The sequence below is a fragment of the Pseudonocardia xinjiangensis genome (genome assembly GCF_050948425.1).
Lineage (GTDB): Bacteria > Actinomycetota > Actinomycetes > Mycobacteriales > Pseudonocardiaceae > Pseudonocardia > Pseudonocardia xinjiangensis.
In genome coordinates, this window is sequence record NZ_CP192009.1 from 564,799 (window position 1) to 676,520 (window position 111,722).

Annotated in this window: 109 protein-coding genes (2 of these 109 only partly in view); 63 read left to right on the top strand and 46 right to left on the bottom strand. The window is 71.8% G+C overall.

All coding sequences use genetic code 11. The features are described 5' to 3' along the window. Positions 1-660, bottom strand: the 5' portion of a protein-coding gene (locus tag ACQPZA_RS02770; protein ID WP_433278099.1) for an NAD-dependent epimerase/dehydratase family protein. 300 nt of this gene lie to the left of the window's left edge; the window shows 660 of its 960 coding nt (coding positions 1-660); it begins with the start codon at positions 658-660; the stop codon falls past the left edge of the window. Between the two features lie 227 nt (positions 661-887). Here ACQPZA_RS02770 and ACQPZA_RS02775 point away from each other — a divergent pair, with 227 nt between their 5' ends. Next, entirely contained in the window at positions 888-1,406 is a 519-nt protein-coding gene (locus ACQPZA_RS02775; protein WP_169398478.1) for a bifunctional DNA primase/polymerase, read from the top strand. Positions 1,407-1,818: 412 nt separating this feature from the next. Next, positions 1,819-3,033 carry a DUF445 domain-containing protein gene (locus ACQPZA_RS02780; RefSeq protein WP_169398496.1) on the top strand — a complete coding sequence of 405 codons (1,215 nt, stop codon included), beginning with the start codon at positions 1,819-1,821 and terminating at the stop codon, positions 3,031-3,033. An 18-nt stretch (positions 3,034-3,051) separates the two neighbouring features. On the opposite strand, the gene crcB (ACQPZA_RS02785) is transcribed toward ACQPZA_RS02780, so the two are convergent. Next, entirely contained in the window at positions 3,052-3,411 is a 360-nt protein-coding gene (gene crcB / locus ACQPZA_RS02785) for a fluoride efflux transporter CrcB (RefSeq protein ID WP_169398479.1), read from the bottom strand. Beyond that, the gene (gene crcB / locus ACQPZA_RS02790; protein WP_433278101.1) at positions 3,408-3,818 is read right to left on the bottom strand and encodes a fluoride efflux transporter CrcB; all 411 of its coding nucleotides are present in this window, start codon (positions 3,816-3,818) and stop codon (positions 3,408-3,410) included. The genes crcB (ACQPZA_RS02785) and crcB (ACQPZA_RS02790) overlap by 4 nt, the downstream gene beginning before the upstream one ends. Before the next feature lie 131 nt (positions 3,819-3,949). Here crcB (ACQPZA_RS02790) and ACQPZA_RS02795 point away from each other — a divergent pair, with 131 nt between their 5' ends. The 5 genes from ACQPZA_RS02795 (at position 3,950) to lon (ending at position 8,608) form a co-directional block, all read left to right on the top strand. After that, entirely contained in the window at positions 3,950-4,426 is a 477-nt protein-coding gene (locus ACQPZA_RS02795) for a helix-turn-helix domain-containing protein (protein WP_433278103.1), read from the top strand. An 18-nt stretch (positions 4,427-4,444) separates the two neighbouring features. After that, entirely contained in the window at positions 4,445-5,218 is a 774-nt protein-coding gene (locus tag ACQPZA_RS02800) for a hypothetical protein (RefSeq protein WP_211174813.1), read from the top strand. Positions 5,219-5,325: 107 nt separating this feature from the next. Continuing rightward, the gene (locus ACQPZA_RS02805; RefSeq protein ID WP_211174818.1) at positions 5,326-5,628 is read left to right on the top strand and encodes a DUF2516 family protein; all 303 of its coding nucleotides are present in this window, start codon (positions 5,326-5,328) and stop codon (positions 5,626-5,628) included. Beyond that, positions 5,625-6,176 carry a YbaK/EbsC family protein gene (locus ACQPZA_RS02810; protein WP_433278105.1) on the top strand — a complete coding sequence of 184 codons (552 nt, stop codon included), beginning with the start codon at positions 5,625-5,627 and terminating at the stop codon, positions 6,174-6,176. Before ACQPZA_RS02805 ends, ACQPZA_RS02810 begins: the two co-directional genes overlap by 4 nt. Positions 6,177-6,265: 89 nt before the next feature. Next, entirely contained in the window at positions 6,266-8,608 is a 2,343-nt protein-coding gene (lon, locus tag ACQPZA_RS02815; protein ID WP_169398482.1) for an endopeptidase La, read from the top strand. 80 nt (positions 8,609-8,688) lie between these two features. On the opposite strand, the gene purU is transcribed toward lon, so the two are convergent. Then, positions 8,689-9,612, bottom strand: coding sequence for a formyltetrahydrofolate deformylase (purU, locus tag ACQPZA_RS02820; RefSeq protein ID WP_433282650.1), 924 nt, complete (start codon positions 9,610-9,612; stop codon positions 8,689-8,691). Positions 9,613-9,648: 36 nt separating this feature from the next. On the opposite strand from purU, the gene ACQPZA_RS02825 reads away from it, so the two are divergent. Continuing rightward, positions 9,649-10,890 (top strand): MFS transporter, encoded by a 1,242-nt coding sequence (locus ACQPZA_RS02825; protein WP_433278107.1) that lies wholly within the window; start codon positions 9,649-9,651, stop codon positions 10,888-10,890. Here ACQPZA_RS02825 and ACQPZA_RS02830 read toward each other — a convergent pair. Next, entirely contained in the window at positions 10,859-11,362 is a 504-nt protein-coding gene (locus ACQPZA_RS02830; RefSeq protein WP_211174814.1) for a DUF2505 domain-containing protein, read from the bottom strand. The two genes, ACQPZA_RS02825 and ACQPZA_RS02830, sit on opposite strands and share 32 nt — an antisense overlap. A gap of 24 nt (positions 11,363-11,386) precedes the next feature. Here ACQPZA_RS02830 and ACQPZA_RS02835 point away from each other — a divergent pair, with 24 nt between their 5' ends. The 3 genes from ACQPZA_RS02835 (at position 11,387) to ACQPZA_RS02845 (ending at position 14,028) form a co-directional block, all read left to right on the top strand. Continuing rightward, positions 11,387-12,424, top strand: a complete 1,038-nt coding sequence (locus ACQPZA_RS02835) for a UDP-N-acetylmuramate dehydrogenase (protein WP_433278109.1) — start codon at positions 11,387-11,389, stop codon at positions 12,422-12,424. A gap of 97 nt (positions 12,425-12,521) precedes the next feature. After that, positions 12,522-13,721, top strand: coding sequence for a L,D-transpeptidase (locus ACQPZA_RS02840; RefSeq protein ID WP_433278111.1), 1,200 nt, complete (start codon positions 12,522-12,524; stop codon positions 13,719-13,721). A 94-nt stretch (positions 13,722-13,815) separates the two neighbouring features. Beyond that, on the top strand, positions 13,816-14,028 hold the full coding sequence (locus ACQPZA_RS02845; RefSeq protein ID WP_169398485.1) for a hypothetical protein: 213 nt from the start codon (positions 13,816-13,818) through the stop codon (positions 14,026-14,028). A gap of 5 nt (positions 14,029-14,033) precedes the next feature. On the opposite strand, the gene ACQPZA_RS02850 is transcribed toward ACQPZA_RS02845, so the two are convergent. From ACQPZA_RS02850 to ACQPZA_RS02860, 3 genes are all read right to left on the bottom strand, one after another. Continuing rightward, complete coding sequence (locus ACQPZA_RS02850; RefSeq protein ID WP_433278113.1) at positions 14,034-14,948, bottom strand: SMP-30/gluconolactonase/LRE family protein; 915 nt, start codon at positions 14,946-14,948, stop codon at positions 14,034-14,036. Between the two features lie 2 nt (positions 14,949-14,950). Next, positions 14,951-15,688, bottom strand: coding sequence for an SDR family NAD(P)-dependent oxidoreductase (locus ACQPZA_RS02855; RefSeq protein ID WP_169398487.1), 738 nt, complete (start codon positions 15,686-15,688; stop codon positions 14,951-14,953). A gap of 68 nt (positions 15,689-15,756) precedes the next feature. Then, a complete protein-coding gene (locus ACQPZA_RS02860) occupies positions 15,757-16,008 on the bottom strand; it encodes a DUF2530 domain-containing protein (protein ID WP_433278115.1) in 252 nt (83 codons plus the stop codon). Between the two features lie 41 nt (positions 16,009-16,049). Here ACQPZA_RS02860 and ACQPZA_RS02865 point away from each other — a divergent pair, with 41 nt between their 5' ends. After that, complete coding sequence (locus ACQPZA_RS02865) at positions 16,050-17,486, top strand: NCS2 family permease (RefSeq protein ID WP_433278117.1); 1,437 nt, start codon at positions 16,050-16,052, stop codon at positions 17,484-17,486. A gap of 145 nt (positions 17,487-17,631) precedes the next feature. Here the strand turns inward: ACQPZA_RS02865 and ACQPZA_RS02870 are convergent, their stop codons facing one another. The 7 genes from ACQPZA_RS02870 to ACQPZA_RS02900 form a co-directional block, all read right to left on the bottom strand. Beyond that, positions 17,632-18,543, bottom strand: coding sequence for a glycoside hydrolase family 16 protein (locus ACQPZA_RS02870; protein ID WP_169398489.1), 912 nt, complete (start codon positions 18,541-18,543; stop codon positions 17,632-17,634). A gap of 99 nt (positions 18,544-18,642) precedes the next feature. Further along, on the bottom strand, positions 18,643-20,250 hold the full coding sequence (locus ACQPZA_RS02875; protein WP_433278119.1) for a glycoside hydrolase family 16 protein: 1,608 nt from the start codon (positions 20,248-20,250) through the stop codon (positions 18,643-18,645). Between the two features lie 19 nt (positions 20,251-20,269). Continuing rightward, positions 20,270-20,881 carry a hypothetical protein gene (locus ACQPZA_RS02880; protein ID WP_433278121.1) on the bottom strand — a complete coding sequence of 204 codons (612 nt, stop codon included), beginning with the start codon at positions 20,879-20,881 and terminating at the stop codon, positions 20,270-20,272. A gap of 4 nt (positions 20,882-20,885) precedes the next feature. Further along, complete coding sequence (locus ACQPZA_RS02885) at positions 20,886-22,040, bottom strand: hypothetical protein (RefSeq protein WP_433278123.1); 1,155 nt, start codon at positions 22,038-22,040, stop codon at positions 20,886-20,888. A gap of 3 nt (positions 22,041-22,043) precedes the next feature. After that, positions 22,044-22,715: a hypothetical protein gene (locus ACQPZA_RS02890; RefSeq protein ID WP_433278125.1), complete on the bottom strand. Its 672-nt coding sequence runs from the start codon at positions 22,713-22,715 to the stop codon at positions 22,044-22,046. A 5-nt stretch (positions 22,716-22,720) separates the two neighbouring features. Further along, a complete protein-coding gene (locus ACQPZA_RS02895; RefSeq protein ID WP_433278126.1) occupies positions 22,721-23,677 on the bottom strand; it encodes a hypothetical protein in 957 nt (318 codons plus the stop codon). Positions 23,678-24,062: 385 nt separating this feature from the next. Further along, a complete protein-coding gene (locus ACQPZA_RS02900) occupies positions 24,063-25,571 on the bottom strand; it encodes a glutamate--cysteine ligase (protein WP_169400641.1) in 1,509 nt (502 codons plus the stop codon). A gap of 177 nt (positions 25,572-25,748) precedes the next feature. On the opposite strand from ACQPZA_RS02900, the gene ACQPZA_RS02905 reads away from it, so the two are divergent. Both ACQPZA_RS02905 and ACQPZA_RS02910 read left to right on the top strand, forming a co-directional pair. Beyond that, positions 25,749-26,561 carry a TrmH family RNA methyltransferase gene (locus ACQPZA_RS02905; protein ID WP_433278129.1) on the top strand — a complete coding sequence of 271 codons (813 nt, stop codon included), beginning with the start codon at positions 25,749-25,751 and terminating at the stop codon, positions 26,559-26,561. A 4-nt stretch (positions 26,562-26,565) separates the two neighbouring features. Then, entirely contained in the window at positions 26,566-27,123 is a 558-nt protein-coding gene (locus tag ACQPZA_RS02910; RefSeq protein WP_433278131.1) for a DUF2537 domain-containing protein, read from the top strand. A gap of 34 nt (positions 27,124-27,157) precedes the next feature. Here ACQPZA_RS02910 and sepH read toward each other — a convergent pair whose 3' ends face one another. From sepH to ACQPZA_RS02925, 3 genes are all read right to left on the bottom strand, one after another. Beyond that, complete coding sequence (gene sepH / locus ACQPZA_RS02915) at positions 27,158-28,240, bottom strand: septation protein SepH (protein ID WP_169399894.1); 1,083 nt, start codon at positions 28,238-28,240, stop codon at positions 27,158-27,160. A gap of 243 nt (positions 28,241-28,483) precedes the next feature. Next, on the bottom strand, positions 28,484-29,620 hold the full coding sequence (gene serC, locus ACQPZA_RS02920; protein WP_312859541.1) for a phosphoserine transaminase: 1,137 nt from the start codon (positions 29,618-29,620) through the stop codon (positions 28,484-28,486). Between the two features lie 90 nt (positions 29,621-29,710). Beyond that, positions 29,711-30,694 (bottom strand): GlxA family transcriptional regulator, encoded by a 984-nt coding sequence (locus tag ACQPZA_RS02925; RefSeq protein WP_433278134.1) that lies wholly within the window; start codon positions 30,692-30,694, stop codon positions 29,711-29,713. A gap of 93 nt (positions 30,695-30,787) precedes the next feature. Between ACQPZA_RS02925 and ACQPZA_RS02930 the strand changes: the two genes are divergently transcribed. After that, on the top strand, positions 30,788-32,047 hold the full coding sequence (locus tag ACQPZA_RS02930; RefSeq protein WP_433282653.1) for an MFS transporter: 1,260 nt from the start codon (positions 30,788-30,790) through the stop codon (positions 32,045-32,047). 21 nt (positions 32,048-32,068) lie between these two features. Here the strand turns inward: ACQPZA_RS02930 and ACQPZA_RS02935 are convergent, their stop codons facing one another. Further along, a complete protein-coding gene (locus tag ACQPZA_RS02935) occupies positions 32,069-33,187 on the bottom strand; it encodes a citrate synthase 2 (RefSeq protein ID WP_433282655.1) in 1,119 nt (372 codons plus the stop codon). A 346-nt stretch (positions 33,188-33,533) separates the two neighbouring features. Here ACQPZA_RS02935 and pdxH point away from each other — a divergent pair, with 346 nt between their 5' ends. The 6 genes from pdxH (at position 33,534) to ACQPZA_RS02965 (ending at position 41,461) form a co-directional block, all read left to right on the top strand. Next, a complete protein-coding gene (pdxH, locus tag ACQPZA_RS02940) occupies positions 33,534-34,184 on the top strand; it encodes a pyridoxamine 5'-phosphate oxidase (RefSeq protein ID WP_169399897.1) in 651 nt (216 codons plus the stop codon). Between the two features lie 195 nt (positions 34,185-34,379). Then, positions 34,380-35,771 carry an MFS transporter gene (locus tag ACQPZA_RS02945; RefSeq protein WP_433278136.1) on the top strand — a complete coding sequence of 464 codons (1,392 nt, stop codon included), beginning with the start codon at positions 34,380-34,382 and terminating at the stop codon, positions 35,769-35,771. A gap of 82 nt (positions 35,772-35,853) precedes the next feature. Beyond that, complete coding sequence (locus tag ACQPZA_RS02950) at positions 35,854-37,215, top strand: APC family permease (RefSeq protein WP_169399899.1); 1,362 nt, start codon at positions 35,854-35,856, stop codon at positions 37,213-37,215. Positions 37,216-37,311: 96 nt separating this feature from the next. After that, positions 37,312-38,610 (top strand): citrate synthase, encoded by a 1,299-nt coding sequence (locus tag ACQPZA_RS02955; RefSeq protein ID WP_169399900.1) that lies wholly within the window; start codon positions 37,312-37,314, stop codon positions 38,608-38,610. A 119-nt stretch (positions 38,611-38,729) separates the two neighbouring features. After that, entirely contained in the window at positions 38,730-40,118 is a 1,389-nt protein-coding gene (locus tag ACQPZA_RS02960; protein WP_433278137.1) for a cryptochrome/photolyase family protein, read from the top strand. Positions 40,119-40,993: 875 nt separating this feature from the next. Then, a complete protein-coding gene (locus ACQPZA_RS02965; RefSeq protein ID WP_433278138.1) occupies positions 40,994-41,461 on the top strand; it encodes a sunset domain-containing protein in 468 nt (155 codons plus the stop codon). Positions 41,462-41,615: 154 nt separating this feature from the next. Here the strand turns inward: ACQPZA_RS02965 and ACQPZA_RS02970 are convergent, their stop codons facing one another. Together ACQPZA_RS02970 and ACQPZA_RS02975 are read right to left on the bottom strand one after the other, a co-directional pair. Beyond that, positions 41,616-42,803 (bottom strand): ABC transporter permease, encoded by a 1,188-nt coding sequence (locus ACQPZA_RS02970; RefSeq protein WP_433278140.1) that lies wholly within the window; start codon positions 42,801-42,803, stop codon positions 41,616-41,618. Continuing rightward, positions 42,800-43,726, bottom strand: a complete 927-nt coding sequence (locus ACQPZA_RS02975; protein ID WP_433278142.1) for an ABC transporter ATP-binding protein — start codon at positions 43,724-43,726, stop codon at positions 42,800-42,802. The genes ACQPZA_RS02970 and ACQPZA_RS02975 overlap by 4 nt, the downstream gene beginning before the upstream one ends. Positions 43,727-43,833: 107 nt before the next feature. Between ACQPZA_RS02975 and ACQPZA_RS02980 the strand changes: the two genes are divergently transcribed. Then, the gene (locus ACQPZA_RS02980) at positions 43,834-44,709 is read left to right on the top strand and encodes an SDR family NAD(P)-dependent oxidoreductase (protein ID WP_433278144.1); all 876 of its coding nucleotides are present in this window, start codon (positions 43,834-43,836) and stop codon (positions 44,707-44,709) included. A gap of 18 nt (positions 44,710-44,727) precedes the next feature. Further along, positions 44,728-45,231, top strand: a complete 504-nt coding sequence (locus ACQPZA_RS02985; RefSeq protein WP_433278146.1) for a MerR family transcriptional regulator — start codon at positions 44,728-44,730, stop codon at positions 45,229-45,231. A gap of 10 nt (positions 45,232-45,241) precedes the next feature. On the opposite strand, the gene ACQPZA_RS02990 is transcribed toward ACQPZA_RS02985, so the two are convergent. Further along, positions 45,242-47,005, bottom strand: a complete 1,764-nt coding sequence (locus ACQPZA_RS02990; protein WP_433278148.1) for a sigma-54-dependent Fis family transcriptional regulator — start codon at positions 47,003-47,005, stop codon at positions 45,242-45,244. A gap of 445 nt (positions 47,006-47,450) precedes the next feature. Between ACQPZA_RS02990 and ACQPZA_RS02995 the strand changes: the two genes are divergently transcribed. From ACQPZA_RS02995 to ACQPZA_RS03020, 6 genes are all read left to right on the top strand, one after another. Continuing rightward, the gene (locus tag ACQPZA_RS02995; protein WP_169399417.1) at positions 47,451-49,088 is read left to right on the top strand and encodes a methane monooxygenase; all 1,638 of its coding nucleotides are present in this window, start codon (positions 47,451-47,453) and stop codon (positions 49,086-49,088) included. Positions 49,089-49,188: 100 nt separating this feature from the next. Continuing rightward, positions 49,189-50,244: an FAD-binding oxidoreductase gene (locus tag ACQPZA_RS03000; protein ID WP_433278150.1), complete on the top strand. Its 1,056-nt coding sequence runs from the start codon at positions 49,189-49,191 to the stop codon at positions 50,242-50,244. Further along, positions 50,241-51,440: a toluene hydroxylase gene (locus tag ACQPZA_RS03005; protein WP_433278152.1), complete on the top strand. Its 1,200-nt coding sequence runs from the start codon at positions 50,241-50,243 to the stop codon at positions 51,438-51,440. The genes ACQPZA_RS03000 and ACQPZA_RS03005 overlap by 4 nt, the downstream gene beginning before the upstream one ends. Further along, complete coding sequence (gene mimD, locus ACQPZA_RS03010; RefSeq protein ID WP_433278154.1) at positions 51,437-51,805, top strand: propane 2-monooxygenase effector subunit MimD; 369 nt, start codon at positions 51,437-51,439, stop codon at positions 51,803-51,805. The genes ACQPZA_RS03005 and mimD overlap by 4 nt, the downstream gene beginning before the upstream one ends. A 91-nt stretch (positions 51,806-51,896) precedes the next feature. Continuing rightward, the gene (groL, locus tag ACQPZA_RS03015) at positions 51,897-53,585 is read left to right on the top strand and encodes a chaperonin GroEL (RefSeq protein ID WP_433278156.1); all 1,689 of its coding nucleotides are present in this window, start codon (positions 51,897-51,899) and stop codon (positions 53,583-53,585) included. Between the two features lie 10 nt (positions 53,586-53,595). Beyond that, a complete protein-coding gene (locus tag ACQPZA_RS03020; RefSeq protein ID WP_169399404.1) occupies positions 53,596-54,714 on the top strand; it encodes an amidohydrolase family protein in 1,119 nt (372 codons plus the stop codon). Positions 54,715-54,739: 25 nt separating this feature from the next. On the opposite strand, the gene ACQPZA_RS03025 is transcribed toward ACQPZA_RS03020, so the two are convergent. The 4 genes from ACQPZA_RS03025 to ACQPZA_RS03040 form a co-directional block, all read right to left on the bottom strand. After that, positions 54,740-55,903 carry a cytochrome P450 family protein gene (locus tag ACQPZA_RS03025; protein ID WP_433278157.1) on the bottom strand — a complete coding sequence of 388 codons (1,164 nt, stop codon included), beginning with the start codon at positions 55,901-55,903 and terminating at the stop codon, positions 54,740-54,742. A 189-nt stretch (positions 55,904-56,092) separates the two neighbouring features. Next, positions 56,093-57,262, bottom strand: a complete 1,170-nt coding sequence (locus ACQPZA_RS03030) for a cytochrome P450 family protein (protein WP_433278160.1) — start codon at positions 57,260-57,262, stop codon at positions 56,093-56,095. A gap of 171 nt (positions 57,263-57,433) precedes the next feature. Beyond that, complete coding sequence (locus tag ACQPZA_RS03035; protein ID WP_433278162.1) at positions 57,434-58,777, bottom strand: MFS transporter; 1,344 nt, start codon at positions 58,775-58,777, stop codon at positions 57,434-57,436. An 83-nt stretch (positions 58,778-58,860) separates the two neighbouring features. Further along, positions 58,861-59,910, bottom strand: coding sequence for a gamma-glutamylcyclotransferase family protein (locus ACQPZA_RS03040; RefSeq protein WP_433278164.1), 1,050 nt, complete (start codon positions 59,908-59,910; stop codon positions 58,861-58,863). Between the two features lie 101 nt (positions 59,911-60,011). Between ACQPZA_RS03040 and mtnA the strand changes: the two genes are divergently transcribed. After that, positions 60,012-60,986: an S-methyl-5-thioribose-1-phosphate isomerase gene (gene mtnA, locus ACQPZA_RS03045; protein WP_169399413.1), complete on the top strand. Its 975-nt coding sequence runs from the start codon at positions 60,012-60,014 to the stop codon at positions 60,984-60,986. A gap of 64 nt (positions 60,987-61,050) precedes the next feature. Here the strand turns inward: mtnA and ACQPZA_RS03050 are convergent, their stop codons facing one another. The 3 genes from ACQPZA_RS03050 to ACQPZA_RS03060 all read right to left on the bottom strand — a co-directional run bounded on the left by ACQPZA_RS03050 (position 61,051) and on the right by ACQPZA_RS03060 (position 64,368). Continuing rightward, positions 61,051-62,520 carry a DUF222 domain-containing protein gene (locus tag ACQPZA_RS03050; protein WP_433278166.1) on the bottom strand — a complete coding sequence of 490 codons (1,470 nt, stop codon included), beginning with the start codon at positions 62,518-62,520 and terminating at the stop codon, positions 61,051-61,053. A gap of 130 nt (positions 62,521-62,650) precedes the next feature. Beyond that, positions 62,651-63,286 carry an MBL fold metallo-hydrolase gene (locus ACQPZA_RS03055; RefSeq protein ID WP_169398284.1) on the bottom strand — a complete coding sequence of 212 codons (636 nt, stop codon included), beginning with the start codon at positions 63,284-63,286 and terminating at the stop codon, positions 62,651-62,653. Continuing rightward, complete coding sequence (locus tag ACQPZA_RS03060; RefSeq protein ID WP_433278168.1) at positions 63,283-64,368, bottom strand: S-(hydroxymethyl)mycothiol dehydrogenase; 1,086 nt, start codon at positions 64,366-64,368, stop codon at positions 63,283-63,285. The genes ACQPZA_RS03055 and ACQPZA_RS03060 overlap by 4 nt, the downstream gene beginning before the upstream one ends. 83 nt (positions 64,369-64,451) lie before the next feature. Between ACQPZA_RS03060 and ACQPZA_RS03065 the strand changes: the two genes are divergently transcribed. Next, positions 64,452-65,216 carry an enoyl-CoA hydratase/isomerase family protein gene (locus ACQPZA_RS03065; RefSeq protein ID WP_433278170.1) on the top strand — a complete coding sequence of 255 codons (765 nt, stop codon included), beginning with the start codon at positions 64,452-64,454 and terminating at the stop codon, positions 65,214-65,216. 21 nt (positions 65,217-65,237) lie between these two features. On the opposite strand, the gene ACQPZA_RS03070 is transcribed toward ACQPZA_RS03065, so the two are convergent. Continuing rightward, on the bottom strand, positions 65,238-65,816 hold the full coding sequence (locus ACQPZA_RS03070; protein WP_433278172.1) for a TetR/AcrR family transcriptional regulator: 579 nt from the start codon (positions 65,814-65,816) through the stop codon (positions 65,238-65,240). 168 nt (positions 65,817-65,984) lie between these two features. On the opposite strand from ACQPZA_RS03070, the gene ACQPZA_RS03075 reads away from it, so the two are divergent. Continuing rightward, positions 65,985-66,473: an SRPBCC family protein gene (locus tag ACQPZA_RS03075; protein ID WP_433278174.1), complete on the top strand. Its 489-nt coding sequence runs from the start codon at positions 65,985-65,987 to the stop codon at positions 66,471-66,473. A 63-nt stretch (positions 66,474-66,536) separates the two neighbouring features. Next, complete coding sequence (locus ACQPZA_RS03080) at positions 66,537-66,929, top strand: DUF3224 domain-containing protein (protein WP_433278176.1); 393 nt, start codon at positions 66,537-66,539, stop codon at positions 66,927-66,929. A 6-nt stretch (positions 66,930-66,935) separates the two neighbouring features. Here ACQPZA_RS03080 and ACQPZA_RS03085 read toward each other — a convergent pair whose 3' ends face one another. The 3 genes from ACQPZA_RS03085 to ACQPZA_RS03095 form a co-directional block, all read right to left on the bottom strand. Then, complete coding sequence (locus tag ACQPZA_RS03085) at positions 66,936-67,355, bottom strand: acyl-CoA thioesterase (RefSeq protein ID WP_433278178.1); 420 nt, start codon at positions 67,353-67,355, stop codon at positions 66,936-66,938. A 10-nt stretch (positions 67,356-67,365) separates the two neighbouring features. Then, a complete protein-coding gene (locus ACQPZA_RS03090) occupies positions 67,366-67,899 on the bottom strand; it encodes a YbhB/YbcL family Raf kinase inhibitor-like protein (protein WP_433278180.1) in 534 nt (177 codons plus the stop codon). A 66-nt stretch (positions 67,900-67,965) separates the two neighbouring features. Continuing rightward, a complete protein-coding gene (locus ACQPZA_RS03095) occupies positions 67,966-68,694 on the bottom strand; it encodes a MerR family transcriptional regulator (protein ID WP_433278182.1) in 729 nt (242 codons plus the stop codon). Positions 68,695-68,783: 89 nt separating this feature from the next. Between ACQPZA_RS03095 and ACQPZA_RS03100 the strand changes: the two genes are divergently transcribed. After that, positions 68,784-70,007: an acetyl-CoA C-acetyltransferase gene (locus tag ACQPZA_RS03100; RefSeq protein ID WP_433278184.1), complete on the top strand. Its 1,224-nt coding sequence runs from the start codon at positions 68,784-68,786 to the stop codon at positions 70,005-70,007. An 18-nt stretch (positions 70,008-70,025) separates the two neighbouring features. After that, positions 70,026-72,182: a 3-hydroxyacyl-CoA dehydrogenase NAD-binding domain-containing protein gene (locus ACQPZA_RS03105; protein WP_433278185.1), complete on the top strand. Its 2,157-nt coding sequence runs from the start codon at positions 70,026-70,028 to the stop codon at positions 72,180-72,182. Positions 72,183-72,259: 77 nt separating this feature from the next. Here ACQPZA_RS03105 and ACQPZA_RS03110 read toward each other — a convergent pair whose 3' ends face one another. Continuing rightward, the gene (locus ACQPZA_RS03110; protein ID WP_433278187.1) at positions 72,260-73,342 is read right to left on the bottom strand and encodes a glutamate--cysteine ligase; all 1,083 of its coding nucleotides are present in this window, start codon (positions 73,340-73,342) and stop codon (positions 72,260-72,262) included. A 110-nt stretch (positions 73,343-73,452) separates the two neighbouring features. Here ACQPZA_RS03110 and ACQPZA_RS03115 point away from each other — a divergent pair, with 110 nt between their 5' ends. The 7 genes from ACQPZA_RS03115 (at position 73,453) to ACQPZA_RS03145 (ending at position 78,597) form a co-directional block, all read left to right on the top strand. Beyond that, on the top strand, positions 73,453-74,061 hold the full coding sequence (locus tag ACQPZA_RS03115; RefSeq protein ID WP_433278189.1) for a DedA family protein: 609 nt from the start codon (positions 73,453-73,455) through the stop codon (positions 74,059-74,061). 116 nt (positions 74,062-74,177) lie between these two features. After that, the gene (locus tag ACQPZA_RS03120) at positions 74,178-74,990 is read left to right on the top strand and encodes an ANTAR domain-containing protein (RefSeq protein ID WP_433278191.1); all 813 of its coding nucleotides are present in this window, start codon (positions 74,178-74,180) and stop codon (positions 74,988-74,990) included. Between the two features lie 37 nt (positions 74,991-75,027). Next, positions 75,028-75,882 carry an ATP-binding cassette domain-containing protein gene (locus ACQPZA_RS03125; protein WP_433278192.1) on the top strand — a complete coding sequence of 285 codons (855 nt, stop codon included), beginning with the start codon at positions 75,028-75,030 and terminating at the stop codon, positions 75,880-75,882. Next, entirely contained in the window at positions 75,879-76,547 is a 669-nt protein-coding gene (locus tag ACQPZA_RS03130; RefSeq protein WP_433278195.1) for a hypothetical protein, read from the top strand. The genes ACQPZA_RS03125 and ACQPZA_RS03130 overlap by 4 nt, the downstream gene beginning before the upstream one ends. Before the next feature lie 96 nt (positions 76,548-76,643). Continuing rightward, positions 76,644-77,006, top strand: coding sequence for a GntR family transcriptional regulator (locus tag ACQPZA_RS03135; RefSeq protein ID WP_433278197.1), 363 nt, complete (start codon positions 76,644-76,646; stop codon positions 77,004-77,006). After that, complete coding sequence (locus ACQPZA_RS03140) at positions 77,003-77,902, top strand: ABC transporter ATP-binding protein (protein ID WP_433278199.1); 900 nt, start codon at positions 77,003-77,005, stop codon at positions 77,900-77,902. Before ACQPZA_RS03135 ends, ACQPZA_RS03140 begins: the two co-directional genes overlap by 4 nt. Then, positions 77,899-78,597: a hypothetical protein gene (locus tag ACQPZA_RS03145; protein ID WP_433278201.1), complete on the top strand. Its 699-nt coding sequence runs from the start codon at positions 77,899-77,901 to the stop codon at positions 78,595-78,597. The genes ACQPZA_RS03140 and ACQPZA_RS03145 overlap by 4 nt, the downstream gene beginning before the upstream one ends. 18 nt (positions 78,598-78,615) lie before the next feature. On the opposite strand, the gene ACQPZA_RS03150 is transcribed toward ACQPZA_RS03145, so the two are convergent. Next, on the bottom strand, positions 78,616-79,521 hold the full coding sequence (locus ACQPZA_RS03150; RefSeq protein ID WP_433278203.1) for a LysR family transcriptional regulator: 906 nt from the start codon (positions 79,519-79,521) through the stop codon (positions 78,616-78,618). Between the two features lie 69 nt (positions 79,522-79,590). On the opposite strand from ACQPZA_RS03150, the gene ACQPZA_RS03155 reads away from it, so the two are divergent. The 4 genes from ACQPZA_RS03155 (at position 79,591) to ACQPZA_RS03170 (ending at position 82,761) form a co-directional block, all read left to right on the top strand. After that, positions 79,591-80,457: a mycofactocin-coupled SDR family oxidoreductase gene (locus ACQPZA_RS03155; protein ID WP_433278205.1), complete on the top strand. Its 867-nt coding sequence runs from the start codon at positions 79,591-79,593 to the stop codon at positions 80,455-80,457. Positions 80,458-80,569: 112 nt separating this feature from the next. Beyond that, the gene (locus ACQPZA_RS03160) at positions 80,570-81,160 is read left to right on the top strand and encodes a dihydrofolate reductase family protein (RefSeq protein ID WP_433282657.1); all 591 of its coding nucleotides are present in this window, start codon (positions 80,570-80,572) and stop codon (positions 81,158-81,160) included. Between the two features lie 13 nt (positions 81,161-81,173). Continuing rightward, positions 81,174-81,521 (top strand): YciI family protein, encoded by a 348-nt coding sequence (locus tag ACQPZA_RS03165; RefSeq protein WP_433278206.1) that lies wholly within the window; start codon positions 81,174-81,176, stop codon positions 81,519-81,521. A gap of 7 nt (positions 81,522-81,528) precedes the next feature. Then, positions 81,529-82,761, top strand: a complete 1,233-nt coding sequence (locus ACQPZA_RS03170; protein ID WP_433278208.1) for an RNA polymerase sigma factor — start codon at positions 81,529-81,531, stop codon at positions 82,759-82,761. Between the two features lie 12 nt (positions 82,762-82,773). Here the strand turns inward: ACQPZA_RS03170 and ACQPZA_RS03175 are convergent, their stop codons facing one another. Beyond that, a complete protein-coding gene (locus ACQPZA_RS03175; protein WP_433278210.1) occupies positions 82,774-83,913 on the bottom strand; it encodes a right-handed parallel beta-helix repeat-containing protein in 1,140 nt (379 codons plus the stop codon). 96 nt (positions 83,914-84,009) lie between these two features. Further along, positions 84,010-84,837 carry an alpha/beta fold hydrolase gene (locus tag ACQPZA_RS03180; RefSeq protein WP_433278212.1) on the bottom strand — a complete coding sequence of 276 codons (828 nt, stop codon included), beginning with the start codon at positions 84,835-84,837 and terminating at the stop codon, positions 84,010-84,012. 79 nt (positions 84,838-84,916) lie between these two features. On the opposite strand from ACQPZA_RS03180, the gene ACQPZA_RS03185 reads away from it, so the two are divergent. From ACQPZA_RS03185 to ACQPZA_RS03195, 3 genes are read left to right on the top strand one after another with little or no spacing between them, the layout of a single operon-like run. Further along, complete coding sequence (locus ACQPZA_RS03185) at positions 84,917-86,245, top strand: PLP-dependent aminotransferase family protein (protein ID WP_433282659.1); 1,329 nt, start codon at positions 84,917-84,919, stop codon at positions 86,243-86,245. A gap of 23 nt (positions 86,246-86,268) precedes the next feature. Next, positions 86,269-86,919 (top strand): GNAT family N-acetyltransferase, encoded by a 651-nt coding sequence (locus ACQPZA_RS03190; RefSeq protein ID WP_433278215.1) that lies wholly within the window; start codon positions 86,269-86,271, stop codon positions 86,917-86,919. Between the two features lie 14 nt (positions 86,920-86,933). After that, positions 86,934-87,305, top strand: a complete 372-nt coding sequence (locus tag ACQPZA_RS03195) for a PadR family transcriptional regulator (protein ID WP_433278217.1) — start codon at positions 86,934-86,936, stop codon at positions 87,303-87,305. Here ACQPZA_RS03195 and ACQPZA_RS03200 read toward each other — a convergent pair. From ACQPZA_RS03200 to ACQPZA_RS03210, 3 genes are all read right to left on the bottom strand, one after another. Then, positions 87,253-88,566: an MFS transporter gene (locus tag ACQPZA_RS03200; RefSeq protein ID WP_433278219.1), complete on the bottom strand. Its 1,314-nt coding sequence runs from the start codon at positions 88,564-88,566 to the stop codon at positions 87,253-87,255. The two genes, ACQPZA_RS03195 and ACQPZA_RS03200, sit on opposite strands and share 53 nt — an antisense overlap. A gap of 71 nt (positions 88,567-88,637) precedes the next feature. Beyond that, on the bottom strand, positions 88,638-88,892 hold the full coding sequence (locus ACQPZA_RS03205; protein WP_169398307.1) for a hypothetical protein: 255 nt from the start codon (positions 88,890-88,892) through the stop codon (positions 88,638-88,640). 2 nt (positions 88,893-88,894) lie between these two features. Continuing rightward, positions 88,895-89,602 (bottom strand): HNH endonuclease family protein, encoded by a 708-nt coding sequence (locus tag ACQPZA_RS03210; RefSeq protein ID WP_433278221.1) that lies wholly within the window; start codon positions 89,600-89,602, stop codon positions 88,895-88,897. 209 nt (positions 89,603-89,811) lie between these two features. Between ACQPZA_RS03210 and ACQPZA_RS03215 the strand changes: the two genes are divergently transcribed. Next, entirely contained in the window at positions 89,812-90,108 is a 297-nt protein-coding gene (locus ACQPZA_RS03215; RefSeq protein ID WP_433278224.1) for a hypothetical protein, read from the top strand. 95 nt (positions 90,109-90,203) lie between these two features. Here the strand turns inward: ACQPZA_RS03215 and ACQPZA_RS03220 are convergent, their stop codons facing one another. Then, positions 90,204-93,185, bottom strand: coding sequence for an FAD-binding and (Fe-S)-binding domain-containing protein (locus tag ACQPZA_RS03220; protein ID WP_433278226.1), 2,982 nt, complete (start codon positions 93,183-93,185; stop codon positions 90,204-90,206). Further along, positions 93,182-94,351 (bottom strand): pyridoxal-phosphate-dependent aminotransferase family protein, encoded by a 1,170-nt coding sequence (locus ACQPZA_RS03225; protein WP_433278228.1) that lies wholly within the window; start codon positions 94,349-94,351, stop codon positions 93,182-93,184. Before ACQPZA_RS03225 ends, ACQPZA_RS03220 begins: the two co-directional genes overlap by 4 nt. A gap of 213 nt (positions 94,352-94,564) precedes the next feature. On the opposite strand from ACQPZA_RS03225, the gene ACQPZA_RS03230 reads away from it, so the two are divergent. From ACQPZA_RS03230 to ACQPZA_RS03250, 5 genes are read left to right on the top strand one after another with little or no spacing between them, the layout of a single operon-like run. Beyond that, positions 94,565-95,959 (top strand): SLC13 family permease, encoded by a 1,395-nt coding sequence (locus tag ACQPZA_RS03230; protein WP_169398882.1) that lies wholly within the window; start codon positions 94,565-94,567, stop codon positions 95,957-95,959. A 2-nt stretch (positions 95,960-95,961) separates the two neighbouring features. After that, positions 95,962-97,188 (top strand): CaiB/BaiF CoA transferase family protein, encoded by a 1,227-nt coding sequence (locus ACQPZA_RS03235; protein WP_433278230.1) that lies wholly within the window; start codon positions 95,962-95,964, stop codon positions 97,186-97,188. Then, on the top strand, positions 97,185-97,958 hold the full coding sequence (locus tag ACQPZA_RS03240; RefSeq protein ID WP_433278232.1) for an enoyl-CoA hydratase: 774 nt from the start codon (positions 97,185-97,187) through the stop codon (positions 97,956-97,958). The genes ACQPZA_RS03235 and ACQPZA_RS03240 overlap by 4 nt, the downstream gene beginning before the upstream one ends. Before the next feature lie 56 nt (positions 97,959-98,014). Beyond that, positions 98,015-98,794, top strand: coding sequence for an IclR family transcriptional regulator (locus ACQPZA_RS03245; RefSeq protein WP_169398885.1), 780 nt, complete (start codon positions 98,015-98,017; stop codon positions 98,792-98,794). After that, positions 98,795-99,358 carry a class I SAM-dependent methyltransferase gene (locus ACQPZA_RS03250; RefSeq protein ID WP_433278235.1) on the top strand — a complete coding sequence of 188 codons (564 nt, stop codon included), beginning with the start codon at positions 98,795-98,797 and terminating at the stop codon, positions 99,356-99,358. 146 nt (positions 99,359-99,504) lie between these two features. On the opposite strand, the gene ACQPZA_RS03255 is transcribed toward ACQPZA_RS03250, so the two are convergent. Then, a complete protein-coding gene (locus ACQPZA_RS03255) occupies positions 99,505-101,184 on the bottom strand; it encodes an AMP-binding protein (RefSeq protein WP_433278238.1) in 1,680 nt (559 codons plus the stop codon). Between the two features lie 215 nt (positions 101,185-101,399). Here ACQPZA_RS03255 and ACQPZA_RS03260 point away from each other — a divergent pair, with 215 nt between their 5' ends. From ACQPZA_RS03260 to ACQPZA_RS03280, 5 genes are all read left to right on the top strand, one after another. Further along, the gene (locus tag ACQPZA_RS03260; protein WP_433278240.1) at positions 101,400-102,410 is read left to right on the top strand and encodes a LacI family DNA-binding transcriptional regulator; all 1,011 of its coding nucleotides are present in this window, start codon (positions 101,400-101,402) and stop codon (positions 102,408-102,410) included. Between the two features lie 99 nt (positions 102,411-102,509). After that, the gene (locus ACQPZA_RS03265) at positions 102,510-104,165 is read left to right on the top strand and encodes a glycoside hydrolase family 13 protein (protein WP_433278242.1); all 1,656 of its coding nucleotides are present in this window, start codon (positions 102,510-102,512) and stop codon (positions 104,163-104,165) included. A 35-nt stretch (positions 104,166-104,200) separates the two neighbouring features. Beyond that, complete coding sequence (locus tag ACQPZA_RS03270) at positions 104,201-105,574, top strand: ABC transporter substrate-binding protein (RefSeq protein ID WP_433278244.1); 1,374 nt, start codon at positions 104,201-104,203, stop codon at positions 105,572-105,574. Positions 105,575-105,576: 2 nt separating this feature from the next. Beyond that, entirely contained in the window at positions 105,577-106,464 is an 888-nt protein-coding gene (locus ACQPZA_RS03275) for a carbohydrate ABC transporter permease (protein WP_433278246.1), read from the top strand. Then, positions 106,461-107,462: a carbohydrate ABC transporter permease gene (locus ACQPZA_RS03280; RefSeq protein ID WP_433278248.1), complete on the top strand. Its 1,002-nt coding sequence runs from the start codon at positions 106,461-106,463 to the stop codon at positions 107,460-107,462. Before ACQPZA_RS03275 ends, ACQPZA_RS03280 begins: the two co-directional genes overlap by 4 nt. A 19-nt stretch (positions 107,463-107,481) precedes the next feature. Here the strand turns inward: ACQPZA_RS03280 and ACQPZA_RS03285 are convergent, their stop codons facing one another. Further along, positions 107,482-107,766, bottom strand: coding sequence for a hypothetical protein (locus ACQPZA_RS03285; RefSeq protein ID WP_433278249.1), 285 nt, complete (start codon positions 107,764-107,766; stop codon positions 107,482-107,484). A 183-nt stretch (positions 107,767-107,949) separates the two neighbouring features. On the opposite strand from ACQPZA_RS03285, the gene ACQPZA_RS03290 reads away from it, so the two are divergent. Next, complete coding sequence (locus tag ACQPZA_RS03290) at positions 107,950-108,189, top strand: DUF397 domain-containing protein (protein ID WP_169398894.1); 240 nt, start codon at positions 107,950-107,952, stop codon at positions 108,187-108,189. A 124-nt stretch (positions 108,190-108,313) separates the two neighbouring features. Beyond that, the gene (locus ACQPZA_RS03295) at positions 108,314-109,216 is read left to right on the top strand and encodes a helix-turn-helix domain-containing protein (protein WP_169398895.1); all 903 of its coding nucleotides are present in this window, start codon (positions 108,314-108,316) and stop codon (positions 109,214-109,216) included. 15 nt (positions 109,217-109,231) lie between these two features. Here ACQPZA_RS03295 and ACQPZA_RS03300 read toward each other — a convergent pair whose 3' ends face one another. Both ACQPZA_RS03300 and ACQPZA_RS03305 read right to left on the bottom strand, forming a co-directional pair. Next, positions 109,232-110,071 carry an SAM-dependent methyltransferase gene (locus tag ACQPZA_RS03300; RefSeq protein WP_433278252.1) on the bottom strand — a complete coding sequence of 280 codons (840 nt, stop codon included), beginning with the start codon at positions 110,069-110,071 and terminating at the stop codon, positions 109,232-109,234. A gap of 80 nt (positions 110,072-110,151) precedes the next feature. Next, positions 110,152-111,459 carry an MFS transporter gene (locus ACQPZA_RS03305; RefSeq protein WP_433278254.1) on the bottom strand — a complete coding sequence of 436 codons (1,308 nt, stop codon included), beginning with the start codon at positions 111,457-111,459 and terminating at the stop codon, positions 110,152-110,154. Positions 111,460-111,543: 84 nt separating this feature from the next. Here ACQPZA_RS03305 and ACQPZA_RS03310 point away from each other — a divergent pair, with 84 nt between their 5' ends. After that, on the top strand, positions 111,544-111,722 hold the beginning of the coding sequence (locus ACQPZA_RS03310) for a LysR substrate-binding domain-containing protein (RefSeq protein ID WP_433278256.1). It continues 733 nt past the right edge of the window; only the first 179 of its 912 coding nucleotides appear in the window; the start codon lies at positions 111,544-111,546; its stop codon lies beyond the right edge, outside the window.

The window sequence follows — 111,722 nt, forward strand, 5'->3', positions numbered from 1 at the left end:
CCCGGCCGCCGCGTCCTCGGCGAGGACCCATCCCACGGCGGCGTCCACCACGGCGGGCACCTCGCCGCGAGCGGCCGCGAGGAACAGGCTGTTGTAGGACAACGGTCCGAGCGGGCTCGGCCCGTAGATGCTCACGGGGTTGACGACGACCGCGCCCAGGCCGTCGGCCGCCGCGGCGAGCACCAGCTCCTCGGCCGCGGCCTTGGTGGCGGAGTAGGGGTCGGTGAGGGCAGGCGGCGCGGACGGCGTCTCCGCCACCAGCCCGGTCGCGTCGATCACCGCGGCGCTGCTGCTGGTGTAGACGAAGCGCCGTACCCCCGCATCCACCGCGGCGGCGAGCACCGACCGGGTGCCCTCGACGTTGGCGATGCGGGCGCGCTCCAGCGAGCTCTCCACGGAACCGGCGACGTGCAGCACGCCGTCGCAGCCGCGGACGGCCCGCCGCACCGCCTCCGCATCGGCCAGGTCGCCCACCACGACGTCGACCTCGGCGGGCAGGAGGTCCGCCGCCTTCGTCGCGTCCCGCACGAGGACACGGACCTCGTGGCCTTCCCGCACGGCCAGCTCGAGCAGGGCACTCCCCAGATATCCGGTGGCACCGGTGACCATCAGCACCCGGCCATCGTCGCAGCCGCTGGTCGACGGCCACCGGTAGATCATGACGGAGCACACGACGCAGCCGCCGTCAATCCTCCGACGCCAACCGGTCACCCGTCGTTCACCGAGCGTGGATCTGGAGGTCCACGAAAGTGTGCCCGCTCGTCTCGGCGGTCGGCTCGGTCATCGCTATGGGCTCTCCAATGCGTGTCCGAGCCGTCATGCTCAGTGTTGAGACTCACAGAGACACGCCATACGGGCTGGCTCCACAGACACATCGGAGGTTGTAGATGCCGGGCTGGGACAGCTATCGCGCGGTGTACGGCGCGGAGCTGCGCGCGGCGGCGCGGGAGTTCGTCGACCACGGATGGGTGGTGGTGGAGCAGTCGCCCACGTCGCTCCTGTTGGTCACGGGCACCGCGCTCGACGTCCTCGAGGTACCGGCGGCGTGGGGCCGGCAGGTGTGCGCCCAGCTGCGCGATGCGGGGTCGGTGGTGCCGGTGGCGGCCACCCCCACCGGGTCGTGGTGGTTCCCGGTCACGCCGGGCGCCGTGCTCCCCGCGGAGCTTCGCGACATCGAGGGCGTCGTCCTCCACACCGCGGGTGCCGCGGTGCTGGCGCCGCCGTCCCAGGTGCCCGACGGGTGGGTCCACTGGCGCGTCGCGCCGGCACTCACCGGTTACCGGGTGCCCGCAGCAGGCCTGATCGTGCACGCCGCCGTCGACGTCGTTCGATGGCGGGCCGACCGTGAACCGCACCCGGGCGCCCAGCGGCCCGCCGGTGCGGTGGCGGTCGGGATGCGGTTCTGACCGGACCGCGAAACCGGCCCCCGGTTCACCCCCGCTGACGCGGCTCATCGCGCCGCGCCGGGGGGACCGGGACCGCCGGTGGTGCGGCGCCCGAGGGTGCATCTCCCGCTGTGGGAGGTCCCTCGCCGAGCGGCCGCACCACGAACGTGGCCGGGGTCGGTGGAACACCATCGACCCCGGCCAGACCCACGCCTGTGCCGCGGTTCCGCCGGAGCAGCGGGTCCGGCTGCCGTTTCGGACAACACGTGTACGGGTGTGCGGGCACTATGGGTGCGTGCAGATCTCGGAGACCCCCGCGTCGGATGCGTCGGCGCCGGGCGCACAGCGCCCCGCGGGCCTGCGACCGGTCGTCGAGGTCGGTCTCGGCTTCGGCCGGATCGACGCGGCGACGAGGGCGCGCGACCTGCAACGGATGAAGCTCTTCGCCACCGGGCTGCTGCTGATCGCCACGGTCGTCTTCCTGCTCTCGCGCTGGTGGGAGGTCAACGACGGGCCGGCCTGGATCGGGTACGTCCGGGCCACGGCAGAGGCCGGGATGGTGGGCGCGCTGGCCGACTGGTTCGCCGTCACTGCGCTCTTCCGGCGTCCGCTCGGCCTGCCGATCCCGCACACCGCGATCATCCCCACGAAGAAGGACATGATCGGCGACAGCCTCGGCGACTTCGTCGGGGAGAACTTCCTGTCCGAGGACGTGGTGCGCGACAAGATCGCCCGCGTCGAGGTGTCCTCGCGGGTGGGGGCGTGGATCGGCCAGGAGGCCAACGCGGACCGCATCACGGCCGAGCTCGCCACCGCCGCCCGTGGGGTCGTCACCGTCCTGCGCGACGAGGACGTGCAGGAGGTGATCGAGCAGATCCTCGTCCCGAAGCTGATGGAGCGTCCGATCGGACCCCCGCTCGGCACGGTGCTGCAGGGGGTGCTGGCCGACGGGTCGCACCGCCGCCTCGTCGACCTGGTGTGCGACCGCGCCTACGACTGGGTCACCGCCAACCACGACATGGTGCTGCGGATCGTGCACGAGAGGGCCCCCGCGTGGTCGCCGCGGTTCGTGGACGACCTCATCGCCGACCGCGTCTTCCTCGAGGTCCAGAACTTCGCCTGGGCCGTGAAGACCGATCCCGAGCATCCGTTGCGCCAGGCCGTCGACACGTTCCTCGTGGAGTTCGCGTCCGACCTGCAGAGCGACCCGGACACCATCGAGCGCGCCGAGCGCATCAAGCACCAGATCATCGGGCACCCGGACGTGCAGAAGTTCATCGGCCAGGCGTGGGGCACGGTGAAGACCATGATCCTCGACGCCGCGGCCGACCCGTCGAGCGCGCTGCGCGCCCGGGTGCGCTCCGGGCTCGTCGCACTCGGCACCCGGCTGAGCACGGACCCCGATCTGCGGGGCAAGGTCGACGGCTGGCTCGCCCAGGCGGCGGGCTACGTCGTCCGGCACTACCGCGCGGAGATCACCACGCTGATCACCGATACCGTCGAACGCTGGGACGCGCAGGAGACGTCGCGCAAGATCGAGCTGCAGGTGGGCCGGGACCTGCAGTTCATCCGGATCAACGGCACCGTCGTGGGCGCCCTCGCCGGGCTCGTGATCTACACGGTCGGCCAGCTGGCCTTCGGGTCGTGAACGGGGTCGTCCGCGCCGTCACCCGACCGCCGTCCCGACCGCCAGGCCCAGCCAGGCCGCGGCCAGGCCGGCCAGTACTGAGCCGATGGCGTTGAGCGCCGCGTAGCGTCCGCGGCCTCGTTCGGCCAACTCCACCGTCTCGGCGCCGAAGGTGGAGTAGGTGGTGAGCGCACCGCAGAAGCCGGTGCCCACCAGTGCCGTGACGGCGGGGGAGGCGGCGGCGCCGACCACCAGCCCGAGCAGCGCCGAGCCCACCACGTTCACGATGAACGTGCCCCACGGCAGGGTGGCGCCGTAGCGCAGCCGCAGCACCCGGTCGGTCAGGTAGCGCAGGGGCGCCCCCACCGCGGCGCCGAGCACCACCAACAGCGCGGTCACCGGTGGCTCGCAGGCAGGCGCGGCCCGCCCAGACCGATCCAGGTGGCGGCGAGCGCACCGAGCAGCGTGCCGCCGACGTAGACGGCCACGGAACCGGCGCTCCCGTGCTGCACCAGCCGCACCGCGTCCACCGCGTAGCCGGAGAACGTGGTGAACCCGCCGAGCACGCCCGTGCCCAGGAACGGACGCAGCAGGTGGTGCCGGTGCCGCCGGGCCACCGCTGCGATCAGCAGGCCGATCAGCAGGCAGCCCACGACGTTGATCGTCAGCGTGGCCCACGGGACGGCTCCGAGCCGCGTGGGCCAGGCCAGCCCCACACCCCAGCGGGCCAAGGCCCCGAGCACGCCGCCTGCTGACACCGCCGCGAGTACGGGGCCCTGGCCGGCGAGCACGGGCGTCTGTTCCACAGCAGGATCCTCCCCCGTGGCGAGTCGTCCTGCTCGTGACTGTGGCCGACCTCGCTGCCAGCGCAAGCACGGTGCTTGCAACAGCTAGCGCTCCGGCGTAAGGTCGCATCGACGGAACAGAGGTGAGCAAGATGTCAGCGCCGAGGGAGCCGTCCCCGAAGCCCGAAGGGCCCGGGGAGCGCGTCGGCCACGCGGTCGAGCAGGTCGGCCAGGTCGTCGAGCAGGCAGGTCTCGCCGTCGGCCAGGCCGTCGACGACATCGGCAGCTACATCCGTAGCCAGCGGGAGGGCGCGCAGGTGTCGCTGCGTCAGCTCGCCCGCACCGCCGGCGTCAGCAATCCCTACCTCAGCCAGATCGAGCGGGGGCTGCGCAAGCCGTCGGCCGAGATCCTGCAGCAGATCGCGAAGGGCCTGCGGATCTCCGCAGAGGCCCTGTACGTGAAGGCCGGGATTCTCGACGAGAAGCCGGCGAGCGACGTCGCCGACGCCGTGCTCGCCGATCCGACACTGACCGAGCGCCAGAAGCAGGTGCTCCTGGACGTCTACCAGTCCTTCCGGCGGCAGAACGACGAGCCCGTCGTCCCCCGCCCCACAACCGAACCATCCTGACCACGAGGAGTGATCATCATGCCCGTGTCGCTACCGACCGCCGCGGACGTGCGCAAGGCACGTGAGCAGGCCGCCAAGTCCGCCGCCGAGCGGGCCGAGGCCGCACGTACCCCGCTGCTGGCCGTCCTGGGCGCAGGCGAGCTCGCCGTCACCGCGGTGTCCAAGGCCGCCGAGACGGCCCGCGCCCGCGCCGTCGTGGCGCGCACCCGCGCCACCGCGCAGGCCGAGGACGTCCAGAACCGCGTCGCCGAGCTGCCGCAGCGCCTCAACTCCGAGGAGCTGCGCAAGACGGTCGCCGAGCTGCGCGTGCAGGCCGAGCAGGCCTACGCGGGCTTCGCCGAGCGCGGGGAGAAGACCTGGGGCCGCATCCGCAAGCAGCCGCAGGTGGAGCAGGCCCTCGCTACGTTCGGGTCCTACACCGAGAAGCTCGACGCGCGCGTCGACGACCTGGTGGACGACGCCCGGGACGCCGCGACGAAGGCTCTGGCCACGGTCACCACGCAGACCCGGTCCACCGGTGAGCGGGTGGCGCGCGCCAGCCAGCGCATCAGCGGCCGGGCCGCCGAGACCGTCACCGACGTCACCGGCGACGCGTCGAAGGCCGTGGCCCAGGCCGGCACCGGGGCAGCCGGGGTGATCACCGAAGCCGGCACCGAGGTGGCCCACGACACCCGCAGTGCCACCCGGAAGGCGGCCAACCGCACGGCTCCGGTGGAGGCGCCGAAGCCCGCGGCGCGCAAGCCCGCCCCGCGCCGTACCGGCTCGACGAACGGCACCGGTCCCAAGAGCTGACCGAATGGGAGCGGTCCTGCCGCATCCGACGAGCGCCCCCGGGGTCCGGTTACTCCTCGGGGGCGCTTCGTCGTCGGGGTCCGGGGTAGGCTGCCGGTGTGAGCCTGCTGTATGACCTCGATGACTGGGTTCTGTGGGCGCTGTGGCTGCTGGCCATCCCGGTGGGTGCCTACGCCTTCATCCACGCCCTGATGCAGCGCGCCGACGCCTTCACGGCCGCCGACAAGCTCACCAAGCCGGCGTGGCTGGGCATCACGGGTGCCAGCGTGCTGGTTCTCGTCGTCTTCCAGGGCGGCCCGCGGAGCAGCGGCACGCTGTTCTGGCTGGCCGCGCTCGTAGCCGTGCTCGTGTACATCGTCGACGTCAAACCCGCCGTGGTCGGCGTGCAGGGTGGCGGTCAGCGCTGGTGAGTGCCTGGTCCGTACTGGGCTCGCTGCACGCAGTCCCCGCGCTCGACCGTCCCGACCTGCTGGGTGAACCCGTCGCCCACGCGCTCAAGCTGCTGGACCCGGCCGATGCCGCGCTGGTCGGCGTCGCGGAGATCGATCCCGGCCTGGCCGACACGGCCGAGTTCTGCGAGGCCTACGGCTCCCCGCTCGACGGCTCCGCCAACTGCGTCGTGGTGGCCGGCCGCCGCGGCGAGACCGTCAGCTACGCGGCGTGCCTGGTGCTGGCCACCACCCGGGCCGACGTCAACGGCCTCGTCCGCAAGCGCCTGAACGCGCGCAAGGCCTCGTTCGCTCCGATGGACGACGCCGTCGCCATCACCGGCATGGAGTACGGCGGCATCACGCCGATCGGCCTGCCGGACGACTGGCCGGTGCTCGTCGACGCCGCGGTGGCGGCGGCGTCGGCCGTGGTGATCGGCAGCGGGGTGCGGCACTCGAAGCTCGCGCTGCCCGGCGCGCTCGCGGCCCGGCTCCCTGGCGCAGAGGTGGTCGACGGCCTCGGGCGTTGAGTCGCTCTTGCTCAACCTTCCTGCGTTCGCTCATGGCGGACTTACTTGAACACTGGAATTCCAACAACGGTGTAAGCGTTGACCGGGGCATGACAGAGACGCTGAAGCTGCCGGTGCTTCCGCTCGCCGACTCGGTGGTGCTGCCCGGCATGGTGGTTCCCGTCCGGCTCGAGGAGCCGGAGATCCAGGCAGCGGTCGATGCAGCGAACAGCGGTATCGATGCCGGCTCCGCCGGCGCTGCGCCTGGTGATCGCAAGGTTCTGGTCGTCCCACGCCTCGACGGCAAGTACGCCGCCGTGGGCACGATCGCCGTACTCGAGCAGGTCGGCAGGCTCCCCAGCGGGGAGCGGGCGGCCGTGGTGCGCGGCGAGGGTCGTGCCCAGATCGGGTCCGGCGTCACCGGTCCCGGCGCCGCCCTGTGGGTGGAGGCGACCCCGATCCCCGAGCAGCCCGTCACGGGCAAGGCGACCGAGCTCGCCAAGGAGTACAAGGCACTGGTCGTCGGGATCCTGCAGCAGCGCGGCGCGTGGCAGGTCATCGACTCGGTGCAGCAGATCACCGACCCCGGACAGCTCGCCGACACCGCCGGCTGGGCGTCCTACCTCGACCTGGACCACAAGGCCCAGCTGCTCGCCGAGACCGACACGGTCAAGCGGCTCGAGCTGCTGATCGAATGGACCCGCGAGCACGTCGCCGAGCAGGAGATCTCCGAGAAGATCTCCAACGACGTCCGCGAGGGCATGGAGAAGACCCAGCGCGAGTTCCTGCTGCGCCAGCAGCTGGCCGCGATCCGCAAGGAGCTGGGGGAGGACGAGCCCGAGGGGGCCGACGACTACCGCACCCGTGTGGAGAACGCCGACCTGCCCGAGCACGTGCGCAAGGCGGCGCTGACCGAGGTCGGCAAGCTGGAGCGGGCGTCGGACCAGAGCCCGGAGTCGGGCTGGATCCGCACCTGGCTGGACACCGTTCTCGACATCCCGTGGACCACGACCACCGAGGACACCGACGACCTCGTGGCCGCCCGGGCGATCCTCGACGCCGACCACGCAGGACTCGACGACGTCAAGGAGCGGCTGATCGAGTTCCTGGCCATCCGGGCTCGTCGCAACCGCCGCGGTCTCGACAAGGTCGGCGGCCGTGGGTCCGGTGCGGTGCTGTCGCTGGTCGGTCCGCCCGGCGTCGGCAAGACGTCGCTGGGTGAGTCGGTCGCACGGGCGCTGGGCCGCAAGTTCGTGCGTGTCGCCCTCGGTGGCGTCCGCGACGAGGCCGAGATCCGGGGCCACCGGCGCACCTACGTCGGCGCGCTGCCCGGCCGGATCGTCCGGGCCATCCGGGAGGCCGGCGCGATGAACCCCGTCGTGCTGCTCGACGAGATCGACAAGGTCGGCAGCGACTTCCGCGGTGACCCGACCGCGGCACTGCTCGAGGTGCTCGACCCGGCGCAGAACCACACGTTCCGCGACCACTACCTCGAGGTCGACCTCGACCTGTCCGACGTGCTGTTCCTCGCCACCGCCAACGCCTACGACACCATCCCCGGCCCGCTGCTGGACCGGATGGAGGTCGTGACGCTCGACGGCTACACCGAGGCGGAGAAGGTCGCCATCGCGCGCGACCACCTGCTGCCGCGGCAGATCGAGAAGGCCGGCCTGGAGCCGTCCGACGTGGAGTTCTCCGAGGTCGCGCTCGGCATGATCGCCGCCGAGTACACACGTGAGGCGGGTGTGCGGCAGCTGGAGCGGGGCCTCGCCAAGGTCCTGCGGAAGGTCGCCGTGCAGGTCGACTCGTCGGACGTCGAGCGTCCCGTGCACATCGACGCGGACGCGCTGGTGGGCTACCTCGGCAGGCCGAAGTTCACCCCGGAGTCGGCGGAGCGGACCTCCGTGCCGGGCGTCGCGACCGGTCTCGCCGTCACCGGCGCCGGTGGGGACGTGCTGTTCATCGAGGCCACCTCGATGGAGGGCGAGCCGGGGCTGACCGTGACCGGCCAGCTCGGTGACGTCATGAAGGAGTCGGTGTCGATCGCGCTGAGCTACCTGCGGTCCCGCGGGCTGGCCGGTGACCTGGCCTCGCGCAAGCTGCACATCCACGTGCCGGCGGGCGCGGTGCCGAAGGACGGCCCGAGCGCCGGGATCACGATGACCACGGCCCTGGCGTCGCTCGCGAGCGGGCGGCCGGTGAAGTCGTCGGTCGGGATGACCGGCGAGGTCACGCTGCAGGGCAAGGTCCTGCCGATCGGTGGGGTCAAGCAGAAGCTGCTGGCCGCCCACCGGGCCGGGCTGACCGACGTGATCATCCCGAAGCGCAACGAGCCCGACCTCGACGACCTGCCGGAGTCGGTGCGCGGTGAGCTGCGGGTGCACCCGGTGTCCGACGTGGCCGACGTCCTGGAGCTGGCCCTGGAGCCCGCCCCGGTGGCCGTCGCCGCCTGATTCGTAGTGCCCGGAACGGGTGGTCGCGCACAGCGACCACCCGTTCCGTGTGTCTCGCCCGAAGTGCAATGGGGGCCGCGTCAGCGGAAGACCACCGTCTTGTTCGCGTGCACCAGCACCCGGTCCTCCAGGTGCCAGCGCAGGCCGCGGGCCAGGACGAGGCGTTCGATGTCGCGGCCACGGCGGACCATGTCGGCAGCGGTGTCGCTGTGGTCCACGCGGATCACGTCCTGCTCGATGATGGGGCCGGCGTCCAGGTCGGGCGTGACGTAGTGGCAGGTGGCGCCGATCAGCTTCACCCCGCGGGCGTAGGCCTGGTGGTACGGACGGGCGCCGACGAACGACGGCAGGAAGCTGTGGTGGATGTTCAGCGCCCGCCCGAGCCACGCCCGGCACAGCTCGGGCGGAAGGATCTGCATGAAGCGGGCGAGCACGATCGCGTCGGGGTCGTGCTGCTCGACCAGCTCGCGGAGCTCGTCGAAGGCCTTCTCCTTGTCGCGGGCGTAGCGGCCGTTGCCCGGTGGCGGGAACTCGACGTGGTGGAACGGCACCCCGTGCGCCCGCACGATGTCGCCGAGCTCCCCGTGGTTGCCGATCACGGCGTCGAGCTGCACGGGAAGCTCCCGGGCGGCGACGCGGCCGAGCAGGTCGTGCAGGCAGTGCGCCTCCCGGGTCACCAGGAGAACGGCCCGCTTGGGGACCCCGGTGTCGGTGACCGTCCAGGTGGTCTCCCCGCCCAGCTCGGCGGCCACCTCGGCGAAGCGGGCGCGCAGCTCGTCGGCGCCGAAGGGCAGTGAGCCGGCCCGCACGACCTGCCGGGTGAAGAACCAGCCGCTGTCCGGGTCGGAGTGGTAGCCGGCCTCCACGATCCAGCCGCCCGCGTCGGCGAGGAAACCGGCGATCCTGGCCACGATCCCGGTGGTGTCGGGACAGCTCAGGCTGATCACGTAACGCTGCTCGGCGATCGCATCCACAGCCGCATGGTGCACTGTGGTGGACCACATGTCTCCGGCCCGGGGCTGCGGGCGCATGCTGGAACCGTGACAACACGGGCGACCGAGACCGACCCCACGGTCCGCACTCGTTGGCGCGCAGTGGCCGCGATGACCTTCGCCACCGGCGTGATCATCGCGAACAACTACTACGCCCAACCGCTCGAGGACGCCCTCGCCGAGGCGTTCCACGCGTCCACGTCGCAGATCGGCCTGATCCTCACGCTCATCCAGCTCGGCTACGCGCTCGGGCTCGCCACCCTCGTCCCGCTGGGCGACCTGCTGGAGCGCCGCAGGCTCGTCGTCACGATGCTGTCGGTGACCGTGGCCGGCATGGTGGTGGTCGCAGTGGCCCCGACGCTGGCCGTGCTCGGGGCGGCGGCCACGCTGGTCGGGATCACCACGGTGGCCGCGCAGATCCTCGTGCCCTTCGCCGCGCACCTCGCGCCCGAGGGCCAGCAGGGCAAGATGGTCAGCACCGTGATGAGCGGGCTCCTGATCGGTGTGCTGATCTCCCGTGTCGTGGCCGGACTGGTGTCACAGGTGCTCGGGTGGCGTGCCGTCTTCGTCCTCGGGGCCGTCCTCACCGCGGTGGCGGTGGTGCTGCTGTGGCGGGCACTCCCGGTGCTGCCTCCCACCACGAGGATGCGCTACGGCGCGCTGCTGCGCTCCGTGGTCGCGCTGGTGCGCGAGGAGCCGGTGCTGCGCTGGCGGGTGGTCTACAGCGCGTCCAGCTATGCCGCTTTCGGTGCTCTGTGGACCAGCATCGGCTTCATGCTCGCGGCCCCGCCGCACCACTTCGACCAGGGAGTCATCGGGCTGTTCGCCCTGTTCGGGGTGGCCGGAGCGGCGGCTGCCCGGTTCGCGGGCCGGCTCGCCGACCGGGGCTGGGCGCACTACGCAGTCGGCGGGTTCCTCGCCGTCTCGGTGCTGTCCTGGGCGGCCATCGCCCAGGGCGCCGGCCCGGGGGTGGGCTCGCTGGTGGCGCTCGCGATCGGGCTGCTCCTGTTCGACCTCGGCGTGCAGGGCGTGCACGTGAGCAACCAGACGATCGTCTACGCCCTGCGTCCCGACTCCCGCAGCCGGATCAACTCCGCGTACATGACGATCTACTTCCTCGGTGGCGCGCTGGGGAGCGGCCTGTCGGCCACGTTCTATGCGAGCCACGGGTGGGCGGGCGTGTCGGTGCTCGGCGCGGTGCTCCCCGCGATCGGTCTGGTGTTCTGGTTCGTGGACACCGCGCTTCGGCGCCGGGCGGTCAGTGTCGCTGCGCGAGCCACTCCCGCGTGAACTCCGCCTCCATGTCGAACAGCTCCCCGACCCGGTTGACCACGATGCCCTCGACCGTGCTGCCGATCAGCGGCACCTTGACGGTGACGTCGATGCGCATGAGCAGCTCGCTGCTGCTGCCGGTGTCGTGCAGGCGCATCCCGCCCGCGGCCGACGCCGGCGTGCCGTGGATCGTCACCGCCACCGTGGCGGCGTAGCTGCCGGGGCCCTGCTGCTTCCAGCTCTCGTCGCGCTCGATGGTGATGTCGCCGGGCAGCACGGTGCGGATCACGGCCGGCATGTCCTTCGGGTCGAGCCCGTGCCGCAGCCGGTAGTGCACGCCGTCCGGGTCGACGTGGTGCTCCAGGAGCGCAGCGCCCGGGCCGCCGATCCGCGCCAGCCGCGCACGCAGATAGTCGGGGTCCACCATCGCGGCGTAGACCTCGTCGGCGGGATACGGCCACGTGGACCGGTAGTCGAACTGCCGGGACATGGAGGCAGGCTACCGTTTACTCCCGTGTCGGTACCTGATGTGGCCACCCGGCTCGCCCCGTTCACCACTCTGCGGCTCGGCGGACCGGCCCGCTCGGTCGTGGCCGCGGCCTCCGCCGCAGCCGTTGTCGACGCCCTGCGCAGCGCCGACGTCGCCGGCGAGCCGGTGCTCCTGCTCGGCGGCGGCTCGAACGTCGTGATCGCGGACGAGGGGTGGCCGGGCACCGTGGTGCGGGTCACCAGCACCGGACGCGCCGTGGAGCGCCGGGACGACGGGTCCGTGCTGCTCACCGTCGAGGCGGGCGAGGACTGGGACGAGGTCGTGGCCGCCTCGGTGGCCGACGGGCTCGGCGGGCTCGAGTGCCTGTCCGGCATCCCCGGCCGCACCGGTGCGACACCGGTGCAGAACGTCGGCGCGTACGGCGTGGAGATCGCCGAACTGCTGGTCGACGTCGACCTCTACGACCGCCGCGTCGGCGTCGTGCGCGAGCACGTGCCCGCTGCGGAGCTGGGGCTGGGGTACCGCACGAGCTCGCTCAAGGGCCGCGACGACGCCATCGTGCTGCGGGTCCGGTTCGTGCTGTCCGCCGACGGTGCGAGCGCACCGATCCGCTACCCGGAGCTCGCCGGAGCGCTCGGGGTGGAGCCCGGCTCCCGGGTGCCCGCCGCGGCCGCCCGGGAGGCGGTGCTCGGGCTGCGTGCGGGCAAGGGCATGGTGCTCGATCCCGCCGACCACGACACCTGGAGCGCCGGCTCGTTCTTCACCAACCCCGTGCTCCCGGAGGCCGACGCGCCGGGCGACGGGCCGCGCTGGACCGCCGGACCAGGGCTGGTCAAGCTCCCGGCCGCGTGGCTGATCGAGCAGGCCGGGTTCCGCCGCGGGCATCCCGGCCCCGGCGGCCGCGTGGCCCTGTCGGGCAAGCACGTACTGGCCCTCACCAACCGGGGCGACGGCACCACGGCCGACCTCCTCGTGCTGGCCCGTGAGGTGCGCGACGGGGTGCGCGAGCGGTTCGGCATCGACCTGGTGGCGGAGCCGGTGCTGATCCACTGCCGGTTCTGAGGCGCGCGTACGCTCCGTCCGGAGCAGCGTCGGGGGGCAACCGGGCCGGTGTTCGGACGTCTCTCACTGCGGGAAGTGCTGTGAGGGGAATCAAAGCATGAAGAGGCTCTTGCTGGTTCTGGCTGTCGTGCTGGTCGGCTCGCTGGGCGTGGTCACCGCCGCCACCGCCGCCGGCCGCCAGAACCAGGCGGCGCCGGCCGCAACTCCGCCGCCGTCGGTCGAAGCGCCGCAGCAGATCGTCGCTCCGGTGGCTGCGATCGACTACGAGCCGGCTCCCGGCTCGGACACCACCAACCCCACGGGCACGGCCACCGTGACCGTCCAGAAGGGCGTCTTCGACCGCGTCACGCTGACCGGTCCGAAGGGCAAGGCGGTCAAGGGCGCGTTCAACGCCGACCGCACGAGCTGGACCACCAGCGACCGGCTCGCCTACGGCACGTCCTACACGTGGGCCGGCTCGGCCAAGGGGGTCGACGGCAAGTCGGTGCCGCTGGAGGGCTCGTTCTCCACCCTGACGCCCGCGAAGACCGTGCGCGGCACGCTGAACATCGGTGACGGCAAGACGGTCGGGGTCGCGGCGCCGGTGCGCGTCCAGTTCAACGGCCACGTCGCCGACCGCGCCGCTGCCGAACACGCCCTGTCGGTCACCACGTCGGTGCCCGTGCAGGGCTCGTGGGGCTGGCTGCCCGACGAGGGCGGCGGCTCCCGCGTCGACTGGCGCCCGAAGGAGTACTGGCCGAGCGGTACCACCGTCACCGTCAAGGCGAAGCTGTTCGGCGTGGCCTACGGCCAGGGCGCCTACGGTGCCGCCGACGTCACCTCCACCTTCCAGATCGGGCGCTCGCAGATCGTGAAGGCCGACGTCAACAGCCACCGCATGATCGTGATTCGGGACGGGCAGCAGGTCGCCGACTACCCGGCGAGCTACGGCCTCGGGACCGACCCCAACCGCAACACCCGGTCCGGCATCCACGTGGTCAGCGAGAAGTTCACCGACAAGCGGATGGTCAGCCAGCAGTACGGCTACGACACCGTCGAGAAGTGGGCCGTCCGGATCAGCAACAACGGCGAGTTCGTCCACGCCAACCCGGCGTCGGCGGCGGCGCAGGGCTCGGAGAACGTCACCCACGGCTGCGTCAACCTGTCGATCGACAACGCCAAGGCCTACTACGACACGGCGCTCTACGGCGACCCGGTCGAGGTCACGGGCACACCGGTCCAGCTCTCCGCCAAGGACGGCGACATCTGGGACTGGACGCTGAGCTGGGACAAGTGGCAGGCACTCTCCGCCCTCTAGGCTAGGAGCGCGCTGAACAGCTCGGCCCTATACGAGCGGAGTCGTTCAGCACCCTCCTAGGGTTGCCGCTCGGCCCGCCCGGGTACGCGCCCGCATGCGTCCCGACGAGCTGAGCGACCAGACGGCCACCCGAGCCGAGCCCCTTCCCGAGGAGCGGGCGGCCGAGCAGGGCGGCGAGGACCGCGGTGCGGAGGCCGCCGAGATCCTGCGCGACTCCGAGGAGCGCGTCGCGGGAGCGGTGGAGGGCAACGCGCCGGGCGACGCCGCCGACGAGCACCGCCCGTCCGAGGAGACCGCCACCCCGTGACCGGGCTACCGGCCGCCCGCAGATGAGCGGCGCACCGCCACGGTGTCCCGCACCGTGGTGCGGATGCGGTACAGGCTGGTGGTCGCCGTGATGTAGAGGGTGCGCCCGTCGGCGCCCCCGAAGCACAGGTTGGCCACCGTCTCCGGCACGCGCACCTGCTCCACGCGCTCGCCGCTGGGGGCGAACACCTGCACCGAGTCGCCGCTGGACGACCACACGTTCCCGATCTCGTCGACGCGGATGCCGTCGGGCAGACCGGGGTTCACCTCGACGAACTCGCGGCCGTTCTTGCACAACCGCCCGTCGAACACGTCGTAGCAGTGGATCGAGTGTCCTCCGGGCCGGTTCGGATCCCGGACGCCGTTCGGGGGCGCCACGCCGGAGTCGGCCACGTAGAGCAGCGACTCGTCGGGGGAGAACGCGAGCCCGTTGGGCATCTCGACGTCGATGACGACCGGGGTGACGGACCCGTCGCGCGGGTCGAACCGGAACACGAAGTGGTCGCCGTACTCCAGCTCACCGGGGTGGCCCTCGTCCGGCTTCCGGATCCCGTAGGAGGGGTCGGTGAACCAGATGGTGCCGTCGCTCTTGACGATCACGTCGTTCGGTGAGTTGAACGGCACTCCTGCCCAGCGGTCGACGACGACCTCGACGAGCCCGTCCCGTTCCCGTTCCACCGCACGCCTGCCGTGGGAGCACTGGAGCACCGAGCCGTCGAGGTCGAGCGTGCGGCCGTTGGTGAACTCCACGTCCTCGCGGTGGACGCGCAGCTCACCGGAGTCCTCCGAGAACTCGAGGATCCGGTTGTTCGGGATGTCGCTGAAGCGCAGCGTCCGGCTCTCCGCGAGCCACACCGGCCCCTCGGCCCAGACGGTTCCCGAGGCCACCTTCTCCAGCACGCCGTCCGGTTCGACGAGCACCGTCAGCCCTCCCGGTTCATCCGCGTGGCGCTCGCCTGGTTGCGAGGCTTGAGGACGATCTGGTCGATGTTCACGTTGCTCGGCCGGGTGGCGGCGAACGCGACCACGTCGGCCACGTCGTCGGGCGTGAGTGCCTCGATGCCGCGGTACACCCCGGCCGCCCGCTCCGCGTCGCCGTCGAAGCGCACGAGGGAGAACTCGGTCTCCACCAGGCCGGGCAGGACCTCGGTGAGCCGCACCGGCTGTCCGAGCAGCTCGCCGCGCAGCGTCCGGTGCAGCATCGCCTGGGCGTGCTTGGCCCCCGTGTAGCCGGCCCCGTTGTCGTAGGGCTCCAGCGCCGCGATCGAGGTGACGGTGATGATGTGCCCGTCGCCGGAGGCGATCAGCGCGGGCAGCAGCGCCTGCGTGACCCGCAGGGTGCCGATCACGTTGGTCTCGAACATCCAGCGCCAGTTCTCCTCGTCGGCCTCCGCCACGGGCTCCATGCCCTTGGCGCCGCCGGCGTTGTTGACCAGCAGCCGGCAGTCCGGCACGGCCGCGGCGAACGCGGAGACGGATTCGGAGTCGGTGACGTCCAGGCGCACCGCGGTGCCGTCGATCTCGGCGGCGATCTCGGCGCACCGGTCGGTGCGCCGGGCGCCCAGCACCACGTGGAAGCCTGCCTTCGCGAGGGCCCGGGCCGTGGCGGCTCCGATGCCGGAGCTGGCCCCGGTGACGACGGCGGTGGGTCGATCGGTCATGGGTCGAGCCTAGTGCGGTGGACGCCCCGTTTTCTCGGCACACGGGCGCCCGGCGGCGCCCGTCGCGGTCAGTCCAGCCCGTCCTGCGCTGTGCGAGATCCCCGCCGTGCCGCGGCGCGTTGCCAGGTGAAGATCCCGTAGCCCAGCGCACCCACGCCCACGCCCGCGAGGCAGGTGGTGAACCAGATGTCCAGCGGGTGCCAGCCCACCAGCGCCGCGACCAGCAGCACCACCGCCGCGACGGCCCACAGCAGCGTGCCGACGATCGCCACCGCGGCGGGCTGGCTGAGCCGGGCCGGTAGGGGCGGGGGTGTGAGCACGACGTGCAGCGTACGTCGATGTCCCGCTCTAGGTTGTGCCGGTGATCGAGCGCCTGTTCCGCGTGTCCGAGCGCGGCTCCACCGTCGGTCGTGAGCTGCGTGGCGGGCTCATCACCTTCGTGACGATGTCCTACATCATCGTGCTGAACCCGTTGATCCTCGGCAGCGTCGCCCCGGACGCACCGGGTGCCAAGCCAGACGCGTTGGGCCACGTCCTGGCCATTCCCCAGGTCGCGGCCGTCACCGCGCTGGTGGCGGGGGTCATGACCCTGTTGTTCGGGCTCGTCGCGAACTATCCGTTCGCGATCGCGGCCGGTCTCGGGATCAACACGCTGCTGGCCGTCACGATCGCCCCGTTGATGAGCTGGCCGGAGGTGATGGGTCTGGTCGTGGTCGACGGGCTGATCATCGTGCTGCTCGCCGCCTCGGGCTTCCGGACGGCGGTGTTCAACGCCGTCCCGCCGGAGCTGAAGGCCGCGATCGCCGTCGGGATCGGGTTGTTCATCGCGTTCATCGGGCTGGTGGACGCCGGCTTCGTGCGGCGCATCGCCGATGCGGCGGGCACCACGGTGCCGGTGGGGCTGGGCATCGACAACTCGATCGCGTCGTGGCCGACGTTCGTGTTCGTCATCGGGCTGCTGGTCACCGGCCTGCTGGTGGCGCGCGGGGTGCGGGCCGGGATCCTGATCGGCGTGGTCATCACCACTGTGATCGCGATCATCGTGGAGGCGATCGTGCACGTCGGGGCGTCGGCGGGCACCAACCCCAAGGGCTGGGCGCTGTCGGTGCCCGAGCTTCCTCACAGCGTGTTCAGCCTGCCCGACCTCTCACTCGTCGGCGCCGTGTCCTTCGGGGCGTTCGTCCACCTGGACCTGCTGACGGTCGTGCTGCTGGTGTTCACCCTCGTGCTCGCCAACTTCTTCGACGCGATGGGCACGATGACCGGGCTCGGCCAGCAGGCCGGGGTCGTGGGCAAGGACGGCCAGCTGCCGGGCGTCGGCCGCGCCCTGATCGTCGAGGGCATGGGAGCCGTCGCGGGCGGGGCGGCGTCGGCGTCATCCAACACCGTGTTCGTCGAGTCGGCGTCCGGGATCGCGGAGGGCGCGCGGACGGGCCTGGCCAACGTGCTCACGGGCGTGCTCTTCCTGCTCGCGATGTTCTTCACACCGCTCTACTCGGTGGTGCCCATCGAGGCCGCGGCCCCGGCGCTGGTGGTGGTGGGTGCACTACTGATGCGCCAGATCACCCAGATTGACTTCGCCGAGTTCCGGGTGGCGCTGCCGGCGTTCCTGACGATCGTCGTCATGCCCTTCACCTACTCGATCGCCAACGGGATCGGGGCGGGCTTCATCTCCTACGTCGTGCTGGCCGCGGCCACCGGGCGGGGCCGCTCCGTGCACCCGCTGATGTGGGTGGTGGCGGTGGCGTTCGTCGGCTACTTCGCGGTGGGCCCCCTGGAGGCGCTGTTCCGCGGGTGAGGCGCTTGCGACCCGAGGAGAGGTTAGGCTAACCTCTGCTTGTCGCTTCGTGGTGGGAGTGACGCGTCAGTTCGGGACTGCAACGGGGGTCCTGGCCATCCGGTCAGGACCCCCGTTGCAGCTTCCGGCGCGGTGCCCGCCCTCGTCAGTAACCGTAGATGCGGACCCAGTCGACCTCGAGCTGCACACGCTCGGGCGTCGTGTCGTCGAGCGGCGGGATCCAGTCCTTGCCGTACGGGCCGATGTCCTGCTGGATCGCGAGGTGCATCGGGCGCGGCGGGATCGTCTTCGGGTCGCTGCTGCGGAAGATCTCCTGGCCGTCGATGAAGCCCGCCACGTGGTCGGGGCCCCACTCCACCGCGTAGTTGTGCCACTGGGTGAAGTCACCGACCGTGGTGGTGCCGATCTGGCTGTTGTCCTCGCTGTAGTGCAGAACGAAGTGGCTCTCGTTGCGCGCCCCGTTGGGGATCTCCATGAAGTTGATCTCGCCCCCCTCCGGCCAGTCCTCGGCGTCCGGCCAGAGCAGGATGACGGCGCCGTACCCGACGCCCTGCTGGGCCCGGGCCCGCACCTCCCAGCGTCCGTGCAGCTGTCCCTGCGTCCAGGCCATGCCGGCGGAGGAGTAGCCGTGGCTGGTGATCTTCATCGTGCCGTCGTTGACCGTCACGTTGTCGGGGTCGTGCCGCCCGACCCCGCCGGTGGTCTCCCCGGTGTAGAGGCTCCAGAGCGCGGGATCGATCTTCGTGCCGTCGAACTCGTCGTTCGTCAGGAGCGGCCAGTTGTTGCGGACCGCCGCCTCCGTGTCGGACCGCGTGCCCGGGTCGAGCCTCGACTGCCCCTGCGGGCGCAACGGGTCGCGGGTGTCGCGGCCCGCGTCGCTCGAGGCGGCCGGTGCGTCGCCGTCACTCCCGCCCTGGCCTCCGACGACAACTATCAGCACGCCCACCAACGCAGCCACGGCGGCGATCGCCGCCACGACGATGACTGTCCGGTGCCAATCACGTGGCGGGGGTGCGGATGGTGGGTCGGGCATGGACAGCTGTTGCGTGTCGGGCACGGGGAGAACCGTAGGGTGCAGGCACTGTGCGGACGCTGAGAGGGTCCGATTAGCGAATTTCCGTCCCATTTGTCCTGTTCATGGCGGCCCGTCCCCGGGTCACCGCCAGGAGAACATCCGGCGTAGCAGCTCGCGGATCGAGCCCGTGCCGTCCTCCTGCCCGCCGTCGCTGCTGGGGGAGTCCTCGCCGCTGTCGCTCTCCTCGGCGTTCTCGCTGTCGCCGCTGTCGCTGTCGCTCCCGGAGTCGCTCTGGCGGTCGCTCGTGCCGTCACCCCTGTCGGCGTCGCCGCCGGAGTCACTGCCGGAGCCACTGCTCTCCGAAGCGCTGCCGCCCTCGCCGTCGAGGGAGTACTGCCGGACCCAGTCGACCTGCATGGTCGACTCCTTCGGCGTGTCACCTTCCGGGAACCAGTCGAGCTGGATGCACAGGTGCATCGGTCCGGGCGGCAGGATGCTGGTGTCGGTGGTGCGGTACCACTCCTCGCCGTCGACGTAGGCGGTGATGCCCTTCGGCGTCCACTCCACGGCCCAGTTGTGCCACTGGGTGCCGTCGATCTCGACCTTCCCGTTCACCTGCGAGTTGTCCTCGCCGTAGTGGATGAAGATGTCGGTCTGCTGGCGGGAAGGGTCCATCATCTCCATGAAGTCGATCTCGCCGCCCACCGGGAAGTTCTCGGCGTCGGGCCACAGCAGCAGCAACGCGTTGTAGGACGGGTCGGCGGCTGGGGCCCGCACACGGCCCTCCCACCGCCCGTACTTCTGGCCCGGGTTCCACGCCATGCCCGCGGTGGTGCCGGACGAGTCACCGGTGATCGTGAGGATGCCGTCCTGCACCGAGACGGCCGACGGCGAGCGGGTGCCGTTCCCGCCGTGGCCGGGACCGTCGTAGATGTCCCACTGCTCGGTGCCCGAGGAGAAGTCGTCCTCCCGGTTGGGAGTGCCCCAGCCGTGGCGTTGCGCCGCCGTGGTGCCCGCACCCGCGTCGGTGCCGGAGCCCGTGGCGGCCCCGCCATCGGAGCCGCCGGAGCGGTTGCCCGAGCCGGAGGCGTCCTCACCGGGCGAACCACTGCCGGAGCTGTCCCCGCCGGGCCGGTCCGCACTGGTCGTGCCGCTGTCCGAGTCGCTGTCGGAGCCCGGGTCGCCGTCGGACCGGGAGCCCGAGTCGGAGCCCGAGTCGGAGTCGGAGTCGGAGTCGGAGTCGCGCTCGGAGTCGCGCTGTTGGCCGGTGTCGTTCTCGTTGCTGTCGCTGTCGCTGTGGCTGTCGCTGTTGCTGTCCGGATCTTTGCTCGGGGTGTCGTCGCTCGAGCTGTCGTCACCGGCGCCGGAGTCCCCGGAGCCGTCGTTCTCGGAGTCGGAGTCCCCGGAGCCGCCGTCACCGGATTCCTGGCCGCTGCGCTCGGGGTCGCGGCCGGCCGCACCGGTGCGCTCCGGATCGTCGCCGGAGTCCTCCGTGCTGTCCTGCTCGGGTTCGGCCGGCCCGCGGCCGCCCGCATCGGGAGCCGGGGCGGGATCGTCGGCACCGCTGTCGGCACCACTGCCGGGCCCGGTCGCAGCCGCTCCGTCGGGCTCGATGACCCGGATCGACGGTTCCGAGGGCAGTGCCCCGCCCGGGGCCGCCTCGGTGCCGGGTGCGACGAGGATGACCACCACGGCGATACCGGTCGACAGGTACTTCCGGATCAGCTCCTCGAGCTCCTCGAAGCTCATGACGGGCACTCCTGTCGCATCAGTCCTCCCCGGCGGGGAGATCGGGGGTGGCGGGGGAGTCGGCGGCCACGAGCCACCGGCCGTCCGGCTGGTGGGCCAGCACCACGTAGCGCATGACGAGGTCGACCACGACCGAGCCGCCGGGCGGACCCGTGGCGGTGCCGACCTCGGCCCGGTATCCGCGCCGCACGCCGTCGTGGTCGGCGGCGACGAGCTCCAGCGCCGTCACCGCGGCGGTACGCAGCGAGCCGGGCGGTGGTGGGTCGACGACGACCACGCCGACGGTGCCCGGCGCGGTGCCCGGCACCGCGTAGCCCGCTGCCCGCAGGTGCGTGCGTCCGGTGTCGCCGCTGGTGGTCGAGTGGGCGGTGGCGAGGTAGGCGCGGGCCACGGCTTCGGGATCGGTGAGGTCGACGGTCGGGTCCACCGCGGCGGGCGCGTCGCCCCGGTTCACCGGCGGTGCGTCCACCGCGGCCCGGTCCTCCTCGCTGAGTGCCGCGCCGAGCGGCGGGTCGCCCGACGGCGGCGCGACACCGGCGGCCGCGCCGCCCACCAGCACTGCTGCCACTGCGGCCACCGCGGCGGCGACGACAGCGGCCAGCAGCGGCACCCGACGATCCCGGCGCGTCACAGCGTCACTCCCGGAAGCTCACGTGCACGTGGTCGAAGTGGCCGCCGGTGGCGTCGCGGACGTCGTAGACCCCGCCGCCCGTGTAGCGCCTGCCCCATCCGCCGTCGTCCTTGACGCTCGGGTCCCAGTAGCGGCCCTGCCAGATCAGGTACTTCACCCGCAGCGGTTCGGCGTTGGCCCGGAACCAGTCGGCCACGCGCCAGCCCGCGTCCAGCTCCGCGCCCTTCGGGAACGTGCCGGGTGTGGTGGGGAACAGGTCGCAGGCCCGGCCACGGGAGTGGTCGCTGCGTGGGTTCCAGGCGTGCTTGTCCCAGCAGCCGGCCGAATGGATCACCGGACCCCCCGACCAGCTGCCGAAGGCCGTCGCGGCGGCCTCGAGCCCGTGCCGGGCGGCACCGGTGAGGCACCCGTCGCCGGTGGGGTCGGGTGGCCGGCATGCCGTGGCTCCGCCGGTCCACGCCGCCGGCGCCGCCGCCGGGGCCGGTGCGGGTGCGGCCGCGGGTTCCGGTGGCGGCGCCGCGAACCGATCCAGGTTGCTGTGCACCGCCGCGAGGTAGCGCCGGACCACCTGCGCGCAACGTTCGCCACAGCCGGCCTCGCCCGCGGCAGGCACACCGGTGGCGCTGCCCGTGACCCGTCCGCATCCCGCGATGTGGCAGACCAGCATCGCGTCGAGCGGTGCGGTCGGCTTGCCGGTCGCCTGCAGGTGCGACGTGACGGCTCTGAGGTTGGCGCACACCCACGGAATCGCGACCCGCAGGTGGTCCTCCGCCGAGAGGACGGATGCGTCGGACGCCGGTGGGTCGGAGCCCCACGTCCGGCCGCCTGCGGCCTCCCAGTTGCGCCGGTTGAGCTGGTACAGCCCGGCCGGTCCGCCCGGGCGCTTCGACTCCAGCTCCGGGTCCCACCCGGACTCCGCCTGCACCTGGGCCACCACCCACAGCGGCGGGAGCTCGGGACACTGCGACGCGGTGAGCTCGGTGATCAGCGGGAGCGACTCGCGGGCCGGCACCGGCACCCGCTCGACGGCCACACCCGACACCGCCGCCTCCGGTGCGGGTGTGGGTGCCGGTGCGGGTGCCGCGCCCAGCAGGAGCAGGCCGGCCAGCGTGGACAGTGCCGCGCGCAGCAGCCCGCGCGCGCGTGCCGTTCGGGCCACCGCTCACTCCGCTCGTCCCGCCGCGACGCCTGCGCGGACGGGTTCGGCCTCGATCTCCTCGTCGTCGGGCTCCGGACCAGGAGCGACCCGGGACAGGGGGACCGGCGCGACCGAGCGGGGTGGGGTGAGCAGGACCGGTCGGGGCGGCTCCGGCCGGCGGAGCGGCTCCGGCCGGCTCCGCCGGGGTGCGGCAACCGGTAGGGCGAGCAGGGGTGGCACCGTCCGGCCGAGCAGGCCGGATCCGACCACGCCCGCCGCGAGCGTGCGCAGCGCGGCGGCGTAGGCCCGCAGCGGGCGCGTGAGCTGCTCCGAGGCCTGGGCGAGCACGGCGGCCGCGTCGTCGTGCTGCGGGGCCCGGTCGTGCCACCGGGGGACGTGCGGGAGCACCACGACGGCCGAGAAGCGCTGCTGCAGCGCCGGGAGCGCGGTCTCCGCGGCGTGCTGCTCCTGGTCGCCGGGGCCGAGGGTGACCGCGAGGAGCGGACGCGCGCCGGGTCGGGCGCAGGCCAGGGTGGCGGCGCGCCGGAGCGACGGCTGCTCCGCGCGGCACACGACGATGTCGGCCGCGCAGGCGGCCCACTCCTCGAACCGGCCCGCGTCGCGGGCGTGCAGGGCGGCGGCCAGGGTGCTCGTGCCCGACCCCTCGGCGAGCCCGACGATCACGGGCGGACGCACGGCGGTCACCACGCACCCGCCGCACGGGGCTCGGCGAGGGGGTCGTCCTCGGCGAGGGTGTGGTCGTCGGTGGCGGGAGTGGTCGAGGGTGGTGGTGCCGGCTCCTCGCCGAGGATCTCCTCCCCGGCGTCGATCACCAGCCGGGCGCCCTCCAGCGCCACGGGGACGCTGAGCCGGATCCAGGACGACGCGAGGCTGCGCCAGCCGCGCCCGGTGGGAGCCGGGGCGACCGCAGGCGTGCCGGCCACGTCGCCCGACTCCGGGACGTTGTCCGGGCCGCGGTCGCCCACCGAGCGGTAGGGCGTGACCCGGACCCGGACGTCGACGAGCACCCGTCCGTCGCCGTCGGGGCTCACGCGCCCGGGCAGGGCGAACTCCGCGCGCTGGCGCCCGCGGCCTGCCCAGCCCAGGTGTGCCGGGTCGGTGGCGGGGGCCGCCAGGTAGTCCTGCAGCACCCGGCCCCGCCGCTGCGGATCGTCCTCGTCCCAGGACAGGTAGTCGACGGCGAACGCGCCGGCCAGCGCGGCCGCCTCGGCCGGATGGGGCGCGTCGGGCACCGCAGGGGAGGGAGCCTGTCCCCAGGGGTGCTGAGCGGGCTGGTGGGGCAGCGCCGGCCCGGTGGCCTGCGGCGGGAGGGGCACCGGCAGGGCAGGCACGGGAACAGCGGCGATCGGCGGGAAGCCGTGGGGGTCGGTGGGCGGGTCGTCGTAGCCGGAAGCCGGCGGGAGCACGGGGCGGGCCGCGCGGGTGGCCGGCCCGGCGACGCCGGGAGCGGGCCAGGGAGCGCCCGCACCGACCGGCGGTGGTCCGGCGGGAGCGGGTGCTCCCCAGGCCGGCGGCGGGGGGCCGTACGGCGCCTGCGGACCGTAGGGCGAGCCGCCGTGGGCGGCCGGTGCCCCGGGCGGAGGGCCCTCGCGTGCCGGTGCGCGGCCGAAGAGCCGGAAGCGGGCCACGGTCGTCACCGGGCTCGGCCGGCGAGCGCGGCCCGGCGCGTGCGGAGGGTCGGGGTGGGTCGCTCGGGCATGGTTCCCCCGGTTCTGCGGGCGCGCGAGATCGCACCCGCAGCGGATCGCCCGGGCGCACGGACTACTGGTGGTGCCGACCGGCTCGGCCGGTCGACCTGCGGCTACCTCGCGGGAGCCGCCTTCGGAACGGGATCGACACTAGGAGCGCCCCGGCCGCCGCGAGGCGGAACGGGAGAGCGCTTTGCGATGGTGAACGAGGGCCTGGGCCACGCGGCCTCGCCTGACCATGCACACCTGATGGCCACCGTGCACACGTCAGGACGTGTGCACGGTGGCCACGGGATGTGTGCGGTCCGGGACGGGCCGCCGCGGCGCGGCCGGGTCAGCCGGGCAGCGGCCAGCTGTGCACGGGCTCGTTGGCCGCCGAGGCCTCCAGGTAGCGCTCCAGCATGCCGCGCAGCGCCGTCGGGCGGTCGGCGCCGCGGGCCTCCAGCACCGCCACGGTGTCGAGCTGCCACGACGCCCCGGTCCGCCGGTTCACGCATCGCCGTTCGACCACCGACAGGTAGCGGTCGATCACCTCGGAGGCGACACCCCAGCGCTGGAGCCCCTCGGCCGCCTGCGGCAGCAGCTTGCGCAGCACGAGCTCGTCGGGCCGGATCCAGCCGCTGCCCGGCCAGTAGAGCGGGCCCTCCATGCCGTGCCGGGCCGCGGTGGTGAAGTTCTCCTCGGCGGCCTCGAACGACATCGAGCTCCACAGCGGCCGATCGGCCTCCACGAGCGAGCGCAGCAGCCCGTAGAAGAACAGCGCGTTGGCCACCATGTCCAGCGGTGTCGGCCCGGCCGGAAGCACGCGGTTCTCGACGCGCACGTGCGGCACCCCGTCCGCGATGTCGTACACGGGGCGGTTCCAGCGCCAGATGGTGCCGTTGTGCAGGCGCAGCTCGTCGAGCCCCGGCACGTGGCCGTCCTGCAGCTCGGTCATCGGGTCGGTGTCCTCGGTGACGGGCATCAGCGCGGGGAAGTACCGGCCGTTCTCCGAGAAGAGGTCGAGGATCGAGGTGATCCAGCGCTCGCCGAACCACACCCGGGGCCGGACGCCCTGGTTGCGCAGCTCGGGCGTGCGTACGTCGCACGACTGCTCGAAGAGCGGGATCCTCGTCTCCGCCCACAGCCGCGAGCCGAGCAGGAACGGGGAGTTCGCCGCGACGGCGAGCTGGACGCCGGCGACGCACTGTGCGGCGTTCCAGTAGCCGGCGAACGAGTCGGGGTGCACCTGCAGGTGCAGCTGCATGGACGTGCAGGCCGCCTCGGGTGCGATGGAGTCGAAGTCGGCCGTGAGATGTTCCGGCTCCACCCCGTGGCGCCCCGACGGGTCGTCACCGGCGATGTCGAGCCGGATCGGCTCACCGCGGGCGTTCAGCATCTGCTCGTTGAGCATCGTGTAGCGCTCGTCGGGCGACAGGGCGGCGGCGACGAGATGGCGGCGCTCCAGGGTGGGGAGGATGCCGATGACGGCCAGGTTCGCGCCGCAGTCCACGGCCTTCGCCCTGGCGACGGAGAGCTCGTCGAGGAGCTGGTGCTCCAGGTGCCGCCACCGGTCGCCGGGCAGCAGGCGGGGCGGCAGGTTCAGCTCGAGGTTCCAGCGGCCGAGCTCGGACTGGAACTCCGACGAGCCGATGGCGTGCAGGACGTCGGCGCCTGTCAACGAGGGTTCGAGATCACGGCCGACGAGGTTGAGCTCCACCTCGATCCCTGTCATGGGCTCGTCGCGGGCAAACGGGTGCTCCCGCAGCATGAGTGCGAGAACGTCGAGACAGCGCTGCACCTTCGCCCGGTACTGCTGTCGATCCCGTCGACTGAACGTTCGTCGGTCGACGTCCTGACCCATGCGTGCAGTGCCTCCTGCCCCCGGGCCGAGCCGGAGCGCTCTCAATGCTCGGACCCGAGCAGTCCTCGGGCGGCGGGCGCCTCCGGGCGGTTGTCAACCGTGACACGGTGGGTGAAGCCTTCGCTACGGCCGACCGGATGACGGGTGGGACACCTCGCGGCTGGGACGATTCGGAGCGTGGCCACGATCATCACCCTTGACGACCCGGCCGACCCGCGGGCGGACGACTACCGCGACCTCACGGCCGCCGACCGCCGCCCGGACCGTCCCGGTGGCCGCGGGCTCGTGATCGCCGAAGGGGTCGTCGTGGTGCGGCGGATGATCGACTCGCCGTACCCGGTGCGCTCGCTGCTGGGGGTGCCGCGGCGGATCGACGAGCTCGCCGACGACCTGGCCGGGCTCGACGTGCCTGCGTACGCCACGGACGCCTCGACGATGTCCGAGGTCGTGGGGTTCCACCTCAACCGGGGGGTGCTGGCCGTGGCGGATCGGGCCGGGTCGCCGGATCCGGTGGCGCTGCTGCGCGACGCCCGGCTCGTGGCGGTGCTCGAGGGGGTGAACGACCACGAGAACCTCGGCGCGCTGTTCCGCAACGCCGCTGCGCTGGGTGTCGACGCGGTGCTGCTGGGACCCCGCTGCTCCGACCCGCTCTACCGCCGCAGCGTGCGCGTGTCGATGGGGCACGTCCTGCGGGTGCCGTTCGCCGAGCTGCCCGGGCCGTGGCCGGAGTCGCTCGACCTGCTCCGGGCGGCCGGGATGCAGGTCGCGGCGTTGACGCCGGCGGCCGACGCCGTGCCGCTGACGCTGTCGGGACTGCGGGGGGAGCGGGTCGCCGTGCTCCTCGGCGCGGAGGGACCGGGCCTGTCGGCCGAGGCGCTCGCCGCGGCCGACGTGCGCGTCCGGATCCCGATGGCCGCCGGGGTCGACTCGCTCAATGTGGCGACCGCGGCGGCGGTGGCCTTCCACGCGGTGGGTACCGCCGTAGGCTGATCGGGTGGAGCTCGTCACAGGAGGTCGGGTCGTACTGGGGGAGCGGCAGCCCGGTGACCCGGAGCTGCCCCCCGATCTGCTCGACGCGCTGCGCGAGTGGGCGGCGTTCGCGGTGTCGGTGACGCGGTCCGGCGGTCCGCAGGAGCTCGAGGTGCTGCAGCGCCGCGGCCGTCAGCTGGCGTCGCGCGTGGCCGACCACCTCGGCAGGCCCGTGGAGTTCACCGACCCGATCACGGGCGAGGTCGAGTCGGTGCCGGTGGGTTCCACCGGCCCGATCCCCCAGCTGCCCGCCGAAGCGGCCGGGCCCACGCCATGGGCCACCGGGTTCACCATCGCCGCGTTCTCCGCGGTGCTCGCCGCGTTCGCCGACATCGCGCTCAGCCGGGCGTTCGCCGAGGCGTTCGGCCTGCTCTGGGTGCCGGCGAACCTGCTCGTCGGGCTCGGCCTCGCGCCGTCGCTCTACCTGCTGCGGAACACGCCGCTCTGGCGCTGGCCGGCGCTGGGAGCCGCGGCGGGACTCGCCGCGGCGTGGGTGGTGCTGCTCCTGGGCCTGCTGGGCTAGCCGGCCCAGGAGGCCCAGGAGGAGGCCCCAGGGGTCAGCGCTGGCCGCGCACGCCCAGCAGAACCTCGTCCCACGACGGCATCACCGGCTTGCCCTTCTTGGTGCGCCGGTTGGCCGCGGGCTGCTGCTCGGGAGCGGGCTGCTGCTCGTCGGCCGTCGCCTCGGCGGCGGGTCGTTCCGAAGCCTGCTCGCTCGCCGCCGGGGCTGCGGGGGTCTCCTTCGCGGCCGGGGCGGCAGGCTGCTGCTCGCGCTCGGGAGCCGCGGGCGGGCTGGTCCGGGGCTCGGGCGGGGCCTGGCGCTGCGCGGGCGGCCCGGAACGCCGAGGCTCCGGTGCGGTGCGCGCGGAGCGCTCCGCCACCCGCGGCGGCTCGGGGGAGGGCGAGTGCTCGCGTCCGGCGTCGATCCGCCCGCCACGCACGTTGTCGGAGGCCGCGGCCCGCAGCTCCTCCGGGCGGTCGGGCGTCGGCGCCGCAGCGGGCTCCTCGGTGCGTCCGATCTCGATGACCGGCCCGACGGTGCGAAGTGGCCTCGCCGGCAGTCCTTCGACGAGGTCGCTGGCGTGCTCGTCGATCGCGGTGACGGTGCCGCCGTTGGCGCCCGGCTGGAACGTCCAGTGCGCCCGGTTGTCGGACCTGCCCGCACGCCACGACAGCGCGACGACCCAGCGGCCGTCCTCGCCCTTCCAGGAGTCCCACTCGGCCTCGCCGTACTCCTGGCCGCGGAGACCGAAGGTGTGGGCGACCACGTCTCCGAGCATCCGGGTGTCGGGTCCGTCGGCGCGCACCGGATGGGCACGCTGGGCCACCTCTGCCGTGCGGGTGCGTTCGAGCAGCACCGGATAGGCGAAGCGTTCGATCTTCTGCAGTGGCACGCCTGCCGCCGCGGCGACCTGCTCCACGGACGCTCCGGCGCGGATGCGGGCCTGGATCTCACGTGGGCGCAACTGACTCTCCAACTCGATCGCAATCTGTCCGAGCCGGGACAGGTCTCCCCGCGCAGCAGCACGCAGCTGCTCGTCGGCCACCACAGAGAAGCGCTCGTGACGCTCGGGATCCTCGAGAACGACGGAGATCTCACCGCCACCCTCGGTGATCCCGACGACCCGCAGCGCCCGCATCGGCGGCCTCCCCGCTCTCGTACTCCCCGTCTGGGTGACGGTAGTTGCCAAATCGCAACCTGCCGCGGAGGCGCGCCGGGCCCGGTGGACGTCGTCCCACGTCGTTGCCGCCCCCGGTCAGCGCACCCCGCGCCGCGCAGCATCGCACGTTTCGGCCGTTTGGAGCAGTGTGGGAAGGTAACAGTTGCAACTACGCAGCGTTACCAATACTGCTCATACCACGACGCGAGCGGTGGACGCCCGTCAGGATGTCTGGTCCACGACCCAGTCGATGCAGGCCGTGAGGGCCTGCACGTCGTCGGGGTCGACGGCCGGGAACATGCCGATGCGCAGCTGGTTGCGGCCCAGCTTGCGGTACGGCTCCGTGTCGAGGATCCCGTTCGCACGCAGCGTCTTCGCCACCGCCGCGGCGTCCACGGAGTCGGCGAAGTCGATCGTGCCGACCACCTGCGACCGGTGGGCGGGATCCGTGACGAACGGAGTGGCGAACTGCGACTTCTCGGCCCACTCGTAGAGCCGGGCCGACGAGTCGGCGGTGCGGGCGACGCAGGCGTCCAGGCCGCCGAGTCCGAGCATCCAGTCGATCTGCTCGGCCATGAGGAACAGCGTGGCGACGGCGGGCGTGTTGTAGGTCTGGTCCTTGACCGAGTTGTCGACGGCCGTGGCGAGCGACAGGAACGGCGGGATCCAGCGGTCGGACGCGGCCAGCTCGGCCACGCGGGCGAGGGCGGCCGGGCTCATCAGCGCGATCCACAGGCCGCCGTCGGAGGCGAAGCCCTTCTGGGGCGCGAAGTAGTACGCATCGGCCTGGCGGATGTCGACGGGCAGGCCGCCGGCGGCGGACGTGGCGTCGATCACGACGAGCTGGCCGTCGGTCGCGGCCTCCGGGCGCACCACCGGCACCGCGACACCCGTGGAGGTCTCGTTGTGGGCCCAGGCGAGTACATCGCAGGTGGGGTCCGAGGCGGGGGCCGGGGCGCTGCCCGCGTCGGCCTTGATCACCACCGGGTCGGCGAGGAAGGGCGCCCCGCGGGTGGAGTCGGCGAACTTGGACGAGAACTCGCCGTAGGACAGGTGCAGGGCGCGGTCGCGCACCAGGCCGAACGCCGCGGCGTCCCAGAACGCCGTGGACCCGCCGTTGCCGAGAACGACCTCGTACCCCTCGGGCAGCGAGAAGAGTTCGGCTAGTCCGGAACGCAGCCGGCCGACCAGTGACTTCACCGGCTTCTGGCGGTGCGACGTGCCCATCACGGCGGCGCCTGCGTCGGCGAGCGCGGCGAGCTGCTCCGGGCGGACCTTGGAGGGTCCGCAGCCGAAGTGCCCGTCGGCAGGCTTGAGGTCGGCGGGAATCTGCAGGTCACTGGAGGTCGAAGCGGTCACGGACTCCAGTGTCGCAGCCATCGGCGCGGAGAAACCGGTGTGGGGCGTCACCGTCACCCAGCCGCGGGGTCCGCTAGCGGCCGGGCCGATCTACGCGTTCGCCCGCGTTCTGGACAGCTCGTCCGTCCCGCGGTAGGTGCGGCGGTAGGCCAGCGGTGCCACGCCGATCGCCGAGTGCAGGTGCTGGCGCAGCGACGTGGTGGTGCCGAACCCCGCGTCCGCCGCGATGCGCTCCACCGGGAGATCGGTGCTCTCCAGCAGCCGCCGCGCCAGCGCCACCCGTTGCGTCGTCAGCCAGCGCGCCGGGCTGAGCCCGGTCTCGTCGCGGAACCGGCGGGTGAACGTCCGCACGCTCATGGACGCGTGCGCGGCCAGGTCGGCGAGGGTCAACGGCCGGTCGATGCGCTCCAGCGCCCAGGCCCTGGTGGGCGCGGTGCCCGGGCCGGCGGGGTCGGGGATCGGCTCCATGAACTGGGACTGCCCGCCGTCGCGCCACGGTGCCACCACGCTGCGCCGGGCCACGCGGTTGGCCACCGCGGCGCCGTGGTCGCGCCGGACGAGGTGCAGGCACAGGTCGATCCCGGCCGCGTTTCCTGCCGAGGTCAGCACGTCGCCGTCGTCGACGTAGAGGACGTCGGGGTCGAGCAGCACCGCCGGGAACAGGGCCCGGAACGCCGCGGCGTGCATCCAGTGGGTGGTGGCGGGCCGGTGGTCCAGCAGTCCGCCTGCTGCCAGCACGAACGCACCGGTGCAGATGGACACCATGCGCGCGTCGAGCCCCTGCAGGGCGGCGGCCAGCTCGGGCTCGAGCTCGCCGCGCTCCTTCGCGGAGCCGCCGTAGATCCCCGGGACGATGACCGTGCCCGCCGTGCGCAGGATCGACGCGTCGTGGTCGGGCAGCACCTGGTAGCCGGCGGAGGTGCGGACCGGTCCGCCGTCCAGTGTCGCCACGCGGACCCGGTAGAGCGGCCGCTCCTCGTCGTCGACGGCTCCCCCGAGGAACCGGTGCGGCAGGCCGAGCTCGAACGCGACGACGGTCGGCAGCGCGAGCACCGCGACCTCGTGGACGGACATGGCCGAATCTTTTCACATGATGGCCTTCGGGCCACTGTTGTCCTGCATACCGATCTACGATGCTGGCTTCTCGTGACCCGAGTCAGCACGCCGATGCGCACCCGGCCCGCCCGTCGCATCCATCCCGCCTGGTGGGCGGCGGCCGTCACGTTCCTGGCGCTCGTCGGCGCGGCAGGCTTCCGCGCCGTTCCGGGCGTGCTGATGGACCCGTTGCACGACGAGTTCGGCTGGTCGATCTCGACGATCTCGCTCGCCACCGCCGTCAACATGGCTCTGTACGGCCTGACGGCTCCGTTCGCCGCCGCGTTGATGGAGCGGTTCGGCATCCGCTACGTCGTCACGGCGGCGCTGGTGGTGGTGGCCGCGGGCAGCGGTCTCACCGTGTTCATGACGGCGAGCTGGCAGCTCGTCCTGTGCTGGGGCGTGCTCGTCGGGCTGGGCACGGGCTCGATGGCGCTCGCGCTCGTCGCGACCGTCACCGGACGCTGGTTCGTCGCCCGCCGAGGGCTCGTCTCCGGTGTGCTGACGGCGGGCGGCGCCGCGGGTGGCCTGGTGTTCCTCCCGCTCGTGTCGCAGCTCGCCGCGGCGCACGGCTGGCGGCCTGCCGCCCTCGCCGTGGCGGTCGCGGCGCTCGCCGTCGCGCCGTTCGTGCTCTGGCTGCTGCGCGACCGTCCCCGCGACATCGGCGTGACGCCCTACGGCGGCACCGAGGCCGACGACGTGGAGCCGGTGCGGACGGGCGCGGCACGCATCGCGCTGCGGGCGCTGGGCACCGCGGCCAGGACGGGCCCGTTCTGGTACCTCGCCGCGGGGATGATGATCTGCGGCGCCACCACGATGGGGCTGATCCAGCCGCACTTCATCCCCGCCGCCCACGACCACGGCATGCCCCCGACGACGGCGGCGGGACTGCTCGCGCTGGTCGGGATCTTCGACGTGGCCGGCACGATCGCCTCGGGCTGGCTCACCGACCGCGTCGACCCTCGGCTGCTGCTGCTCGCCTACTACGTGCTGCGCGGGCTCTCACTGCTCGCTCTGCCGTGGCTGTTCGGGCCGCACATCGAGGCCAACATGCTGGCGTTCATCGTGTTCTACGGGCTGGACTGGGTGGCGACGATCCCGCCGACGATGGCGCTGTGCCGGGAGCTCTTCGGGGCCGCCGCGCCCGTCGTCTTCGGCTGGGTGTTCGCCTCCCACCAGGTGGGCGCGGCCCTGATGGCGTTCGGGGCCGGCATCGTCCGGGACGAGCTGGGCACCTACGACACGGCCTGGTACGCCGGTGGGGTGCTGGCCGTGGTGGCCGGCGTGCTCTCGCTGCTGGTCCGGCGCATGCGGGTGCCGGCCCCGGTGTGACCCGGGGCCGGCCCGACGCACTCAGCCGTGGTTGATCTCGTCCCAGCCCTCGACCGCGGAGGGCAGGCGCGGGCCGGGCCCGATGTACTGCGCGGACGGGCGCACGAGCTTGTTCTCCCGTTTCTGCTCCAGGATGTGCGCCGACCAGCCCGCCGTGCGGGCGCTGGTGAACATCGCCGGCATCATGTGCGGCGGAACCTCGGCGAAGTCCAGGATCACGGCGGCCCAGAACTCGACGTTCGTCTCGATGGGGTGGTCGGGACGGCGGGAGCGGAGCTCGGCCAGTGCCGCCTGCTCCAGCGCCGCGGCCACCTCGTACCGCGGAGCCTTCAGCTCCTGGCAGGTGCGGCGCAGCACGCGGGCCCGCGGGTCCTCGGCCCGGTAGACCCGGTGCCCGAAGCCCATGAGCTTCTCCTTGCGGTCGAGGATTCCCGTGACCAGCGCCTCGGGGTCGCCGGAGCGCTCCACCGCCTCGAGCATCGGCAGCACCCGCGCAGGCGCGCCGCCGTGCAGGGGCCCGGACATCGCGCCGATCGCGCCGGACAGGGACGCCGCGACGTCGGCACCGGTGGACGCGATGACCCGCGCGGTGAAGGTGGAGGCGTTCATGCCGTGCTCGGCCGCCGACACCCAGTACGCGTCCACCGCCTTGATGTGCGCAGGGTCCGGCTCGCCGCGCCAGCGCGTCATGAAGCGCTCGGTGATCGTGGTGCACTGGTCGATGCGCGACTGCGGCACCGCGGGGATGCCGATTCCACGGGCGGACTGCGCCACGTAGGACAGCGCCATCACCGACGCCCGCGCGAGCTGCTCGCGGGCCTCGTCCTCGGCGATGTCGAGCAGCGGCCGGTAGCCCCAGTACGGGGCCAGCATCGCGAGCGCGGCCTGCACGTCGACGCGGACGTCACCGGTGTGCACCGGGATCGGGAACGACTCGGCGGGCGGCAGTCCCGGGCCGAACCGGCCGTCGACGAGCAGGGCCCACACGTTGCCGAAGGTCACCTTGCCGACGAGGTCCTCGATGTCGACGCCGCGGTAGCGCAGGGCTCCGCCGTCCTTGTCGGGCTCGGCGATCTCCGTGCGGAACGCCACGTGGCCCTCGAGTCCCGACTTGAAACCCGGCGGTGGCGGGGGTACCACGTGCTCCGTGCTCCCCGCCGGTTCCGCGGCGGTGGTGCCCGGAGGGGTGGTGCCCAAGGGGGTTGGTGTGGTGGTCACCGCGGGTCTCCTCGTCGTGGTCCCGACACAGGTCACCGGCCGCAGGCACCGGTGGCGTCGTTGGCCGGGCTTCGGTGGACCGCCCGGAGGAGTGCGCCCGGGCCGGGCCGCCGACCACGGCCGTCGGTGACGGTCGACGTGGCTGGCGTCACCATGCCTTCGTGGACCCGTGGTGGCAACGGGGGAGCAGGGTGGCATCGGTCACCGGATCTTTCGGACCAAACCGCCCCGCCATAGCGTGAGGAGCGGCAACCCGGGGAGGCGTGTCATGGCGGAGCGGCTGGCGACGATGCGGGTGGACTACGACTGCGAGGGGTTCGACATCGACGCGCTGGCTCCGACATGGCACGAGCAGCTGGCCCGCTGGCTCGTCGAGGCGGAGGCCGCCGGCGTGCCCGAGGCCAACGCGATGGTGCTGGCCACGGCGGGGCAGGACGCCCGGCCGTCGTCGCGAACGGTGCTGTGCAAGGGCGTGGACGCCCGCGGCGTGGTGTTCTACACCAACTACACCTCGGCCAAGAGCCACGACCTGCGGGCGAGCCGCTACGCGTCGGTCACCTTCCCCTGGTACGGGATGCACCGGCAGGTGCACCTCCGTGGCCCGGTCGAGCTCGTGTCGGCGGAGGAGACGCGCAGCTACTGGGCCACCCGGCCCCGCGGTTCCCAGCTCGGTGCGTGGGCGTCGGCGCAGTCGGCGGTCGTGCGCGACCGGCGGTCCCTCGACGACGCGCTCGAGGCCGTGACGCGGCGGTTCGCCGACGAGGACGTGGTGCCCGCGCCACCGCACTGGGGTGGCTGGCGCCTCACCCCGGAGCAGGTGGAGTTCTGGCAGGGCCGCGCCAACCGCATGCACGACCGGCTGCGGTTCGAGGTCGACGGACACGACCGCAGCTGGACGGTCAGCCGCCTCGCCCCCTGACGCGGGTCGCGCCGCGGCCGACCGTGATTCTCGGCACTCACCGCCCGGAGCCGGGTGGTGCCTGCGGATCACCTGAGGTTCTGTCATGCCGAGGTGGCGGCGGTCCACAGCCGGTGATCGGGCGCACAGCCGCCTCGGGGACCCCACGCGGAGCCCATGAATCTCCCATCTCGAGGTGGTAGGGGTATCTCCGTGATGTCCGGTCCGGAGGAACCCACCCGCCCGAGCCGGCTGGGGCCGGAACCGCCCACCACGCGGATCCCCTCGGGGCCGGACGCTCCGACCCGCCCGACCGAGCGCGGTTCGGCGTCCGTGACCCGCAGGATCGGCGGGGTCGTCCGCGGTGCCCTGGCCGACACCCGCCCGCTGCGCACCCCGGCATACCGGCGGCTCTGGCTGGCCGGCGTGGTCACCGTGGTCGGCTCCCAGCTGTCGGTGGTGGCCGTCCCGACGCAGATCTACCAGCTCACCGGCTCGTCCGCATACGTCGGCCTGACCGGGCTGTTCGGGCTCGTGCCGCTGGTCGTGTTCGGGCTGTGGGGCGGCGCCATCGCCGACGTGATGGACCGGCGCCTGTTGCTCCTCCTCTCCGGAGGGGGGATCGCGCTGTCGTCGCTGGCGCTGTGGGTCACCGCCGCGAGCGGCGTCGGTGGCGTGTGGAGCGTGCTGGTGCTCTTCGCCGTGCAGACCGCGCTCCTCGCGATCAACCAGCCCACCCGCAACGCGGTGATCCCCCGCCTCCTGCCGCCGGGGCAGCTACCCGCCGCCAACGCGCTCAACATGACGGTGCAGCAGGTCGGGGCCATCGCCGGGCCGCTGCTGGCCGGGGTCCTGATCCCGGTGGTGGGGTTGCCGACGCTCTACCTCGTCGACGCCATCGCCCTGCTCGCCACCCTGTGGGCGACGTGGCGGCTCCCGGCGCTGCCGCCGGAGTCGGCCGTCAACCGCCGCGCCGGAGCGCGCCAGGTCATCGAGGGGTTCCGCTACGTCGCCCTGCACAAGGTGCTGCTGGTCTCGTTCCTCATCGACGTCGTGGCCATGGGCTTCGGCATGCCGCGGGTGGTGTTCCCGGAGATGGCGCACACGGTGTTCGGGGATCCGATCGCCGGGGGCCCGGCGCTCGGGTTGCTGTTCGCCGCGATCCCCATCGGGATGGTGGTCGCCGGGCTGTTCTCCGGGTGGCTCACCCGGGTGCGGCGGCAGGGAGTGGCGGTCACCTTCGCCGTCTGCACGTGGGGTGTCGGCATCGCCCTGTTCGGGCTGTCCGGCTCGCTGTGGCTCGCGGTGCTGTTCCTGGCCCTCGCGGGTGCGGGGGACATGGTGAGCTCCGCGTTCCGGAACTCGATGCTGCAGACCGTCGCCACCGACGAGATGCGCGGTCGCATGCAGGGGGTGTTCACGGTGGTCGTGGTGGGTGGGCCCCGGCTCGCGGACCTCTGGCACGGCCCGGCCGCGGACGCGATCGGTCCGTCGGCTGCAGCGGCGGTGGGTGGCTTCGCCGTGATCGTGGGCGCGATCGTCGTCGTGGCCGTGTTCTCCGTGTTCTGGCGCTACCAGGCGCCGGCAGCCGACGCGGGACCGCCGTAGCCGTGTGACGGCCAGATCTCGATCGTGACAATCCGGACGATCAGCAGGTGACGTAGGCGGCGTCACCCGTCACCATCAGGCCATGACTGATGTGAGCACGGTCACCGGACAGCCGCCGCTGAAGCGGGCGATCGGACCGAAGCTGCTGCTGTTCTTCGTGATCGGCGACATCCTGGGCACCGGCATCTACGCCCTCACCGGCTCGGTGGCCGGCGTGATCGGGGGCGCGCTGTGGGTGCCGTTCCTGCTCGCGTTCATCGTCGCCTTCATCACGGCCTTCAGCTACCTCGAACTGGTCGGCAAGTACCCGAGGGCAGCAGGTGCCGCGCTCTACACGCACAAGGCGTTCGGCATCAACTTCCTCACCTTCATGGTCACGTTCACGGTGATGGCCTCCGGGGTGACCTCGGCCGCCACTGCCGCGAAGGCGTTCGGTGACACCTACCTGCGGCAGTTCATCGAGCTGCCCACCTGGGCGGTCGCCGCGGCCTTCATCGCCGGCCTCGCCCTGATCAACTTCCGCGGCGTGGGGGAGTCGGTCAAGGCCAACGTGGTGCTCACCATCATCGAGCTGTCGGGCCTGCTGCTCATCATCGGCGTGGGTCTCTACGCGGTGGCGGGTGGCGCGGGGGAGCCGTCCCGGCTGCTGGAGATCAACACCGGGGAGACCACGGCGTTCGTCGCGATCACCGCGGCCACGTCGCTGGCGTTCTTCGCGATGGTCGGGTTCGAGGACTCCGTCAACATGGCCGAGGAGTGCCGCAACCCGGCGAAGATCTTCCCGCGGGCGATGCTGCTCGGGATGGGCGTCGCCGCCGCCATCTACGTGATCATCGCGGTGCTGTCCTCGATGCTCGTGCCGGCCGACGACCTCGCCGCGGCGAAGAGCAGCGCCCTGTTCCGCGTGCTCGAGGTTGGGGCGCCCGGGTTCCCGCTCGGCCTGTTCGCGGTGATCGGCCTGTTCGCCGTGGTGAACTCCGCGCTGATCAACATGCTGATGGCGAGCCGGCTGCTCTACGGCATGTCGAACGAGCGGATCCTCCCGCCGGTGCTCGGCCGGGTCCACGAGGGCCGCCGGACTCCGTGGGTCGCGATCGTCTTCACCAGTGTGATCGCGATCATCCTGGTGGCGGCCGTCGACATCACGGCGCTGGGCGGCACCACGGCCCTGCTGCTGCTGGCCGTCTTCACCGTCGTCAACATCGCGGTGCTCGTGCTCCGCCGCCGTGACCCCGTCGAGCACGCGCACTTCCGGGCGCCGTCGTGGACGCCTTACGTCGGCATCGTGCTCTGCGGCTTCCTCGCCACCCCGCTGTCCGGCCGGCCGTTGCAGCAGTTCGCGCTCGCTGGGATCCTGTTGCTGGTCGGCGCAGGGCTGTGGGTCATCAACTATTTCATCGTCGGCAAGGTGGATGTCGACCCTGAACAGCTCACCAAGAGCTGAGCGCCCCACGTCACATGCTCTGGCGGGCGCGGTCGGCGGGCCGAGCACTAGCGTTGCGGCCAACCACGAAAACGAAGAGTGCGAGGGAACCTCCACATGGCCGACGAGACCACGAGCGCTGTCCTGCACCACCCCGGTGGCGAGTACGAGATGGCGATTCAGGACGCCAGCGAAGGCGCTTCTGCCTTCGACATCTCCAAGCTGCTGCCTTCGACGGGGCTGGTCACGCTCGATTCCGGCTTCGGCAACACCGCCGCGTGCAGTTCGGCGATCACCTACATCGACGGTGACGCCGGGATCCTGCGCTACCGCGGCTACCCCATCGACCAGCTCGCCGAGAGCTCGACGTTCCTGGAGACCAGCTACCTGCTGATCTACGGGGAGCTGCCGTCGCAGACCGAGCTCGACGCCTTCACCAACAAGATCAGTCGCCACACCCTGCTGCACGAGGACCTCAAACGGTTCTTCGACGGCTTCCCCCGCGATGCGCACCCGATGCCGGTGCTCTCGAGCGCCGTCAGTGCACTGTCCACCTTCTACCAGGACAGCCTCGACCCCTTCGACGAGGACGCCGTCGAGCTGTCGACGGTCCGGCTCCTGGCCAAGGTGCCCACCATCGCGGCCTACGCCTACAAGAAGTCCATCGGGCAGCCGTTCCTCTACCCGGACAACTCCCTGGGGCTCGTCGAGAACTTCCTGCGGATGACGTTCGGCTTCCCGGCCGAGCCCTACGAGATCGACCCCGACTTCGCGCGCGCCCTCGACGTGTTGCTCATCCTGCACGCCGACCACGAGCAGAACTGCTCGACGTCCACGGTCCGGATGGTGGGGTCGTCGCAGGCCAACCTGTTCGCGAGCATCTCGGCCGGCATCAACGCATTGTTCGGGCCGCTCCACGGTGGTGCGAACCAGGCGGTGCTGGAAATGTTGCAGCGCATTCGCGACGTCGAGGAGGGCAACGTCGACGCCTTCGTCGAGCGCGTCAAGAAGCGGGAGAAGGGCGCCCGCCTGATGGGCTTCGGGCACCGCGTCTACAAGAACTACGACCCGCGGGCGAAGATCGTCAAGCAGAGCGCCGACGACATCCTCAAGAAGCTCGGGGTCACCGACCAGCTCCTCGACATCGCCAAGGCCCTCGAGGAGCGCGCGCTCGCCGACGACTACTTCATCGAGCGCAAGCTCTACCCGAACGTCGACTTCTACACCGGCGTCATCTACCGGGCCATGGGCTTCCCCGTGAAGATGTTCACCGTGCTGTTCGCGCTCGGCCGGCTGCCCGGCTGGATCGCGCACTGGCGGGAGATGATCAACGACCCGACCACGAAGATCGGCCGTCCGCGCCAGCTGTACGTCGGCTCGACGGAGCGTCCGTACGTGTCGATGAACCAGCGCTGAGGTCCGTCCGTCCCGCAGCGGGGTGACATCACCGGCGTTCGCCGCCGGGGATGTCACCCCGCCTGCGTTCCCTCCCCGATCGACGCGCGGGATGTGGCCACCGCCGTTAGCGTCGGCCCATGGCTGACACCGCCGTCGTCTGGTTCCGGCGTGACCTGCGGGTACGGGACCAGCCCGTCTTCCTCGCCGCCGCCGGTGCCGCGTCCCGGTCGCTCGCGCTGTTCGTGCTCGACCCCGCGTTGCTCCGGCCGTCCGGAGCGGCCCGGCGCACGTTCCTCTACCGGTCGCTGCGCGCGCTCGACGAGGCGCTGGGCGGCCGTCTGCTCGTGGTCCACGGCGACCCCGCCGAGGTCGTCCCCGCGGTCGCGGACGCCGCCGACGCGGCTTCCGTGCACATCGCCGCCGACTTCGGCCCCTACGGCACCCGCCGTGACGAGGCCGTCGAGAAGTCGCTCGCGGACGCCGGCCGTGAGCTCGTCCGCACCGGCTCGCCGTACGCGGTCGCGCCGGGACGGGTGCGCAAGGACGACGGGAGCCCGTTCCGGGTCTTCACCCCGTTCCGCCGGGCCTGGACCGAGCACGGCTGGCGTCGTCCCGCCGAGACCGACGCGTCGACCGTCGCATGGCTCGACCCGGCCGCCGTGGACGGTGGCCCGCGCGCGGTCGGGATCCCGGACGACGACCCCGTGGACGCCGGGCTCCCCGACGCGGGCGAGGACGCGGCACACCGGCAGTGGACGGCGTTCCTGGCCGACGCGGTGACCACGTACGGGGACGACCGCAACCGGCCCGACAAGGAGGGCACGTCCCGGATGTCGGTGTACCTCAAGTACGGGGCGGTCCACCCCCGCACACTGCTCGCGGACCTCGCGTCCCGGCGCTCGACGTCGGTCGAGACCTACCGCACCGAGCTCGCGTGGCGCGAGTTCTACGCCGACATCCTGTTCCAACGGCCCGACTCCGCCCGCGCCAACTACGACCGGGCCTTCGACGCCCTGCCGCTCGCGTCCGGCCGCGAGGCGGAGGAGCGGTTCGACGCATGGCGCGAGGGCCGGACCGGGTTCCCGATCGTCGACGCCGGGATGCGCCAGCTCCGCGAGCAGGCGTGGATGCACAACCGGCTGCGGATGATCGTGGCGAGCTTCCTCGTCAAGGACCTGCACCTGCCCTGGTGGCGCGGCGCGCGTCACTTCATGCAGCTGCTCGTGGACGGGGACCTCGCGTCGAACCAGCACGGGTGGCAGTGGACCGCGGGAAGCGGCACCGACCCGGCGCCGTACTTCCGCATCTTCAACCCGGTGGTGCAGGGGGAGAGGTTCGACCCCGACGGCGACTACGTGCGGCGGTTCGTCCCCGAGCTGAGGGGCGTGGCGGGCAAGGCGGTGCACCAGCCGTGGGCACTCCCTGGCGGTGCGCCTGCCGGATATCCGGAGCCCATCGTCGACCACCGCGTCGAGCGGCAGGAGGCGCTCGCCCGCTACGAGCGGGTGAAGGCGCAGCGGCGCTGAGCCGCCCCACGCCCCCGATCGGGGCGCGACCTGCGCGGGAGGGACGCATTCGGCATCAGCGGGTGAGCAACGCCGACCCACGTAATTGCTCCATACGGGGGGTCGCCTTAACCTTCGGGGCACACCGACGGAGAGGGTGAGCCATGGCCGAGGAAGACGAGACGCGCCCTCGGCGGCGACGCGGGTGGCTCGGGCTGGTCGTGCTGCTGCTGGGCGTGATCATCTGGTTCGCGCGCTCCCGGCGGGGCGCCCTCGCCCCGGCCGAGCCGTGGCTGGGGGTGCAGCCGGTACCGGCCCCCGCCCCACGTGAGATCCGGCCCCCCGCTCCCTCTGACTCGGATGCGTCTGATTCGGATGCGTCAGAGGCAGAGGTGGGTGCGAGCTCGGGTTCCGACGGGGTCGCAGGTCCGGACCCGGAGTCGGACTCGGATCCGGACTCGGCCGCCGCGACCGAGGGCGCCTCCACGACGGACGAGGCCGGCTCCACGTCCGTCATCTCGGCTCCTCCGACGCCGCCGGCCCCGACCATGGCTCCCGAGTTCCCGTCCGTGGCCGCCCCGGCTCCGTCCGTTCCCGCTCCGGCTGCCCCGGTTCCCGCTGCCCCCGTTCCTCCGGCTCCTGCCACCTCGGGTCCCGCCGGCGCGCGTTCCGCCGATCCAGCTCCGGCTACCCCGGGTCCCGCTCCGTCGGGTTCCGCCGGCTCGGATGCGGCCGCACCAGCTCCGGTCCCCGCTGCCGAGCCTTCCGCCGGTTCGGCTCCAGATGCTCCGGCTCCCGCCGACCCGGCTCCCGCCACCTCGGCGCCTGCTGCTGCGACTTCCGCTGCCGCGATCTCCGCCCCGAGCGCCTCGGCTCCCGTAGCTCCCGCAGACCGTTTGGAGGCCGAGCCCACCCCCTCGATCTTCGAGCCCACCACCCCCGCCCCTGCTGAGCCGGCGCCGCCCAGCTGGACGGAACTGGCGGACGATGCCGTCACCGAGCTCCTGCCGACGACGGCGCCCCTCCAGCCGGTGCACGAGGAGGAGCCGCACTCGCTGTTCACCCCCGCCCCGCCCCGGCGGGTGACCCCGCGTCCCGACCGGCCGTCCCCGTCGCCCCGCCGCCGCAAGCCCGCGTCGCCGCGAGGGGGAGACCTTCCCCCTGGCGCGGCTGCCGCACTCGCGGACGGCGATGCGCCCGATCCCGACTACACGATCAAGGCCAGCACCGGCTCCCTGCTCTTCCACCCACCCGCCAGCCCGTACTTCCGGCGGACCAAGGCCGAGATCTGGTTCCGCACCGCTGAGGACGCCCGGGCCGCGGGGTTCACCGAGTGGACCCCGAAGAAGCGCACCGACTCCTGATCCACCCGACACCGGACCGGAGCAGCTCGCCGGCGGGGAACGGGCGACTCGCCGCAAGCCAGGCCAGTGATCGCCACGAGACTCACCGATTCGCCCTCGGGAGGGCGAATACGCGGATCTCGGGCCGATCTTCGTGGCGAGCCAGGGGGGTGGGTCAGGGGCGGGGGGAGAGGGCCTCGCGGAGGCTCACCCGGGCTCCGGTGCGCAGGACGGAGTTCCGGTAGACCCGCCCGGCCAGCCTTACGACCACGACGATGGCGATCACGGCGAGCAGGGCCGCCACGAGCACCTCCTGCAGGGAGGCCACCCCGAGGGCGTAGCGGGCGGGCATCACCGTCTGCGAGAAGAACGGGATGAACGACAGCACGGCGGCCAGGCCGTTGCGGGGGTCGTTGGGGAGCAGGTTGAGGGTGAGGATGAACGGGATCAGCAGCACGAAGATCATCGGGGCGACGACCGAGCTGAGCTCCTCCTGGCGCGACACGGTGGATCCGACGGCCGCGTAGAGGGACGCGAAGAGGAAGAAGCCCAGCAGGTACCAGACCACGACCATGACGAACATGCCCGCGGCGGCGGTCGGGACTGTCAGCAGGCCGGCCGCGGTGGCGCCCACCGCGCTGATCGCGCTGAGGATCACCAGCTGCAGCAGTCCGACCGCGCCGAGCCCGAGGATCTTCCCGGCCAGGAGCTGCCACGGCTGGATGGTGGCCAGCAGCAGTTCGACCACGCGGCTCTGCTTCTCCTCGACCACCCCGGTGGCCACGAGCTGGCCGTACCCGCTGAGGGAGAAGAACAGCAGGATGACACCGACGAACGCGAGCGCGAGCTTCTGCCCGGACTCCGGGTCCTCGGGCTCCAGCGTGTCGACGCTCACCTGCGACTGCTCCCTGAGCTGCGCGGGGTCGATCCCCGCGCCGGTGAGAGCGGTGGTGAGGGTCTGCTGTTCGACGGCCGAGCCGACGAGCGACTGCAGCCTGCTGTCCACCGCGTCGAGCCCGAGCAGCTCGTACCCGCCGGCTTCGCCGGTGAAGAGCGCGTCGAGGTCACCGGAGTCGACCTGCTGCCTGCCGGCCTCGTCGTCGACCGTCCGGATCGTCAGGTCGATGCCCTGGGCCGTTGCCGACTGCTCCAGCATCGGCTGCAGCGACGCGGTCTGCGACGTGACGCCGAGGGTCTTGCTGTCGGACTGCGAGCCGATGTACGCGCCGAGCAGGAAGAGGCCACCGAACAGGACGAGGGTGACGACCAGGCCGATCACGAAGCTGCGGGACCGGACCTGGGAGACGAACTCGCGCCGCGCCACGAGCAGGACCACCTGCCTGGTCGAGAGCGGGCCCGTCATGCCGCCGGCTCCGCGGGCTGGTCGGCCGTGGCGGGGCCGGCCTCGACGACGTCGCGGTAGAGCTCGGTGAGCGGTGGGCGCCAGCGCCGGAACTCGTGCACGGGACCGGCCGCCAGCGCCGCGCGCAGGAGGTCCTGGTCGTCGACGTCCGGTGCCAGGCGCACCCGGGCGTGGGTGGGGTCGTCGGCGGCGACGAGCTCCACGCCCGGGATGCCGTCGGTCCAGCCCGTCGGGGGCCCGTGGACGTCGAGGACGGTGGCTCCGTCGCGTGCCCTGAGCTCCTCGACGCTGCCGACGGCGACCATCCGCCCTGCCGCGATGATGCCGATCCGGTCGCAGAGCCGTTCGACCAGGTCGAGCTGGTGGCTCGAGAAGATCACCGGCACCCCCGAGTCGGCCTTGTCGCGCAGCACGCTGCTCATCACGCCGACGGCGGTGGGGTCGAGACCGGAGAACGGCTCGTCGAGCACGAGTACCTCGGGGTCGTGCACCAGTGCCGCGCACAGCTGCACGCGCTGCTGGTTGCCCAGCGACAGCTTCTGCACCTCGTCGCCGACCCGCTCGGAGATACCGAGCCGCTCGGTCCAGCGCTGCACCGACGCGGCGGCGTCGGTGTTGCTCAGCCCGTGGAGCCTGGCGAGGTACTGCAGCTGCTCCCCGACCTTCATCTTGGGGTAGAGCCCGCGCTCCTCCGGCATGTATCCGATGCGCCTGCGCAGCTCGGCGTCGATCGGGGAGCCCTTCCAGCGGACCTCGCCCGAGTCGGCCTCCAGGACCCCGAGGACGATCCGCATCGTGGTGGTCTTTCCGGCGCCGTTGCTGCCGACGAAGCCGAAGACCTCACCGGGGCGGACCGCGAAGGCCACGTCGGCGAGCGCCTGGCGCGAGCCGAACCTCTTGGAGATCCCCCCGATGTCGAGCACGCGGATGACCTTACTGGTCGGTCAAGCCGCTTTTGCCGTCTTCGACCGGCAGCAGGCGGACGTCGCGGCTTGCGTTCGAGCGCGCTCGAACTCCTAGCTTCGCGGGCATGGCAAACCTCGGTACGACACCGTCGACCTGGATCATCACCGGCGCGACGCGGGGCCTCGGTCGCGCGCTGGCCGAGTCCGCGCTGGCTGCGGGGGATCGCGTCGTCGCCGCTGTCCGTCGGCCGGACGCGGTGGCCGACCTCGCGGAGGCGCACCCCGACCGGTTCGTCGCGATCGCCGCCGACGTCCGCGACACAGCCCGTGCACCGGAGGTCATCCGGACCGCGCTCGACAGGTTCGCTCGCGTCGACGTCCTGGTCAACAACGCGGGACGCGGCTTCGTCGGCGCCGCCGAGGAGGTGGACGATGCGACCCTGCGTGAGCTGATGGACCTGCACCTGTTCGGCCCGGCCGCCCTCGTGCGCGCCGCGCTGCCGGCGATGCGGGAGCAAGGCAGCGGCACCGTCGTCCAGATCAGCAGTCAGGGCGGACGGATGTCGTTCCCCGGCGTGGGCGCGTACTCGGCCGGCAAGTTCGCCCTCGAAGGCTGGTCGGAGGCGCTGGCAGGCGAGGTCGCGCCGTTCGGCATCCGCGTGCTGATCGTCGAGCCGAGCCGATTCCGCACGTCGTTCAACGCCCCGGGCGTCCTGGGCTTCGCCGACGCGAGCGACACCTACGCCGACGTCCTCGACGCGGTCCGCAGGGACATGGCATCGGCGGACGGAGTGCAGCAGGGCGACCCGGCCCGCGCGGGCGACATCATCGTCGACCTCGTCCACGGTTCGGACCTGCCGCTGCGGCTGGCCCTGGGCCGTGAGGCGGTGGAGCGGATCTCCGCGTCCTACCGCCGTGGCCTCGGCGAGCTCGAGCGGTGGCAGCACGCTGCGGTGGACGCCGACTTCGCGGACGCCCTGCCCTCGGCCCGGCCGATCTAGTGCCTAGGCTCGGTCACGATGGCAACCGAGGACCTGATGAGCAGGGTGCTCCACACGCTCAGCGAGGTCGACGGACCGATGTCCGTCGAGGTGATCCACCAACTCGTCGACGTCACCGGAGTCGAGGAACCGATGACGATCGCCGAGGTCGCCGACCTGCTCGACCTCTCTCAGCACACGCTGCGCTACTACGAGCGGATCGGCCTGATCGAGGTCGGCCGGAACTCGGGCGGCCACCGCGTCTACGAGCCCGCGGCGGTGCGGCGCCTGGTGTTCCTGACCCGCATGCGCCTGTCCGGGATGGCAATCCGGGACCTGCAGCACTACGTGGCTCTCGTCGACGCCGGCACGGACACGGTGCCCGAGCGGCTGGAGATGTTGCTCGAGCACCGCGACACCGTCCGGCGCCAGATCCGCGAGCTCACGCTGTCCCTGACCGCCACCGAGTACAAGATCGCGACTTACGGCGGCGCCACCGGGGACGGGCCCAGCACCGGTGGCGCCGGGCCGGCAGCGCACTGAGATCGGGAGGTCAACCCCGGCTTCCGGCTTCGAGACCGGGCACGGAGATGCCGTAGCCGCGGATCTTGCGGTAGATCGTGGCCCGCGACATCCCCAGGTGGCGGGCCGCCTCCGCCTTGTTGCCGTCGTTGTCGAGCAGGGCGTCGACGATGGCGTCGCACTCGATGGCTTCGAGCGGTGTGAGCACCCTGCGGGTGATCGCCCGACACTCCGGGGGCAGGTCGGCCGCGGTCAGCACCCCGGACCTGCGCCGGGCGACGGCCTTGCGCAGCACCTGGTAGAGCTGCTCGATGTTGCCGGGCCAGCGGTTGCGCATGAGCACCCGCAGGGCGTCGGAGGAGCAGGTGAGGTCGTTGCCCCGGGTGAGCCGGGTGAGCAGATGGGGGACCAGCTCGGCGACGTCCTCCACGTGGTGGCGCAGCGGCGGCACCTGGACGGTGCGCGGGAAGCACTCCAGCAGGACGCTCGCGTCGAGGCCGCCGGGTCCGACGGTGACGACGACCCACGGCCGCTCGGGGTCGGTGGACTCGCGGTGCGGCTCGAGTGCGTCGGCCAGCGCCCGTATCCCGTCGGGGGCCAGCCGGTCGACGTGGGTGAGCACGAGCGTGCCGCTGCCGTTCTCCAGCTCGTCGATGATCTCGGCGATCCAGCGCGGGCCGTAGTCGTCGGCGTCGAGAAGGCGCAGGTGCGCGGCGGGGGTGCGCCGCTGGTGGGTGGCGCGGGCGATGGTGGTCTTGCCGGTGCCCGCCTCGCCCTCGAGCACCAGCCACTCCCGGTTGTGGAAGTGGCGGTCGACGGCCTGGCAGCACTTCACCCAGAGCACCCCGGACCCGACGGCGGTCAGGGAGGTCATCGCAGGCAGGGCCGCCTGGCGGGTGCGGGAGATCTCGGGTGCGGCGAGCTGGACGAGCAGGACGCCGCCGACCGCGTCGCGGTCGGTCCAGCTCGGACGGCAGCTGACCCGGGCGATCGCGCCGCTGGGCAGGTCGACGAGAAGCAGCCGGCGTCCCGAGCGCAGTGCCTCGGTGGCCCCGCCGATCAGCGTGACCTGGTCGGCGGGGTCGATCAGCTCCCGGGCGCTGTCGTTCATCATCACGAGGTCGGGGCTGATGGCGAGCACCGCGCCGCGGTTGCGCCGGCACGCGGTGAGGTAGTCGTGGAGCAGGGCGAGCTCGCGCGGGCCGGACTGGTCGAGCAACGCCCCCTCGATCTGGCGCGCGATGCGGGCCACGGCGGTGGACATGAACCGGCCGGCGTCGGGCCGCCAACAAGTGAGGTCGACGACGCCGAGCAGCTTGCCGTTGACGGGGTGCCAGATGGGGGCGCCCGCGCAGGCGAGGTCGGCGAGGCGGTCGACGTAGTGCTCGTGGCCGAACACCTGCGCGGGACCACGGCCCTCCAGCGCGGTGCCGATCCCGTTGGTGCCGATGAAGCGCTCGGCGTAGGAGAAGCCGGGGGCGAGCCAGACCTTGTCCAGGTGCTGGTTCAGCGTGGAGTCACCGGTGCGGCGCTCCAGCACCACGCCGTCGGCGTCGGTCAGGATCAGGCTGACGGGTTCACCGGCCAGCTGGTCGGTGACGTCGGCCATGATGGGCCCCGCCGCCCGGACGAGTGGTGAGTCGCGCTCCGGTGCGAACTCGCACGACAGCTCGACGCTGTCGGTGGCCACGTCCCACTCCCGGGAGCGCGTCCAGGACGCCAGGATCGTGTCGCGGACCGAACCCTCCTCGACCTGGTCGTCCACCAGGAAGGACGTGCGGGCGCGTACCAGCACCTCGGCGGACCTGTCGGTCCGTCGAGGCGGGAGTGCGTGGTTCGAACGGACCAAGCGCGTGCTCTCCCTCGGCGCAGCGGTGCTTCGCGACGGTGCGGAAACCTTGCGTCAACGTGAAGGTACCGCTCCATGAAGCAGCATGGGGGCGAGCAATCGGACACCGTCTCATATTGAGACCACTGGGTGACGCCCGGAGAGGTGTGATTCCGGGCACGAGACAAGGGTCCGGTGCAAGCTGCCCGCGCTGCTCACGCCGGGGACGGCGTCTCGGGTCCACCTCCGCTGCCGGCGCCACCCGCGCAGGACCGGCACCGCGGACGGGGGCAGACCACGGGGAGCGGCGTGTGCTCCTGCCGGTCCGGCGACAACGCCGGGTGGGCGGACGGCGCGCACGCCGGTCCGCGGCCCACCACCACCGTGAGGAGTCGATGTGAGTCGGCAGAGTCTGGCGAAGGCTCATCAGAAGATCCAGGAACTCGCCTGGGAGCCGCAGTACCACGAGCCGTACATGAAGTACGGAACCGACTACACCTTCCGGAAGTCCGCCAAGAAGGACCCGCTCAAGCAGGTTCTCCGGTCCTACTTCCCCATGGAGGAGGAGAAGGACAACCGGGTGTACGGCGCCCAGGACGGGGCGATCCGCGGCAACATGTTCCGGCAGGTGCAGGAGCGCTGGCTGGAATGGCAGAAGCTCTTCCTGTCGATCATCCCGCTGCCCGAGATCTCCGCGGCGCGGTCGATGCCGATGCTGTTCCACGTGGTTCCGAACCCGGAGCTGCACAACGGCCAGGCGATCCAGATGATCGACGAGGTCCGGCACTCGACGATCCAGCAGAACCTCAAGCGCCTGTACATGAACAACTACATCGACCCGGCGGGCTTCAACAACAGCCTGCGGAACTTCCAGAGCGACTACTGCGGCACCATCGGCCGCCAGTTCGCCGAGGGGTTCATCACCGGTGACGCGATCACTGCGGCCAGCATCTATCTGACGATCGTCGCGGAGACGGCGTTCACGAACACGCTGTTCGTGGCCATGCCGGCCGAGGCGGCGGCCAACGGCGACTACCTCCTGCCCACCGTGTTCCACTCGGTGCAGTCCGACGAGTCGCGGCACATCTCCAACGGCTACGCCACCCTGCTGATGGCGCTGTCGGACGAGGACAACCGCCAGCTGCTCGAGCGCGACCTGCGGTACGCGTGGTGGAACAACCACCGCGTGGTGGACGCCGCCATCGGCACGTTCATCGAGTACGGCACGAAGGACCGCCGCAAGGACCGCGAGTCCTACGCGGAGATGTGGCGTCGCTGGATCTACGACGACTACTACCGGTCCTACCTGGTGCCGCTGGAGAAGTACGGCCTGACGATCCCGCACGACCTCATCGAGGAGTCGTGGAAGCAGATCTGGGAGAAGGGCTACGTCCACGAGGTCGCGCAGTTCTTCGCCACGGGTTGGCTCGCCAACTACTGGCGCATCGACGCGATGACCGACGAGGACTTCGAGTGGTTCGAGTACAAGTACCCGGGCTGGTACGACCGGTACGGCAAGTGGTGGGAGAACTACTCCCGCCTGGCCACGCCCAACGGGCACAACGCGATCGTGGCCGAGGACGTCGACTACGTCTACCCGCACCGGTGCTGGACCTGCATGGTCCCGTGCCTGGTGCGTGAGGACATGGTCATGGCGGAGGTCGACGGCCAGTGGCGCACGTACTGCCACGAGGTCTGCCGGTGGACCGACGTCGAGGCCTTCCGGCCGACCTACCAGGGCCGGGAGACGCCCAACATGGGTCAGCTGGTCGGCCACCGCGAGTGGGAGACGCTCTACCACGGGTGGAACTGGGCCGACGTGGTCAAGGACATGGGCTTCGTCCGTGACGACGGCAAGACCATGACGGCGCAGCCGCATCTCGACCTCGATCCCAAGAAGATGTGGACGCTCGACCACATGCGGCGGATGCCTCCGCTGCAGAGCCCGAACGTCCTGCTCAACGAGATGAGTGACGACCAGCGGCAGGCGTTCCACGCCGACTACGTCCGCCAGGGACCGGCCGGTCGCCCGGCCCCTACCGACGCCTGAGCGCGGGCCAGGCGAAGGGGGAGGGCCGCCCGTCGGCCCTCCCCCTGCCTGACCGGGGGCCGGGAACCTCAGACGCACGAGCCGAAGGGCTTGAGATCAGTTGGGTGACAAGCACGTCGTCCGGTTCGAACCGGTCGGCATCGAGATCGAGGTCGACGAGGACCAGACCATCCTGCGTGCCGCGGCCGAGCAGGGTGTGCAGCTCATGCACGGCTGCAAGGAAGGGCAGTGCGCGGCCTGTAAGTCGTTCGTCCTCGAGGGGGAGGACATCGAGCTCGACAGCTACTCGACCTTCGCGCTCCCGGACTACGAGAAGGAGGAGGGGCAGACCCTGCTCTGCCGGGCGCATGCCTACGAGGACCTGACGATCGAGCTCCTCAACTACGACGAGGAGATCATCCGGAGCGGGCTCCCGCTGCGCACCGGCACCGTCGAGGTGATCGCGAACGAGCCGGTGACGCACGACATGCGCCATCTCATCGTGAAGCTCGTGGAGCCCGAGGAGATCAAGTTCTTTCCGGGGCAGTACATGGACTTCGTGGTGCCGGGCACGGGTGAGACCCGGTCGTTCTCGATGGCGAACACGCCCAACCGTGACGGGCTGTTCGAGTTCGTGATCAAGATCTACCCCGGCGGACTGTTCTCGGAGTACCTCGCCGACAAGGTCCAGGTCGGGGACCACATCCAGGTGGAGGCCCCGTTCGGCACCTTCACCCTCCGCGAGACCCGCACGAACGACCTGGTGTTCGTGGGGGGCGGCGCGGGGATGGCGCCGATGCTCGGGCTGCTCCGGTCGATGGCCGAGCGCGGGGTCGAGCGGAAGGTCACCTTCTACTACGGCGCCCGCCGCCGCCAGGACCTGTGCTTCGCCGAGGAACTGGCGGCACTCGGCGGGAGGTTGACCGACTTCTCCTACGTCCCCGCGTTGTCCGAACCCGCCGAGGACGACGGATGGGACGGGGAGAAGGGCCTGATCACCGAGGTCGTCCGTAGCCGGGAGTCCACGCTGAAGGGAGTGGATGCCTATGTCTGCGGTCCGCCGCCGATGGTGGACGCGGCCATCGCGACGCTGACCGCTCTGGGTGTGACCGAGAACCAGATCTTCTACGACAAGTTCACCACCACGGGTGAACCAGAAGGCGAGGACGGCCAGTGACCACCACGGAGACCCCGAGCGAGCGCCCCGAACGCAGCGTCCCGAAACCCGTCTTCACCGACGCGGAGGCCGGGGCGCGGGAGTTCCCCGACTCCGGCGCGAGCGCACGTCGGTACAACTACTTCGCTCCGGCGAAGCGCAAGCAGACCCACTACGAGGACGTCACCGTCGAGGTGCAGCCCGACCCGCGGCACTACCTGACGCAGGGTTGGATCTACGGCTTCGCCAACGGTGAGACCGGCTACCCGTTGCACTGGACGAAGCTCAAGGCATGGGGGGTCGACGAGCCCGAGCCGCAGCGCGGGATCGGCACGGGCGGCCTGCCGGTGGAGAACTGGCCTGCGCACGGCTGGCACGAGTTCCGCGACCCGAACGAGGAATGGGAGCAGAGCCTCTACCGGTACAACGCCAACGTCGTCCGGCAGTTGACCCAGAACGTCGAGAACGCCCGCAACGCGAAGGCGTTCACGATGTGGTCGCCGAACTGGGTGCGCTTCGTGGAGCGCCACGTCGGGGCGTGGATGCACATCGAGCACATCCTGGGCCTGTACGTGTTCGCCTCGAATGAGCGGTCCGCTCCGACGAACATGCACAACACGGCGCTGGCGGCGAACAGCACCCGCAAGATCCGCTTCGCCCAGGACCTCGCGCTCTACAACCTCACGCTCACCGAGGAGATCGAGGGGTTCGACGGCACCGCCCACCTGGACGCGTGGAACAGCGACGCGGAATGGCAGGGCGCGCGCAAGGCCACCGAGGCCCTCACCGCGATCGAGAACGACTGGGGTGAGGCGGTCTTCGCCGCGAACATCGTGTTCGAGCCGCTGATCGGTGAGCTGTTTCGCAGCAACCTGGTGATGCAGTCCGCGGCACCCAACGGCGACTTCGTGACCCCCACGGTGATGGGGGCAGGCGAGTACGACTTCGCGCAGCGCGACCTGCGCTGGACGATCGCCTGCTTCGGGCCGCTCGTGCAGGATCGCGAGTTCGCCGACCACAACAGGCAGCTGATGTCGGGCTGGCTCGCCAAATGGGTGCCGCAGGCATTGGAGGCGGCCCGCACGATGCAGCCGCTGTGGTCGGCCGTCGACCACAAGCCGCCGCGTTTCGAGGACAGCCTCGACCGGGTCAAGAACCGGTTCGCCGGGATCTGCAGCGATCTCGGACTCGACACTCCCGAGGAGCTGAAACTGTGACGACCACAGGGGCCGAGAACCGTTTCGCGGTCAACAACACCGCGTCGAACATGTGCGGGTTCACGTTGATGAACAGCCAGGTCGGACTGCTCATCTCGACCGTGCTGACCCGCCTGGACAACGTCAAGGTCACCCACCTGCCCTCGATGATCCGTGTCGACGGCGAGGGCAAGTTCGAGGTCCTGTACTCCGACATCGACGAGGAGGCGGGCGAGGAGGAGGGCTGGTTCAACGCGGCCGAGTTCGAGGAGGCCATGTCCACCCACTACGGCCGGATGGTCCACCTCGACGACCGCACGATCATGTTCGCCAACCCCGAGGACGCAGCCGAGTACATCGACTTCGACCTCAAGCCCATCTCGTAGTTCGGTCCGGGCCGCCGTCCCTCGCGGGCGGCGGCCCGGCTTCGTTGATCCGCACCCGCGCCGCAGACCAACGTCTCTGGAGGTCCCCGCAATGGCCAAGGAACTGAGATTCGGCGAGGAGGGCCGCCGCCTGCTACAGGCCGGCGTCGACCAGCTCGCCGAGGCCGTCAAGAGCACCCTCGGCCCGAAGGGCCGCAACGTCATCCTGGAGAAGATCACGGGGTCCCCCGAGGTCACGAACGACGGTGTGACCATCGCGCGCGAGATCCATCTGCGTGACCCGTTCGAGAACATGGGCGCGCAGCTGGTGAAGGAAGCCGCGGTCAAGACCAACGACACCGTCGGAGACGGCACGACCACCGCCACCGTCCTCGCGCAGGCCATCGTCCGGCAGGGGATGAAGGCGATCGCGGCGGGCGGCAACCCGGTGCTGGTCAAGCGGGGCATCGACATGGCGGTCGGAGCGCTCGTCGAGCGGCTCTCCGCGGTGGCACATCCCGTGTCGTCGGAGGAGGACTACGCGCGCGTCGCCGCGATCTCCGCCAACGACGACAACGCGATCGGCCGTGCCGTGGCACGGGCGTTGCACACCGTGGGGGACGACGGCGTCGTCACCGTCGAGGACACGCCGGTGCTGGGCCTCGGGGTGTCGTTCGTGGAGGACTACGAGTTCGACAACGGCTACGTGACGCCGTACATGGTGACCGACCCCGGCACGCTCCAGGCGGTCGTCGACGACCCGTACATCCTCTTCTCGGCCGAGAAGATCAAGGACGTTCAGTCGATCATGCCGGTTCTCGACAAGATCATGCGGGCGGAGCGCCGCCCGCTGGTGATCGTCGCGGAGACCGTCGAGGGCACTGCCCTGCAGATGCTCGTGCACAACCACGTCAACCGGACCTTCCAGGCCGTCGCGATCAAGGCGCCCGGGTTCGGGGAGAAGCGCATCCACCTGCTCGAGGACATGGCTGCCCTGTGCGGGGGCAAGGTGCACAGCCGCAGCTCGTCGTTCGCGCTCGAGCAGATCACCACCGAGCACCTCGGTCGGGCCCGGCAGGTCCGGGTGACGAGCGACAGCACCACCATCATCGGGGGCGGTGGGGACCGCGAGGCCCTCGAGATGCGGCTGGCCCAGCTGCGGGCCGAACTGGCCAGGGCCACGATCGGCACCGACGAGGACTTCTTCTCCTCGCGGATCGCCCGGCTGTCGGGCAAGGCGGCGATCATCACCGTGGGGGCGCCGACGAACGCCGAGGCCAAGGAGGTCCGCCACCGCGTCGACGACTCGCTGCAGGCCACCCGGGCCGCGATCGCAGAGGGCATCGTGGCGGGCGGTGGCTCGGCGCTGCTGCACGCCGAACCCGTGCTCGACCGGCTCGACGTCGCCGGGGACTACCGGATCGGTGTCGAGATCGTGCGGAGCGCACTGTCCGAGCCGGTTCATCTGATCGCCTCCAACGCGGGCTACGACGGGGACGAGGTGGTCAAGCAGGTGGCCGCCATGGCCGTCGACGAGGGGTTCGACGCGCTGGAGGGCCGCTACGGGAACATGGTGGAGATGGGCATCATCGACCCGCTTCGGGTGGTGCGCTCCGCGCTGCAGAACGGCGCATCGGTCGCCGGGCTGATCCTCACCACCAACTCGCTGGTGGCCGAGGAGGTCACGCCCTGGAACAAGTCGCTGATGACCGAGTTCGGGCCGCTCGACGAGGGCATCCCGCAGCCCTCGCCGGACTCCAGCACACCGCAGTCCCTCGGCCTCGGGCCGTCGGTCGGCTAGCAGCGCTGTCATGTACACCGTCGGGGGGCAACGGATCCTCGTCGTCGACGCCCAGGTACACGTGTGGGACGCGAGCCCGCACAACCAGGCGATCCCGGACGGCGAGGCCTACGCCACGGACCTGTTGCGCAGGCACCAGGAGCTCGACGGTGCCGGCGTGCCGCCGCACGAGGTGGAGCGCGTCTCCGAGCACAGCCTGAGGCGCGACGTCTTCGAGGGCGGCCACGTCGACCGCGCGGTGCTGCAGCCGGTGGTGCTCGGCGACCTGTTCGTGCTCGGCTTCAGCCCACTGGAGTGGCACGCCGAGATGGCCGGCTGGATGCCGGGGCGGTTCGTGCTGAGCGGCGAGCTCGACCCCGGCGGGGGGCAGCCGGGGGCGCGCGGGCTGGGTCCGCGGGTCAGGCGGTTCGACCTGCGCGGCCTGACGCTGTGCGAGCGGCGCCGGCCGGCGGGCCGGCTGCGGCTGGGCGAGCCGTGGCTGCGCCGCACCCTCGCCCGGTGCGGTGCGGCCGGGGCGGACGTCGTGCACATCGGGGTGGGGCCGTCGACCCTGCCCGCACCATGGCGGCGCGCCGACGGCGGCACTGCGCTGCGGCCACCCGGGGCGGCGCGGGACCGTCCGCCCCGGGTTCCGGGCTGGGCGGAACCCGTGCGGGCGGGCTCGGCGCTGCCCGCACGCACCAGGGAGGCGGAGCGGGTGGCCCCGGCGGGCTTCGACGCCGTGCAGTTCCGGGCGCTCGCCCGTGCGCTACCGGACGTCCGGTTCGTGCTCGGAGCGGGATGCCTGCCGGAGCAGCGGCTGTGCCGGCTGGCCGAGCTGCCGAACGTGTACGTCCTGCTCACCGAGATCCTGCCGTGGATCGGTTCGGAGGACTTCGCCCACGCCTTCGGGGCGCTGCTGCGGGCCTTCGGGGCCGACCGGCTGCTGTTCGGCAGCGGGTACCCGCTGGTGCGTCCGGGGCGGCTGGTGCGCGAGCTCGCGGCCTACCGGTTCCCCGACGAGCTGCGTCACCGCTACCCCCGGTTCGACACGTCGGCGAAGCGCGCGGTGCTGGGGGACAACGCCGCGCGGCTGTACCGGATCGGCCGTCCCCTGTCGGCGTCCCCGGCGGTGGCAGCCGGGGCGTGAGCCCCGCCGGTCACCGGGCTGCCGCTCAGCGCGGCGCCGGCCCGGGGACCACCGGCATGGTCGCGAACGCGTTCATGAGCACCCCGGGGGCGGCGGGCACGTCCTGCGGCGGCACGGCGAGGCGCAGGCCCGGGAACGTGCTGAGCAGGCTCGTCAGCGCGATGCGGCCCTCCAGCCTGGCGAGGGGCGCGCCCACGCAGAGGTGGATGCCGTGGCCGAACGCCAGGTGCGGACCGGGCGGACGCGTCACGTCGAACTCCTCGGCGGCGGGCCACGCCTTCGGGTCCCGGTTGCCCGCGAGCAGGGCCACCCGCACATGGGCGCCTGCCGGGATCGTCGTGCCGGCGATCTCGACGTCCTCCGTGACGACGCGCTCCGTGGCGGTCTGCACCGGGCCGTTGAAGCGCAGCGCCTCCTCGACGACTGCCGGCACCCGCTCGGGCTCGGCGCGCAGCAGGTCCCAGGCGCCGGGGGTGCTCAGCAGCGCGTGCACCGCGCTCGCGACGAGGTTCACGGTGGTCTCGTGCCCGGCGACGAGCAGCAGCTGCATCATCGAGGTCAGCTCGTCCTCGCTGAGCCGGTCGCCGCCGTCGCGCGCCGCGATCAGCGCCGTGGCGAGGTCATCGCCCGGTTCCGCGCGCTTGAGGGCGATGAGCTCGCGGAGATAGCTCACGAACTCCGTGAGCGCAGCGGAGAGGGCCTCCACCCCCATCACCAGGCTGTTGACGGTGATCTGCGACCACTTCCCGAAGTCCCCGCGCCGATCCTCCGGAACTCCGAGGAGCTCGCAGATCACGGCTACCGGAAGCGGGTAGGCGAACTCCTCGAGCAGGTCGAAGGGGGAGCCCCGCTCGGCGAGTGGAGCGAGCAGCTCGTCGGTGATCTGCTGGATCCGCGGTGCGAGCCGCTCCACCTGCCGTCGGGTGAAGGCGGCCATGACCAGCTTGCGCAGCCGGGCGTGCCCCGGTCCGTCCATGCTCAGCATGGAGCTCTCGGTGGCTGCCCGCAGCGCTGGATCCAGCAGGTGGGCCAGTGGCGTCTCGACGGCGGCGAACCGTGGGTCGACCAGCGCCGCGCGCGCCTCGTGGTAGCCGGTGACCAACCACGCCGGCGACCCGTGCGGCAGCGTCACCTCGTGCACCGGACCCGAGCGGGTCAGCTCGGCGTAGGCGCGGTGCCGATCGGACATGTGCGTCGTCAGGAATGGGTTGGGTACCTGATCTGCGGGCACCTGGTCTGTGGTCACAACGAACCTCGCAATCCGTCGCCGGCCGTCCGCCGACAGTGCAATACCGAGGGTACGGAGATCGCCATGGATCGGCGAGCTGCGCGAATTACCCAGAAGGTCTGGAAATGGCCGAACATCCCGCCGGCGGATTCAGGGAACCGGATTATCGGTAGGGCGGGTGGTGACGGGCAGCGCCCGCAGCGCATTGATGAGCAGGCCCGGGTCGGCGAGGATCTCGTCCTCGGCCGGCCGCAGATCCGGAAAGCGGGCGAGCAGGCTGGTCAGTGCGATCTGCCCCTCCAGCCGGGCCAGGGGAGCCCCCAGGCAGAGGTGGATGCCGTGGCCGAACGCGATGTGCTGGTTGGGCGAGCGCGACAGGTCGAGGACCTGCGATCCGGGGCGCCCCGGATCGCGGTTGGCGGCCAGCAGGCCCACCAGCACGGTGTCGCCCGCCTCGATCGTGGTGCCGGCGAACTCGAAGGTCTCCACCGCGACCCTCAGCGTGCTGGTCTGCACCGGACCGTTGAAGCGCAGGAGCTCCTCGACGGCGGCCGGTACCCGTTCCGGTTCGGACGCCAGGTGCGCCCAGGCCCCGTCCTGTGCCAGCAGCACGTCCACCGCGTTGGCGATGAGATTGACCGTGGTCTCGTGCCCCGCGACCAGCAGCAGGTACATCATCGACGTCAGCTCGTCCTCGCTGAGCTGGTCGCTGCCGTCGCGCGCGGCGACGAGCGCCGAGGTCAGGTCGTCCGCGGGCTGCTCACGCTTCGCCGCGATCAGATCGTGCAGGTAGTCGACGAACGCGGTGGCGGCCTCGGCATACGCATCCAGCCCGATGACGGAGGCGTTCACGTCGGCCCACGACCACTTGCGGAAGTTCTCGCGCTTGTTCTCCGGCACGCCGAGCAGCTCGCAGATGACGGCGATCGGCAGCGGATACGCGAACTCGGCGATGAGGTCGACCCCGGTGGCCGCGACCCGGCCGGCCAGCGGTTCCAGCAGTTCGTCGGTCAGCTGCTGGATCCGCGGCGCCAGCCGGTCCACCCGGCGCCGGGTGAACGCGGCCGCCACCAGCCGTCGCAGCCGCCCGTGCTCCGGCATGTCGACGTTCAGCATGCTGCGGTTGATCGCCGAGCGCAGGGCGGGGTCCAGGTCCTCGGCGAACGGCGGCTCCTTCTTGGCCAGCCGCGGCTCCACCAGCGCGGCCCGCGCCTGCTCGTAGCCCGTGACGAGCCAGGCCCCCTCCCCGTGGGGAAGCATCACGCGGTGCACCGGACCGGAGCGGTTCATCTCGGCGTACAACCGATGGCGCTCCGCCATGTCGGTGGTCAGGAAAACGGATGCAGGCTCATGGGCAACGGACAACGGAACCCCCGAAAAGGACCTCGACGCCGAATCAACGCCGATCGGGCGCGATTGTTCGACTATGAGGAGTCACGGTAACGGGCTGCTCCGAGCAGATCGCTGTGACCAACGCCATTGCGCCCGGCGTCAGGGGGAAACGTGCTCCGTGCCCGGAATCCTCGTCGGGTGGGCGATCGAGATCCGCGCCGTCTCGGGCATCAACAGGATCGGGACGATCGCGATCGCCGCCGCGCCCATCAGGTAGAAGGCGGGGATCGCCGTGTTGCCGGTCCCCGCGATCAGTGCGGTGATGACGAGCGGAGCGGTGCCACCGAACGCCGCCGTGGACGTCGAGTAACCGATGGAGAAGCCCCCGTAGCGGTTGCGGGTGGGGAACATCGCCGGCAGCGCCGAGCCGATCGTGCCCAGCATCAGCACCAGCAGCAGGGCCAGGATCACCATGCCGAGCGTCACCGGCAGCGGGTCACGCATCCCGATCAGCGCGATCGCGGGGTAGCTGAGCAGCAGGAACCCGACGGCCGAGGCGAGCAGTACCGGCTTGCGCCCGATCCGGTCCGACAGCGCGCCGACCGGCGCGATCACGACCATCATCCCCAGCATCACAGCGATGATGACCAGCAGCGACTCGGTGTCGCTGATCTGCAACACCTGCGTCAGGTACGTGGGCATGTACGTCAGCAGCGTGTAGACGGCGACGTTCAGCAGGATCACGAAGCCGATCAGGTTGAGGATCTGGGGCCAGACGGCGCGGACGACCTCGCGGAACGGGGCCTGGCTGGTCTCGCCCGCCTCGGCGGCGCTGCGGAACGCCGGGGTGTCCTCGAGCCGGTAGCGCAGGTAGAACCCGATGGCGCCGAGCGGCCCGGCGATCAGGAACGGGATGCGCCAGCCCCATGAGCTCAGCGCCTCGGGGGACAGCCCGAGCTGGACGGCCGTGGCGAGGCCCGCGCCCAGCACGTAACCGGTGAGCGTGCCGAACTCGAGGAAGCTGCCGTAGAACCCACGTCTGCGGTCGGGTGCGTACTCAGCGATGAACGTGGCCGCCCCGCCGTACTCGCCGCCGGTGGAGAAGCCCTGCACGAGCCGGGCGACCAGCAGCAGGATGGGCGCGGCGATGCCGATCGTGGCGTAGCTCGGGATGAGGCCGATGCAGAACGTGGCGCCCGACATCATGATGATCGTGAGGGCCAGCACCCGGCGGCGGCCGAACTTGTCACCGAGCGGCCCGAGCAGCACCCCGCCGAAGGGCCGCAGCACGAACGGGATCGCGATGCCGGCGAAGACCAGCAGGGTCTGTGCGGTGGGGTCCGCGTCCGGGAAGAAGTTGAGCCCGATGCTCGTGACGAGATAGCTGTAGATGGCGTAGTCGAACCATTCGACGGCGTTGCCCATGGCGGCGCCCGCCACGGCCCGGCGCACCGTCCGCTCGTCCGGCTGGGTCACAGTCGTCGACTGCCCCTCGACGGTCATGCTCGATCACTCGCCAGTCGGCACATGCCGCTCGACGCTAGTTCGGACGGATGGTCGTCGCAGGACGGGCGAAACGGGAGAGATCAGCTCGGCGGGGGCCAGCCGGCGTCGAGCCGGGCCATGCCGTCCGACGGGGCCGACCACGCGTACACCCAGCAGGACTGCTGCCCGGGTGTCGCAGCCATCCGGACGCGGCGGTACTCAGGGCCCTCGTACTCGTCGAGCGCGGGGAGGACGGCCGCCGGGTCGCGCAGCGGAATCAGCCAGCCGGGAGCGCGGCCTCCGGTGCCCGGGAGCAACGCCGGGAACCCGCGGCCGGTGTCGAGCACGGTGCCGTCCACGGTGCCGCGCTGCGGGCTGCCGCCCAGGTACGGGGCGACGCGGTGCCACGAGATGTCTCCCGGCTGCAGCAGCCCGTAGGTGAACAGCGCGCCGGGCCACTCGTCCGGATGCGGGTCACCGTGGACCGTGTCGGCGTCGAGACCGTCGCCGGGGGCCGGGTCTCCGGTCAGCTCGACAGCCGCATGCTGAGGCAGGTCCGCGCAGCGCACCGGTGCGCCGTCGACGAGCAGCGGGCGCCGGGTGGCGGCCAGGCCGAGGTAGCACCACGGGGAGTCGACCAGGGTCTGATCCTCGAGCCGGACCTGGCCGGTGCGCAGCCGGGCCAGGCGGAAGCGGTCGTCGCGTCCTTCGCAGCGGTCCAGTACCGCGATCTGCTCGGGCGTGGCCAGCCACACGGCGTGGTCCTCGACCGTGCCGGGGGAGGCGGCCAGCACGGCAGGGCGCTGGCCGTCCCGGTGCCGTAGCCCGGAGGCCCAGACGGCGGCGACGTCCCGGGTGCGGGCCCGCAGCACCACGACGGGCTCGGGGCCCAGTCCCAGCTCACGGCGCAGCCAGGTGATCTTGCTGGGGCAACGGTTGGAGCCGTAGGTGAGCACGGGGATGCGTTCCGCGGCGGGCGCGGTGCCCTGGTCGGCGAGCCAGGCGTCCAGCGGTGTGTCCCCGCTGAGGACCCAGCCCGCCCGCGGATCGGGGCGCAGGGGGTGCGACACCTCGTCGATATGCACGAACGAAGACGGCGGGACGGCGCCGGGGTACGGATCGGCAGGGAAGTCGGCATCGGACCAGGGCACCCCCGACCATAACCCGATCACCCTGGGTTCCCGGCTCCTGCGGCGGAGCGGCTGCTGCTGGCCGCCCATCACGGGCCCGGGAGTCTTACGCTCGTCAGGTGTTGCCACGGACGATCGACTGGGTGGACGGCCGGATTGTGCTGGTGGACCAGACGGCGCTGCCGGAGCTGCGCGTGGTCGAGATCGACACCGCGGACGGGCTCGTCGACGCGATCCGGCGGCTCGTCGTGCGGGGTGCCCCGGCGCTCGGTGCGGCCGGTGCTCTCGGGGTGGCGCTCGCAGCCCGGTCCGTCGCCGGCGCCGAGCTGGCCGCCGTCGCGGCCCGGCTCGCCGCGGCCCGGCCCACCGCGGCGAACCTCGCGGTCGGCGTGCGCCGCGCCATGGCGGCAGCGGGCGACGGCCCGGAGGCGGTGCTCGCCGCGGCGCTCGACGTGCTCGAGGAGGACGTGGCCGCCTGCCGGGCGATCGGGGCGAGGGGTGCCGCACTGCTCGCCGAACTGTGCGGGCCCGCCCCGCTCCGGCTGCACACGCACTGCAACGCCGGGGCGCTGGCCTGCGTCGAGTGGGGCACCGCGCTGGGCGTGGTGCGGTCGCTGCACGAGGCGGGCCGGGTCGCCCATGTCGTCGCCGACGAGACGCGCCCGCTGCTGCAGGGCTCCCGCATCACCGCGGTGGAGCTGGCCGAGATGGGCGTGCCGTTCCGCCTGGTCGTCGACGGTGCCGGCGCCTCGATCATCGCCCGAGGGCTCGTGGACGCCGTCGTCGTCGGCGCGGACCGGGTGGCCGCCAACGGCGACGTCGCCAACAAGATCGGTACGTACCCCCTGGCGCTGGCCGCCGCCCGGGCCGGCATCCCGTTCGTCGTGGCGGCACCGGAGTCGACGCTCGACCCGGACACCGCCGACGGCGCCGCCATCGAGATCGAGGAGCGCGCGGCCGAGGAGGTGCTCGTCGTGGGCGGGGCGAAGGTGGCTCCGGAAGGCAGCGCGGCCTGGAACCCGGCGTTCGACGTGACGCCCGCCGACCTGGTGACGGCCGTCGTCACGGAGGAACGGGTCTGGCGGCCCGGCGGGTGACGGCCGCGACCGGGTCTCCGGCGCGCCGTTCCGGCCGGTGGTCGGTGTCATGGTGCTCGCCCGCCTAGAAGGGTGGGGGTTCGTCGCCGGTCACCGGGGTCGGCGTGCGGGGTTCGGTGAGTGGGGGTGGGTCGACCCGGTAGGTGTGGCCACTCGGTGTGGTCCAGATGATCGTGCCGTCGGGGTACTGGCTCACGCTCCAGCCCGGCATGCCCTTCAACCGGTGATGCGGTCGGCATTTCGGGCCGAGGTTCGCCGCCGATGTCGGACCTTCCCCGGCGACGGGGTCGAAGGGGATGTTGTGGTCGAGGTCGCAGCGGTTCGCGGGCACGCGGCAGCCCGGGCCTTGGCAGTACTGGTGCCGCGTGATGACGTGTTCGGTCAGGTGGGGTGGTGGGCGGTAGCGGGTGGTGCCGTAGTCGAGCAGTGCTCCGCTGACCGGGTCGGTGACCAGGCGGTGCCAGATGCTGTCAGGGTCGGCGGCCAACTGGCGGGCGTGGTCGGCGGGGATGGGGCCGTACCCGGCGAGCTCACCGGGTTCCTCGCTCACGCCGCGGAGGGTGTCGAGGGGGACGGTGACCCGGATCTGTATCGAGACCTTGTTGGTGACGGTGGGGACCCCACCCTCGGGCGCCAGCCCAGGCAGCCGCTCGGACCCAGATAGGGGTGGCGCCGGGCTGTCGGACCTGGTGGGGCTGTCGGTCGAGCACGTGGTTGCCACCTCCGCAGCGGCGGCCTGTTGTCCCGCGGTGCTGCAGAACCCGGTCTCGCGCAACACCAGATCCACCAGCGCATCGGCCCGCCGGGCCGCCATCGGGCGTTCATCCGCACTGCCGCAGCCGCGGGCGTGCTGATCCAGCACCGCGAACACCCCGACCGCCTCCGCCGCCGGCAACGTCGCAGACAGCGTGGCCATCCCATCGCGCTCGGGATACAACACCACAGCACGCTCGCGCCGCTTGCGCTCGCGACGCCGGGCGGCGGCTTCACTGTCGGCGCGCAGCACCGCGCGGCGCACCGCGGCCCGCAGTTGCCCGGCGGTCTGCTGCGGCGCCCGCGGCAAGACCTTCCGCTCCACCACAGCCGCAGTCGCCGCATCCAGATCAGCACAGCCCTCGGCGATGATCCGCGCCTTCGCCAGCGTGATCGCCCCGGCCTCCAGGGAGGCGAAGACGCCCGGGAACTCCGCCACCAGCTGCCGGGCCTCCCCGACCCGCCACGCAGTACCGCCCGGCGAGAGCCGCAGCATCATCCCGACCTCGGCCTGCGCGGACTCCACCGCCTGCGCCGCAGTCAGACCCGCAGCGGGACCGGTCTCGGCTGCCGCGACGAACTGGGTGATCTCCGCGTACTGGCGGGCCTGCGCCCAGGCGATGACCTTCTCCCAGGCCCCGATCCGCTCCAGCGCCTCGAACCCGTCCACGGGGGGTCCGGCCTGATCGAGGATCAGCACCGCCATGCCGTCGGGAGCGACCTCGGTCCACGCCAGTGGCGCGGACCGCGGCACCAGCCGGTGAGTGTCGATCTCGAACATACGTTCGACTCTATCCGCGACCCCCGACAGAATCGACCACAGCGCCGCGAGATCCGCCTGTCCGCCCTCGCCAGGCGCACAGCCGGATCTCGCAACGATCATGGGTTCGCGGATGCCGGTGCTCCGGGGCTCAGTGGCCCCGCGCGATCCACTCCTCCAGGTGGGGCAGCTCCTCGCCGATCGTGGTGGGGTCGCCGTGGCCGGTGCGCACGACCGTGTCACCGGGCAGCGTCAGCAGCTTCTCGCGGATCGACTCGATGATCGTGTCGAAGCTGGAGTACGACCGTCCGGTGGCACCCGGCCCGCCGTTGAACAGGGTGTCGCCGGTGAAGACGGTGCCGAGCTCGGGCGCGTACAGGCAGGACGAGCCGGGGGAGTGGCCCGGTGTCTGCAGCACCCGCAGCTCCACCCCGCCCGCGCTCAGCACGTCGCCGTCGGCGAGCTCCCGGTCCGGCGGCCGGTTCGGGTGGGTCATCTCCCACAGCGGCGCCTCGGCCGGGTTAAGCAGGATCGGGGCGGAGACCCGGTCGGCCAGCGCGGGCGCCCGGTTCACGTGGTCGTCGTGCGCATGGGTGCACACGACGGCGACGACCCGCCGTCCGCCGACCGCCTCCTCGATCTTCAGCTCGTCGTGCGCCGCGTCGATGACGAGCACCTCGTTCTCGTCGCCGACGACCCAGACGTTGTTGTCGACGTCCCACGTGCCGCCGTCGAGGGAGAACGTCCCGGACGTGACGACGTGGTCGATGGGGCCTGGCGGGGTCACAACAGCACCACCGAACGCAGCACCTCGCCCTTGTGCATCTTCTCGAACGCGGCCTCGACGCCGTCGAGCGCGATCGTCTCGCTGACGAACCTGTCGAGGGGCAACCTGCCCTGCAGGTGCAGGTCGACGAGCATCGGGAAGTCGCGCGTGGGCAGGCAGTCGCCGTACCAGGAGGACTTGGTGGCGCCGCCGCGGCCGAAGACGTCGATCAGCGGCAGGTCGACCGTCATGTCCGGGGTGGGCACACCGACGAGCACCACGGTGCCGGCCAGGTCGCGGGCGTAGAACGCCTGCTTGAACGTCTCGGGCCGGCCCACCGCGTCGACGACGACGTTGGCGCCGTTGCCGTCGGTCAGTGCCTGGACGCCCTCGACCGCGTCCTGCTCGCGGGAGTTGATCGTGTGCGTGGCACCGAACTCCTTCGCCCACTGCAGCTTCCGCTCGTCCACGTCGATCGCGATGATCGTGGTGGCGCCGGCGAGCTTCGCTCCGGCGATCGCGGCGTTGCCCACCCCGCCGCAGCCGATGACGGCGATGGAGTCGCCACGCCCGACCTTGCCGGTGTTGATCGCCGCCCCGATGCCGGCCATCACGCCGCAGCCCAGCAGCCCGGCCACCTCCGGCTTCACCGCGGGGTTCACCTTCGTGCACTGCCCCGCATGGACGAGCGTCTTCTCGATGAACGCGCCGATGCCGAGTGCGGGCGTGAGCTCCTGGCCCGACTCGAGCGTCATCTTCTGTGCGGCGTTGTGGGTGGAGAAGCAGTACCAGGGCTCGCCGCGGCGGCAGGCGCGACAGGTGCCGTCGACCGCGCGCCAGTTGAGGATGACGAAGTCGCCGGGCGCGACGTCGGTGACGCCCTCGCCCACCGACTCGACGACCCCGGCCGCCTCGTGGCCGAGCAGGAACGGGAACTCGTCGTTGATACCGCCTTCGCGGTAGTGGAGGTCGGTGTGGCAGACCCCGCAGGCCTGCACCTGGACGACCGCCTCACCCGGACCCGGATCCGGAACGATGATCGTTTCCAGCGAGACGGGCTCGCCCTTCTTCAGCGCGACGACCCCGCGGACCTGTTGCGGCATTGTTCGTCCTCCCCAACTCGTGTTCGGGTCTGTTCTCCCTGCGCAGCGTGCCATGCGTGAGGGCCCCAGGTAGGTTCCGGCTTGTGATCAACCGGGTGGACCACGGCAGCGGGGCGGACCATGTCGCTGCGCTGCAGTTCGCGCACGGGCCGGTCAACGCGATGGACCAGGAGCTGTGCGAGGCGCTCGCGGAGCAGTTCCGTGCCCTCGAGACGGACCCCGCCCGTGCCGTGGTGGTCACCGGAACGGGCCGAGCCTTCTCGGCAGGTGTCGATCTGAAGCGCATCCTCGACGAGGGCGCGCCCTACGTCGAGCGCTTCCTGCCTGCGCTGTCGGCGGCGTTCGGCGCGCTCTTCCAGCTGTCGAAGCCGGTGGTCGCGGCCGTCAACGGGCATGCGATCGCCGGGGGCTGCGTGCTGGCCGCGTGCGCCGACGTCACGCTGATGGCCGAGGGGTCCGGCCGGATCGGGGTGCCGGAGGCCCGCGTCGGGCCGCCGTTTCCGCGGATCGCGATCGAGGTCCTGCGCCACGCCGTGGGGGACGTGGCCGCGCGCCGGCTCATGGTCGGTGCCCTCACCTACACCCCGGCGGACGCGCAGGCGCTGGGGCTCGTCGACCGGGTGCTCCCGGCCGACGAGCTGCTCGGGCAGGCGGTGACCACGGCCCGGGCGCTGGCCACCGAGGTCCCGTCCGACACGTTCGCACTGACGAAGGCCCAGCTGCGCCGCGACGCGCTGGAACGCACCGCGCGCTACGCCGACGAGGACGAGGCGGTGGCGACGCTGTGGAGCCGCCGCGCGGCCGACGGCTGGACGGCGCGGTACCTGGAGTCCGTCACCCGGAGGTGAGCGGGCCCGGAACGCCGCTCCTCACCGCCGCGTGAGTGTGGCGACCACGGCGTCCACGTAGTCGCGCTGCTCGGCACCCACGGGCACGAGCTCGGGGCTGGCGTCGGCGAGGTTCGTGTGCCCGAGGTAGGCCGTGTAGGCCAGCAGGCTTCGATTGCGGGCCTCCTCCGGCGGGAAGCCGGAGGCCGTGAACAACCCGGTGATGTAGTCGAGCCGCCGCTGGGTGACCCTGGCGAAGACGGGTGCCACCAGTGGGTGGCTCGCGCTGGCCTGGAGGGCGAGCAGCACGCGGTGACCCGGCCGGTCGGCTGTGGTGGTCGGCGCCAACGTCAGGGTCATGAGGTGGCGGAGCCTGCTGTGGGGGTCGGGCTCGGTGTCGACCAGCGCGATGATCTCCTCGGTGTGGACCCGCTCCCATCGCAGCAGTGCTGCCTCCAGCAGCGCATCCCGGTTGCTGAAGTGCCAGTAGAAGCTGCCCTTCGTGGTGCCCAGCCGAGCGGCGATGGGCTCAACGGCCACGGCGGCGAGCCCGCCCCTGCCGAGTGCATCGAGGGCGGCTGCCGTCCAGTCGGAGGCCGTCAGCCGCTTCCGTTCCACCACGTCCGTACGCTAGCGTATGGACGTTCCATACGGCAGCGTACGGAGCGTCGAGATGGTCGGTACCTCCGGCGCGAGGGCACCCGGCCGTCCGGGCGTGAGGGGTCGCTCGGACGCCGCGGTCCCCCTGCCCGGTGGTTCGTTCACCACACGGCGGAGCGGAGGTGGGGGATGGTCCGCAACGTCCACGAACGACTGGTGCCCGGTCCGCTCTCCGAGGTGGGTCCGCTGCTCGACCGGCTCGGCGGCCCGGATGACGTGCTGTGGCCGTCGCCTGCCTGGACGCCGATGGTGCTGGACGGCCCGCTCGCCGTCGGGACCACGGCCGGTCACGGCCCCGTCCGCTACCGCGTCACCGCGCACGAGCCGGGCAGGCGCCTGGAGTTCACGTTCGACCCGCGGACGGGCGTGCGCGGCACCCACACGTTCACCGCCGAGTCCGCAGGCCCGGACAGCACGGTACTGCGCCACGACATGGTGTTCCGGCTCTTCGGCGCGACTCGGCTGACCTGGCCGCTCGCGGTCCGCTGGATGCACGACAGCGTTCTCGAGGAGCTGCTGGACAACGCCGAGCGCGCGGTCGGCACCCGGCCGGCCCGCCCGGCGCGACGGTCGCCGTGGGTCCGGCTGCTGCAGTCCGTCACGCACGCTGCTCGCTGACGCTGCCCGCCTGCTGTCGCGTTCGTCCAATCCGTCCGGCGTCGCATCCGCGATGATCCATCCATGACGAGCACGACCGGACGGTTCGATCTGACGCGCTGGGACGAGGAGGTCATCGACGAGGCCGAGGGCGCGAAGCTGGTGCGGGTGAGCAACTCGAAGACGTTCGAGGGTGGCATCTCGGCCACGAGCGACGCCGAGCTGCTGCAGGCCCTCGCGCAGGAGGGCTCCGCCGCCTACGTCGGGATCGAGCGGGTGCGCGGCGAGGTCGACGGGAGGAAGGGCACCTTCGTGTTCCGCCACTCCGCGTCGGGGAGCGCGAGCGGCGGCGACTTCCGCGTGGACGTCGTGCCCGACTCCGCCACCGGCGACCTCAGTGGCCTGCGCGGCGAGCTCACGATCGTCAAGTCCCCCGAGGGGGAGCACACCTACACGTTCGACTACGAGCTGTCCTGACGCGCATCAGGCACGCAACGGCGCGGGCTCACCCAGCGCGTCGGCGATCAGCGGCGGGATCTCCTGCTTCCCGGAGCCGTCGGTGGCGACCACGACGTAGACGCTGCGCCCCGAGCAGGTGACCTCGCTGCCGTCGCGGCGCACCTCGAAGTCGAGCGCGAAGCTCGTGCGCCCGATCCGGGCGGTGGAGACCGCCACCTCGATCGCGTCCTGCCAGCCCACCCCCGAGCGCCAGTCGATCTCCGAGCGCACGAGCTGCACGTCGTAGCCCGCGTCCAGCATCGCCCGGTACGGCAGTCCGCGAGCGGAGAGGAAGGCCGTCATGGCGTCGTCGAAGTACGCGAGGTACCAGGAGTTGAAGACCACGCCCTGCGCGTCGACCTCGAGGTAGCGGACGGACACCGGGTGGGTGAAGACGTCGCTCATGCCGCGCTGGTCAGCCCTTGTTCTCGTGTGTCCCGACGATCACGGCGCGGCCGAGGGTGTGGCTGAAAAGGTTGAACCCGAGGAACGCGGGAGTGGCGCCCTCCGGGAGTCCCAGGCTCTCGACGTCGAGGGCGTGCACGGCGATGTAGTAGTGGTGCGGGCCGTGTCCGGGAGGCGGCGCGGCGCCGATGAAGCGCTTCGCCCCGGCGTCGTTCGCGAGCTGGACGGCACCCGCAGGCAGGCCGGAGCCGTCCTCGTCGCCTGCCCCGCGGGGGAGCGAGGTGACCGACGCCGGGATGTCGGCGACGGCCCAGTGCCAGAAGCCGGATGCGGTGGGCGCGTCGGGGTCGTACACGGTGACGGCGAACGAGCGGGTGCCGTCGGGGAACCCGCTCCACTCGAGCTGCGGGGAGACGTCCTCGCCGCCGGCCCCCATGATCCCGCTCAGCTGAGGTGTGGCCAGCGGCTGTCCGTCGGCGACGTCGGTGCTCGTCACCGTGAACGACTCGACGGAAGGCAGCTCGTCGTAGGGGTTGCGGCTCATCGTCCGTCCTTCCGTGAGGGATGGGTCCGAGGGAAGTCGTGCATTCTGCCCGAGTGCGCCCCGCGACTAGCCGATGCGCTCGCGGATGGTCCGGTTGACCGCGCGCCCGAACGCCGTGACGACGCCGCGCATGGTGACGGGCTTGAGCTGCGAGAGGGTGGCGGCCAGCTGCTTGCGCTCCTCCGCGGGCCGTCCGCGGTCGCGGTAGGGCTGCAGCACCTCGTCCTGGAACCACTTCATCAGGTCCTCGGCCAGCGCGGTGGTGTGCTGCTCGATGAGGTCGTGGGCCTGGCGCCACACCTCGGGGGGGAGCGCGGAGTCGAGCACGGCGAGTGCGGTGCTGAGCGTGCTGGTGCCGTGGAGCCGGATCCGGCCGTCGTCGAGCACGGTGACGGCGCCGAGCTCGGCCAGCGTGGCGACGTCGTCGGCGGTGAGGGTGCGACCGGCGCGGCGGTTCAGCTCGGTGCGGTCGATCTCCTCGATCTGCTCGGGCACCCACGGAGTGAGCAGCGCGCGCTGCAGGGCGAGCTCGGCTGCCCCCGCGGTCGACGGCAGCCGCTCCAGGTGGGTCTCGATGGCCGACAGCGTGAAGCCGAGTGCCGAGAGCTCGCTGACCAGCTCCAGCCGGGCCAGGTGGTCCTCCCCGTACAGGCCGGTGCGCCCGCGCAGCTGTGGCGGGGGCAGCAGGCCGCGCCCCGCGTAGAAGCGGATGTTGCGGACGGTGATCCCCGTGCGCTCGGCCAGCTGGTCGATCGTCATGAGGTCGCCCTGATCAGGAGCGGGAGAAGCCGCCATGAACGTCACATTACGTCACGCCTTGACCTATGTGACAGTGTTACTGTAACAAAAGTGGAAATGAGCTCGGCCGTCGATGAGAGGTTCGCATGAGCGAGATCCCCGAGGCGTACATCTATGACGCCGTCCGCACGCCGCGCGGCCGCGGCAAGTCCTCCGGTTCGTTGTACGAGGTCAAACCCATCTCGCTGGTCGTCGGCCTGATCCACGAGCTCAGAGAGCGCTACCCGGACCTGGACCCGGCCACCATCGACGACGTCGTGCTCGGCGTCGTCTCGCCCATCGGCGACCAGGGCGGTGACATCGCCAAGGCCGCCGCGATCACGGCCGGGCTGCCGCACACCGTGGCCGGGGTGCAGCTCAACCGGTTCTGCGCGTCGGGCCTCGAGGCGGTCAACATCGCGGCTCAGAAGGTGCGCTCCGGGATGGAGGAGATGGTCCTCGCCGGCGGCGTGGAGGCCATGTCGCGGGTGCCCATGGGATCCGACGGCGGCGCCTGGGCGATGGACCCCGAGACCAGCTACGACACGGGCTTCGTACCGCAGGGGATCGGCGCCGACCTCATCGCCACGCTCGAGGGCTTCTCCCGCGAGGACGTCGACACGTTCGCCGTCGAGTCGCAGACCCGGGCGGCCAAGGCCTGGGCCAACGGCTACTTCGCCCGTTCCGTCGTGCCGGTGAAGGACCGCAACGGCGTCACGGTGCTGGACCGTGACGAGCACATCCGCGCCGGTGCCAGCCTGGACAGCCTCGCGGGCCTGAAGCCGTCGTTCGCGATGATCGGCGAGGCCGGCGGGTTCGACGCCGTGGCCCTGCAGCGCTACCACTGGGTCGAGAAGATCGACCACGTGCACCACGCCGGCAACTCCTCCGGCATCGTCGACGGCGCCGCGCTGTGCCTCATCGGCACCGAGGCCGCAGGAAAGGCCGCCGGGCTCACCCCGCGCGCCCGCATCGTCTCCACCGCGCTGTCCGGGTCCGACCCCACGATCATGCTCACCGGCCCGGCCCCGGCCAGCCGCAAGGCGCTGGCGAAGGCCGGCCTGACCGTCGACGACATCGACCTCTTCGAGATCAACGAGGCGTTCGCCGCCGTCGCACTGCGGTTCATGCGCGACCTCGGCCTGCCGCACGACAAGGTCAACGTCAACGGCGGTGCCATCGCCATGGGGCACCCGCTGGGTGCCACCGGCGCGATGATCCTCGGCACGCTCGTCGACGAGCTGGAACGGCGCGACCTGCGCTACGGCCTGGCCACCCTGTGTGTCGGCGGCGGCATGGGCATCGCCACTGTCGTCGAGCGCATCTCCTGAGAAAGGGAACCTGCAACCGTGAGTGAGCCACAGGCCGTCCGCTGGGAGCGCGGCGAGGACGGGATCGTCGTCGTCACCCTCGACGACCCCGGTCGTAGCGCCAACACGATGAACGACCGCTACGTCGCCGCGATGGGTGCGTGCGTCGACGCGATCGTCGCCGACAAGGAGAACATCACCGGCGTGATCCTCACGTCGGCGAAGAAGACGTTCTTCGCGGGCGGCGACCTCGACTCGATGAGCAAGGCGACGCAGACCGACGCCGGCGCGGTCATGGAGAACTCCATGACCGTCAAGAAGCAGCTCCGCAGGCTGGAGACCCTCGGTCGCCCGGTGGTCGCGGCGATGAACGGCACCGCGCTCGGCGGCGGCCTGGAGATCGGGCTGGCCTGCCACCACCGCATCGGGCTCGACGCCCCCGGCGTGGTCTACGGCCTCCCCGAGGTGACGCTCGGCCTGCTGCCCGGTGGCGGCGGCGTCGTGCGGATCACCCGGATGCTCGGCATCGCCGACGGCTTCATGAAGGTGCTGGCGCAGGGCCAGCGGCACAAGCCTGCCGCCGCGCTCGAGATCGGCATCATCGACGAGCTCGCGTCGAGTCCCGAGGAGATGCTCGACAAGGCGCGGGCCTGGATCGCCGCCAACCCCGACGCCGCCCAGCCGTGGGACAAGCCGGGCTACAAGGTGCCCGGCGGCACCCCAGCCACGCCGAAGCTGGCCGCGATGCTCCCGGCGTTCCCCGCCAACCTGCGCAAGCAGCTCAAGGGCGCCCCGATGCCGGCCCCGCGCAACATCCTCGCCGCGGCCGTGGAGAGCACCCAGGTCGACGTCGACACCGCGTTCCGCATCGAGGCGCGCTACTTCGTGGAGCTGGTCACGGGCCAGGTCTCGAAGAACATGACCAAGGCGTTCTTCTTCGACCTGCAGGCCATCAACGGCGGGAAGTCGCGTCCGGACGGCCACGACAAGTGGCAGCCGCGGAAGGTCGCCGTGCTCGGCGCCGGGATGATGGGGGCGGGCATCGCCTACTCCTGCGCCCTCTCGGGCTGGGAGGTCGTCCTCAAGGACGTCACGCTGGAGGCGGCGGAGAAGGGCAAGACCTACTCCGAGGGCCTCGTGGCCAAGGGCGTCAAGCGCGGGAAGACCACGCTGGAGAAGGGCGAGGCGCTGCTGTCGCGGATCACCCCGACCGGCGACTACAACGACCTCGCGGGCTGCGACATCGTCATCGAGGCGGTGTTCGAGTCGGTGCAGCTCAAGCAGGAGGTCTTCCGCGAGGCCGCGAAGTACATCGAGCCCGACGCCCTGCTGTGCTCCAACACCTCCACGCTGCCCATCACGGAGCTCGCGGCCGGGGTGGACCGCCCGGGTGACTTCGTCGGGCTGCACTTCTTCTCCCCGGTGGACAAGATGCCGCTCGTGGAGATCATCCGGGGGGAGCGCACCTCCGACGCCACGCTGGCCAAGGCGTTCGACGTGACCATCGGGCTGAAGAAGACCCCGATCGTCGTCAACGACAGCCGGGGCTTCTTCACCAGCCGCGTGATCGGCACCTTCCTCAACGAGGGTGTCGCGATGCTCGCCGAGGGCATCGACCCGCAGACGATCGAGCAGGCGTCGTCGCAGGCGGGGTACCCGGCGCCGGTGCTGCAGCTGATGGACGAGCTGACGCTCACGCTGCCGCGCAAGATCCGTGAGGAGTCGAAGGCGGCCGCGCTGGCCGCAGGCGGCACCTGGGAGCCGCACCCGGCCGATGCGATCATCGACCGCCTCGTGGAGGAGTTCGACCGCAAGGGCAAGAGCTCCGGCGCGGGCTTCTACGAGTACGCCGACGGCAAGCGGGTGCGGCTCTGGCCGGGCCTGCGCACCGAGTTCGGCGCCACGAACCACGAGGTCGACCTGCCCGAGCTGTCCGAGCGGATGCTGTTCGTCGAGGCGATCGAGACGCAGAAGTGCCTCGACGAGGGCGTGCTCACCTCCGTGCCGGACGCGAACATCGGTTCCATCTTCGGGATCGGGTTCCCGGCCTGGACCGGTGGCGTGGTGCAGTACGTCGTGGGTTACCCGGGCGGCACGGCAGGCTTCGTCGCGCGGGCGGACGAGTTCGCGCGCAAGTACGGCGACCGCTTCCAGGTGCCGGAGAGCCTCCGCAAGCGGGCCACCGAGGCCGCGTAACCCCCCCGGTACGCCCCTTCCGTTGCAGCAAAGCCACTTTCATGCCAGCAGGTTGCGTGAAAGTGGCTTTGCTGCAATCAGGGGCGCGTCGCGTCGCGGACCACCGCCGCGAGGGTGCCGGTGCGTTCTCGCACCTCGCGTTGCCGTCTCGCGCCGGTGCCGCGGGCCAGCACCGTGGCGAGCAGGTCGTGCACCGTGTCCAGGTCGCCCGCCTCCTCCAGCGCGGGCCGGACGTGCTCCACGAGCCGCCGGACCACGTCGGTGGCCGGGGCGGGGCGCCAGCCGGGCGGGTCGAGCAGGTCACCGTCCATGCCGGAGCGGCCCGCCTGCCAGGCGGCGAGCCGGAGCACCTCGGTGCGCACCGGGTCGGGCTCGTCGCCCGCCTGCCAGCCGTCCACGGCGGTCTGGACGAGCGCGCGGGTGAGCGCCGCGATCAGCACCGCGTCGTCGGGCTCCCGGCAGACGTCGGCCACGCGCACCTCGACCGTCGGGTGCTGGCGCGACAGCCGGGCGTCGAGGTAGAGCATCCCCTCGTCCAGCACCGTCGCCGTGCCGAGCACGGAGTCCACGAACGTCCGGTAGGCCCCGGCGGAGCCGAACGCCCCGTACGGCCCGGCGGAGGGCCACCGTTGCCAGACCTGGCTGCGGAAGCTGGCGTAGCCGGAGTCCTCGCCCAGCCAGAACGGCGAGTTGGCGCTCAGCGCGATCAGGGGGGCCAGCCAGGGCCTGATCCGGTCCAGGACGGCCACGCCCTCCTCGGCGGAGTCGATCGCCACGTGGACGTGGCAGCCGCAGGTGAGCTCCTCGGACACGGTGCGTCCGAAGCGACGGGCCATCTCCTCGTAGCGGCCCGACGGCGACAAGGTGGGCTCCACGGCCAGCGGGGACGTGGCCAGCGGGGCGAGCGCCACGCCCACATCCGCTGCCGCGCCCGCTGCGGTGGCCCGCGTGGAGCGCAGCTCCGCGCCCAGCTCGTGGAGGGTGTGGCAGGGCTTCGTACCGGTCTCCACCTGCTCCCGGTGCAGCTCGGCGGTCAGGTCGTCGTCCGGGCCGTCGGCCGCGGAGACGGCGAGCACCGCCTGGCCGACCGCTCGCGGCCGACCGGTTGCGGGGTCGACCAGGAGGAACTCCTCCTCGACGCCCACTGTCCGTACCGTCATCCGCAGGAGTATGGCGGGAGTCCGGCGAACCGCGCGGCGGGGCAGTGGCCCGACGTGCCGTTCGGGGCACGCCGGCGGTTGAAACCGGATCTCTTGGGCACAATGGACACGTGGCCGACTGGGTGTTCGCGATCGTCGACCGTCTCGGAGCAGCAGGGGTGGGGCTGCTGATCCTCCTGGAGAACCTGATCCCGCCGATCCCGTCCGAGGTGATCCTGCCGCTCGCCGGGTTCCGGGCGCGCACCGGAACTCTGAACGTCCTCACCGTCTGGCCGGCGGCCACCGCGGGATCCGTGCTGGGCGCGCTGATGCTGTACGGCCTCGGCGCGTGGCTCGGGTACGACCGGCTGCACCGCCTGGCCGCGCGCCGCTGGTTCGTGCTCGCGAGCGAGAAGGACCTCGACCGCGGTCGCGAGCTCTTCGACCGGCACGGCGGCAAGGTGGTGCTGTTCGCCAGGTGCGTCCCGTTCCTGCGCAGCGTCGTGTCGATCCCGGCCGGCATCGCCGGCATGCCGTTGGGCCGGTTCCTGCTGCTCACCACCGTCGGCAGCGGGGTCTGGAACGCCGTGTTCATCGCGCTGGGCTGGGTACTCGGCGAGAACTGGGACAGCGTGGAGGGTTGGCTGGGGCCGATCAGCTACGGGGTCATCGGGTTGGTCGTCGTCGGGTTGATCGTTCTCGTGATCCGCAGGGTTCGTGCGCGCTCTGTTGCCGCCTGACCTCGGCGTTCCACCGTTCGGCCGCTCCGAGGGGTCCGAATGCCGTCGATCTCCGTCCCCGGCTTGCTACGAGGCGTGGTCCTGGGTCAAGCTTCCGCGCCGGTTCAGGACTGAAGATGATGATCGAGGTGGACGTGGCGACGGAGCAGGAGTGGTCCGAGGACCGGATGCGCTTCGCCCGCGATCCGGGATCGGATCGCCCGGCGGAGCTCGCCGAGGCGATCGGTCCGCTCGCCCTCGAGTTCGTGAGCCTCACCGAGAAGCTGGCGAGCGAGACCACGGTGGCGGGCGTGTTGCAGCGGGTCGTGGACGCCACCTGCATCGCGGTGCCGGGGGCCGACCTCGTGAGCGTCACGCTGCGCGCGCCGGGGGGATTCCACACGCCCGTCGAGACCGAACCGCTGGCCACCCGGCTCGACGAGGTGCAGTACCGCCTCGAGGAGGGGCCGTGCGTGGAGGCCACGCGCACGGCGGGACTCGGGGTGACGTTCTGCTCCGACCTGGGGAACTGCCCGGAGTTCCCCCGCTTCGGGCAGGCCGCCGCGGCCATGGGCGTGGGCAGCGTGCTGGCGGTCGGCCTGTTCCCGCACGGCGGTGACGCGCCACGGATGGGAGCGCTCAACATCTACTCGCGAGAGGTCGGCGGCCTCGACACCGTCGACCGCGACATCGCACTCGTGCTGGCGGCGCACGCCTCCACGGCGCTCGCCGCCACCATGGCCTGCACAGCGGCCGAGCTGGAGGCCGCCCAGCTGCGCCAGGCCCTGAACAGCCGGGACGTCATCGGTCAGGCCAAGGGCATCCTGATGGAGCGCCGCAAGATCTCCGCCGACGATGCCTTCGACATGCTGCGCTCCGCCTCCCAGTCGCTCAACCTCAAGCTGACGCGGGTGGCGCAGACGCTGGTCGAGCGGCGCACCGACATCTGACGGCGGGTCCGGCTGCCGGTTACGGCACCATGCTCGGGTGCTCCGGACCCAGGTGATCCGGCTCGCGGGGGTGCGCAAGCGCTACCGCGGCCACGGCGAGGTCCTCGCCGGCGTCGACCTGGACGTCGCTGCCGGCCGTCCTGTCGCCGTGGTCGGCGGAAACGGGGCGGGCAAGTCCACGCTCCTGCGGATAGCGGCCGGGTGCACGGCCCCCACGGCGGGCACGGTGTCGGGGCGGCCGCGGGTGGTCGGGTTCCTGCCCGGCCGCTTCCCGGCGTCGTCGCGGATGCCCGTGCGGGCCTACCTGCGCCACCTGGCCGCGCTGCACGGCGTGCCTCGCGCGGACGCCGGGCGGGACGCCGACGAGCTGCTCGACGCCCTCGGGTTCACCGGCGACGCGAGCGCCCCGGTCGCCCTGCTCTCGACGGGGAACGCGCAGAAGGTGGGCCTCGCCCAGGCGTTGACCTGCCGGGCGGACCTGCTGGTGCTGGACGAGCCGTGGTCGGGCCTGGACGCGACGGCGGCCGCGGCACTGGACCTGCGGCTCGAGGCCGAGTGCGCGCGCGGTGCCGCCATGCTCCTCGCCGACCACAGCGGGCGGGCGGGTGCGCTGCCCGGAGCGACGGTGCTGCGCCTGGCGGACGGGGTGCTGACGCCCGCGGCCATGGACGCCGGCACCGATGCAGCGGACGGGGTGCAGACCGTCGTCGAGCTGCGCTGTCCCGGCGATCCCACCGACGTCCTGCGGGCGCTCCCGCCCGTCGCGGAGTGCTGGACCGTCCGCGGGCAGCTGACGGTGCGGGTTCCGGCCGAGCACGGCGACGCCCTGCTCGCGGCGGCGCTCGCGGCGGGGTGTTCGGTGCTCGCCGTGTGGCGGGAGGAGGTGCGGTGAGCGAGCCTGCGGGTGGCAGCCCTACCCGTGCGCTGGCCGTTGCCCGGTACCTGGCCGACGACGTCGTGCGGTCGCAGCGGTACCTGCTGCCGCTGCTGGTGTACGTGGCTGTCCTGGGGGTGCTGTTCGGTGGCGACCCGGGGGAGCCGCCCGGCGCGTGGCCGGCGTCGGCGCTGGCGCTCTACCCGATGGCGGCGTGGCTCGCGGTGATCGTGGCCAACACGGAGGACCCGGTCCAGCGAACCGTCACCGTCGCCGCGGCCGGCGGTGTCGTCCCGGTGGTCACCGGGACGCTGCTGGTGGGGCTGGCCGGTGACCTCCTGCTCGTCGCCCTGCCGGTGGGCTGGCCCGTCGTGTTCGGCGGGCATCCGTACCCGCCGTCGGTGCTGTGGCTCGGCGGTGTCGCCCATCTCGCCTGCGCCGTCACCGGCACGGCCGTCGGGCTGTTGTGTGCGCGCCCGCTGGTGGAGCGGATCGGCTGGTCCTTCTGTCTCGGGACCGCGATCGTGGTGGTGACGGCCGTGCAGCCGTGGCTACCGCCCGTGGGCGTCGCCGTCGGTGCGCTGGCGGCCCTCGGGCCGCCGCCGTTCGCCGCCGCCGTGCTGAGCCTCGTTCTGGCGCTGGGCGCCGCCGCCGTCGTGCGGACGGTCGAGCGGCGCCGCTGACGGCTGCCGCACTTCTCGCTTGACAGAGCGCCCCGTTGGCTCCATGGTTAACTACATGAGTAATGAACCGACGAACCGCAAGGCTCGGTGGTCGGGGTGAGGGACGACGGGCGCCCCCTGTTCGCGCAGATCGCCGAACAGATCGAGAGCTCGATCGTCGACGGAACTCTGGCCGAGGAGGCTCAGGTGCCCTCGACCAACGAACTGGCGGCCTTCCACCGCATCAACCCGGCCACGGCGGCGAAGGGCGTCAACCAGCTGGTGGCCGACGGGGTGCTCTACAAGAGACGAGGAATCGGGATGTTCGTCGCGACCGGGGCCAGGACACAGCTGCTGGAACGCCGCCGCGAGGACTTCGCGCGGCAGTACCTGGCCCCGCTGCTGGCGGAGGCCCGCAAGCTCGGCATCGACACCGAGCAGATCAAGAAGCTGATCGATGTCTGGGGGGACGAGAGATGAACGTCGTCAGGATGAGTGGGGTGACCAAGCGGTACGGCCAGGTCACCGCCCTCGACGGGGTGAGCATGGAGCTCGCCGAGAACCGGATCCACGGGCTGCTCGGCCGCAACGGGGCCGGCAAGACCACGGTGATGCAGATCCTCACCGGCCAGGCCTTCGAGACCCCCGGAGGGGTGGAGGTGTTCGGGGAGCACCCGTACGAGAACGCGGATGTGCTCGGCCGGATCTGCTTCATCAAGGAGAGCCAGCGCTATCCCGACTTCTTCAAGGTCAAGCACGCTCTGCGCGCGGCCGAGCTGCTCTACCCGAACTGGGACGCCGGGTTCGCCGCGGAGCTGGTTGATGACTTCGGGCTGCCCGTCAACAGGGGCATCAAGAAGCTCTCCCGCGGCATGCTGTCCGCCGTCGGTGTGATCATCGGGCTCGCCTCGCGGGCGCCGCTGACGTTCTTCGACGAGCCCTACCTCGGTCTCGACGCCGTGGCGCGCCAGCTGTTCTACGACCGGCTGCTCGCCGACTACGCCGACCGCCCGCGCACGGTCGTGCTGTCCACCCACCTGATCGACGAGGTCAGTGACCTCATCGAGCACGTCGTCCTGATCGACAAGGGGCGCATCCTCCTCGACGAGGACGCCGACACCCTGCGCACCCGAGCCGTGACCGTCACCGGACCGGTCGCCTCGGTCGAGTCCTTCGTCGCGGGCCGCACCGTGCTGCACCGCGAGCAGCTCGGCGGCTTCCTGCGCGCCACCGTGTCCGGCGTCCCCGACCGGCCCGTCGTCGGCGGCCTGGAGTTCGAACCGGTGTCACTGCAGCAGCTCGTCGTCCGCACCACACAGATGAACGGTCCGCACAACGGCCGGCCGGTCGGGGCCGGCAACGGGGGGAACAGATGAACCGCGTGCTCGACGTCGTCCGGGTCCAGCTGGTGAACTGGCGGGGGATCTTCGCCTGGCCGCTGGGGATCCTCGCCTTCACGCTCGTCCTCAACCTGGTGATCTTCGGTGGGCTCTCGGACGACGTGCCGCCGAACGGCCGGGTCACCGGCAGCCTGGTGTCGATCTACATCGTGATGTTCGTGGCGCACCTGCAGACGATCACGCAGGTGTTCCCGTTCGCACTCGGGCTCAGCGTCACCCGGCGGGCGTTCTACGCCGGGACCACGGTGGTGGTCGTGGCGCAGGGGCTGCTCTTCGGCCTCCTCCTGTTGCTGCTCGAGCTGGTCGAACGCTCGACCGGTGGGTGGGGGATCGGCCTGCGCTACATCGGTCTGCCGTTCCTGGTGCAGGACAACCTGGTGCTGGAGTGGCTGGTGTACGCGGTTCCCTTCCTGGCGTTCTCGGCCATCGGGGTGTGCTTCGGCGTGGTCTTCAAGAGGTGGGGGCAGAGCGGGGTCTACGTCGTCACCATCGGAGCGGCACTGGTCCTGGCGGGCCTCGTACTCCTGGTCAGCCGGCTGGGGTGGTGGCCTGCGGTCGGCAGGTTCTTCACCGACCAGTCGACCTTCGCGCTGCTGGCGGGTTACCCGCTGGTGATCGCCGTCGTACTCGGCGCGGCCGGGTGGCTCGTGATCCGGCGCGCCACGCCGTAACCCGAACCCGGCGGCGCGTCAGGTCTCCTCCTGGACCTCCGACGCCAGCCGCAGGAAGAGCTGTACCAGCGGGTCCGGGGTCTCGGTGCGACGGCGGAGCAGGCCGGTCTCCACGAGCGGGAAGTGCTGGGCGAGCGGGCGTGTCACGGCGTCCGGCCCGCAGATCCGCTCCACCGCGGCGGGGAGCACCGAGACGCCGAGCCCCGCGCCGACGAGCGCCACCGCGGTCTGGACCAGTTCCACCTCCTGCAGCGCGGGTTCGAACCCGGAGAGGCGGCACGCGCCGAGCAGGTGCGCCGCGATCCCACCCCACTCGGACCGGACGGTGCCGAAGTACGTCTCGCCGCTCAGAGCGGTGAGGTCGACCGGGTCGCCGAACGCGTCCGCGCGGTCGCGGGGGAGCACCGCCACCAACGGTTCACGTCGCACCACCTTCACGTCGAGACCCGACCCGACGGTGCTCGTGGTGCCGGCCGGAGGCAGGTGCACCACACCGAGATCGGCGCGGCCCGCCCGCACGTGCTCGGCGACGGCGTCGGTGCGGTCCTCGCGGAAGTACAGCTCCACGTCGGGCCGAGCGGCGTGGAACCGGCGCACCAGCGGCGGCAGCACCGACCAGGCCGTCGTCGCCTCGAACATGAGCGCCAGCCGGCCGCTGCGACCCTGTCCGATCCGCCGCACGGACTCGGCTGCCGTGTCCACGTCGGCCAGCAGGTGCCGGGCGTGCTCCACGAGGTCACGCCCCGCTGCTGTGAGGTCGACCCCGCGGCGGTGGCGTACCAGCAGGGTCACGCCCAGGTCGTGCTCCAGCCGGGCCAGCTGTGCCGACAGCGGAGGCTGGGTGAGGTGCAGCCGGGCGGCGGCAGCGGTGATCGAGCGCTCCTGCGCCACGACGAGGAAGTACCGCAGCTGACGGAGATCCATGGTTCATCGTATGGCTGCCCGTCGAAACCGGTATTGGACGAATGCCAGCCGTGCACGCACTGTGAAGAAGTGATCGAACGGGAGAAGGCCAGGGGACGGATGGACGGCAAGATCGCCTTCATCACCGGAGCCGCCAGGGGCCAGGGCCGGGCTCACGCCATCCGGCTCGCGGGTGAGGGCGCGGAGATCATCGCCACCGACATCGCCGCGCCGGTGGACACGGTGAGATCCCCGGCGGCGACACCCGAGGACCTCGCCGAGACGGTGGAGGCCGTCAAGGCGCTGGACCGTCGCGTCGTGTCCTTCGTCGCCGACGTCCGCGACCAGGACGCACTGAGCACCGGCCTCGACGCCGCGGTGGCCGAGCTCGGTGGGCTCGACGTGGTCGTGGCCAACGCGGGAATCATGAACGCTCTCGCCCCGAGCTGGAAGCTCGACGAGGTCCAGTGGCAGACGATGATCGACGTCAACCTGACCGGCGTCTGGCACACCGTCAAAGCCGCGGTCCCGTATCTGATCGAGCGCGGCCCCGGTGGGTCCGTGATCCTCACCAGCTCCATTGCCGGGCTGCGCGGACTGCCCTACCTCTCGCACTACACCGCCGCCAAGCACGGCCTGGTCGGGCTCGCGACGGCACTCGCCAACGAGCTGGCACCACACCGGATCCGGGTCAACACGGTGCACCCCACCAACGCGCGGACGCCCATGCTCGACAACCCGCTGGCGGCGCGGAACTTCAGGCCCGACCTCGAGAACCCGACGTTCGAGGATGCGGCTCCGGTGCTCGCCGCTACGAACATGTGGGACGTTCCCTACGTCGAGGCCGAGGACGTCGCCAATGCCGTGCTGTTCCTGGCCAGTGCGGAGTCGCGCTACATCACGGGCATCTCGCTTCCCGTGGACCTCGGGATGACCACGAAGTTCAGCGGGGCCTGACCGGGTCGCGGAATTCCTCCTCCGCACTGTCGAACCGGAGCCGACCCGTTCGTACAGAGGGTGGGACGCCGGCACGGGACCGGCGGCGATACCGAGGAGGACTGCCGTGGGCATGCTCACCGTGGTGGAGAACCTGACCCTCGACGGCGTGATGCAGGCGCCGGGCCGGGACGGCGAGGACGTCCGTGGCGGCTTCGCGCACGGCGGCTGGGCCCAGCCGTACAGCGACCCCGTCATGGCGGAGACGATGGGGAAGGGGATGGCCGCGGCGGGCGTGTCCCTGCTGTTCGGGCGGCGGACCTACGAGGACTTCGCCGGCTTCTGGCCCCAGCAGGCCGACAACCCCGTCACCGCGGTGCTCGACGCCCGTCGCAAGTTCGTCGTCTCGACCACGCTCGACGAGCCGCTGCCGTGGCAGAACTCCGTGCTCCTCCCGGGCGAGGCGGCGAAGTCCGTGGCGGTGCTGAAGGAGGAGGTGGCCGACGACCTCGTCGTGCTCGGGAGCGGGGAGCTGTGCCGCACGCTTGCCGAGCACGACCTCGTCGACCGGTACACCCTTCTCGTCCACCCGCTCGTGCTGGGCACCGGCCGCCGGCTCTTCCCGGACGGCGCCGCGTTCGCCAGACTCCGGCTCGTCGAGTGCGTCCCGACCACCACCGGCGTGCTGATCGCCACCTACCGGCCCGCGGACGTCGACAAGTGAGGAGGCGCGCCCGATGAAGCAGTACCTGCTGAGCATCTACCAGCCCGATGGCGACCCGCCCCCGCCCGAGGTGATGGACCCGATCATGCGCAGGCTCGACGCACTGAACGAGGAGATGCGGGCGGCGGGCGCGTGGGTCTTCGCCGCGGGCCTGCACCCGCCGGGCACGGCCACGGTGCTGCACGCCCGCGGGGACGACATGCTCGTCACCGACGGCCCGTTCGCCGAGGGCAAGGAGCATCTGGGCGGCTTCACGGTCATCCGGGCGCCCGACCTCCACGCCGCGCTGGCGTGGGGCCGCAGGCTCGCCGAGGTGATCACGCTTCCGATCGAGGTGCGCCCGCTGTACGGCGAGGGCTGACCGTCCCGTGCCGGTGCTGCCCGTCCGGGAGATCGAGCGCGTGTTCCGTGCGGAGCACGGCCGCGCCGTGGCCGTGCTCGCCCGGGCGTTCGGCGACCTCGACATCGCCGAGGAGGCGGTCCAGGACGCGTTCACCGCTGCCGTGCAGCGCTGGCCCGCCACCGGACTCCCGCCGAGCCCGGCCGGATGGATCATCACTACCGCCCGCAACCGTGCGATCGACCATCTCCGCCGCGAGTCCTCCCGGGACGACCGGCACGCCGCGGCCGCCCTGCTGCATGCCCGTGATGCCGACCAGGACGAACCCGTGCAGGAGGGTGGCGTGCCCGACGACCGGCTCCGCCTGGTCTTCACCTGCTGCCACCCCGCCCTGGCCACCGCGGCGCAGGTGGCGCTCACGCTCCGGCTGCTCGGCGGTCTCACCACCGCCGAGATCGCGCGCGTGTTCCTGGTGCCCGAACCAACCATGGCCCAGCGGCTCGTGCGCGCGAAGGGCAAGATCCGGGACGCGCGGATTCCCTACCGGGTGCCGGACGTCGCCGAGCTTCCCACCCGCCTGCGTGCCGTGCTCGCCGTCGTCTACCTGATCTTCAACGAGGGCTACACGGCGAGCTCGGGCGAGCGCCTCGTCCGCGAGGACCTGTGTGCCGAGGCCGTCCGGCTCGGCCGCCTGCTCGCCGAGCTGATGCCGGACGAGCCGGAGGTGATCGGGCTGCTGGCGCTGATGCTGCTCGTCGACTCCCGCCGGGCGGCGCGGACCACCGCGGACGGCGACCTCGTGCTGCTGGCCGACCAGGACCGCGGCCGCTGGGACCACGACCTCGTCGGCGAGGGGCAGGCCCTCGTCCGGTGCTGCCTGCGTCGCAACCGGCCCGGTCCCTACCAGATCCAGGCGGCGATCAACGCCGTGCACAGCGACGCGCCCACCGCGGCGGCCACCGACTGGGGGCAGATCGTGGCGCTGTACGACCAGCTCGTGGCGCTCGCACCAGGCCCGGTCGTGCGGCTGCACCGGGCCGTCGCCGTGGCCGAGGTATGGGGACCGGGGCAGGCGCTCACGCTCGTCGACGCTCTCGACCTGCGCGGCCACCACCTGTTCCACGCCGTGCGCGCCGACCTGCTGCGGCGGCTCGGACGCGGTCCGGAGGCGGCGGAGGCCTACGAGACCGCGATCACGCTCGCCGGCAACGCTGCGGAGCGCGCGTTCCTGCGCCGCGCGCGTCAGCTCCTCGACGTCTGACGGGGGGACCGCTCACTTGCACTTCTTGTCGACCGCCACCAGCTGGCCCGACGGCTGGAAGCCCTGCACCTTGTTGTTCTCGATGCGGTTGCCACAGCCCGAGGTCTCCGGCTCGGTGATCACGTGGGTCTCGATGATGTTCTTCAGGGCCGGGGCGTTGCCGGTGGTGATGTTGCCGATGACGGTGCCGCCGTAGCCCTTGAAGTCGACCACGGAGTCGGCGAAGTTCTCGCCGCTGACGGCCGAGCCGTCGAACCGGTTGCCGGCGATCAGGGTGCCGCCGGTCTCCTCCTTGACGTCGACGTTCTCCGCGGTGATCTTCTCGAAGGTGTTGCCCACGACCCGGTTGTTCATCGACAGGTCGGGGCGGCCGTCGCTGTACTTCTTCCAGTTGCTCTTCGCGCTGCCGACGTAGACGCCCTCGCCGTACTGGGGCTGCTTGAGGCCGGTGTTGCGGATCGTCGAGCGCTGGATGGTGTTCTTGCTGGACCCGCTGCGGAAGTGCACGGCCTCGTCGCCGGTGTCGCTCACGGTCAGTGAGTCGAGCAGGAGGCCGGTGCTGCCGTCGGTCATCACGCCCTTGCCGCCGCCGGAGACCGAGAACCCGACGAGCTGCCAGTGGCTCGCCCCGTCGAGGTGCAGGGTGTAGTCCTTGCCGCTCCCCTTGATCACGGCCCCGGCGGGACCGCTGAGGGTGATGGGGGCGGCAGCGGTGCCGGACCGGGTGATGACGACGGGGTCGTAGGTGCCTGCCGCCATCCTGATGGTGTCGCCCGGCCGCGCTGCGGCCAGGGCTTTCTCCAGCTGTGAGGTGGTGCTGACCTGGACGGTGGCGCCGCGGCCGCGGACCACCGCGAGCAGGTCGCCCGCTGCTGCGAGGGTGCTGTTCGGCTTCGCCGCCTCGTCCTTCGCGTCGGCCTCGCTGTCCTTCTGCGGGGCCTGCTCGGGCGGTGCCTCCTCCTGCGCGGAGGACTCCTCCCCGTCGGAGGGGCGGGAGGCCTGCCGGTGCGCGGAGTCGACCGTGTCCTTGCGGGGGTCGCCCGCGGGCACGACCGGGTCGGTGTGGGTGGCCTCAGAGGCGTCGCCGCCGAGGGTCGGCACCGCCCACAGGACCACCGCCACGACGAGGAGTACCCATCGTTGAACCTGCATCCGCATGACCTCCGCCTGGCGGATCGATGTCGGGGGCGATCAGCGCCTGGAGTGGAGAGGCTAGGGGGCGGGGCTTGCGGCGCGTGGCGTTTTGGATCATTTCGCCGGTAACCAGTCGGTGCTGGTCGCTGATCGGTCACCGCCCCGGTCGACCTGGGCGAGCAGCCGCGACATTACGCCGTTGAACGCAACGGGTTGCTCCAAATTGGGGAGATGTGCTGCGTCCTCGACGATCGCCAGTTCGGCATCGGGCACGAGGTCGGCGATCGTCCGGGCGTCGGACACCGGTGTGAGGTCGTCCTCCGCCCCGACCACCACCACGGTCGGCACGGCCACGGACCGGAGACGCGGGAGATGGTCGGGGCGCTCGGCGCGGGCGCGCTGGGCCGCGGCCGCCCCGGCGGGGTCGGTGCCCCGCATCATGGCGAGCACGTGGTCGGCGACGGCGGCGGGAGCCCGCGTCGTCACCATCCGGTAGAGCATCTCCACGGCGTAGGGGTCCATGCCCTCGGCGAGCAGCCGGTCGGCCATGGCGAGGCGGGCGGCGCGAGCGGGCTCGGCCGCCGCCGTGGTGTCGGCCAGCAGGAGCCCGGCCACGCGGGAGGGGTGGCGCCGCTGCAGCTCCAGCGCGATCTGGCCGCCCATCGACAGCCCGGCCACGACGGCGCGCGGTATCCGCAGGCCGTCGAGCAGGCCGTCGAGGTCGTCGGCGAAGGCCGCCCAGTCCGGGACGGCTCCTGGGCTGGCGCCGTAGCCGCGCAGGTCGGGGACGATCACCCGGCGCTCGGCGGAGAAGTGCTGCAGCTGCGGGTGCCACATCGACCGGTCGAACGGGTGCCCGTGCACGAGGAGCAGCGGCACGCCCCGGTCGGGACCGACGTCGTCGTAGGCGAGGGTGGCCGTGTCGAGGGTGATGGTGCGCATCGGGCCTCCAGTCGTTGACGAACGCAGTCTGCCCGGTGCAATATCTCGGTGCAATGATGACAATGATCTCGGTGCAATGATGGACGACTATCGCGGGCTGGCTGACGCCCTCGCCGACGACATCGCGCTGGGCAAGCTCCGCGCCGGCGACCGGCTGCCCACCCAGCGCGTGTTCGCCCGCGACAAGGGCATCGCCGTGTCCACCGCGATCCGCGTGTACTCCGAACTGCTGCGCCGCGGGCTGGTGACGGGGGAGGTCGGCCGGGGCACCTTCGTGCGCGCCGCCCCTCCCGTCCCCGGGCCTGCCCTGACCGAGCCCGCCGGGGCGCGCGTCGACCTGGAGCTGAACTTCCCGGTGCTCCCCGGGCAGGCCGCGCTGCTCGCGCCAGCGCTGGAGGGGCTGCTGCGGCCCGACGCGCTCGCCGGTGGCCTCGCCGCCGCCACGACGACCGGCACCCCCGAGGCCCGCTCCGCCGCCACCGCTGTCCTGACCCGGCAGGGGTGGACACCGGCCCCCGAGCAGGTGCTGTTCGCCGGCAACGGCAGGCAGGCGATCGCCGCGGCCGTGAGCGCGCTGGTGCCGGTCGGCGGCAGGCTCGGCGTCGAGGCGCTGACCTATCCGGTGGTGCGGGCGATCGCGGGCCGGCTGGGGGTGGAGCTGGTTCCGCTCGCCATGGACGCGGACGGCCTGCTCCCCGACGCCCTGCGCGGCGCGGGGCGCCTCGACGCCGTCTATCTGCAGCCCACGCTGCACAACCCGCTCGGCACGACGATGCCGCCCGCCCGCCGCGCGGCGCTCGCCGGCGTGCTCGCCGAGCGCGACCTGCCGGCGGTGGAGGACACGATCTACGCGTTCCTCCGGGACGGGCCGGCACCGCTGGCGGCGGTGGCGCCGGAGCGGACCGTCCTCGTGGACAGTCTGTCGAAGCGCGTCGCCCCGGGTCTCACGCTCGGCTTCGTGGTCCCGCCCGCCGCGCTGCGGGAGCGCGTCGCCGCGGCGCTGCGTTCGGGTGGGTGGATGGCCCAGGCGTTCACGCTGGAGGCGACCACGCGGTGGATGGCCGGTGGGGTGGTCGCCGAGATCGAGAGGGCCAAGCGCACCGACGCGGCGGCTCGCCAGGCCCTGGTCGCCGAGCATCTCGGTGGGTTCGCCGTCCGCACCGACCCGGCGTCCTACCACTGCTGGTGGGAGCTCCCGGCGCCGTGGCGGGCCGAGACGTTCGTGGCCACCGCCGCCCGCCGCGGTATCGCCGTCACCCCTGCGGCGGCCTTCGCGGTGGGAACGGGCCACGCCCCGAACGCCGTACGGCTCGCGCTCGCGGCTCCACCGGTGCCGGCGCTGGGTGCCGCGCTGGCCGTCCTCGCCGCGCTGGCCAGGGGAGCGCCCGGAGACGACGGGGTGGAGTGAGCGGGCGGATCTAGGGTGGGCCCGTGCCCACCGTGCGCCCCTACCGGCCCGACGACCGCGCCGCGCTGGCCGACATCTGCGTCCGCACGGGGGACGCCGGCGAGGACTCCCGCGGGGTGTATCCCGACCTCGACCTGCTGCCGAACATCTTCGTGCTGCCCTACGTCGAGTTCGAGCCCGCACTGGCGTTCGTCGTCGACGACGACGGCCGGGCCGTCGGTTACGTCGTGGGCACCTCCGACACGCCCACGTTCGTCGAGTGGTTCCGGCGGGAATGGCTGCCCACGCTGACCGAGCGCTACCCGCAGCCCACCGGCCGTCCGAGCACGCCGACCGCCTGGATGGTCGGCCTGCTGCACCACCCGGAACGGATGCTCGTGCCCGAGGTGGCGGCCTACCCGGCCCACCTGCACATCGACCTGCTGCCGACGCACCAGCGGGCGGGCCACGGCCGCGCCCTGATGACCACGTTCCTGGACGCACTGGGCGATGCGGGGGTGGCGGCGGTGCACCTGGCCATGGCCACCGCCAACACCCGCGCACGGGCCTTCTACGGCCGGATGGGGTTCCACGAGGTCCCGGTGCCCGCCGCGCCCGGCGTCACCTACCTGGGGCGATCCACCCAGGATGTTCAGCCGGGCCGAGCCGAGGGAATGCCGGACCTCAGACCCTGACGGGGAGGTGCACGATGATGCGATCGTACGTGCAGGCCCACCTGGACCTGCTGCTGCTCGCCGCGATCCGGGCGGAGCCGGGTAACGGTGCGGCGGTCATCCGGCACCTGCGTGAACGGTCGGGCGGAAAGTTCGCCCCGTCGTCGCAGAGCGTGTACGCGGCGCTGCACCACCTCGAACGCAACCGGCTCGTCGAGCGGTACCCCGAGCCCCGCAGGTACACGCTCACGAGCTCCGGACGACGGTCTCTCGAGATGAAGCGCAAGGAGCTCGATTCCTTCGTGGCGGGCGTGCACGCGGTGCTCGGGCCGGGCGGTGGCGCGAAAACGCGGCCTACGCGGGCACCCGCCGCGTCTCCCGGATCGCGATCACCGCGGCGAGGCTGATCAGGGCCGTCAGCACCATGTAGGCCGACACCGACAGCGACGTGCCGGTGGAGGTCTGCAGCGCGGTGGCGACCAGCGGCGCGAAGCCACCGCCGAGCACCGCGCCGACGGCGTAGGAGAACGAGGCGCCGCTGTAGCGGAAGCGCGGCTCGAACATCTCGGCGAACAGCGCCGACTGGGGTCCGTAGGACGCCCCCAGGCCGATCGTCAGGACGATGACGGCGAGCACCATCAGCGCCGTGGAGCGGGTGTCGATCAGCAGGAAGAACGGCACCGGCCACACGACGAGGAGCACCGATCCGACGAGGTAGACGGGCTTGCGGCCCACCCGGTCCGACCAGTTCGCGGAGACCATGATGCTGACCAGCCACGAGACGCTGCCGATGATGACCACCACCAGCATCGTCGTGCGGCTCACCTTGAGCACGGACGTGCCGTAGGAGAGCAGGTAGGCCAGGAACACGTAGCCGATGGCGGTGTTGGCGATGAAGCTGACCGAGGCCACCACCAGCTCGCGCGGCCGCTTGCGCAGGACGTCGATCATGGGGAGACGGGCGCGCACGTGCTCGGTCTTCAGCGCCCGGAACACCGGGCTCTCCTCGATCCGCAGGCGGATGAACAGCCCGACGCCGACGAGCACGATGCTGAACAGGAACGGCAGGCGCCAGCCCCAGCTCGCGAACTGCTCGTCGCTGATGGCGGCGCCGATGACGACGAACACCAGCTGGGCGAGGATCAGCCCGGCCGGCACCCCGATCTGCGAGTAGGCCCCGTACCGGCCACGCTGCCCGGCCGGTGCGTGCTCCACGGCCATGAGCGCCGCGCCGCCCCACTCACCGCCCGCGCTGAGGCCCTGCAGCAGGCGCAGCACGACCAGCAGGATCGGAGCGGCGACACCGATCTGCGAGTACGTCGGCAGCAGTCCGACCCCGACCGTCGCGACCCCCATGAGCAGCAGCGACGAGATGAGCATGGCCTTGCGGCCGATCCGGTCGCCGAAGTGGCCCCAGAGGATCCCGCCGACCGGGCGGGCGAGGAACCCGACACCCAGCGTGGCGAACGAGGCCAGCGTGGCCGAGGCGGGCGTCAGCGTCGAGAAGAACTGCGAGCCGAAGATCAGCGCCGCGGCCGTGGAGTAGATGAAGTAGTCGTACCACTCGATCGTGGTGCCCACCGCGCTGGCGAGGGCCACCCGTCGCAGCTGGTCGGGGCGGGACTCCTCCTCCGCCGCGGCAACTGCGGGCGTCAGCTCAGAGTCCACCCGTACCCCCTTGTCATCGCTCACCTTGCGAGCAGCGACGGGGGCGTGTCAATGGTCCGTGATCGACGCGATCAGCTCTCCGGCCGGTGCAGCACCGCCACGAGCACGGAATGCAGGACCTCGGCGTCGGCGGGGTCGTGCAGGCGGCCCGTCCCCCCGCGCACGGCGTACCACTCGTCGGCCTCCTCGTAGCGGACGGTGACCCGGACCTCGCCGTCGTCGCTGCAGCCGGTGCGCAGCTCCAGGGCGCCGGTGATCACGCCGACGTCATCGGTCCAGACACCGCCCGGCGGCGCCGTGATGAGGGAGCTGTGCTCGGTGGGCATCGTCAGCACCTGTTCAACATGTCGAGGAGCGTGGAGCGTTCGGCAGACGTTACCGAAAGATCCCATTTCGACTTGGTGTCGATCCAGAGTGTCGCGTAAGTGCACCAGTACTCGGTGAGCTTGGGCTTCCACAGGTTCGGCGGCTGGTCACCCTTGGCCTGGTTGACGTTGTCGGTGACGGTGAGCAGCCCCGGGCCGTCCAGGTCGTTCGCGAACGCCTCGCGTCGGTCGTCGTCCCAGTCCGCGGCCCCGGAGCGCCACGCCTCCGCGAGCGGCACGACGTGGTCGATGTCGACGTCGGCCGGGTCCGTCCAGGTCGCGCCGTCGTAGGGCGAGTGCCAGACCCCGCTGACGATCTTGCACGGCGGCTTCACGACGACGTCCGTGCCGTCGCGCTGCAGCACCAGGTCGCGCGTGTCGCAGCCGCCCTTGCCCTGCGTCGACCAATGCGGGAACCGGTCGCGGGAGTAGCCACGCATCGACGCGGGCGCCCGCTCCACCAGCGCGTCGAGCTTGCTGTGCGCGTCCCCGGCCCCCGAGGCGCCCGAACCCGGGTCGGCCTCGGGAAGCGATGCGATGGCGGTGCAGCCGCCTGCGCCGATGACGAGCAGCAGCGCAGCGAGGAGCGCCACCAAGATCCGAACGATCTTTCCGAGCACGCCCCAGTAGCTCCCATCCCGGTTGCCGGCACGGGGCGAACCCACGGCCACGACATGACGATCATGCCAGCAGTCCGGTCCGGTCCGAGGGGGCCCCGGGGACCCCTGCGGGTTGCAGCAAAGCCACTTTGACGCAACCAGATGGCATGAAAGTGGCTTCGCTGCAACGGGGGTGCTGGGGTTACCGGGCGCGACCAGCGGCTATCCCGTCGAACGGGTCGCTGCACCGGCGCAGCGGCTCCTGGCCCATGGCGGTGGCGATGAGGGTGCTCCGGGCGGTGGCGGGTGTTCTGATCTGGCTCGTCGCGACGGTCCTGCTGATCGTCGCGCTCGTCCTGTGCCTCACGGTCCTTCTCCTGCCCGTCGGCCTGCTGGTGGGGCGCGTTGCGCTGCGCCTCTACCGCGTCGGGATCCGGCTGCTCCTCCCGCGGCCCCGTGACCTTTCCCGGGGCCTCCGGAAGGAAGGGCGCAGGTGGCGGCGGAAGGTTCCGCTGCCCGGGCCCGCACGGAAGCGCTCGGGATGGGTGGCGACGACGGCGCGCAAGCTGGGGCGCTGACCGCGCCGCCCGGTGGCCCCCCGGGTTGCAGCAAAGCCACGTTCACGCAACCAGATGGCATGAACGTGGCTTTGCTGCGACTGGGGAGCGGCGGCTCAGTCCGCCAGGGCCGCCCGGATCAGTTCCACCGGGTGCTGGGCGCGGCGGGTGGTGCCGTGGGCGATCTGCTGGCGGCAGGACACGCCGGTGGCGGCCACCACCGTGTCGTCCGGTTCGGCGCGCACGGCCGGGAACAGGCGGTCGGCTCCGACCTGCATCGACACGTCGTAGTGCTCGGCCTCGAAGCCGAACGAGCCCGCCATCCCGCAGCACCCGGCGTCCAGCTCGACGACCTCGGCCCCGGGGATCCGCCGCAGCAGCGCCATCGTGGCGGACGTGCCCACCTCGGCCTTCTGGTGGCAGTGCCCGTGGAAGAGGATGCGCCGGCCCGCGGGCCAGGCGTCCTCCCGCAGCGTCAGCGCCCCGCTGTCGATCGCCTCCACGAGCAGCTCGTCGACGAGCCGGGCGCGCCCGGCCACGTCGGTGACGCGGGCGTCGTCGCCGAGCAGCGCGCGGTGCTCGTCGCGCAGGGTCAGGAGGCAGGACGGCTCCACGCCCACGATCGGCCCGGACGTGCCACCGAGCGCGTCGAGCAGCCCGGACGCCTGGCGCTTGGCCTGGTCGAGCAGGCCCTTCGAGAACGCCGCGCGCCCGCAGCAGCCGGAGTCCTCGAGCCGCACCTCCCACCCGGCCCGCTCCAGCAGTTCGATGGCCGCGATCCCGACCGCGGGCTCGGTGAAGCTGGTGAACGAGTCGGCGAGGAACGTGAGCGGGCCCCGGCTCCCCGGTTCAGGAAAGCCACTTTGCTGCCCTGTAAGGGCCTGAAAGTGGCTTTCCTGAACTCCGGCGGGTCGTTTCCGGAACCAGCGCGGGAGCGTGGCGCGGGTGAACGTCGGGAGGGGGCGGGCGGGGGCGATGCCCAGGGTGCGGCCCAGCAGCCTGCGCAGCGCGGGGATGCGGCCGGGCAGGTTCGACAGGGGGGCGGTGGCCGAGCCGAGCCGGTTGAGCCCGCGGATCCCACCGAACACCCGCGACCGCAACGGTGTGCCGTCGACCTGGTGGGCCTGGTGCAGCGCCTCGCTCTTCAGCGTGGCCATGTCCACCGACAGCGGACACTCGCTCTTGCAGGCCTTGCACATCAGGCACAGGTCGAGGGCGTCGTGCAGCCCCTCGTCGGTGAGCCCGACGCGCGGGTCGGGCGCGGTCAGGGCCTTGACCAGCGCGTTGGCCCGGCCGCGGGTGGAGTCGTGCTCGCGGCGGGTGGCCATGTAGGACGGGCACATCACCCCGGCGTCGGTCTTGCGGCACAGGCCGATGTTCATGCAGCGGTCGGCGGCGCCGCGCATGCCGCCCGCCCCGCCTGCCACCACCGTGAAGTCGAGCGCGGTGCGCAGGGGCGGGGCCGGGGGGAGTGCGGGGTCGCGCAGGTGGTCGGTCATCGCGGGCGCGTCGACGATCTTGCCGGGGTTCAGCCGGTTCGCGGGGTCGAAGATCCCCTTCACGCCGCGCATCGCCTCGTAGAGGTCGTCGCCGAACAGCGCCCGGTTGAACTCGCTGCGGGCGAGGCCGTCGCCGTGCTCGGATGAGTTGACGCCGCCGAACTCCGTGACGAGGTCGCGGATCTCCTCGGCCACGGCGCGCATCTTCGTCACCTCGTCGGGCCGGGAGAGGTCGACGAACGGGCGGATGTGCAGGCAGCCCACGGAGCAGTGCCCGTAGAACCCGGCCCGCATCTCGTGCCGGTCGAGGATCTTGGCGAACCGCTCGGTGTACTCGGCCAGCCGCGAAGGGTCGACGGCCGTGTCCTCGACGAACGCGAGCGGCCGGTTCGCTCCCGTGCTCGCGGCCATCAGCAGCCCGAGCCCCGACTTGCGGACCTTGAGCAGGGCGCCCTGCTGGGCGGGGGTCTCGGCGCGCAGCGTGTGGTAGCCGTGGCCGTGGCGCTCCCAGAGCGCGACGAGCCGGTCGAGCTGCCCGGCGAGCTCGGCCGCGTCGTCACCGGTGAAGGAGACGAACAGGAGCGCGTCGGGATCGTCCTGCAGGATCTCGCCGAGTGCCGCGTACTCGATCCGCTCGCGGGAGAGGTCGAGGATCGTGCGGTCCATCAGCTCGACGGCCGCCGGGTCGCAGCTCAGCGCGTCCTCGGTGGCGGCGATGGCGGCGGCGGTGGAGCGGAAGTGGCCCACCGCGATCACGGTGTGCTTCGGCTTGGGCACCAGCCCGACGGTGGCCTCGGTGGCCACCACCAGCGTGCCCTCGGAGCCGACGACGAACGTGGCGAGGTCGAAGCTGCCGGGGCTGGAGGTGGCGGCGGCGGCCAGCCGGTCCAGCCGGTAGCCGCCGGAGCGACGCCAGAAACCGGGGTACCCGCTCCCGATCGCTCCCCGGTTCGCCTCGACCAGCGCGGGCAGGTCGCGGTAGAGCCGCCCCTCCAGTGTGGACGCCGTGGCGCGACGCGCGCGTTCGGCGTCGTCGACGGGGGCGAGGTGCGCGGTGCTGGCGTCGGAGAGCACCACATCGAGCGTGCGGACGTGGTCGATCGTCATCCCGTAGCGCACCGAACCGCTGCCTGCGGAGTTGTTGCCGATCATCCCGCCGAGCGTGGCGCGGTTGGACGTGGAGGTGTCCGGCCCGAACATCAGCCCGTGCGCGCCGGCCGCCCGGTTGAGCTGGTCCTGCACCACCCCCGGCTGGACGCGCGCGGTGCCCGCCTCCGGATCGAGCTCGAGGATCGTGCTCATGTACCGGGAGAAGTCGAGCACCAGCGCGTCGCCGACCGTCTGGCCGGCCAGGCTGGTGCCCGCCCCGCGGGGGAGGACGGCGACACCGTGCTCGGCGGCGATCGCCACGGCGGCGGCCACGTCGGCGGCGTTGCGCGGCGCCACCACCCCGCGCGGGGTGATCGAGTACATGCTGGCGTCGCGCGAGTAGAGGTGACGGGTGTAGTCGTCGAAGGCGACCTCCCCCTCGATCGCCCGCGACAGTGCCTGCGCGAGATCCGCGTGCTGTGTCGGCGACGTGCTCGCCGGCCCGGTCATCCGGCGTCCCGCAGGTGCTCCAGCGCCGCGTCGACCCCACCCGGCTTGATCGGCACCCCCGCCAGCTGCAGACCCATCTGCACACCGCCGAGCGTGCCGGCGAGCGTCAGGTCGTTGAAGTGGCCGAGGTGCCCGATCCGGAACACGGTGCCGGCCAGGCGGCCGAGACCGGTGCCGAGCGACATGTCGAACCGGTCGAGGATGATCCGGCGCACCTCGTCGGCGTCGTGACCGTCGGGCAGTAGCACCGCCGTCAACGACCCGGAGTACTCCCGGTCGTCGGCGCACAGCACCTCCAGCCCCCACGTCCGGACGGCGGCGCGGGTGGCCGCGGCGTGGCGCTGGTGGCGGGCGAAGACGGCGGGCAGGCCCTCCTCGTCCAGCATGGCGAGCGCCTCGCGCAGGCCGTAGAGCAGGTTGGTGGCCGGCGTGTAGGGGAAGAACCCGCGGGTGTTCGCGTCCAGGATCGGCGCCCAGTCCCAGTAGGACCGCGGGAGCCCGGCCGAGCGCGACGCGGCCAGCGCCTTCTCGCTCACGGCGTTGAAGCCCAGCCCGGGTGGCAGCATCAGGCCCTTCTGCGAGCCCGCCACCGTGACGTCGACGCCCCACTCGTCGTGCCGGTAGTCGATCGAGGCCAGCGACGAGATGGTGTCGACGAGGAGCAGGGCGGGGTGCCCGGCGGCGTCCATCGCGGCCCGGACGGCGGGGACCCGGCTGGTGACGCCGGTGGAGGTCTCGTTGTGGACCACGCACACTGCCTTGATCACGTGTTCGGTGTCGGCGGTCAGTCGCGCACCGACGGCATCGGGGACGACGCCGTGGCGCCAGTCGCCGGGGATCACCTCGACGTCGAGACCCAGCCGTCCGGCGAGCTCGGCCCACAGCGTCGAGAACTGGCCGGTCTCGCCGATCAGCACGCGGTCGCCGGGACCGAGCGTGTTGGCCAGGGCCGCCTCCCACGCGCCGGTGCCGGAGGACGGGTAGATCACCACCGGTCCCGTGGTGCCGAACACCGGGCCGAGTGCGGGCAGCAGGGCCTTCGTGAGCTCGGCGAACTCGGGGCCGCGGTGGTCGATCGTGGGCGCCGCCATCGCCCGCAGCACCCGGTCGGGAACGTTCGTGGGCCCCGGGATCTGCAGGAAGTGACGCCCTCCGGTCGGACTCATGCCATGCCTCCAGGTGCGTCGTCGTTGCCGCTTCGTGGAAGACATCTACCGCATCCCGGGTGGGCGCGACAGGCTCGCACGAAGAGACGAGGGCCGAGGCACGCGTATCCGCGTACGGGGGCCTTGACCCGGTGGTGTGAGCCGAACCATACTCCTGGACGGAAACCGCCTTCCGCATTACGGAACAACGACGTCCGGCCGTGAGGAAATGGCATGTCCTATCAGGTGATCTCGATCCTCGCGCTGGTGGCGGCCTTCGTCCTCGCCACCGTGCTGCCCATCAACCTCGGCGCGATCTCGCTCGTGGCGGCGTTCGTCATCGGGACGCTGGCGCTCGACGGGAGTCCGGACGACGTCGCCGACGCGATCTTCGCGGGCTTCCCCGGCAGCCTGTTCGTGATTCTCGTCGGCGTCACGTTCCTGTTCGCCATCGCCCGCGCCAACGGCACCGTCGACTGGCTCGTGCACGTGGCCATGAAGGGCGTGGGCGGCCGGGTCGCCCTGATCCCATGGATCATGTTCCTGGTCACGGGCGTGCTCACGGCGTTCGGTGCCGTGGTTCCCGCCGCGGTCGCGATCATCGCCCCGGTCGGGATGGGGTTCGCGGTCCGCCACAAGATCAACCCGGTGCTGATGGGCCTGGCGATCATCAACGGGGCCAGCGCGGGTGGGTTCTCCCCGCTCAGCATCTTCGGCGTGATCACCAACGGCGTGGTCGCCCAGAACAACCTGCCGGGCAGCCCGCTGTTCCTGTTCCTCGGCAGCCTCGTGTTCAACGTGCTGCTCACCATCGTCGTCTTCCTGATCTTCGGCGGTCGCGAGCTGCTGGGGCGGGTGGCCGACACCTCGGGCGAGACGGCGGAGGAGCCGGCCGCGGCGAGCGCACCGGCCGGGCGGGAGTCGGGCACCAGCGGGGTCGCCTCCGGCGGCGGCCCGGGTGCCGCGCGGGCGACCACCACCGGCGCAACGGGTGCCGGCTTCACCGACAGCGAGCGGCCACCCGTCACCACGCTGGACCTGAACCGCTCGCTCACGCTGGTGGCGCTGATCGGCGTGGCCGTCGGTGCGCTGGCCTTCCAGCTCGACGTCGGACTGCTCGCCGTCACCGCCGCGGTTCTGCTGTCGCTGCTCGCCCCGCACACCTACAAGGGCGCGGTGGCCCAGGTGGCCTGGCCCACCGTGCTGCTGATCTGCGGGATCGTCACCTACGTCAACCTCATGCAGGACATCGGCACGGTCGACTTCCTCGGTAACCAGGTCGCCGCGATCGGTGTGCCGCTGCTCGCCGCGCTGGTGGTCTGCTACATCGGTGCCGCCGTGTCGGCCTTCGCCTCCACCACCGGCATCCTCGGCGCGCTGATCCCGCTGGCGGTGCCGTTCCTCCTCGCCGGGTTCGTGGGCCCGATCGGGCTCATCACCGCGCTGGCGATCTCCTCGTCGGTGGTCGACTCCAGCCCGTTCTCCACCTCCGGTGCGCTCGTCACGGCCAATGCCCCCGAGGACCGCCGCGACTACGTCTACCGCAGGTTGATGCGCTGGGGCTTCTCGATGGTCGTGATCGCGCCGCCTGTCACCTGGCTGTTGCTGGTGGTGCCGGGTTGGCTGTAGGCATGGAGCAGGAGCACGCGGCCGACGGGCCGCTCGCCGGTGTCACGGTGCTCGAGGTCGGTGTCTTCATGGCCGGCCCGTTCGCCACCATGCAGCTCGCCGACCTCGGGGCCAGGGTCATCAAGGTCGAGAACCCGGCCGGGCCGGACCCCACCCGCTCGACCGGTCCGTTCCTCGACGGCCCGGGCTCGCAGCGGCACAGCTCGCCCTTCCTGCGGCTCAACCGCAACAAGGAGTCGGTGGCGCTCGACCTCAAGTCCGACGCCGGGCGGGCGGCGTTCCTGCGCCTGGTGGCGGGGGCCGACGTGCTCGTGGAGAACCTCCGGCCCGGCGCGCTGCGCCGACTCGGTCTCGGGCCGGACGAGCTCGCGGAGCTCAACCCCGGGCTGGTCTACGCCTCCGCGTCCGGCTTCGGGCAGGACGGGCCGCTGGCGGCGCTGCCGGGACTGGACATCATGGCCCAGGCCCGTGCCGGACTGATGAGCATCACGGGCTCCCCGGACGGCGACCCGGTCAAGGTGGGCGTGCCGATCTGTGACCTCGTGAGCGGGCTCTACACGGCACTCGCGGTCACCGCCGCGCTGCTGCACCGCGACCAGCCCCACGGCGACGGGCGAGGGCAGCAGGTCGACGTGTCGTTGCTGGAGTCGGGCGTCTCCCTGGCGGTGTGGGAGGCCGGCACGTACTTCGCCACCGGGCAGGTCGGCCGCCCGCTGGGCTCGGCGCACCAGACGCAGGCGCCGTACCAGGCGGTGCGGTGCGCGGACGGCTGGGTGACGGTCGGGGCGATCACCCCGAAGACGTGGGACGGGCTGTGCGCCGCGCTCGACCTGCCGCATCTGCACGCCGACCCCCGTTACGCCGACTCGAGCGGCCGCCACGCCCACCGCACCGAGCTGATCGCCGCGATCGAGCAGGCCACCACGGCCCGCGACACCGCGGGCGTCGTCGCGGCGCTGGAAGCCGCCGGGGTCCCGTGCGCTCCGATCAACGACTACGGCCAGGTGTTCACCGACGCCCACCTCGCCGAACGGGACTTCTTCTGGGACGCCGAGCACCCCGACCTCGGCCCGGTGCGGCAGCTCGGCTCTCCGATGCGCCTGTCGGGCACGCCCGCCCGCCGGGGCGGCGCTGGACCGGTGCTCGGTGCCGACTCCCGGGCCGTGCTCGGCGAGGTCGGGTACAGCGACGCGGAGATCGACGCGCTGCTCGGGACGATGGCGCGATGACTGACGAACTCCTGGTCGAGCGCGATGGTCCGGCGCTGCGCGTCACCTTCAACCGCCCGAAGTCGCACAACGCGCTGACGTTCGCCATGTACGAGGGCCTGTACGAGGCCTGCGAACGGGCGGACTTGCAGGACGACGTCGCGGTGCTGGTGCTGCGCGGGGCCGGCGGCCGGGCGTTCGTCTCGGGCACCGACATCGCGCAGTTCGAGGGCTTCGACGGTCCGGCAGGCGTGGCCTACGAGGAGCGGATCACCCGTGTCGTGCGGAGGCTGGAGGACACGACGGTGCCCACCGTGGCCGCCGTCGACGGCTACTGCATCGGCGGCGGCCTCGCGCTCGCCGCGGCCTGTGACCTCCGCATCGCCACCTCGGCGTCCCGGTTCGGGGTGCCGATCGCCCGGACGCTGGGCAACTGCCTGTCGATGGACACCTACGCCCTGCTGCTGGGGCACCTGGGAGCGGCACGCACGCTCGACATGCTGCTGCGCGCCCGGCTGCTCGGCGCGGACGAAGCGCACGCGGCGGGGTTCGTCACCCAGCTCGTGGACGACGCCGAGGCCCTCGACGCGGCGCTCGCCGAGACCGTCGAGGCACTGGCCTCCCACGCTCCGCTGAGCATGTGGGCGGCCAAGCAGGCGATCACCCGGCTGCGGCGCGCGGGCCTCCCGAACGGTGACGACATCGTCTCGCGGGTGTACGGGAGCGCCGACTTCCAGGCCGCCGTGCGGTCCTTCGCGACGAAAGAAAGTGTGACGTGGAAAGGCGAGTGAGGCCTGCCGACTAACGTGCCCTGTCGGCAGCTCGCCCAACCGGAACGGGGAGAACCATGACTGGTGTGGCGCAACCCGACCGCAGTGGCGGTGTGCAGTCCCTGGACAGGGCGTTCGCCCTGCTCGAGCACATGGCCGACGCGGGTGGCGACGTCGCGCTCTCCGAGCTCGCCGTCCGGTCGGGTCTCCCGTTGCCGACGATCCACCGGATCATCCGCACGCTCGTGACGTCGGGATACGTCCGGCAGCTGCCGTCGCGCCGCTACGGGCTGGGGCCGCGGTTGATCGGGCTGGGTGAGGCCGCGTCCCGGATGCTGGGGGAGTGGGCACGCCCGCAGCTCGCCCAGCTCGTCGACCAGGCCGGGGAGACCGCCAACCTCGCGATCCTCGACGGGGACGCCGTCGTCTACGTCGCGCAGGTTCCGTCGCGGCACTCCATGCGCATGTTCACCGAGGTCGGGCGCCGGGTGCCGGTGCACTGCACGGGGGTGGGCAAGGTGCTGCTGGCACAGCTGCCGCCCGCTCAGGTGCACGCCATCGTGGTGCGCGCCGGCATGCCGGCGCAGACGCCGCACACGATCACCGACCCCGACCGGCTCGCCCGTGAGCTCGAACGGATCCGGCACCAGGGCTACGCGGTCGACGACGCCGAGCAGGAGATGGGCGTGCGCTGCGTCGCCGTCGCAGTGCCGGGTGGGCGCTCGACCACGGCGTTGTCGGTCTCCGGGCCGGAGACGCGGGTCACGTGGGCCGTGGTGGAACGTATGGTGCCGCTGTTGCAGCAGGCGGCCGCGGCGCTCGCCGGCCAGCTCGACGGACGGGGGGTCACGGCGTAGATGAACGAGGAACACCTGCGGCTGTGCGCGAGCGGCGAATGGGCCCGGCTCGTGGCCGACGACCTGCTGCCCTGGGTGCTGGGTGAGAACGACGGCATCGGGGACGACGTGCTGGAAGTCGGTGCCGGCCCCGGTCTGGTCACCGACCTGCTCGTGGAACGAGCCCCCCGGGTCACCGCGGTGGAGATCGACCCGGAGCTCGCGTCGGCGCTGCGGGAGCGGATGAGCGGCAGGCCCGTGGAGGTGATCACGGCGGACGCCACGGCGATGCCGCTGCCCGATGACCGGTTCTCCGCCGCGTTCTGCTTCACGATGCTGCACCACATTCCCGACGCCGCAGGTCAGGACCGCGCGCTGGCGGAGATCGCCCGCGTACTGCGACCGGGCGGTGTGCTGCTCGGCACCGACGGCCAGGACACCCCGGCCCGGCGGGCCCTGCACGTCGACGACGTCTTCAACCCCGTCGACCCGGCCGTGCTGCCGTCCCGGCTCACCGCGGCCGGGTTCACCGAGGCCGAGGTGGAGAGCAACGGCGACAGGTTCCGCTTCCGCGCCCGCCGCTGACCCCGCTGGTCCGCGGGATCGCCGCTGCCCCCTATCGGGACCGGTGGCCTCGGCGGACCCGGTGGTGTACTGCCAGGCCCCCGGCGCCGCGCCCCCGGCCAGCAGGTCCCTGTCGGCCTCCCCACCAGGCTTCGCACCGCGGATCCTCAGACGAGCTGCTCCAGATCCGCCTGACCGTTCAGCCAGGACCGCAGCAGCTCCTTGCGGACCTTTCCGGTCGAGTTCCTCGGCAGCCGGGCCAGCCGTTCGAGCCGGGACGGCAGGTACCAGTCCGTCATGCCCTGCGCGGTGAGGTACTTCCGCAGCTCCTCCAGGGTCGGCGCGGCGTCACCCCGGACCGTGATCACGGCGCACGCGAGCTCGGCGTCGTGCTCGTCGACGTAGCCGACCACCGCGACGTCGCCGACGGCCGGATGTTGCATCAACAGGTCTTCCACGTCGGCGATCGGGATCATGAACGCGCCGCCGACCCGGTCGGCGACCCGTCCCATCAGGCGAATTCCCCCGTGCCCGTCCCAGACCGCGAGGTCGCCGGTGTCGTACCAGCCGTCGTCGTGCTCCCGGGTCACGGTCAGCTGGTTCTCCTCGCCCCGGACGGTGGCCAGGCACACCGCCGGGCCACGGACGAAGAACCGCCCCGGCTGCCCAGGGGTGACCGGCGCATCGGAGCGGATGTCGATCTCGTAGCCGGGGAAGGGCCGCCCGTCGCTCTGCAGCGTCCAGTCGATGGGGTCGTCGGCCCTGGTCATGGTCGCGCAGCCGACCTCGGTCATGCCCCACTCCGAACGCAGGCCGATGCCGAAGGTCTCGATCACCGTCTTCACCACCCGGCTGGGGATCTTCGTGCCGGTGGCGGCCAGGACCCGAAGCGACGGCAACGGCGGCGGACGCTCCGCCACCGCGGCCACGAGCTGGTCGTAGTAGCTCGGCGCGGCCATCATGACCGCGACCCGCGCCTGTTCGAGCACTGCCAGCCCCGCTGACCCCGACCAGGTGTCCAGCAGGACGGCTCGCGCACCGGTCTGTAGCGGGATGTAGAGGGAGAACACGGTCCCGAGGCTGTACATCGCGCTGTGCGGGGTGAAGACGGCGTCTGCGGCAGTGATCGACTCGGCCGCTGCCAGTCCCGAGGAGCCCGCGTGCCAGGTGTTCTGCGTTCCCAGCACCCCCTTGGGCCGGCCCGAGGTGCCGGAGGTGAAAAGGACGATGAACACCGCGTCCGGGTCCTCTTCCGCATCGTCCAATGCGACGGGATGCCGCTCTTCCCACGGCGTGTTCTCGAAGAACTCGCCGAATTCGATCTCGGTGCCCGGTTCGGCCCGGCCGAGGACGACGAGCTTGCGCAGTCCGGGCAGATCCGCGGCGACCGATCGGGCCATTTCGGCGTGGTCGAACCCGTCCCACCGGTCGATGGTGATGAATACGTCGGCGTCCGCCCGAGCGAGAAGCCGTCCGAGCTCACGCCCCCGGATCGTGGTCATGACGGGGGCGATGACCGCGCGGAGCCGGGCTGCCGCCACGTACAGGGCGCAGGCCTGCCACCAGTTCGGCAGCTGCATGGCCACGACCTGGCCAGGCCGGACACCGAGCTCGTACAGCGCGCCGGCGAAGCGTTCCACCATGTGTGCGTAATGGGCGTAGGTGACGGTCGTCCGCCGCCCGTCCGCCGCAAAGGCGTCGATCGCCACCGCATCGGGGCTGGCGTCCCGCCATTTGCGCAGATCATTGATAATGCCGGTGTCCCGCCACCAGCCGTCCGATCGGTATTTTGCCGCCAATTCGGCCGAAGCGCGCACGGTGCACATCTCCGTCTGATCCTGTCGCATACACCACACTCCTCTGCTAACCGCTGGCGCATTTCCCGGAGGCGCTTGTTTACTCAGTATCGAGGCGTGCCGCGCCAATTTCTATTCCGAGAGTGCGGCGACTCGGTTCGGGAGCGCGGATACGACGGCCGCGCCGAGCGGACGCCCGGCGGCGGGCACCGCAAGCAGGCGCAACTGCTGCAAGAGTTTGCAGGAACCTGCGTTACGCTTGCGGCATGACACGACGGCTCGCGGTGGTGGCGCAGAAGGTGGGGGTCAGCGAGGCCACGGTCAGCCGGGTGCTCAACGGGAAGCCGGGAGTCTCGGAGGCCACCCGTGATGCCGTGCTCACGGCGCTCGACGTGCTCGGCTACGAGCGGCCCACCCGCCTCCGCGGGGAACGCGCCCGGCTGGTCGGGCTGGTGCTCCCCGAGCTGCAGAACCCGATCTTCCCCGCGTTCGCCGAGGTGGTGGGTGGTGCGCTGGCCCAGCAGGGCCTCACCGCGCTGCTCTGCACGAGCTCGGCGGGCGGGGTCAGCGAGGCGGCGTACGTCGACCTCCTGTTGCAGCAGCAGGTGTCGGGCGCGATCTTCGCCGGCGGCCTCTACACCGAGGCCGACGCCCGGCACGACCACTACCGGCTCCTGCTGCAACGCAAGCTGCCCACCGTGCTCACCAACGCCGCTGTCGACGCGCTGGGGCTGCCGCAGGTCTCGTGCGACGACGGCGCGGCCGTCGAGCAGGCGTTCAACCACCTGGTGGCGCTCGGCCACCGCCGCATCGGGCTGTTGCTCGGCCCCGCGTCCCACGTGCCGTCGCGGCGCAAGCTCGCCGCGTTCGCCGCCGCCAACGCCCGCGCCGGCCGTCCGGAGGGCGACAGGCTCGTCGAGCACGCGATGTTCTCGCTGGAGAGCGGCCAGGCCTCGATGCTGCGGCTGCTCGACCAGGAGGTCACCGGGGTGATCTGTGCGAGCGACCCCCTCGCACTCGGCGCCATCCGGGCGGCGCGCCGCCGGGGCCTGTCGGTACCGGGCGACCTCTCGGTGATCGGCTACGACGACTCGACCCTGATGAGCTGCGTCGACCCGGCCCTCACCACGATCCGGCAGCCGATCGAGGCGATGGGCCGGGCCGCGGTCGACCTGCTGGTCCACCAGATCGAGGGCAGCGCGGTGGGCACCGCGGAGCTGATGTACGAGCCGGAGTTGGTGGTGCGCTCCTCGACAGGACCGGCGAAGGCACGTTGATGTCGATAAAGTGACGAGATTCCGTCAGTCTCTTGCGGATATCTGACGCACACCGCTACCGTCCCCGCTCACACGATCGGGTGACGCGAGCGGGGGCGCATGGACGGGCTGGCGGCGCACGACGAGCTGTGGTGGCGCGATGCGGTGATCTACGAGGTCTACCCCCGCAGCTTCGCCGACGGCGACGGGGACGGCATCGGTGACCTGGCCGGCGTCCGGTCGCGGCTCGGCCACCTGCGCGATCTCGGTGTCGACGCCATCTGGTTCACGCCCTGGTACCTCTCCCCGATGGCCGACGGCGGCTACGACGTCACCGACTACCGCGCGATCGACCCGGCGTTCGGCACGCTCGCCGAGGCGGAGGAGCTGATCGCCGCCGCCCTCGCCGTCGGTATCCGCACGATCGTCGACGTCGTCCCGAACCACGTGTCCGACCAGCACCCCTGGTTCCAGGCCGCGCTGGCCACCGCGCCCGGCTCGCCGGAGCGTGCGCGCTTCTGGTTCCAGCCGGGCCGCGGCCCCGGCGGTGCCGAGATGCCGACGCACTGGCCGTCGATGTTCGGCGGCGACACCTGGACCCGCACCAAGAACGCCGACGGGACATCGGGGGAGTGGTACCTGCACCTGTTCAGCTCCGGGCAGCCCGATCTCAACTGGAGCCACCCCGACGTCCGCCGGGAGCACGAGGACGTGCTGCGGTTCTGGTTCGACCGCGGCGTCGCCGGCGTCCGGATCGACTCGGCCGCGCTGCTGGTCAAGGACCCAGCACTGCCGGAGATCCCGGCCGACCCCGGTCCGGGCGAGCACCCCAACACCGACCGCGACGAGCTGCACGAGATCTACCGCGGCTGGCGGGAGATCGCCGACTCGTACCCGGCGGACCACGGCCCGGGCCGGCGGATCCTGGTCGGGGAGATCTGGCTGCCCGACGTCGAGCGCTTCGTCCGCTACCTGCGTCCCGACGAGCTGCACACGGCGTTCAACTTCGACTTCCTGGCCCGGCCGTGGGACGCGGCACAGCTGCGCGCGTCGATCGACGCCACCCTGGCCGCCCACGCGCCGGTGGGCGCGCCCGCCACCTGGGTGCTGTCCAACCACGACGTGACGCGGCCGGTCACGCGCTACGGCCGTGCCGAGTCCGGGTTCTCGTTCGCGGCCAAGCGGGCGGGCACCCCGACCGACCTGGAACTGGGCAGGGGGCGGGCGAGGGCGGCCGCGCTGCTCTCGGCGGCGCTGCCCGGTTCGCTCTACCTCTACCAGGGCGACGAGCTGGGGCTGCCCGAGTACGAGGAGCTCGACGACGACCTCCGGCAGGACCCGATGTACCTGCGCTCGGGGGGCGTCGACCCCGGCCGGGAGGGCTGCCGGGTGCCGCTGCCGTGGCACGGTGACCGTCCGCCGTTCGGGTTCTCGCCGCCGGGTGCGCAGCCCACGTGGCTGCCGCAGCCCGTGGAGTGGGGGGAGCTGACCGTGGCGGCGCAGGAGGCCGACCCCGGTTCGATGCTCGCCCTGTACCGCGCCGCGCTCCGGATCCGCCGTGCCGAGCCCGGCCTCGGCGACGGCCCGATGGAATGGCTACCCGCCGCGGACGGCGTGCTGGCGTTCCGCCGCGGACCGTCGTTCACCTGCGTGGTGAACCTGTCGCCCCGGCCCGCGGTGCTGCCTGCCCACACCGCGGTGCTCCTGGCGAGCGCCCCCCTGACCGACGGCGGGCTGGCCCGCGACACCGCGGTCTGGCTACGCACGTCCCCGTGATCGGACGGCACCGGCACTGACGAGAGGGAGCGACAATGAGGTCCATCCGCAAGGCCGCCACCGCGGTATCGGCAGCGCTGGTCGTCGCCGGTCTGCTGGCCGCGTGCAGCAGTTCGTCCGACGATCCGGCGGCCGGCGGGAAGACGGCCATCACGGTGGTCAGCCTCAAGCCGGGCAGCGAGCAGGCGGCGTTCGACGCCTTCGAGAACCAGGTCAGGCAGTTCGAGGCCGCGAACCCGGACATCGACGTGACCTCGCAGGAGTACGAGTGGACGGGCCCCACGTTCACCGCGCAGCTCGCCGGGGGCACCCTGCCGACCGTCTTCACGGTGCCCTTCACCGACGGCAAGGCGCTGATCGAGCGCGGGCAGCTCGCCGACCTCACCGAGCACGTCCGGGGTTTCGGCTACGCCGACAAGTTCAACGAGACCGTGCTGCAGTCCGGGCAGAGTGACGACGGCGGGATCTTCGGGGTGCCCACGGCGGCCTACGGCGTCGGCCTGCACTACAACCGCACGCTCTTCGCGCAGGCCGGGCTCGACCCGGACAAGCCCCCGGCCACCTGGGACGAGGTGCGCACCTACGCGAAGCAGATCGCCGAGCGCACCGGGCAGGCGGGCTACGCGCAGATGACCGAGGAGAACACCGGCGGCTGGATGCTGACCTCGCTCACCTACGCACTCGGTGGCCGGATGCAGACCGTCAACGGCGACAAGGTCGAGGCCACGATCGACAACCCCGGCGCGCGGGAGGCGCTGACCCGGCTGCGGGACATGCGCTGGCAGGACAACTCGATGGGCAGCAACTTCCTCTACGACTGGGGAACCATTAACCAGGAGTTCGCCGCCGGCCGGATCGGCATGATCATGGGCGGCTCGGACATCTACGAGTCTCTGGCGCAGCAGAACAACATCAACCCGGCCGACTACGGGCTGTCCGTGCTGCCGCTCGCGCCGGGCGCGTCGGCCGGCCTGCTCGGCGGCGGCACGCTCGCCGCGGTGAACATCAAGGCCACGCCGGAGCAGCAGGCCGCCGGGGCGAAGTGGATCGACTTCTACTACATGGCCAAGTACCTGAAGCAGGACGCGGCGGAGCTCGACGCCAGGACGCTGGCCGAGAGCGACCAGCCGGTCGGCCTGCCGGAGCTGCCGGTCTTCGACAAGGCGACGCTCGACCAGTACAACGAGTGGATCAAGCCGTACGTCAACGTGCCGCTCGACCAGATGCGCTTCTTCTCCGACGGGATCTTCGACCAGGACCTCGCCGGTGAGCCCACGGCGCGCACCCAGGAGATGTACGCGGTGCTGGACACCGTCGTGCAGGCGGTGCTCACCGACCAGGGTGCCGACATCACGACGCTGCTGAGCACGGCCGACGCCGAGGTCCAGGCGATCATCGACCGGGGCTGAGCATGCGTACCTGGGTCCGGCGCGGTGGCCTGAGCACGCTGGTCTTCCTGCTGCCGCTGCTGGTGATCTTCGGCGTGTTCTCGTGGCTGCCTATCGTGCGGGCGGCGCTGATGAGCGTGCAGCAGACCAACCTGGTCACCGCGCCGGAGTTCGTCGGGCTGGAGAACTTCGAGTCGGTGCTGGACGATCCGCTGTTCTGGACCGCGGTGCAGAACACCGGGCTGTTCGCGCTCATCGCGCTGGTGTTCGGCTACCCGCTGCCGTTGGTGCTGGCCGTGCTGATGAGCGAGGTGCGCCGGTTCCGCGGGCTGTTCAGCGCCATCGCCTACCTGCCGGTGGTGGTGCCACCGGTGGTGGCGGTGCTGATGTGGAAGTTCTTCTACGACGCCCGCCCCGACGGGGTGTTCAACACCATCCTCGGCTGGGTGGGGCTGGGCCCGTACCAGTGGCTGCAGTCGGCCGACACCGCGCTGCCGTCCCTCGTGCTGGAGGCCACGTGGGCGGCGGCGGGCGGCACGGTGATCATCTATCTGGCCGCGCTGATCGGGGTGCCCGCCGAGCTGTACGACGCTGCCGACGTGGACGGGGCGTCGATCTGGCGCAAGATCTGGCACGTCACCCTGCCGCAGCTGCGCGGCGTGCTGCTGGTCACCCTGATCCTGCAGATCATCGGCACCTCGCAGGTGTTCCTCGAGCCGTTCCTGTTCACCGGGGGCGGCCCGGCGAACTCGACGCTCTCGGTGCTGCTGCTGATCTACAACTACGCGTTCGGTTCCAGCCTGGGTGGCGACTACGGGGCGGCCACGGCACTGAGCCTGATGCTCGCGGTGTTCCTGGCCGCGCTGTCGGCCGTCTACTTCTGGCTCACCCGATCCTGGAGCACCTCATGAGCACTCCGACGAGCACGCGACCCGTGGTTCCCGCAGGCGCGGAGCCCGTCGCGGCGCAGCCCGTTCCCCGGCGGCCCGCCCGGTGGCTGGTCGGACGGGCCGGCCACCGGTCCGACGACCAGCCGCCGCGCGGGATCGTCTCGGACGCGGAGCGGCGCACGCCCGTCGTGCGGGTGGCGCTGCGGCTCACCCATGCCGTGGTGCTGGTGGCGCTTTCGGTGGTCGGGCTCGGTCCGATCCTCTGGCTGGTGAAGGCCTCGATCAGCACCACCCAGGACACCCTCCGCAGCCCGATGGCGCTGTTCCCGAGCGGGGTGGACTGGGCGAACCTGGCCACCGCATGGTCGACGGTGCACATCGACCTGCACTTCGCCAACAGCATGATCATCGCCACGGGCGCCTGGCTCGTGCAGCTGGTCGTGGCCACCACCGGCGGCTACGCCCTGTCGGTCCTGCGGCCCCGGTACGGGCCGGTCCTGTACTGGCTGGTGCTCAGCACGCTGTTCGTCCCGGCCGTGGTGCTGCTCGTGCCGCTCTACCTGACCGTGCTCGACCCGCCGCTGCTCGGGGTCTCGTTGATCAACTCGTTCTGGGCGGTCTGGCTACCGGCCGGGGCGAACGCCTTCAACGTGCTGCTCACCAAGCGGTTCTTCGACAACCTGCCTCGGGAGATCTTCGAGGCCGCCCGGATCGACGGAGCCGGCCCGTACCGGATCTTCTGGTCGGTGCTGCTGCCGATGTCCCGCCCGATCCTCGGCGTGGTGTCGGTGTTCGCCTTCATCGCGGCCTGGAAGGACTTCCTGTGGCCGCTGCTCGTGCTGCCCGACCCGGACGTCCAGCCGCTCTCGGTGCGGTTGCCCACGCTGGCCCGGTCGATCGAGCTGGACGTGCTGCTCGCGGCGCTCACGATCTCGGCGCTGATCCCGATGGTGCTGTTCCTGGTGTTCCAGCGGACGTTCCTGCGCAGCGCAGGCCTCAGCGGTGCGCTGAAGGGTTGAGTGCAGCGGCTGGGAGAGATCAGCCGAAGATGCGGGACAACAACCGCTGTTGCTGACGACGGACGGCGTGGCGGGCGCTCCACAGATCGGCACAGGACCGGCAGGGCTCCCCGTCCGGAGCCGACATGGGGGCTGCGGCGACCATGTGCCCGCAGACGGCCGAGTAGTAGCCCGAGTGGTGCGCTACACCCTGGGTGAGCTCGCTGTCCGGTACGGCGTGGGCGCGACCATCGGTGACACAGGTGACCGAGACGGTCGCCATCGACTGCGCGCCGGCAAACGCCGGCTGTTGTGTTCTGCTCACGGCCCCCCGCTCCGCACACAGTGTGTCCGCGTGTGCCCGAAAGCACACACCGTCCGAGGGACAGTCTGCCGTGTACAGCTTGCATTCGCAAGCGTGTCTGCAACAACATCTGCAATTGCAGATGCAACGCACGCACCCCCGGACAGCGAGGCCGGAGGGGGCCGGAAGGGTCGGAGGTCGGACATGCAGCACCACGACGGCACCAGCGTCACCGCTGATCATCTCGGAGCCGTCGCGTGGCGGAAGAGCCAGGCCAGCAACCCCAACGGCGACTGCGTCGAGCTGGCCCACCTGGCCAACGGCGAGGTGGCCGTCCGCAACTCGCGCGACCCCCGTGGGCCCGCGCTCGTCTACACGCGCGCGGAGATCGCGGCCTTCATCCGCGGCGCCAAGGACGGCGAGTTCGACGACCTCATCGCCTGATCGACAGTAGACCGGCCGCAACCCACCCCGGACGGTCTATGCTCCTCGACCTGAAGGTGGCGGTGCTGCTCGTTTGTTCCCGGGCCCGATCGAGTCAGGACAGGTTCGTCGTGAAGGTTGAGCTGTGAGAGCAGAGCCGGAAGGCCGGTCCCCGCTGGCGTCGTCCGACCCCGCTCAGGCGGGCGGCCCCACCGTCCTGCGCATCGTCCTCGGCACCCAGCTTCGGCGCTTGCGCGAGGCCAGCGGGATCACCCGTGAGGCCGCGGGCGACGCGATCAGGGCGTCCCACGCGAAGATCAGCCGGCTGGAGCTCGGCCGGGTGGGCTTCAAGGAACGCGACATCGTCGACCTGCTGTCGCTCTACGGCGTCACCGACCAGGGAGAGCGCGAGGAGTTCCTCGGCCTCGCCCGCCGCGCCAACGCGCGGGGCTGGTGGCACCAGGACGGCAACATCCTCCCCAGCTGGTTCGAGATGTACATCGGGCTCGAGCAGGCCGCGAGCGTCATCCGCACCTACCAGGTGCAGTTCGTGCCCGGCCTGCTCCAGAGTGAGGAGTACGCGCGCAGCGTCATCCTGGTCGGCCACCAGGACGCGTCCGCCGACGACATCGACCGCCGGGTCCGGCTGCGGATGACCAGGCAGAAGATGCTCACGGAGCCCGGCGCGCCCCAGCTCTGGGCCGTGATCGACGAGGCGGCCCTGAGCCGGCCGTTCGGCTCCAAGCGGGTCATGCGTGAGCAGCTGGAGTACCTGCTCGAGATGACCACGCTGCCGAACGTCACGGTCCAGGTGCTCCCGTTCGACTTCGGTATCCACGCCGCCGCGGGCGGTCCCTTCACCATCCTCCGGTTCGCCGAGGCCGATCTGCCCGACATCGTCTACCTCGAGCAGCTCAACAGCGCCGTCTATCTCGACAAGCGCCCTGAGGTCGAGGACTACCTCGCCGTCATGGAGCGGGTCAGTGTCCAGGCGGAGACCCCGATCGACACGAAGGCTCTCCTGCGGGAGAAGCTCGCCGACATGTGAGGCCGCCGGCTCGGCTCAGGACACCTTCCGCGCCATGCCCGCCGAGATGAGGGTGTGCACCGGGCTGTCGGCGGGGGTGAGCTCGTCGGGGTGCCAGTCGTTGCCGTAGACCAGGCCGGGCTCCAGCATCTCGAGCCCGTCGAAGAGGCGACGCAGTTCCTCCCACGTGCGGAAGCGTCCCGTTCCCAGGCCACCGTCCAGGAACGCCTTCTCGAGATCCTTCGCGCGGTCCTCGTCGTCGTCGAGGAAGTTGGTGGTGACCAGGTAGGAGCCCACCGTGAGCCGGTTCCTGATGGCCGCGGCCGCGGGAAGGACCTCGGCGTCGGTGAGGTGGTGCAGGATGCTCGCGGCGATGACCGCGAACGGCTCGTCGAAGTCGATGTGCTCCTTGACGGCCGGGTTGTCGAACACCGAGTCCGGCTCGCGGATGTCGGCCATGATCATGGTGGTGGTGTTCTCCTGGCTGAGCAACGCCCGGCCGTGAGCCAGCACCACGGGATCGTTGTCGACGTAGACCACACGGACGTCCCGGTCCACCTCGTGGGCGATCTCGTGGACGTTGCCCAGGGTGGGCAGACCCGAGCCGAGATCGATGATCTGACGGATCCCCGCGTCGCGCACGAGGTACCGCGTGGCCCGGCGCAGGAGATTGCGGTTGTCCCTGGCGAGGCTGCCGACCTGGGGGACCGCGGCGAAGATCGCGTCGGTGGCCCGGCGGTCGATCTCGAAGTGTTCCTTGCCGCCGAGGATGAAGTCGTAGACACGGGCGATCGACGGCCTGCTCAGATCCACCTCGGGAGGAAGAGCGACGCCGGCACGGCCGCGGTTGCCGGTCTTGTCCGCCCGGCCAGCCATCACAGTTCTCCTCCATCAGGTGGCACTCACGCCTACCTGGTGCCGCTCCGAAGATCGCGGTGGAAGTCTAGCGCGATTGCCTACATACCGATGACCAAGGCTCGTGGTGCGTCGGCCTTGTGAACGGGCCTCCGATCCGAATTCGGCGGGGCGGAATCCGCTCCGTTTTCGCCGCGGCTCAGCAGGATCGGTGCCGTGGCCAGGACGATCAGGATGAGCACTCCGGCGAACATCAGGAGGCCGAACCGGGGCGTGGTGTACCGCTCCAGGAGGCCCAGCCCGACCACCGGAACCGTCAGCCCGCTGTAACCCGCCAGGAACAGACCGGCGAGCGCCTCGGCACGGCTGTCCGCCGGGGCGAGCGCGCCGACGGTGCCGACGGTCCCCCGGAACAGCAGGCCTGCGCCCAGCCCGGAGACGACGCCACCGGCGAGGAACGCGGCGAGACTGGGCGTGCGCAGCCAGACCGCCCCCACCAGCAGTGCGAGCCCGACCAGGACGGTCCCGACCCCGGCCAGCAGGACACGGTGCACGCTGCTCCTCGCGGTGGCGACCTGCGCGATGACGGCCGAGGAGAAGACCAGGAACGTGACGGCACCGGCCAGCGCGACCGAGGGGTGGTGCAGCGTCCCGGCGAGGTAGCTCGGCGCGAGCGAGGTGAACAGCCCGAGCGCGGCGAAGACGACGAACATGCCCGTGGCCGCCGCGGCGAACAGGCGGCGGGCGTGCGGCGGAACCGAGACGCGCTGCGGCCGGTAACGCGGTCGCGGCCTCAGCGCGGGACGGGTCTCCGGGGCGGCCAGCACGAGCAGCACCGCGATCGTCAGCGCGACGGTGAACACCACGAACGGGACGGTCAACGGGTGGCCCACCCACTGGGCGAGTGCCCCGGACACGACGGTCCCCACGCCGAAGCCGCCGAGGTTCGCCGCCGTGCCGACGACCTGGGCCCGCCGGCTCGACCCGCCCGGGCGGTGCGCGGCATGGAGTTCGGCCAGCCAGGCGGTCGCCGTGGCGGTGAAGGCGCCGACCCCGAGGCCGGTGAGTGAGCGTGCGACGAGCAGCCCGGGCAGGGCGGGCCAGACCAGGAAGACCACGGCGGCGGCCATCTCCAGGAGCATCGCCGGGACGAGGATGCGCTTGCGGCCGTGCCAGTCGGACACGTGCCCGGCCAGGAAGAGGCTGAGGACCGAACCGATCGCATAGGCGGCGAAGACGATCGTCACCATGAATGCCGAGAAACCGTCGCGCTCCCGATAGAGGGAGTAGAGCGGTGTCGGAACCGTCCCGAATGCGATGACCGTGACAAAGGCAAAAGCAACGGCCCAGAAGCCGAAGCCGGGGCGGCGCAGGCGTCCGGGGGGCACCGGCAGGCGGGAGGCAACCATGCATCCAGCCTGCGAGTGCCGGGCCATCCGTCGCCACGAAGGAACGTGCTCGTCGCCATCGCGAATCGCGATACCGTCGTCGAGGTGGAACTGCGACACCTGACCGCGTTCGTCGCCGTCGCCGACGAGGGCGGCTTCACGCGCGCCGCCGACCGGCTCCACCTGGTGCAGTCGGCGGTCTCCGCGGCGGTGCGGAACCTGGAGAAGGACCTGGGGGCCGCGCTCTTCGAGCGCAGCTCCCGCGGCGTCACCCTCACCGGTGC

Excerpts from the sequence above, each read along its gene's own strand:
- ACQPZA_RS02945 (WP_433278136.1), top strand. The coding sequence starts at position 34,380 with ATGTCCGGTCCGGAGGAACCCACCCGCCCGAGCCGGCTGGGGCCGGAA.
- ACQPZA_RS02980 (WP_433278144.1), top strand. The coding sequence starts at position 43,834 with ATGGCAAACCTCGGTACGACACCGTCGACCTGGATCATCACCGGCGCG.
- purU (WP_433282650.1), bottom strand. The coding sequence starts at position 9,612 with ATGTGGTCCACCACAGTGCACCATGCGGCTGTGGATGCGATCGCCGAG.
- ACQPZA_RS02955 (WP_169399900.1), top strand. The coding sequence starts at position 37,312 with ATGGCCGACGAGACCACGAGCGCTGTCCTGCACCACCCCGGTGGCGAG.
- ACQPZA_RS03085 (WP_433278178.1), bottom strand. The coding sequence starts at position 67,355 with ATGAGCGACGTCTTCACCCACCCGGTGTCCGTCCGCTACCTCGAGGTC.
- ACQPZA_RS02950 (WP_169399899.1), top strand. The coding sequence starts at position 35,854 with ATGACTGATGTGAGCACGGTCACCGGACAGCCGCCGCTGAAGCGGGCG.
- ACQPZA_RS03180 (WP_433278212.1), bottom strand. The coding sequence starts at position 84,837 with ATGCGCACCATCACCCTCGACACGGCCACCCTCGCCTACGACGACGTC.
- ACQPZA_RS02840 (WP_433278111.1), top strand. The coding sequence starts at position 12,522 with ATGAAGAGGCTCTTGCTGGTTCTGGCTGTCGTGCTGGTCGGCTCGCTG.
- ACQPZA_RS02875 (WP_433278119.1), bottom strand. The coding sequence starts at position 20,250 with ATGAGCTTCGAGGAGCTCGAGGAGCTGATCCGGAAGTACCTGTCGACC.
- ACQPZA_RS03300 (WP_433278252.1), bottom strand. The coding sequence starts at position 110,071 with ATGGCTGGCCGGGCGGACAAGACCGGCAACCGCGGCCGTGCCGGCGTC.
- ACQPZA_RS03175 (WP_433278210.1), bottom strand. The coding sequence starts at position 83,913 with ATGCAGGTTCAACGATGGGTACTCCTCGTCGTGGCGGTGGTCCTGTGG.
- ACQPZA_RS03060 (WP_433278168.1), bottom strand. The coding sequence starts at position 64,368 with ATGCCGCAACAGGTCCGCGGGGTCGTCGCGCTGAAGAAGGGCGAGCCC.
- ACQPZA_RS02830 (WP_211174814.1), bottom strand. The coding sequence starts at position 11,362 with ATGTCCCGGCAGTTCGACTACCGGTCCACGTGGCCGTATCCCGCCGAC.
- groL (WP_433278156.1), top strand. The coding sequence starts at position 51,897 with ATGGCCAAGGAACTGAGATTCGGCGAGGAGGGCCGCCGCCTGCTACAG.
- ACQPZA_RS03030 (WP_433278160.1), bottom strand. The coding sequence starts at position 57,262 with ATGGCGGAGCGCCATCGGTTGTACGCCGAGATGAACCGCTCCGGTCCG.
- ACQPZA_RS02960 (WP_433278137.1), top strand. The coding sequence starts at position 38,730 with ATGGCTGACACCGCCGTCGTCTGGTTCCGGCGTGACCTGCGGGTACGG.
- ACQPZA_RS03020 (WP_169399404.1), top strand. The coding sequence starts at position 53,596 with ATGTACACCGTCGGGGGGCAACGGATCCTCGTCGTCGACGCCCAGGTA.
- ACQPZA_RS03205 (WP_169398307.1), bottom strand. The coding sequence starts at position 88,892 with ATGCCCACCGAGCACAGCTCCCTCATCACGGCGCCGCCGGGCGGTGTC.
- ACQPZA_RS03240 (WP_433278232.1), top strand. The coding sequence starts at position 97,185 with ATGACTGACGAACTCCTGGTCGAGCGCGATGGTCCGGCGCTGCGCGTC.
- ACQPZA_RS03250 (WP_433278235.1), top strand. The coding sequence starts at position 98,795 with ATGAACGAGGAACACCTGCGGCTGTGCGCGAGCGGCGAATGGGCCCGG.
- ACQPZA_RS02780 (WP_169398496.1), top strand. The coding sequence starts at position 1,819 with ATGAAGCTCTTCGCCACCGGGCTGCTGCTGATCGCCACGGTCGTCTTC.
- ACQPZA_RS03245 (WP_169398885.1), top strand. The coding sequence starts at position 98,015 with ATGACTGGTGTGGCGCAACCCGACCGCAGTGGCGGTGTGCAGTCCCTG.
- ACQPZA_RS03110 (WP_433278187.1), bottom strand. The coding sequence starts at position 73,342 with ATGACGGTACGGACAGTGGGCGTCGAGGAGGAGTTCCTCCTGGTCGAC.
- ACQPZA_RS03035 (WP_433278162.1), bottom strand. The coding sequence starts at position 58,777 with ATGACCGTCGAGGGGCAGTCGACGACTGTGACCCAGCCGGACGAGCGG.
- ACQPZA_RS02800 (WP_211174813.1), top strand. The coding sequence starts at position 4,445 with ATGCCCGTGTCGCTACCGACCGCCGCGGACGTGCGCAAGGCACGTGAG.
- sepH (WP_169399894.1), bottom strand. The coding sequence starts at position 28,240 with ATGCGGGCGCTGCGGGTCGTCGGGATCACCGAGGGTGGCGGTGAGATC.
- ACQPZA_RS03305 (WP_433278254.1), bottom strand. The coding sequence starts at position 111,459 with ATGGTTGCCTCCCGCCTGCCGGTGCCCCCCGGACGCCTGCGCCGCCCC.
- ACQPZA_RS03265 (WP_433278242.1), top strand. The coding sequence starts at position 102,510 with ATGGACGGGCTGGCGGCGCACGACGAGCTGTGGTGGCGCGATGCGGTG.
- ACQPZA_RS03270 (WP_433278244.1), top strand. The coding sequence starts at position 104,201 with ATGAGGTCCATCCGCAAGGCCGCCACCGCGGTATCGGCAGCGCTGGTC.
- ACQPZA_RS03235 (WP_433278230.1), top strand. The coding sequence starts at position 95,962 with ATGGAGCAGGAGCACGCGGCCGACGGGCCGCTCGCCGGTGTCACGGTG.
- ACQPZA_RS02845 (WP_169398485.1), top strand. The coding sequence starts at position 13,816 with ATGCGTCCCGACGAGCTGAGCGACCAGACGGCCACCCGAGCCGAGCCC.
- ACQPZA_RS02900 (WP_169400641.1), bottom strand. The coding sequence starts at position 25,571 with ATGGGTCAGGACGTCGACCGACGAACGTTCAGTCGACGGGATCGACAG.
- ACQPZA_RS02930 (WP_433282653.1), top strand. The coding sequence starts at position 30,788 with ATGCGCACCCGGCCCGCCCGTCGCATCCATCCCGCCTGGTGGGCGGCG.
- ACQPZA_RS03220 (WP_433278226.1), bottom strand. The coding sequence starts at position 93,185 with ATGACCGGGCCGGCGAGCACGTCGCCGACACAGCACGCGGATCTCGCG.
- ACQPZA_RS03025 (WP_433278157.1), bottom strand. The coding sequence starts at position 55,903 with ATGTCCGATCGGCACCGCGCCTACGCCGAGCTGACCCGCTCGGGTCCG.
- ACQPZA_RS02855 (WP_169398487.1), bottom strand. The coding sequence starts at position 15,688 with ATGACCGATCGACCCACCGCCGTCGTCACCGGGGCCAGCTCCGGCATC.
- ACQPZA_RS03145 (WP_433278201.1), top strand. The coding sequence starts at position 77,899 with ATGAACCGCGTGCTCGACGTCGTCCGGGTCCAGCTGGTGAACTGGCGG.
- ACQPZA_RS03150 (WP_433278203.1), bottom strand. The coding sequence starts at position 79,521 with ATGGATCTCCGTCAGCTGCGGTACTTCCTCGTCGTGGCGCAGGAGCGC.
- ACQPZA_RS03095 (WP_433278182.1), bottom strand. The coding sequence starts at position 68,694 with ATGGCGGCTTCTCCCGCTCCTGATCAGGGCGACCTCATGACGATCGAC.
- ACQPZA_RS03050 (WP_433278166.1), bottom strand. The coding sequence starts at position 62,520 with ATGTTCGAGATCGACACTCACCGGCTGGTGCCGCGGTCCGCGCCACTG.
- ACQPZA_RS03075 (WP_433278174.1), top strand. The coding sequence starts at position 65,985 with ATGGTCCGCAACGTCCACGAACGACTGGTGCCCGGTCCGCTCTCCGAG.
- lon (WP_169398482.1), top strand. The coding sequence starts at position 6,266 with ATGACAGAGACGCTGAAGCTGCCGGTGCTTCCGCTCGCCGACTCGGTG.
- ACQPZA_RS03140 (WP_433278199.1), top strand. The coding sequence starts at position 77,003 with ATGAACGTCGTCAGGATGAGTGGGGTGACCAAGCGGTACGGCCAGGTC.
- ACQPZA_RS02970 (WP_433278140.1), bottom strand. The coding sequence starts at position 42,803 with ATGACGGGCCCGCTCTCGACCAGGCAGGTGGTCCTGCTCGTGGCGCGG.
- ACQPZA_RS03260 (WP_433278240.1), top strand. The coding sequence starts at position 101,400 with ATGACACGACGGCTCGCGGTGGTGGCGCAGAAGGTGGGGGTCAGCGAG.
- ACQPZA_RS03090 (WP_433278180.1), bottom strand. The coding sequence starts at position 67,899 with ATGAGCCGCAACCCCTACGACGAGCTGCCTTCCGTCGAGTCGTTCACG.
- ACQPZA_RS02985 (WP_433278146.1), top strand. The coding sequence starts at position 44,728 with ATGGCAACCGAGGACCTGATGAGCAGGGTGCTCCACACGCTCAGCGAG.
- ACQPZA_RS03160 (WP_433282657.1), top strand. The coding sequence starts at position 80,570 with ATGCTCACCGTGGTGGAGAACCTGACCCTCGACGGCGTGATGCAGGCG.
- ACQPZA_RS03230 (WP_169398882.1), top strand. The coding sequence starts at position 94,565 with ATGTCCTATCAGGTGATCTCGATCCTCGCGCTGGTGGCGGCCTTCGTC.
- ACQPZA_RS03215 (WP_433278224.1), top strand. The coding sequence starts at position 89,812 with ATGAGGGTGCTCCGGGCGGTGGCGGGTGTTCTGATCTGGCTCGTCGCG.
- ACQPZA_RS02925 (WP_433278134.1), bottom strand. The coding sequence starts at position 30,694 with ATGTCCGTCCACGAGGTCGCGGTGCTCGCGCTGCCGACCGTCGTCGCG.
- ACQPZA_RS03195 (WP_433278217.1), top strand. The coding sequence starts at position 86,934 with ATGATGCGATCGTACGTGCAGGCCCACCTGGACCTGCTGCTGCTCGCC.
- ACQPZA_RS03185 (WP_433282659.1), top strand. The coding sequence starts at position 84,917 with ATGGACGACTATCGCGGGCTGGCTGACGCCCTCGCCGACGACATCGCG.
- ACQPZA_RS03225 (WP_433278228.1), bottom strand. The coding sequence starts at position 94,351 with ATGAGTCCGACCGGAGGGCGTCACTTCCTGCAGATCCCGGGGCCCACG.
- ACQPZA_RS03120 (WP_433278191.1), top strand. The coding sequence starts at position 74,178 with ATGATGATCGAGGTGGACGTGGCGACGGAGCAGGAGTGGTCCGAGGAC.
- ACQPZA_RS03165 (WP_433278206.1), top strand. The coding sequence starts at position 81,174 with ATGAAGCAGTACCTGCTGAGCATCTACCAGCCCGATGGCGACCCGCCC.
- pdxH (WP_169399897.1), top strand. The coding sequence starts at position 33,534 with ATGGCGGAGCGGCTGGCGACGATGCGGGTGGACTACGACTGCGAGGGG.
- ACQPZA_RS02795 (WP_433278103.1), top strand. The coding sequence starts at position 3,950 with ATGTCAGCGCCGAGGGAGCCGTCCCCGAAGCCCGAAGGGCCCGGGGAG.
- ACQPZA_RS03290 (WP_169398894.1), top strand. The coding sequence starts at position 107,950 with ATGCAGCACCACGACGGCACCAGCGTCACCGCTGATCATCTCGGAGCC.
- ACQPZA_RS03280 (WP_433278248.1), top strand. The coding sequence starts at position 106,461 with ATGAGCACTCCGACGAGCACGCGACCCGTGGTTCCCGCAGGCGCGGAG.
- ACQPZA_RS03275 (WP_433278246.1), top strand. The coding sequence starts at position 105,577 with ATGCGTACCTGGGTCCGGCGCGGTGGCCTGAGCACGCTGGTCTTCCTG.
- ACQPZA_RS03255 (WP_433278238.1), bottom strand. The coding sequence starts at position 101,184 with ATGCGACAGGATCAGACGGAGATGTGCACCGTGCGCGCTTCGGCCGAA.
- ACQPZA_RS02775 (WP_169398478.1), top strand. The coding sequence starts at position 888 with ATGCCGGGCTGGGACAGCTATCGCGCGGTGTACGGCGCGGAGCTGCGC.
- ACQPZA_RS03100 (WP_433278184.1), top strand. The coding sequence starts at position 68,784 with ATGAGCGAGATCCCCGAGGCGTACATCTATGACGCCGTCCGCACGCCG.
- ACQPZA_RS03080 (WP_433278176.1), top strand. The coding sequence starts at position 66,537 with ATGACGAGCACGACCGGACGGTTCGATCTGACGCGCTGGGACGAGGAG.